86 protein-coding genes (2 of these 86 cut by a window edge) are annotated in these 115,343 nt (G+C 48.3%); 32 read left to right on the top strand and 54 right to left on the bottom strand.

Translation table 11 applies throughout. The features are described from left to right. A protein-coding gene (locus DXN05_RS16195) for an outer membrane beta-barrel protein (RefSeq protein WP_116848326.1) crosses the window boundary here: on the bottom strand, positions 1–987 show its start. The gene continues 1,812 nt to the left of window position 1, outside the view; only the first 987 of its 2,799 coding nucleotides appear in the window; its start codon is at positions 985–987; the stop codon falls past the left edge of the window. Between the two features lie 169 nt (positions 988–1,156). On the opposite strand from DXN05_RS16195, the gene DXN05_RS16200 reads away from it, so the two are divergent. The 5 genes from DXN05_RS16200 (at position 1,157) to DXN05_RS16220 (ending at position 3,879) form a co-directional block, all read left to right on the top strand. Then, complete coding sequence (locus DXN05_RS16200; protein WP_211330079.1) at positions 1,157–1,420, top strand: hypothetical protein; 264 nt, start codon at positions 1,157–1,159, stop codon at positions 1,418–1,420. Positions 1,421–1,517: 97 nt separating this feature from the next. Continuing rightward, the gene (locus DXN05_RS16205; protein ID WP_116848327.1) at positions 1,518–1,850 is read left to right on the top strand and encodes an ArsR/SmtB family transcription factor; all 333 of its coding nucleotides are present in this window, start codon (positions 1,518–1,520) and stop codon (positions 1,848–1,850) included. A 53-nt stretch (positions 1,851–1,903) separates the two neighbouring features. Then, positions 1,904–2,749: an arsenite methyltransferase gene (locus DXN05_RS16210; RefSeq protein ID WP_116848328.1), complete on the top strand. Its 846-nt coding sequence runs from the start codon at positions 1,904–1,906 to the stop codon at positions 2,747–2,749. Between the two features lie 108 nt (positions 2,750–2,857). Further along, positions 2,858–3,055, top strand: coding sequence for a hypothetical protein (locus DXN05_RS25310; RefSeq protein WP_317125877.1), 198 nt, complete (start codon positions 2,858–2,860; stop codon positions 3,053–3,055). A 170-nt stretch (positions 3,056–3,225) separates the two neighbouring features. After that, a complete protein-coding gene (locus tag DXN05_RS16220) occupies positions 3,226–3,879 on the top strand; it encodes a low molecular weight phosphatase family protein (RefSeq protein WP_116848329.1) in 654 nt (217 codons plus the stop codon). A 257-nt stretch (positions 3,880–4,136) separates the two neighbouring features. Here DXN05_RS16220 and DXN05_RS16230 read toward each other — a convergent pair whose 3' ends face one another. Both DXN05_RS16230 and DXN05_RS16235 read right to left on the bottom strand, forming a co-directional pair. Continuing rightward, on the bottom strand, positions 4,137–5,219 hold the full coding sequence (locus DXN05_RS16230) for an acyltransferase family protein (protein ID WP_116848330.1): 1,083 nt from the start codon (positions 5,217–5,219) through the stop codon (positions 4,137–4,139). A gap of 214 nt (positions 5,220–5,433) precedes the next feature. Next, positions 5,434–5,625 carry a hypothetical protein gene (locus DXN05_RS16235; protein WP_116848331.1) on the bottom strand — a complete coding sequence of 64 codons (192 nt, stop codon included), beginning with the start codon at positions 5,623–5,625 and terminating at the stop codon, positions 5,434–5,436. A 232-nt stretch (positions 5,626–5,857) separates the two neighbouring features. Between DXN05_RS16235 and DXN05_RS16240 the strand changes: the two genes are divergently transcribed. The 3 genes from DXN05_RS16240 (at position 5,858) to DXN05_RS16250 (ending at position 7,946) form a co-directional block, all read left to right on the top strand. After that, positions 5,858–6,847: a GlxA family transcriptional regulator gene (locus DXN05_RS16240; RefSeq protein WP_116848332.1), complete on the top strand. Its 990-nt coding sequence runs from the start codon at positions 5,858–5,860 to the stop codon at positions 6,845–6,847. A gap of 50 nt (positions 6,848–6,897) precedes the next feature. Then, positions 6,898–7,371 (top strand): YybH family protein, encoded by a 474-nt coding sequence (locus DXN05_RS16245; RefSeq protein WP_116848333.1) that lies wholly within the window; start codon positions 6,898–6,900, stop codon positions 7,369–7,371. A gap of 128 nt (positions 7,372–7,499) precedes the next feature. After that, on the top strand, positions 7,500–7,946 hold the full coding sequence (locus tag DXN05_RS16250; protein ID WP_116848512.1) for an EthD domain-containing protein: 447 nt from the start codon (positions 7,500–7,502) through the stop codon (positions 7,944–7,946). Positions 7,947–8,007: 61 nt separating this feature from the next. Here DXN05_RS16250 and DXN05_RS16255 read toward each other — a convergent pair whose 3' ends face one another. The 6 genes from DXN05_RS16255 to DXN05_RS16280 form a co-directional block, all read right to left on the bottom strand. Then, a complete protein-coding gene (locus DXN05_RS16255) occupies positions 8,008–11,520 on the bottom strand; it encodes an RICIN domain-containing protein (RefSeq protein WP_116848334.1) in 3,513 nt (1,170 codons plus the stop codon). A gap of 115 nt (positions 11,521–11,635) precedes the next feature. Continuing rightward, on the bottom strand, positions 11,636–13,501 hold the full coding sequence (locus DXN05_RS16260; protein ID WP_211330080.1) for a glycoside hydrolase family 2 protein: 1,866 nt from the start codon (positions 13,499–13,501) through the stop codon (positions 11,636–11,638). Between the two features lie 36 nt (positions 13,502–13,537). Beyond that, positions 13,538–14,479, bottom strand: a complete 942-nt coding sequence (locus DXN05_RS16265; RefSeq protein ID WP_116848335.1) for a hypothetical protein — start codon at positions 14,477–14,479, stop codon at positions 13,538–13,540. A gap of 1 nt (position 14,480) precedes the next feature. Next, positions 14,481–16,745, bottom strand: coding sequence for a hypothetical protein (locus DXN05_RS16270; protein ID WP_147313943.1), 2,265 nt, complete (start codon positions 16,743–16,745; stop codon positions 14,481–14,483). A gap of 85 nt (positions 16,746–16,830) precedes the next feature. Continuing rightward, the gene (locus DXN05_RS16275; protein ID WP_116848337.1) at positions 16,831–18,471 is read right to left on the bottom strand and encodes a RagB/SusD family nutrient uptake outer membrane protein; all 1,641 of its coding nucleotides are present in this window, start codon (positions 18,469–18,471) and stop codon (positions 16,831–16,833) included. Between the two features lie 18 nt (positions 18,472–18,489). Continuing rightward, positions 18,490–21,558: a SusC/RagA family TonB-linked outer membrane protein gene (locus DXN05_RS16280; RefSeq protein WP_116848338.1), complete on the bottom strand. Its 3,069-nt coding sequence runs from the start codon at positions 21,556–21,558 to the stop codon at positions 18,490–18,492. A gap of 213 nt (positions 21,559–21,771) precedes the next feature. Between DXN05_RS16280 and DXN05_RS16285 the strand changes: the two genes are divergently transcribed. Next, the gene (locus DXN05_RS16285) at positions 21,772–24,942 is read left to right on the top strand and encodes a sensor histidine kinase (RefSeq protein WP_116848339.1); all 3,171 of its coding nucleotides are present in this window, start codon (positions 21,772–21,774) and stop codon (positions 24,940–24,942) included. Positions 24,943–24,964: 22 nt separating this feature from the next. Beyond that, positions 24,965–25,744, top strand: coding sequence for a response regulator transcription factor (locus DXN05_RS16290; RefSeq protein ID WP_116848340.1), 780 nt, complete (start codon positions 24,965–24,967; stop codon positions 25,742–25,744). Positions 25,745–25,848: 104 nt separating this feature from the next. On the opposite strand, the gene DXN05_RS16295 is transcribed toward DXN05_RS16290, so the two are convergent. The 3 genes from DXN05_RS16295 to DXN05_RS16305 all read right to left on the bottom strand — a co-directional run bounded on the left by DXN05_RS16295 (position 25,849) and on the right by DXN05_RS16305 (position 28,700). Beyond that, positions 25,849–26,322 (bottom strand): YybH family protein, encoded by a 474-nt coding sequence (locus DXN05_RS16295; RefSeq protein ID WP_245975229.1) that lies wholly within the window; start codon positions 26,320–26,322, stop codon positions 25,849–25,851. Positions 26,323–26,417: 95 nt separating this feature from the next. Then, positions 26,418–27,215, bottom strand: coding sequence for a helix-turn-helix transcriptional regulator (locus DXN05_RS16300; RefSeq protein WP_158559277.1), 798 nt, complete (start codon positions 27,213–27,215; stop codon positions 26,418–26,420). 171 nt (positions 27,216–27,386) lie between these two features. Then, positions 27,387–28,700 (bottom strand): glycosyltransferase, encoded by a 1,314-nt coding sequence (locus DXN05_RS16305; RefSeq protein WP_116848342.1) that lies wholly within the window; start codon positions 28,698–28,700, stop codon positions 27,387–27,389. Between the two features lie 513 nt (positions 28,701–29,213). Between DXN05_RS16305 and DXN05_RS16310 the strand changes: the two genes are divergently transcribed. The 4 genes from DXN05_RS16310 (at position 29,214) to purL (ending at position 38,386) form a co-directional block, all read left to right on the top strand. Then, complete coding sequence (locus tag DXN05_RS16310; protein WP_116848343.1) at positions 29,214–29,699, top strand: hypothetical protein; 486 nt, start codon at positions 29,214–29,216, stop codon at positions 29,697–29,699. A 302-nt stretch (positions 29,700–30,001) separates the two neighbouring features. Further along, a complete protein-coding gene (locus tag DXN05_RS24955; protein ID WP_211330081.1) occupies positions 30,002–33,826 on the top strand; it encodes an eCIS core domain-containing protein in 3,825 nt (1,274 codons plus the stop codon). Beyond that, positions 33,826–34,440 carry an immunity protein Imm33 domain-containing protein gene (locus tag DXN05_RS16320; protein ID WP_116848344.1) on the top strand — a complete coding sequence of 205 codons (615 nt, stop codon included), beginning with the start codon at positions 33,826–33,828 and terminating at the stop codon, positions 34,438–34,440. The genes DXN05_RS24955 and DXN05_RS16320 overlap by 1 nt, the downstream gene beginning before the upstream one ends. A 274-nt stretch (positions 34,441–34,714) precedes the next feature. Further along, entirely contained in the window at positions 34,715–38,386 is a 3,672-nt protein-coding gene (gene purL / locus DXN05_RS16325; protein ID WP_116848345.1) for a phosphoribosylformylglycinamidine synthase, read from the top strand. Positions 38,387–38,438: 52 nt separating this feature from the next. On the opposite strand, the gene DXN05_RS16330 is transcribed toward purL, so the two are convergent. From DXN05_RS16330 to DXN05_RS16340, 3 genes are all read right to left on the bottom strand, one after another. Continuing rightward, positions 38,439–43,220 carry a RecQ family ATP-dependent DNA helicase gene (locus tag DXN05_RS16330; protein WP_116848346.1) on the bottom strand — a complete coding sequence of 1,594 codons (4,782 nt, stop codon included), beginning with the start codon at positions 43,218–43,220 and terminating at the stop codon, positions 38,439–38,441. 163 nt (positions 43,221–43,383) lie between these two features. After that, positions 43,384–44,058 carry a phosphatase PAP2 family protein gene (locus DXN05_RS16335; protein WP_116848347.1) on the bottom strand — a complete coding sequence of 225 codons (675 nt, stop codon included), beginning with the start codon at positions 44,056–44,058 and terminating at the stop codon, positions 43,384–43,386. Positions 44,059–44,186: 128 nt separating this feature from the next. Next, positions 44,187–44,891: an HAD family hydrolase gene (locus DXN05_RS16340; protein ID WP_116848348.1), complete on the bottom strand. Its 705-nt coding sequence runs from the start codon at positions 44,889–44,891 to the stop codon at positions 44,187–44,189. A gap of 222 nt (positions 44,892–45,113) precedes the next feature. On the opposite strand from DXN05_RS16340, the gene DXN05_RS16345 reads away from it, so the two are divergent. Further along, the gene (locus tag DXN05_RS16345; protein ID WP_116848349.1) at positions 45,114–45,425 is read left to right on the top strand and encodes an antibiotic biosynthesis monooxygenase; all 312 of its coding nucleotides are present in this window, start codon (positions 45,114–45,116) and stop codon (positions 45,423–45,425) included. Positions 45,426–45,455: 30 nt separating this feature from the next. Here DXN05_RS16345 and DXN05_RS16350 read toward each other — a convergent pair whose 3' ends face one another. Together DXN05_RS16350 and DXN05_RS16355 are read right to left on the bottom strand one after the other, a co-directional pair. Beyond that, complete coding sequence (locus DXN05_RS16350) at positions 45,456–46,544, bottom strand: HigA family addiction module antitoxin (protein ID WP_116848350.1); 1,089 nt, start codon at positions 46,542–46,544, stop codon at positions 45,456–45,458. A 2-nt stretch (positions 46,545–46,546) separates the two neighbouring features. Next, entirely contained in the window at positions 46,547–46,888 is a 342-nt protein-coding gene (locus DXN05_RS16355) for a type II toxin-antitoxin system RelE/ParE family toxin (RefSeq protein ID WP_116848351.1), read from the bottom strand. A 206-nt stretch (positions 46,889–47,094) separates the two neighbouring features. Between DXN05_RS16355 and DXN05_RS16360 the strand changes: the two genes are divergently transcribed. Beyond that, positions 47,095–47,946: an NAD(P)-dependent oxidoreductase gene (locus tag DXN05_RS16360; protein WP_116848352.1), complete on the top strand. Its 852-nt coding sequence runs from the start codon at positions 47,095–47,097 to the stop codon at positions 47,944–47,946. Between the two features lie 76 nt (positions 47,947–48,022). Here the strand turns inward: DXN05_RS16360 and DXN05_RS16365 are convergent, their stop codons facing one another. Beyond that, the gene (locus DXN05_RS16365; protein ID WP_116848353.1) at positions 48,023–49,360 is read right to left on the bottom strand and encodes an alkaline phosphatase family protein; all 1,338 of its coding nucleotides are present in this window, start codon (positions 49,358–49,360) and stop codon (positions 48,023–48,025) included. 346 nt (positions 49,361–49,706) lie between these two features. Here DXN05_RS16365 and DXN05_RS16370 point away from each other — a divergent pair, with 346 nt between their 5' ends. The 6 genes from DXN05_RS16370 (at position 49,707) to DXN05_RS24500 (ending at position 58,121) form a co-directional block, all read left to right on the top strand. Continuing rightward, positions 49,707–50,276: an RNA polymerase sigma factor gene (locus DXN05_RS16370; RefSeq protein WP_116848354.1), complete on the top strand. Its 570-nt coding sequence runs from the start codon at positions 49,707–49,709 to the stop codon at positions 50,274–50,276. Positions 50,277–50,490: 214 nt separating this feature from the next. Next, positions 50,491–51,336 carry a FecR family protein gene (locus tag DXN05_RS16375; RefSeq protein WP_116848355.1) on the top strand — a complete coding sequence of 282 codons (846 nt, stop codon included), beginning with the start codon at positions 50,491–50,493 and terminating at the stop codon, positions 51,334–51,336. 191 nt (positions 51,337–51,527) lie between these two features. Further along, positions 51,528–54,872, top strand: coding sequence for a SusC/RagA family TonB-linked outer membrane protein (locus DXN05_RS16380; RefSeq protein WP_245975230.1), 3,345 nt, complete (start codon positions 51,528–51,530; stop codon positions 54,870–54,872). An 11-nt stretch (positions 54,873–54,883) separates the two neighbouring features. Further along, the gene (locus DXN05_RS16385) at positions 54,884–56,398 is read left to right on the top strand and encodes a SusD/RagB family nutrient-binding outer membrane lipoprotein (protein WP_116848356.1); all 1,515 of its coding nucleotides are present in this window, start codon (positions 54,884–54,886) and stop codon (positions 56,396–56,398) included. Positions 56,399–56,442: 44 nt separating this feature from the next. After that, positions 56,443–57,972 (top strand): DUF5689 domain-containing protein, encoded by a 1,530-nt coding sequence (locus tag DXN05_RS16390; protein WP_116848357.1) that lies wholly within the window; start codon positions 56,443–56,445, stop codon positions 57,970–57,972. A 5-nt stretch (positions 57,973–57,977) separates the two neighbouring features. Continuing rightward, a complete protein-coding gene (locus DXN05_RS24500; protein WP_147313944.1) occupies positions 57,978–58,121 on the top strand; it encodes a twin-arginine translocation signal domain-containing protein in 144 nt (47 codons plus the stop codon). 170 nt (positions 58,122–58,291) lie between these two features. Here the strand turns inward: DXN05_RS24500 and DXN05_RS16395 are convergent, their stop codons facing one another. The 6 genes from DXN05_RS16395 to DXN05_RS16420 form a co-directional block, all read right to left on the bottom strand. Beyond that, the gene (locus DXN05_RS16395; RefSeq protein WP_116848358.1) at positions 58,292–58,861 is read right to left on the bottom strand and encodes a Crp/Fnr family transcriptional regulator; all 570 of its coding nucleotides are present in this window, start codon (positions 58,859–58,861) and stop codon (positions 58,292–58,294) included. Positions 58,862–58,918: 57 nt separating this feature from the next. Then, on the bottom strand, positions 58,919–60,364 hold the full coding sequence (locus DXN05_RS16400) for an MFS transporter (protein ID WP_116848359.1): 1,446 nt from the start codon (positions 60,362–60,364) through the stop codon (positions 58,919–58,921). A 123-nt stretch (positions 60,365–60,487) separates the two neighbouring features. Further along, positions 60,488–61,519: an aldo/keto reductase gene (locus tag DXN05_RS16405; RefSeq protein ID WP_116848516.1), complete on the bottom strand. Its 1,032-nt coding sequence runs from the start codon at positions 61,517–61,519 to the stop codon at positions 60,488–60,490. Positions 61,520–61,620: 101 nt separating this feature from the next. Further along, entirely contained in the window at positions 61,621–62,643 is a 1,023-nt protein-coding gene (locus DXN05_RS16410; RefSeq protein ID WP_158559278.1) for a phosphotransferase, read from the bottom strand. Positions 62,644–62,650: 7 nt separating this feature from the next. Beyond that, the gene (locus DXN05_RS16415) at positions 62,651–63,079 is read right to left on the bottom strand and encodes a MarR family winged helix-turn-helix transcriptional regulator (RefSeq protein ID WP_245975231.1); all 429 of its coding nucleotides are present in this window, start codon (positions 63,077–63,079) and stop codon (positions 62,651–62,653) included. 333 nt (positions 63,080–63,412) lie between these two features. Beyond that, positions 63,413–66,376 carry an AAA domain-containing protein gene (locus DXN05_RS16420; RefSeq protein ID WP_116848361.1) on the bottom strand — a complete coding sequence of 988 codons (2,964 nt, stop codon included), beginning with the start codon at positions 66,374–66,376 and terminating at the stop codon, positions 63,413–63,415. Positions 66,377–66,717: 341 nt separating this feature from the next. On the opposite strand from DXN05_RS16420, the gene DXN05_RS16425 reads away from it, so the two are divergent. After that, on the top strand, positions 66,718–67,338 hold the full coding sequence (locus DXN05_RS16425; protein WP_158559279.1) for a Vps62-related protein: 621 nt from the start codon (positions 66,718–66,720) through the stop codon (positions 67,336–67,338). Positions 67,339–67,575: 237 nt separating this feature from the next. Here DXN05_RS16425 and DXN05_RS16430 read toward each other — a convergent pair whose 3' ends face one another. From DXN05_RS16430 to DXN05_RS24730, 11 genes are all read right to left on the bottom strand, one after another. Beyond that, positions 67,576–69,645: an FAD-dependent oxidoreductase gene (locus tag DXN05_RS16430; protein ID WP_211330083.1), complete on the bottom strand. Its 2,070-nt coding sequence runs from the start codon at positions 69,643–69,645 to the stop codon at positions 67,576–67,578. A 103-nt stretch (positions 69,646–69,748) separates the two neighbouring features. Then, on the bottom strand, positions 69,749–71,464 hold the full coding sequence (locus tag DXN05_RS16435) for an alpha-keto acid decarboxylase family protein (RefSeq protein WP_116848363.1): 1,716 nt from the start codon (positions 71,462–71,464) through the stop codon (positions 69,749–69,751). A 669-nt stretch (positions 71,465–72,133) separates the two neighbouring features. Continuing rightward, complete coding sequence (locus tag DXN05_RS16440; protein WP_147313945.1) at positions 72,134–72,943, bottom strand: hypothetical protein; 810 nt, start codon at positions 72,941–72,943, stop codon at positions 72,134–72,136. Between the two features lie 224 nt (positions 72,944–73,167). After that, a complete protein-coding gene (locus DXN05_RS16445) occupies positions 73,168–76,080 on the bottom strand; it encodes an Ig-like domain-containing protein (protein ID WP_116848365.1) in 2,913 nt (970 codons plus the stop codon). Between the two features lie 43 nt (positions 76,081–76,123). Further along, on the bottom strand, positions 76,124–77,512 hold the full coding sequence (locus DXN05_RS16450) for an alpha-amylase family glycosyl hydrolase (protein ID WP_116848366.1): 1,389 nt from the start codon (positions 77,510–77,512) through the stop codon (positions 76,124–76,126). A 14-nt stretch (positions 77,513–77,526) separates the two neighbouring features. Next, complete coding sequence (locus tag DXN05_RS16455; RefSeq protein ID WP_116848367.1) at positions 77,527–78,618, bottom strand: SusE domain-containing protein; 1,092 nt, start codon at positions 78,616–78,618, stop codon at positions 77,527–77,529. Positions 78,619–78,644: 26 nt separating this feature from the next. Then, complete coding sequence (locus DXN05_RS16460; RefSeq protein ID WP_116848368.1) at positions 78,645–80,240, bottom strand: RagB/SusD family nutrient uptake outer membrane protein; 1,596 nt, start codon at positions 80,238–80,240, stop codon at positions 78,645–78,647. 21 nt (positions 80,241–80,261) lie between these two features. Further along, positions 80,262–83,225: a SusC/RagA family TonB-linked outer membrane protein gene (locus tag DXN05_RS16465; RefSeq protein WP_116848369.1), complete on the bottom strand. Its 2,964-nt coding sequence runs from the start codon at positions 83,223–83,225 to the stop codon at positions 80,262–80,264. A gap of 153 nt (positions 83,226–83,378) precedes the next feature. Continuing rightward, complete coding sequence (locus DXN05_RS16470; RefSeq protein WP_116848370.1) at positions 83,379–85,778, bottom strand: glycoside hydrolase family 31 protein; 2,400 nt, start codon at positions 85,776–85,778, stop codon at positions 83,379–83,381. A gap of 278 nt (positions 85,779–86,056) precedes the next feature. Further along, a complete protein-coding gene (locus DXN05_RS16475; RefSeq protein WP_147313946.1) occupies positions 86,057–87,724 on the bottom strand; it encodes a DUF6377 domain-containing protein in 1,668 nt (555 codons plus the stop codon). A 157-nt stretch (positions 87,725–87,881) separates the two neighbouring features. Then, on the bottom strand, positions 87,882–88,031 hold the full coding sequence (locus tag DXN05_RS24730) for a hypothetical protein (protein ID WP_158559280.1): 150 nt from the start codon (positions 88,029–88,031) through the stop codon (positions 87,882–87,884). Between the two features lie 158 nt (positions 88,032–88,189). On the opposite strand from DXN05_RS24730, the gene DXN05_RS16480 reads away from it, so the two are divergent. Both DXN05_RS16480 and DXN05_RS16485 read left to right on the top strand, forming a co-directional pair. Next, positions 88,190–88,504 carry a hypothetical protein gene (locus DXN05_RS16480; RefSeq protein ID WP_116848372.1) on the top strand — a complete coding sequence of 105 codons (315 nt, stop codon included), beginning with the start codon at positions 88,190–88,192 and terminating at the stop codon, positions 88,502–88,504. Between the two features lie 168 nt (positions 88,505–88,672). Beyond that, positions 88,673–89,104: a hypothetical protein gene (locus DXN05_RS16485; protein WP_116848373.1), complete on the top strand. Its 432-nt coding sequence runs from the start codon at positions 88,673–88,675 to the stop codon at positions 89,102–89,104. 91 nt (positions 89,105–89,195) lie between these two features. Here the strand turns inward: DXN05_RS16485 and DXN05_RS16490 are convergent, their stop codons facing one another. Further along, positions 89,196–90,209 (bottom strand): LuxE/PaaK family acyltransferase, encoded by a 1,014-nt coding sequence (locus DXN05_RS16490; RefSeq protein ID WP_116848374.1) that lies wholly within the window; start codon positions 90,207–90,209, stop codon positions 89,196–89,198. A gap of 90 nt (positions 90,210–90,299) precedes the next feature. Between DXN05_RS16490 and DXN05_RS16495 the strand changes: the two genes are divergently transcribed. The 5 genes from DXN05_RS16495 (at position 90,300) to DXN05_RS16515 (ending at position 94,472) form a co-directional block, all read left to right on the top strand. Next, entirely contained in the window at positions 90,300–90,752 is a 453-nt protein-coding gene (locus DXN05_RS16495; protein WP_158559281.1) for a hypothetical protein, read from the top strand. Between the two features lie 7 nt (positions 90,753–90,759). After that, on the top strand, positions 90,760–91,668 hold the full coding sequence (locus DXN05_RS16500; protein ID WP_116848376.1) for a UbiA prenyltransferase family protein: 909 nt from the start codon (positions 90,760–90,762) through the stop codon (positions 91,666–91,668). Between the two features lie 5 nt (positions 91,669–91,673). Beyond that, positions 91,674–92,804: a M42 family metallopeptidase gene (locus DXN05_RS16505; RefSeq protein WP_116848377.1), complete on the top strand. Its 1,131-nt coding sequence runs from the start codon at positions 91,674–91,676 to the stop codon at positions 92,802–92,804. 250 nt (positions 92,805–93,054) lie between these two features. After that, positions 93,055–93,915 (top strand): AraC family transcriptional regulator, encoded by an 861-nt coding sequence (locus tag DXN05_RS16510; protein WP_158559282.1) that lies wholly within the window; start codon positions 93,055–93,057, stop codon positions 93,913–93,915. A gap of 47 nt (positions 93,916–93,962) precedes the next feature. Beyond that, complete coding sequence (locus DXN05_RS16515) at positions 93,963–94,472, top strand: YkgJ family cysteine cluster protein (RefSeq protein ID WP_147313947.1); 510 nt, start codon at positions 93,963–93,965, stop codon at positions 94,470–94,472. A gap of 183 nt (positions 94,473–94,655) precedes the next feature. Here the strand turns inward: DXN05_RS16515 and DXN05_RS16520 are convergent, their stop codons facing one another. Continuing rightward, a complete protein-coding gene (locus tag DXN05_RS16520) occupies positions 94,656–95,375 on the bottom strand; it encodes a tRNA threonylcarbamoyladenosine dehydratase (protein WP_116848380.1) in 720 nt (239 codons plus the stop codon). 141 nt (positions 95,376–95,516) lie between these two features. On the opposite strand from DXN05_RS16520, the gene DXN05_RS16525 reads away from it, so the two are divergent. Beyond that, on the top strand, positions 95,517–96,530 hold the full coding sequence (locus DXN05_RS16525; protein WP_147313948.1) for a WD40/YVTN/BNR-like repeat-containing protein: 1,014 nt from the start codon (positions 95,517–95,519) through the stop codon (positions 96,528–96,530). Between the two features lie 450 nt (positions 96,531–96,980). On the opposite strand, the gene DXN05_RS16530 is transcribed toward DXN05_RS16525, so the two are convergent. From DXN05_RS16530 to DXN05_RS16595, 14 genes are all read right to left on the bottom strand, one after another. Further along, positions 96,981–97,403: a DMT family protein gene (locus DXN05_RS16530; RefSeq protein WP_245975239.1), complete on the bottom strand. Its 423-nt coding sequence runs from the start codon at positions 97,401–97,403 to the stop codon at positions 96,981–96,983. Between the two features lie 2 nt (positions 97,404–97,405). After that, entirely contained in the window at positions 97,406–97,837 is a 432-nt protein-coding gene (locus DXN05_RS16535) for a hypothetical protein (protein ID WP_116848382.1), read from the bottom strand. A 161-nt stretch (positions 97,838–97,998) separates the two neighbouring features. Then, positions 97,999–100,377: a TonB-dependent receptor domain-containing protein gene (locus DXN05_RS16540; protein WP_116848383.1), complete on the bottom strand. Its 2,379-nt coding sequence runs from the start codon at positions 100,375–100,377 to the stop codon at positions 97,999–98,001. Positions 100,378–100,504: 127 nt separating this feature from the next. Further along, a complete protein-coding gene (locus DXN05_RS16545; RefSeq protein WP_147313949.1) occupies positions 100,505–101,908 on the bottom strand; it encodes a DUF4097 domain-containing protein in 1,404 nt (467 codons plus the stop codon). A 10-nt stretch (positions 101,909–101,918) separates the two neighbouring features. Then, positions 101,919–102,644: a hypothetical protein gene (locus DXN05_RS16550; protein WP_116848385.1), complete on the bottom strand. Its 726-nt coding sequence runs from the start codon at positions 102,642–102,644 to the stop codon at positions 101,919–101,921. Next, the gene (locus tag DXN05_RS16555; RefSeq protein WP_147313950.1) at positions 102,631–103,155 is read right to left on the bottom strand and encodes an RNA polymerase sigma factor; all 525 of its coding nucleotides are present in this window, start codon (positions 103,153–103,155) and stop codon (positions 102,631–102,633) included. Before DXN05_RS16555 ends, DXN05_RS16550 begins: the two co-directional genes overlap by 14 nt. Before the next feature lie 118 nt (positions 103,156–103,273). Beyond that, on the bottom strand, positions 103,274–104,350 hold the full coding sequence (locus tag DXN05_RS16560) for a cytochrome-c peroxidase (protein ID WP_116848387.1): 1,077 nt from the start codon (positions 104,348–104,350) through the stop codon (positions 103,274–103,276). Next, positions 104,350–105,033: an MbnP family protein gene (locus tag DXN05_RS16565; RefSeq protein ID WP_158559283.1), complete on the bottom strand. Its 684-nt coding sequence runs from the start codon at positions 105,031–105,033 to the stop codon at positions 104,350–104,352. Before DXN05_RS16565 ends, DXN05_RS16560 begins: the two co-directional genes overlap by 1 nt. A 30-nt stretch (positions 105,034–105,063) precedes the next feature. Continuing rightward, positions 105,064–106,710 (bottom strand): PepSY domain-containing protein, encoded by a 1,647-nt coding sequence (locus DXN05_RS16570; protein WP_116848389.1) that lies wholly within the window; start codon positions 106,708–106,710, stop codon positions 105,064–105,066. A 102-nt stretch (positions 106,711–106,812) separates the two neighbouring features. After that, the gene (locus DXN05_RS16575; RefSeq protein WP_116848390.1) at positions 106,813–109,143 is read right to left on the bottom strand and encodes a TonB-dependent receptor; all 2,331 of its coding nucleotides are present in this window, start codon (positions 109,141–109,143) and stop codon (positions 106,813–106,815) included. Between the two features lie 164 nt (positions 109,144–109,307). Further along, positions 109,308–109,670: a hypothetical protein gene (locus DXN05_RS16580; RefSeq protein WP_116848391.1), complete on the bottom strand. Its 363-nt coding sequence runs from the start codon at positions 109,668–109,670 to the stop codon at positions 109,308–109,310. A gap of 176 nt (positions 109,671–109,846) precedes the next feature. Beyond that, positions 109,847–110,221: a hypothetical protein gene (locus DXN05_RS16585; protein WP_116848392.1), complete on the bottom strand. Its 375-nt coding sequence runs from the start codon at positions 110,219–110,221 to the stop codon at positions 109,847–109,849. 91 nt (positions 110,222–110,312) lie between these two features. After that, positions 110,313–111,245, bottom strand: coding sequence for a lipoyl synthase (gene lipA / locus DXN05_RS16590; RefSeq protein ID WP_116848393.1), 933 nt, complete (start codon positions 111,243–111,245; stop codon positions 110,313–110,315). A gap of 66 nt (positions 111,246–111,311) precedes the next feature. Continuing rightward, entirely contained in the window at positions 111,312–112,130 is an 819-nt protein-coding gene (locus DXN05_RS16595; RefSeq protein WP_147313951.1) for a hypothetical protein, read from the bottom strand. Positions 112,131–112,176: 46 nt separating this feature from the next. Here DXN05_RS16595 and DXN05_RS16600 point away from each other — a divergent pair, with 46 nt between their 5' ends. After that, the gene (locus tag DXN05_RS16600; protein ID WP_116848395.1) at positions 112,177–112,590 is read left to right on the top strand and encodes an OsmC family protein; all 414 of its coding nucleotides are present in this window, start codon (positions 112,177–112,179) and stop codon (positions 112,588–112,590) included. Between the two features lie 306 nt (positions 112,591–112,896). On the opposite strand, the gene DXN05_RS16605 is transcribed toward DXN05_RS16600, so the two are convergent. The 3 genes from DXN05_RS16605 to DXN05_RS16615 all read right to left on the bottom strand — a co-directional run. Beyond that, complete coding sequence (locus DXN05_RS16605; RefSeq protein ID WP_245975232.1) at positions 112,897–114,201, bottom strand: DUF2851 family protein; 1,305 nt, start codon at positions 114,199–114,201, stop codon at positions 112,897–112,899. A gap of 326 nt (positions 114,202–114,527) precedes the next feature. Then, positions 114,528–115,118: a Maf family nucleotide pyrophosphatase gene (locus tag DXN05_RS16610; RefSeq protein WP_116848396.1), complete on the bottom strand. Its 591-nt coding sequence runs from the start codon at positions 115,116–115,118 to the stop codon at positions 114,528–114,530. A gap of 23 nt (positions 115,119–115,141) precedes the next feature. Then, positions 115,142–115,343 carry the 3' end of a geranylgeranylglycerol-phosphate geranylgeranyltransferase gene (locus tag DXN05_RS16615; RefSeq protein WP_245975240.1) on the bottom strand. Its footprint extends 734 nt past the window's final position, so only the last 202 of its 936 coding nucleotides appear in the window; its start codon lies off the right edge, out of view; its stop codon occupies positions 115,142–115,144.

The following is a 115,343-nucleotide window of genomic DNA, read 5'->3' on the forward strand; positions in this document are numbered from 1 at the left end:
AATGCCGCCGGCATCTCCTCCAAAAGACAGCTTATCGATGCTTGCCACAGAGCCATCTGCGTTTAAGTTCATGTCATTGAAATTACTTCTTTGAAATCCTCCAATCGAAAGCAGGTCATCGGACTGAAAGCCTGCATTTCTGCTCAGGTTGTTGCTAAATCCAATTGCACTCACCTGAAGTGTATCCCTGAACATATTTAAAAGGCCACCAGCCTCATAACGGCCCTCTGTGCCGGCACCTGCAAAGGCTTTTCCGAATATGCCTTGTTTTACGCCTTTTTTCAAGGTTAGATTGATGATCTTACCATTTTCCCAGGAAGGACGATTGGGATGCATATATGCCTCTTCCTTATCATCCGTCACCTGCACTTTGTCGATGATATTTGCGGGCAGGTTTTTAGAGGCGATTCTTGGGTCCTGACCAAAGAATTCACGGCCATCCACCAATAACTTGCTAACCCGCTGCCCATTGGCCGTGATGTTGCCTTCCTTATCAACGGCCATACCAGGCAATTTCCGGAATAAATCTTCAACCACTGCATTGGGTAACATCTTAAAAGAACTGGCGTTAAACTCAATCGTATCCTTTTTAACAATCACGGGAGGTCTTTCAGCAAGTACCAGCACTGTCTCCAGGGCAATCGTATCGGGCTTCATAACAATATTACCGAAATCTGTCACACCTGCCGGCAGCGTAAAATTTCTTCTGTATACACTATAACCAGAATAAGTGACAATGAGTTTGAGCGGTGTTGCTGCAGGAACATTGGCAAACTTAAAATGCCCCTTATCATCGGTGAGTTTATAATTAATAATAGTGGAATCTTGGGATCTATACAGTGCGACAGTCGCCAAAAACATGGGATGTCTGTTTACTGAATCCACCAGGTTACCAGTAAGCGTTGCCGACAGTTGAGCAGAAACGTTGGTAAAGACAACGAGATTGATCAATATGGATAAGGCGAATGGAAAAATCTTTTTTTTCATCAATACTCTCTGTTGATAAGCAGTTAATGCGGTTAGTTATCCTAAGTAAACATTTTTTTACAACATGGGGAAAATTACCGGTGAAGATCCGTCGGCGGGTAATCGACATGGTCTTACCCTGGCAGCACAAATAGTACAACTATCAGTGGCATTGTTAAACTTGGTGCATTTGAGGAACTATAGCAGGAAGATATTCGGATTTAATGGAACCATACACTACCCAATTCTAGACGGCGCCGGTGCCATTGCACTACCCCTGGTGTATTTTTACGTTACCTGGATCAGCAATCACAAAGGCATAATTATAGTGCACGCATGGCCCTGGGCATTACTCATTTTAATAGGCGCCATCTTTCCGGCCTATATCACATTGAAATGGTACGATGAGCCGGTTGCAAACGGTTACGGAAAAACTGGCGTAGCATCAAAATAGTCCGGTTCCGGGCAAAAGCCCTCTTAACTTATTTAGAGAGTTTTTTTATTGCGCAGTAAATTTGGTGATATCCGGATTATAATCGTAATATTGCGATATGGGCATCACGAAATCAGATTTATTTACCAAACAGCAGAATGAGCTGGCCAATATGGCCAAGGCTATCGCCCACCCTGCGCGTATTGCCATTTTGCAATACCTGCTGAAGAAGAATGCTTGTATTACGGGCGATCTGGTAGATGAATTGGGGCTTGCGCAGGCAACCACCTCCCAGCATTTAAAAGAGCTGAAAAATGCCGGCATTATCCAGGGGAATATTGAAGGCGCATCCGTGTGCTACTGCATTAATCCCAAAATATGGAAACGGTACAATACGCTATTTAATGCCTTTTTCAGGGAAGTGAAAGATAGCGACAGCAACTGTTGTTGATTTTTTTGTTCTAATTATCGCAATATTGCAATTATACGATAAATAAATTTATTATGCAAACAGCTGAACAACTGAAAGAACTTGTAAAACAGAAATACAGCGAGATCGCTTTACAGGACAAGGGTACGAACCAGGCGTCCTGCTGCGGTGCAGGCGGCTGTTCAACCGAAGTATACAATATCATGAGTGATGATTACAGTACGATGGAAGGTTATAACCCGGATGCTGATCTGGGACTGGGCTGTGGCCTGCCTACGCAGTTTGCCAAAATACAACCGGGTAACACGGTGATAGACCTGGGTTCAGGCGCTGGCAATGATTGTTTTATCGCACGCAGGGAAACAGGTGAAAACGGTAAAGTGATTGGCATTGACTTTACACCTGCCATGATTGAGCTGGCCCGTACCAATGCGGACAAACTGGGTTACAATAACGTAGAGTTCCGCCAGGGCGATATTGAAAAAATGCCGGCAGGCGCTGGTGTGGCCGATGTGATAGTGAGTAACTGCGTGCTGAACCTTGTACCCAATAAAGATGGTGTGATTAAAGAAATTTTTCGCGTACTCAAAGCCGGCGGTCACTTCAGCATCTCTGATATTGTGCTTGAAGGCAACCTGCCGCACAACCTGCGACAGGCCGCTGAAATGTATGCCGGCTGCGTATCCGGTGCCATCCAGAAAAACGAATACCTGGACCTGATCACAGCCAACGGTTTTCAGCATATGACCATCCAGAAAGAAAAAGCCATTTTCATTCCCGATGATATTTTAAGCAGCTACTTATCGCCCGAAGAAATCACTGCTTTCCGTACCGGCAACAACGGCATCTACAGCATTACCGTGTATGCAGAAAAGCCGGCAACAGAAGCCTGCTGCGCTCCGGGATGCTGTGCTCAATAAAACGCATCACCCACTTTAATACTTTCACATGCAAAATTGTAACCCGGCCCGGCGCAGGCGCCTTAGCTTCCTGGCCCCATAACACTGATTGCACTGCTATTTACCATCATGGTTATATTTAGCCTGAAAGGCAGACTGCTTGTGCAGATACCACTGGATGTAGTCAGAATCGCCATACCGCTGGCCATCTACTTTGCCATTATGTTCCTGGTGAGTTTTATGCCGGGCAAGGCCATGGGCGCGGATTACAGCCCAATGCCTCCATTGCCTTTACTGCCGCAGCCAACAATTTCGAGCTTGCCATAGCCATTGATTGCTATCGGGTTTTCGGTATTAACTCGGGCCAGGCTTTTGCAGGTGTAATACGCCCGCTGGTAGAAGTACCTGCGCTGATAGCCCTGGTAAATGTGGCCTTCCGGCTACGAAAAAAATATTATACTGTTATTATCAACGCCGCAAAAGCGTAAGCCTTCAACATGAGCATTCAACTTTTACCTGCACTTACCGGGTACCTTGGTACCGTTGAAAAAAAGTTTGACCTGATTAATTGGCAACGAAAAAGCGAGCTGAATAAAATTGCAGACGCTGTAACAGCTGCACTCCATACAACCGGAAAAGCTGCACTGATCTATGTTTGCACCCATAACTCCCGCAGAAGCCATATGGGCCAGTTATGGGCAGCGGCTGCTGCGGCCTATTACGCTATTCCGGCAATAGCTACCTATTCCGGCGGCACCGAGATCACTGCCTTTAACCCCAACGCCATCAAAGCATTGCAGGAAGCCGGGTTTAAGATCTCTGGAGCTACCGGGCAACCTAACCCGCATTACAGCGTAGTATATGCAAGCGGCGCTGATCCGCTTATTACATTTTCCAAGAAGTATATGGATAAGCCCAACCCTACCAGCAACTTTATTGCTGTGATGACCTGTTCACATGCAGACGATAACTGCCCTTTTGTAACCGGTGCCACACTGAAAGTGGCAACCCCTTACGAAGACCCGAAAGACGGAGATGGCAAGCCCAGCCAGGACCAGGTATATAGTGCCCGTTGCGAACAGATTGCTACAGAAGTTTTGTATACATTTTCGCTGGTACAATCAACACTTCGTTCAACCAATGCGCAATAAACCGGCGCGCTGCACAAAGCCTCAATGCACCATTGCTTATTTGTTGTATTGTGCGTCGTCAACATGTTCCATCCAGTCAACAGGTGAGCCATTTAGTTTTTCCTGTATAGCAATATGGCTCATGGCAGTGGAAGCTGTGGCTCCGTGCCAATGCTTTTCACCCGGGGCGAAATAAACAACATCACCTGGATGAATTTCCTGCCGGTCGTCGCCTTCGAGCTGTTTCAGGAGCGTTTTTCTTAGCCTGCAGCCGGCAGTTACGCACTTTTCAATTCACCCAAAGGCACAGGCCTACTTTTCTTTTTACCCTGAAATAACTTTAAAAGCGGTTTCTCTATAAACTTATGTGCAATAATGCCGCCTGTGCAGGAAAGCAATACACCAGCCAGCATAATAAGCACCCAGTTGGCTTTGGGGTCCAGCTTCGACCAAACACCCAGCATTGCAGAAACGATGCCTGCATGAATAAGGTAGATGGCATACGATGCATCTCCCAGTAACAACAGCAGCTTTTCTATGCGCGAAGGAGTTGCCGAAGTTTGCAGATAAATAGCAGCATATAAAACCAGAGATGACAGGACACCGCAAACAAATACCTGGTAAAAGGTTTTATATTTTCCAGCAAAGCAATAAGCTGCTATCAGTAAAAAAACAATACTCACAACAGTGAGCCATGTGCTTGCACGTTTTTCTAAGCGTGGCAGCTTATCTTGCAAAAACAACACAGCAACCAGGTAGCCTCCGCCAAACAACAGGTTCAGCTTGCTGAATACAAAACTACCCAGTGCGTTTAAAAATTCATTACTTATATAAGGCGCTGCAAAAAACCACACAAAAGGAGAAAGAAACCAAACTACCAGCACCAGGTACGACCGTATCTGGAGAATACTTATACAAAACAGGATATAGAATAAAAACTCATGACGAAGTGTCCAGATCTGGTTAGGCTGCACCGCACCAACCGGGAACAGGATGATTGACCTGCCATATTCCATGTAAGGAAACTTACCATCTCTACCCAATACACGCAGCATGGCATAGCCTATTACACATACCCACATGAACGGGATGATGCGGGTAAAGCGTTTGCCGAAAAAGCTTGCAGGCGAAATTTTTGGTGTTAAAGTATTTTGTTGCAAGGATACATATGCGATGATAAAACCACTGATAACGAAAAACAAGGGTACTCCTATGGCGCCTAAATCAAAAAAACCATCGCACATGTTCATGTTGAAATACTTGGGAAACCTGGCCATTCCCGATGTATGGGTTAACACTACTAAAATGGCCGCTAAAGCTCTCAGGTATTGGATACCCGGTAATTGAGGTTGCTTGGACATTGGATTTTTAAGGGCAATTGGTGGAAACCAAAAATACTGGAATAATCTTTAAAACCACGTTTAAACAATAAATTAAATATTCACCTGACGGCATACATGCAATAATACCACTACTCCCGGATATCCCGTGTTCTGTACGGCTCAGCGTAACGTTGCGCCCTGCATAATAAAACCGGTGCGAAGCGAAAGTTGTGCTTCAGGCTTTAAATCCTCTTCATTCCATACCAGCGCGGTAATGGTATTGCTGCCGGTATGCAGCCAAGGGCGCCAGGTTTACGGTTTCATAATTCCATTGCAGGTGTTCTCCCCTTGCCGGCCCTAATGATGCCAACTTGCCGTTTATATACAGCTTGTACCGGTTATCGACAGATACATGTACGCTGAATGATAAGAGGATCCATTTCATAAGCAGGCAAATGAAGCATTGGTATTATTACTGCCAGGATATATAAAACCAACACAAACGCCATCCTGCCGTGTCTGTCCGGCACCCACAGTTTAAGCACAACAGTAAATCTTTAACCTCAAACAACCCTGATGAACGGCAAAATAACCTTCCCGGTGGGTTGATTTGGACAAGCAGGTTATCTTATCTTTAATCACCCGCAAACACATGCTGTTGCGCCACGACAAATATCATGAAACAGATTACCATTCTTGTTCCCGACGGACAAAGCACCTTAAGCAGCGTAGCCTGTATTGTAGGTGCTTACGAGGTATTAATGAGCGCCAATGCTTACTGGAAAGATGTCGGCAGGGACGAACCGTTTAACATTATACTGGCAGGCGTTTCCAAAAAAGCGGCGTTCGACAACGGGTTGCTTACGGTAAAAACACAGGCCAATATTGCAGACATCAGCCAAACACATCTCATCATTATCCCCTCGCTTATCCGTGATTTCCAGGAAGCCACAAAAGGCAATAAACTGCTGAGGGACTGGATTGCCCAACAATATCAAAACGGCGCAGAACTGGCCAGCATGTGCACCGGCACTTTCATGCTGGCATCTGCAGGTTTGCTGGATGGAAAAAACTGCGCTACACACTGGAGTGCGGCCGATACTTTCAGAAACCTGTTTCCCAAAGTAAAACTGCAGCCTGAAAAATTGATTACAGATGAAAACGGCATTTACACCAACGGCGGCGGTTACTCTTTCCTGAACCTGATGATTTACCTGGTAGAAAAATATTACGACAGGCAAACGGCGATCTATTGTTCCAAAATATTCCAGATTGAGATAGACCGGCAAAGCCAATCTGCCTTTACTATTTTTACCGGCCAGAAACTGCATGGCGATGAAATGGTGCAACAGGCGCAGGCGTATATTGAAAGCCAGCTGCACGAGAAAATATCCGTGGAAGATTTGTCTGCCCGTTTTGCTGTAGGCAGGCGCAACTTCGACCGGCGGTTTATTAAAGCCACCGGCAACACACCGCTGGAATACACGCAGCGGGTTAAAATAGAATCAGCCAAAAAAGCATTGGAAACCACGCGCAAAAACATCAATGAAGTGATGTATGAAGTGGGCTACGCTGATATAAAAGCATTTCGTGAAGTATTCAGGAAAATAACCGGCATGTCGCCACTGGAATACAGGGCGAAGTATAATAAGGAAGCGATTGTTTAAATAAGTAAAATGCCTTAGAAAAGGCGATCTACCATATAAACCGGTAAAACATGAAAAACCTGCTCACCCTGCTGTGTGCCACCTGCTTTTTCATGTCGGTACGCGCCCAATGTACTACCGATACAATAGCATTGAGGCAATCGCTGGACAAGGCGATCATCGCCCTTACAGCTGCCTTTGCCAAAGGCGATGCAGCGGCAGTAGCGCGGTTGCATCATCCTGATGTGGTTAAATATTTCGGCGGCACCAATGTAGTTACAGGCCGTGCAGCACTGGAGCAGCAGTTAACCGGCTGGTTCAGCAGCTCGAAGGTGGAGTTTATAGAAAACACTATCGAAAGCACGGTATTCAGTGGCGAGACTGCCATACAATGTTCCATCTTCGCCATTAGAAATACGCCCAAAAACGGTGGTGCGCCGGTTATCGCCCGTGGCAGATCAATGGTTATTTACGTGAAGGATGCAAGCAGCCCTTCGGGCTGGCTAACCTTGCGGGAAATGACACAGGCAGCCCCGGATAAATAGCCGCTGACAGCCTAACTATATCTCTTAAGATAATTTCAAACAGTGTACCAGGTGCATTTCTACCGGTTTTTATGCAACAGCTATTGACGCAACCTGCTGACTGCCGTATTTTACAGGAAACCAACTTTATGAGATTAACGCTGTTAAAACGCATGCTACTGCTGTTGCTGTTTGCTGCATGGCAACAGGCACAGGCACAAAATAATCCTGCTTCCAAAGACTACCTCACCATCGAAAATTATTACAAAGTAAAATGGGGATTTGCCGGCGAGTTTATTGACCTGTGGAAGGCCAATCACTATCCCCTGCTGAAAAAGGCCATGGAGAAAGGCGATATTATACGGGTTACCACAGAAGTGCCGATGTTACATGCAGGCGAAGATACCCGCTGGGATTTCAGGGTAACCATCGTATTCAAAAGCGCTGTGCAGGCATTCGATGCCAACCTTACACGTCCTTATAAAAAGCAGCTTTATCCTGATACAGCAAAGCTCAGGAAAGACGAACAGCACCGCTTTGAGCTGCTGATTTCGCACTGGGATGTACTCACAGATAAAATTGACCTGAACGATTAAACAACCAATAATAAGGCGATCCCGGCTAAGCCAGGACCGCTTTTGATAAAGAAATGAGCGCTTACCGCGTAACCATAAATTTTCGGGTAATCACCTCCTTACTGTTACTGATGGTTAATAAGTAAGTGCCTGCTTTTAGCCTGCTGGTATTCATCACCACCAGGGCCGTGTTTGTTGCCGTTTGCGCCTGCTGCAGTTTACCGTCGATACTGAATACCTGCAGGGTTGTTTTTTCTGCGGCAGGGAAGTTCCAGCGCACATGCAATTCACCGGATGCAGGGTTGGGAAACAGGGTCAACACCGGATTCAATGCAACAGCAGAATCGGCAGCAGCTTTTTTAGCAATGGGCAGTGTTGCGATACGTGCAGGCACACCTGCAGTCTGTAACTCAAATTTCCAGAGCTGGTTATCGGTGCCTGTCCAGTGGTATTGTGAAATATTGGCGCCGTTGCTTAACGAGAAATTCTCCACGTCCACTACTTTGGCGCTGTTGCGGTTTACTATTTTGTAATAACCGCTGCCGGCATCCAATATTTGCCATTGCTGGTTGGTGTTGCCGTAATAAGGCCACTGTGTAATGTTGGCGCCGTCTGCTGTGGATGATGCCACCACATCAACTGCCTGGCCGCTGTGTACTGCCCTGATGCTGTAGTAACCGCTGCCAACATCCGTTACTGTCCATTTCTGGTTATCGGTATTCATCCACTGGTTCTGCGAAATATTGGCGCCATTTGCAGCAGCGGCGCCTTCTACCTCCATCACCTTATTGCTGTTCTTATTGGTTACTTTGTACACACCGCCCGATACAATCGGCGGCGCACTTAACAACTCGAATGTCCATTTCTGGTTGTCTGTAGCATTGTAGGTAAACTGCTGGATATTACCGCCATTGCTTAACGAGAAGCCTGCTACATCTACTGCTTTGCCACTGTTGCGGTTAATGATCTTGTAATTGCTGCCGCCCACATTGGTCAGTTGCCATTGCTGGTTGGCATTACCATAGTAAGGCCATTGTGTAATGTTGGCGCCGTCTGCAACAGAAGAGGCTACCACATCTACTGCCTGGCCGCTGTGTACAGCGGTAAGACTATAATACCCGCCGCCAACGTAAGTCACCACCCATTTCTGGTTGCTGGTATTGTTCCATTGGTTTTGCGAAATATTGGCGCCATTGGTGGTAGAAGATGCTTCCACTTCCATTACCTTACCACTCTGCACACCGGTGATGCGATAGGTACCGCCTGAAATAATGCCGGCCGGTGTAGTAGCAGCCTGCATAAAACCACGGGTATTGGAGTAGTTGTTGTTCCTTGTCTGCCGGTCTGTTAACGACAGGGTTTCAGCTGTACTGATATCATAGCTGCCAAACACATCCCACATCAGTACCAATGGTTCCATCAGGTTATAGGTTTGCCAGGGCAGGTAATAGTTTACCCCATGCCCGCGCGGGATCATTACATTGGTTGCTTCGCCCAGTATACCGGGATCACCGTATCCTGCAACCGGGTTGGCCCTGTCCCAGTTAACGGCCTGTTTGGTATTCTGCAATAACAGCTTTGCCATTTGCAACAGGTGTGCATCACCGTTGTACAGGTACATCCTGTAAAAGCTGAATGCATCAATGGCAGCATACGAATCGGCTGCATTGTTACCGGTGGCAATCACACTCAGCCCGGTTACAGATCGTGTTTTGGGATAAGTGGCACCGGCATCATCCTGCGGAATGGGTACGTTCCAGCTATATACCCATGTTTCATAGTAGTAGGCTGTTTGCGATGCGGCGTTCAGCCATTTGGTATCTTTCGTCAGATCATACAAAGCCAGGAAAGAACGCAACGCCATGGATGCCGCTTCCTTATCCGGCACATTCGGGTTATCGGGCGTACCACCCACATAGCGGAAGTTCTGGTATACATCCGTATAAATATAGTTGCCGGCCTTTAATGCTGTTTGCAGGTATACATCTGCACCGGTTGCCTTGTACAGATCAACCAGGAAAGCAATCACGTGCGAGGTATTGGTTTTGTCAGCAAATGCAATGGTGTTGTCTGCATAGTTCACTGCCCGCGGGAAAGAGCCGTCGCCATTTTGAATGGAAGCCAGCCAGGCACCTGCCTTGGTACAAACATTCAGCCAGTTGGCTTTGTCCACACCATGTTTCTTTTCAAAGTTCCAGGCCCATAACAATCCTGTCATGCCATCGCCTATTACGCGCATATAGGTGGCATAACTGCGCCAGGTTTGCGGGTAGGGATCGTACCAGGTTTTTACGCAGCCGTTCTGCAGGCTGGCATTGTTGGCCCACCATTCCGCCATCTGCTCGCCTCTTGACAGCAGTGTGGCATTGTTGGCATTAATACCTTCACGTATCAGCAATGCAGCATTGGGAAGCTGCATGCCCACGAATCCCATGTCGTAATTGTAATCATTCTGGCTTTCCACCGTGCCGTCGAGTTTTATCCTGAAAGGCACACCCGGCGCGCCATTGATGGATTGCCAGTACCTGTTTAAAATGGCAACCTGGTCAAGATATACCTGCGTTAAATTAACGCTATACAAAGCCGGGTTACTGCTGTTGTAGTAGTTGATCCAGGTGTTTTTAAGCGCAGCGGTATAATCTGTTTCACTGGTTAGGGTAACAGACATGCTGTATTGCTGTGTGTAGTTCAGCGTAACAGGATTGCTGCGGTAAGCCCAGCGTTTGGTGGTTGACATGCCGAAGATACCGGTGCGCTCCCCTTCTGTTCCTGGAAACAGCATGCCAATAAGCGGCTGCGTGTTGTTCTGCATACCCATGGATGCAAATTTCATCCTGCCATCTATTACGCGGTTTAAACCATCTTCCGTTTTAAAGGTGCTGCCGTCGGGACTTTTGTGGTATACCGAGAAAGTAGCGCCATTGCTTTTTTGCCGCACCATAAAAATGGGCAGGGGCATCCGGTCTTCCCTGAACCAGTAATAGTTGTCTGTTAAGTCTGTGGCGAGCGCGTTATCTGCAACGTCTGCATTGTTTTTGTACCAGATTGAAGGCGCAAAAAAATCGTAATCGTTCATGGCTGAGGTAACATCGCGTTGAAATGCGAGCCTGGTAGAAAAGCCGGCATCTGCTGCATTGGCGGTAGTAACGGCCACGGTTCTGTTTATTTCAAATGTGCCTGTGGCGTTGTATGCCTTGTAGGTATCGGTAAAGGCAAATACGCTTCCGTTGGCGCTGGTAATATTGCCGGTGCATTTATACAGTCCGCCGCCCATATCCTGCACTGCAGTGTAGGCGCCGGTGAGCCAGGTTGCAGTACCGGCTGTGTTAACCACTTCTACTGCCAGCGGGGCATTTTGTTCATAATAAGTAGTGGTGCTGTTGAGCTGGATACCGATACCGTAAGTGCCGCTGCCAATATTACGGACGGTGAGTGTGGCCTGGCTGGAGTTGATGGTGTATACCGGGGTACCCGTACACCAGCCCGATAAGGTAATAAACAATGCTGCAAGCAGCAGTAAACAACGCGCCATCAGCGGCGCGCTGAGGCTGTTGCCTTTGCCGGCAGCAGGTAAGCAGGTAGAACTTGATTTCATATGACATGGTTTTTAGTGGCACTTATATCGGCAATCGTTACGGGTATGGCGCACCCGTTTAAAAAAGCAGGCATGCACCGGGGTGCATACCTGCAGAGAAAAAGGAACCGGTGCATCAGGGTTGCGAACTGAACAATTCTTTATGCCCGTTAACATAAAGTCTCCCGTGTAATTGTTTCAGTTGGTTCATCAAGAGCTTCCGGCGTATCCTGTCGTAGGTGATCAGCCCGTTGATTTCTGTTTCCACATCTGTCAACTGTGTGTACACTGCAGCAGAAAAGCCTTTTTCTTTCAGTATTGCTATCCGGTTCATCAATGCCTCGTAGGCTTTGAGCAATTCACCGGTGTTCTTGTACCCGTTGTAACTCCACACTTTTCCATCGTACACATGCAGCGAATCAAGGTAACCCAGGCCGCCAAACTCACCAATCACCAGCGCCCTGTTGTTTTCCAGCGGGAAATCTTTATCCAGCCTGCTGCCATACAAATGATAGTCGTGCATATCGCCCTCGCCGCGGTCAATCCAGCCGCTGGGACCATCTACCAGCCTTGTCGGGTCCAGTGCTTTTGTCCATTGCAGTATTTCATTGGTTTTAAACTGTCCCCAGCTTTCATTAAACGGCACCCATACACTAATGGAAGTGTAGTTGTGCAGCTGCTGCATAATGCTGCTCCATTCATCACGGAAGTCCTGTTCAGAAGCAGCGCTGCGCACCACATCCTGGTAATGCGTTGCCATCCAGTCGCCTTCGGTGGAATGATCATGGTCTTTCACCGGTACAATTTCGCCGTAGCCACTGGGCATATCCTGCCATACAATCAGCCCCAGTTTATCGCAGTTGTAGTACCATCTTTCAGGTTCTACTTTTACGTGTTTGCGTACCATGTTAAAGCCCATGTCTTTCATGTTACGGATATCACTTACCAGGGCCTGTTCCGTAGGAGCAGTATAAATGCCGTCTGGCCAGAATCCCTGGTCCAGCGGACCGTATTGAAACAATGGCTCATGGTTGAAGAAGATGCGGTTCACGCCTTTCGCGTCTTTCGCGACAGCAATGTTACGCATACCAAAATAACCATCAGCCTTATCAACCGTTTTACCGCCGCGCTTTATGGCCAGCTGTACATCATACAACACCGGTTTGTCCGGGCTCCACAACTGCGCACCCGGTATCGCCAGTCGCAATATTTCATTGGCAGCAACAGTTGCAACTGCCACTTGTTTCTTTTTAAAGAATACGGCTGCCGTAACGCTATCGTTGTTTTGCGCATTCGTTACCCGGGGGCGTATGGTAACTACAGACTGATCGATATCCGTTGTTGTTTTCCAGCTTTGCAGGTAGGTTTCAGGTACAACCTCAAACCATACTGTTTGCCAGATACCTGTTACGGATGTATAGTAAATACCACCGGGATGTGTTACCTGTTTCCCTCTCGCCTGCTCACCATGATCGGTGGGGTCCCATACGCTGATCAGTAATTCTTCGTTACCACCTTTCAGGGAAGCGGTTATATCTGCGCTGAAAGCGGTGTAACCACCCTTGTGGGTTGCAACGGGTTTGCCGTTTACCAGCACTGTGGCTTCGTAATCGGCAGCGCCTATGTGCAGCAGTACTTTTTTACCTGCAAGGTTTTGCTGTATGCGAAAGGTTCGCCTGTACCACAACAGGCTATCGGGCCCTACTTTTTGCTGTACACCGGACAGTACCGATTCAACCGGGAAAGGCACCATTATTTTACCCTTCCAGCTATCCGGTATACCCTTGTTTTTGGGCTGTATTGTATAATCCCACAGCCCGTTTAAATTGGTCCAGTTGCCCCTTACCAGTTGCGGGCGCGGATATTCATTTAACGGAATTGTCCGCGCAGCATCTTTGGCCCATGGTGTCTTCATCTGTTTGCCTGTTGCGGGCTGTGCAAAAGCAAATTGCTGTGCCTGCGCCAGCAACAGCAACATAAAAATCGTTTTCTTCCTGATCATAGTGCAACGTTGAGTTTTATTCCCATGTGTGTATTGCTACCATCCTTTGTATTGCAGCAAGGGATTGGTGACGTTCTCTTTATAAAATTGTACTGCTGTTTGTAAGGAGTGCCGCTGGTAGGCCGGCATTACATACCGCACAGTTTCAGTTCCCTGCAGGCAAACGGTTACTTTCTCTGAACGCAGTATTTCCCTGCCTGTTTCGTAGTTCCAGTAACAACGGGTTACTTTCTGCAAGCCTTTTTCCGTGATGGTGTTTACCGGGAAACTGATCTTCTTCCCATTGCCCAATTCAAACACAACCGATTTCAGGTTAATGGAAACAGGCGAACGGTAATACAGCCTGAATGCAGGCTGCACGTTGTTCTCCTTGGTTACCTGGTTGTAAAATGCAAGACCGATGGCCCTGGCCGTATCTGCATCATACCAGAACAGACCGTTATCGCCATAGTTACGCAAGTTGATGTTGGGGTATGCCTGTTCTTCCAAAGCCTGGTGATCGAGCGATACAATGGATAGTGTTTGATCGGCCACGCGCAGGTTCACTGCAAAGTCTTCATCGGAATAAACAGATTCCCGCACGTTTTTATAATCTGCATGACCAAAATACTGATCCAGCACTTTTTCTATGCCTGCACGTTTATCACTGATGTTTTTCACTGTTAATGTTGCCGCTGTAACCATGCTGTCCCTGAAAGCATAGCGAACGGTTGAGAAATAGCGCTGCTCCGTAACCGGCAACGGATCAGATACCACACCTGTAGCCCCTTTATGCAAGGGTATTGCTGAACCGTTATCGAGCCTGTAACCAAACGGCACCAGGTCTTCTACCCCGAAAGGTTTCAGGAAACCGGCGCTCAGGTAAAACTGGTCGGTCGGCGTCCATCGATATGTATACTGTGCGCTTGCCTGCTGCACCTGCAGCAGAAAAAGCAAGGCCAGGAAGCAGATAACAATATGATTTAATTTCAGGATCATGTTATTCTTTTTCTACCAGCCCGGATGTTTTCCCGTACTGTTCGTTTAACTGTCTGCGCTGCGCCAATGGCAGCTTTTCAATTGCGTCTATATCCACGTTATTGAACGCATCTTTAAACCTGCAAAGCGGGTCCATCACGGCCGCCGTATTCCAGGCAAGCCATTGCCGCACGCTGTGGCCGCGTGTATTGCCCGACAGCGAAAATGCTTCTGTTTGCAGGGCTTTGTACCTGTACCCCATGCTGCCATCCATATCCATTGTTTGCAACGTATTGTACATGGCCATACGTGCTACCTGCAACAGGTGTTTATCGCCGGTAAACAGGTACAGGCGGTAGTACTGGAAAGAAGAGAAGGATAAGCCATTGTCCACCCCCGAGTGGCCGGTGGCAATCAGCGTTTGCCCGGTGCCGGTTTTGTTTGCAGGGAAATCTGTAAGTGTATCTCCCTGGCTCATGGGCACATGGTAGGCATACATATAGGTTTCCGTGTATCGTGCGGCCTGTACAGCTGCATCCAGCCATTGATGATCTTTTGTATGATCATACAAAGCCATAAAGGCATACATGGCCTGCTGACCTGATTCGCGGTCTTTTACGTTGGGGTTGTCAATAACGCCGCCTACATACAGGTAATCGTTGTTAATGGCGTTCAGACTAAACACACCGGCCTTTACCGCGGCATCGAGATAACGCTGCTGCCGGGTAACGCGGTACAGCTCCACGAGGTAGCGGATCACGTTGGTGGTTGTGTATTTGCTGTTATGACCCGGTTTGCCATTATCCCACCAGTTATAGTTCAGGTAATAACTGCCGTCTTCATTCTGGTTGTTTACCAGCCAGTCGCCAAAGCCGGTACATAATTTCAGCCACGCAGGTTTGCTGATGTGGTGCCGCTGCATGATACTCCAGGCCAGCAATGCACCTTCCATGCCATCGCCTGCAATGCGCATAAACTGCGGGTATTTACGCCAGCCGAATGGTTTGTCCACATACGGCTCGGCCCATGATTTAGGCAAGCCGTTATCTGTTGCAGCTTCCGCAGCCCAAAAGTCGAGCACCTTACAGGCTTTGTCAATCATAGACTGGTTGTTTGTTTCCAATCCGCAGCGCAACAGGTAATAGGCATTGGGTACCTGGAAGCCGATAAAGCCCATCTGGTAATCGTAAGCGCGCGTGTTGCCCGATGGCAGGTAAACAGAGAACGGCCAGCCCGGTGCGCCACCGATGTTGCGCCAGTAGTCGTTCAGCAACCGGGCTTCTTCGTTAAACACTGCCTTCATATTTTCCGTATGTACAGCAGAATGGTATTGTTGGTATGTATACTGCCAGGCATTGTTTAATGCTGAAGCGAAATCTGGTTCATGGGAAAACCGTACAGCCAGGGTATAACGGTGTTGTATACCTGTTTGTACCGGGTGGCTGCGCATGGCCCAGTTGCCTGTGCCCCTCGTAGCTATGGATTGCCCGGTTGTGAAAGAATAACGCGATACATAGGTGCGGTCGCCTTCACAACCCGGGAACTGGAACAGGGCAGTGAGGTTTTGCTGCTGCTGCAAACCGATGGCGCCAAACTGCATGCGGGCATCGGTTATGCGTGCCAGTCCGCTCTCCTCGAAAAAAGTCTGCGGGTCTGCAGACAGGTGCATCAGGGTAACCGTGCTGGCATTGTTTTTATTGCGGCACATGACCAATGGCAGTGGCAGCCTGTCTTCACGGAAGTAAAAATAGTTGCTGGCTGCATCTGCTGCCAGTGCATACTGCGGCAGGTAACGGTTGTCTTTATACCATGTGCCGGGTACAAACACTTCTGCATCTTTTATATCGTTCAGCGCATTGCCCTGCACACCAAAAAATGAATTGAACCATTTATCGCTGCCGGCTTTTAGCACATTTACCTCTCTGCTCATTACAAACGCAGCCTTGTCTGCCGCAAGTGTGTATACATCTTTTACAGCGAACCTGCTGCCGCCGGGTGTTTCAACAGTTGCTTCACCAACCCATGTTGCCGGTTGTTTGGTGAGGCGCCGGTAGTTTACCGCGTAACTCACAGAATCGATCATCAGTGAAACCGGGTGGTTGTTATCATAAGTAGAAAAAATACTTCCCCGGTATTGCCAGCCAATGGCATAACCGCCTTCTTCATTGCGCGAAAACAGGATTGCTTCACCGCAACGGAGGCTATCCTGTGCTGTTGCGCTGTTGCTCCAACAAAGCGCACCCATTAATAATAGAACAATGCTTTTCAATGCTGTTTCTTTTTTCATGTACGGGAAAGATGCCGGCCACAAAACTGCAACCGGCATCCTGCACACATTCAACTACACTTGATTATTGATTCTTGCTTGCCGTTTAATAGCCATCGTTTTGTTTAATCGCGCCCTTGCTTGCATCCAGTTCTGCCTGGGGCAGCGGCCACAGGTATTTCCTGTCTGCATGAAATACCCTGGTTTCAACAGGATAGGTTTTGGCTCCATTGTCGAATGTAAGTTTACCGGTTTCACCATTCACCGTACATTCCCTTGCAGTAATCAGCGCACCATCCAGCACCTGTTTGCCAATATCCCATCTCCTGATATCATACAGGCGCAAACCCTCCATCGCAAACTCTACCCTTCTTTCACGCCTTACCAGTGCGCGGCATTTTTCCTGGCTGCTGTATTTGGCCCTGTCTGTATTGGGTAAACCTGCCCTTGTACGTACTTTGTCAATGGCACTGTACATATCATTGTCCAGTTCACCTTTTTCAATTTTAGCTTCCGCATAAATCAGGAATACTTCTGCGAACCTGATCAGCGGCACATCAAAACCGGCTTTGTTGTTCTGATCGGAAGTAATGGGATCGAAATATTTCTTCAGCAGGTAGCCGGTTCTTGCACCACGCCAGTCTGACCACAGGTCAAGATTCTGTTGCCCTTTTCTTGTACCTTCTGTATAAAATTTCTTCCAGGGATCGAAGTAGCGGTCATCCCACCATTCACCCGGACAGATAACGGTTTGATTCAATCTCGGGTCGCGGTTCTTGTAAGGATTATTGGGATCGTATAAAGGCGAGCCTTCATCAATGGTGGTACCATCAATTACCTCGTAAGCCTGTACCAGGTTATCGGTAATATTCATCGATGCCCAGCCGTCTGTTAAATCGCCGTATGGTACCAGCACCGGGTAAGCTGCCGTACCGCTGGTTGCATTGGGTGCATTCTGTTGTGCATACAGCCATTCTTTCTGGCTTAGTTTGTTGCCTGTTAAAAACAAACCGCGGTAATCTTTATAGAGTTCAAATGTTCCCTCCATGTTCATCACCGTCTTTGCATCGGCAATGGCATCGTCCCATTTTTTATTGAACAGTTCAATCCTTGCCTTTAATGCCAGCGCGGCACCTTTGGTAACATGACCGGCAGATTCGAGATAATTCTGCACCGGCAAATCTGCCGCGGCCTCACCCAGTTCTTTGATCATCCAGGCAATCACTTCTTCTTCGGTATTGCGCGGCAGTACCTGGTCTGAGCCGAGTGTTTTTTCTATAATGGGCAACTTGCCATACAATTGCTGCATCACGAAATAATTGTAGGCGCGCAGAAAGCGGGCTTCTGCTTTATACTTCTTCTTTTTTGTTTCATCCATGGTTACCTGGTCAATGTTCTCGATAAACAGGTTGCACCTTCTTACCTTGGTAAATTTGTAGTAATCCCTTCCCGGACTGGAAGCAGTATTGGTGCCGTTACCGATGGCCTGCATGCCCATCCATCCGTCGCGTGAATAGGCATTGTCGGTAGCACCATCGAGGAAAGTAACGTACCAGTAGTCATTCGGATCATCCCATTGCCCCAGGTTGTTGTAACAGGCGGTTAAGCCCATGGTAGCATCCTGCTCTGTTTTCCAGAATGTGCCGGTAGATAATTCATTCTTCGGTGTTACATCAAGGTCTTTGGTGCTGCATGCATGGAGGGCCATGACTGCAAGCGGATATATCAGGTAGTTTCTCTTTTTCATAATTGCATTGTTCGGGATTTAAAAAGTAACGTTTACGCCGGCTGCATATACTTTCATCAGCGGTACTACATCGTGCGGGTCTGAACCGTACAGGCCATTGCCGTACGAGATGGTTTCAGGATCCCACTGCAGGTAACCGTTCTTCTGAATGGTAAGCAGGTTGGAAGCTGTGACGTAAACCCTGATTTTCTGAATACCCAGTCTTTTGGTAGCTGCTGCCGGGAATGTATAACCCAGCTGCAGGTTCTTCAGTCGTACATAATCCCTGCTTTTTACACTAAAGCCGGAAGTGGTGATGTTGTGGTTCTGGTTTACGGTTAAACGCGGGTATTTCGCATCCATGTGTTCGGGTGTCCAATGGTCTTCTGCCTGCCATGTCCTGATATTACCGCCGTTGCTGAAGGCATAGAATGCATCGCCTGACATGAGTTCTTTTACTTTGGCTGCACCCTGGAAAAACACACCGAGGTCGAAACCTTTGTAAGCGCCGTTGAGGTTAAGGCCGAATGTCCAGTCAGGCACATCGCTGCCGCCAAGGAACACACGGTCGTTGCCGTCTATTTTACCATCCGGTTTTCCGTCAGGGCCACTTACATCCCTGAACTTAAGATCACCTGCTTTTACCGGCGCGCCTACCTGGTGCGGTGATTTCTGTGCCTCATCATCAGTGGCGAAAAAGCCTGTCCAGTCCCAGCCATAAAACTCACCCCATTTATGTCCCTGCTGGTATACACGGTCGCCGATAGACGGCGTTGCATATTTTGTAACCACATTGTAATTGTAGGCAACATTACCGGAGATGGTATATTCAAATGCGCCGGCATGGTTGTTATAACCCAGCAGCAATTCCACACCTTTGTTCTGCAATGCACCTGCATTCACGGTTGGCGCATCCAGGCCATATTCACGCGATACCGGTATTGAGCTGAGGATATTGTTTGTTTTGCGGCTGTACAAATCAACTGTCACGTTGAAATGCGTGAACAGGTTGGCATCCAGGCCCAGGTTTACTTCATTCGTTTTCTCCCAGGTAATATCCGGGTTATTGGGTGAGGTTTGCGTGGCGCCTGTACTCAGCACATTGTTGAATGTATAGTTGGCGCCCAGTGCGATGCGCTGCATGTAGTAATACCTGGCCACACCGAGGTTATTACCAAGGCTTCCCCATGAGGCCCTGAGCTTAAGGTTATTGATCCAGCGTGCGCGCTTCATGAAATGCTCTTCAGATATGCGCCAGCCTGCAGATACGGACGGGAAATATCCCCAACGGTTATCCGCAGCAAAACGAGAAGAGCCATCTGTTCTGAAATTCGCTTCCAGCAGGTATTTGCCGGCGTAATCATAATTCAGGCGGGCAAAATAGGAAGCTGTTTTATCCTCTACAGTGGAACCTTCTGCTTTGGCCGTGCTGGGATCTGCCGCGTTGATCTCTTCCACATTGTTATTGGGGAAACCGGACCTTGCGAGGTAGTTGTAGCGGTCAATAAAGTATTCATACTGAAAACCGGCCAGTGCAGCAATGGTATGTTTATCCGCAATCCGTTTGGTGTAGTTAGCCTGCACAATCCATGTATTGGTTCTGTCGGTGTTGAGCCAGTTTTCACCATAGTTATCTTTCTGTGAAGAGCCGTCACCATAGTACATATCATACCTGCGGTTGTACTGTTTGTGCGTGTAGTTGTCAATGGTGTAAGAGCCTCTTACTTTCAGGTCTTTTACCGGCGTGGCTTCTGCATAAAATGTCTGGAAGATGCGCGTATCATTGGCTTCGTTATGCCCGCCGTCTTTCGTCCACGCAATGGGGTTGCCATCCGCACCTTTGCCATACATACCGTTGCTGTATTTAAATACCGTAACAGAAGGAATGCGGTGCACCTGGCGCACCAGTCCGCCCCAAACAGGTTCCAGCACGGTAGAATACGTAATGCTGCTGTTGGTACCTACAGAAAACCAGCTGTTGATTTTAGCATCCAGGTTAAACCTTGGCGTGAGGCGCTGGTAACCGTTGGAGTAGATGCGGCCGTTCTGATCAAGATAGCCCAATGAAAAGAAATACTTCACTGCTTCCGTACCGCCTGTTACCTGCAGGGTATTGCTGTGCTGCAAACCATTGTTGCGGTACATTTCTTTTGAATAGTTGGAATTGGGATAATGATCAGGATCTGACCCGTCCCTGAATTTCTGTATCTCGGCATCTGTATAACGCGGGCTGCCGCCTTCGCCTACCAGCGCTTCGTTGATCAATCTTGCATAGTCCCACGAGTTCTCAAATTTGGGTTTGTACACCAGGTCCTGCCAGCCCACATAACCGCTGTAGCTTACTACAGGCTTACCCAGCTTGCCTTTTTTGGTAGAAATAAGAATAACACCATTTGCCGCACGGCTGCCGTAAATGGCTGCAGAAGCAGCATCTTTCAGCACGCTCACGGTGGCAATGTCTTCCGGGTTAATATCGTTGAGGGCGCTTTCCACACCATCGATGATCACCAGCGGGTTGGCAGATCCGGCGTTCATGCTCGATATACCGCGTATGCGTATAAAGGTTTTTTCACGACCCGGTGAACCACCCGAGTTCACTACCTGCAAGCCGGGCAGCTCGCCCTGCAATGCCTGCGTTACAGATGGTACAGGCCGGTCTTTCAACTGCTCTGAGCTAATCTGGGCAACCGCGCCGGTTAAATCTACCTTGCGCTGTTTGCCATAACCAACAACCATAATTTCACCCAGGTTGTTGTTCTGCATTTTCAGCACAACCGTAATGCTGTTCTGCGCAGCGCTTGTTTCCTGGTCGGCATAACCGATGGAGGACACATGCAGCGTAGACTGCCTGCTGGATACGGTTAAGGTAAACGTACCGTCATTCAGTGTTTGTGCGGCATTCTTAGTGCCCACTTCCGTCACCGTAGCACCGGGTATGCCCACACCTGTGCTGTCTGTAATAATACCTTTTATGCGCGCGGCATGCTGGGCAAATGCTGCCGTGCTGCAAAGAAAGAAAAGGAAAAGAAAGGGAACCGTTTTGCGGTTTAAGGGTTGCCGTTGGGCATTCCCCGCTTCCAGGCGAAGCTGGCGAAAAAAAGCAATCATGGCGCAATCAGTTTGAGTTTGTAAATCCGTATTTGATACCACACCGTGCAAGCAGTGTTTAGATAGCACAAATGAAGAAATTGTTTTTTACTGCAACGGGAAGAATCGTTTCAATAATGTTCAAAAACATCTCAAATTCAACATTGCGCCACAAACGGCTTCAGCAGAACGGGTATTTGTACGTGGATTGAAACCCTATATTTGTAGTCCTTAATGCTATTGCACTTGCCTAAAACCATCTACTTATTGCTGTATGTGTTGTTCGTGTTTGCCATACGTGTACATGGTCAGCAGCAATATTATTTCAGGCGCTACCAGGTTGAAAACGGCTTATCCAACAACACCGTGTTCTGCAGCGCGCAGGACCAGGCAGGTTTTATGTGGTTTGGCACCAGGGACGGGCTAAACCGCTTTGACGGCTACAGCTTCAAGGTGTTCCGCAATATAGCAGACGACAGCACTTCTATCGGCAGCAGCTACATACACAGCCTGAAGGCCAATGCCGACGGCAGTTTATGGGTGGGCACACGAAAGGGGTTGTACCTGTATGATCCTATCACAGAGCGCTTTCATGCAGTAACAGCCACTGCAGGCAGGGATGTGCGCGATATTAAAACAGACGCGCAGCATAACCTGTGGCTGATACTGGGTACTACACTGTACCGGTACGAAACAGCCACACAACAACTGCACAACTACCCCGGCACAGGCAATGCCACCAGCATCTGCATTACTACCGGGAAAGATACCTGGATATCTACCACTACCGGTACCATCGGCAAATACAACGCACATACTGACAGCTTCAGCTTCTACGATCTATTCAAACACTCGAGGCCCGTTGTATCAAAATGGATTGAAAAGATCTATGAAGCCGGCAATAACCAATTGCTGGCAGGCACTTCTAACCAGGGCGTGAAACTGGTGGAAGCCAACACCGGCAACTACGAGGATATACTCACCTACAACGAAGACAAAACAGAAACTTATGTACGCGACTTTGTACAATATGCACCCAATGAATGCTGGATAGCCACCGAGGCCGGCATTTACGTGTACAACGCGCAAAGCCGCCGGTTCACCCATTTGCAGAAGCAGTACAATGACCCCTATTCCATTTCAGACAATGCCATTTACACCCTGTGCCGGGACAAGGAAGGCGGTGTATGGGCAGGCACTTATTTCGGCGGACTGAGTTACTACCCCAAACAATATACCTACTTCGAGAAATTCTTCCCTTCACATGATACCCATGCCTTATGGGGCAATGCCGTTCGCGAGATATGTGAAGACCGCTATGGCAACCTGTGGGTGGGCACAGAAGATGCAGGCTTAAACAAGCTGGACAAACAAACAGGCCGGTTTCAGCATTTCCAGCCATCGGGCGAAAAGGGCAGCATTGCCTATTCCAATATTCATGGCTTAATGACCAGCGGTGATGAACTCTGGATTGGTACATTCGAGCGCGGACTGGATATTATGAATATCCGCACCGGTAAAGTAATCCGCCATTATACTGGATCCGGTGAGCCGGGTGCTTTCAGCAGCAATTTCATCATCACCATACGCCGCATGCGCTCGGGCCGCATTTATATAGGCACCGGGGCAGGACTGTATGCATACAACGATACCACGAAGGGTTTTACTGCCGTACAGGGTATTCCGCACAATGATTTTGTATATGCGCTGTATGAAGATGCAGCAGGCATTGTATGGGCAGGCACCGAAAACAATGGGCTGTACAGCTACAATCCATCTACCCATGCAACAGCCAATTTCAGGGCCGATGCACAAAACAAAAACAGTCTCAGCAACAACAAGGTCAACGGTATTTATGAAGACAGGCAACGCCGCCTGTGGATAGCCACCGAAGGCGGCGGATTGTGTATGTTTAACCGCCACACCAATACCTTCCGCAGGTACAACTCCGCTACAGGCATGCCCGCTGATTTTGTATTCAGCATACTGGAAGACAGCAGGCAGCAGTTATGGGTAACCACTTCGGGCGGACTGGTATGCCTTAACCCTGCCACAGATTCAATAAAGGTATATACCAAGGATGATGGCTTATTGAGTAACCAGTTCAACTATAACTCAGCCTGCCAGGATACTGCCGGCAATATATACCTCGGCAGCGTAAAAGGGATGATCCGCTTTAATCCCGCCGGCTTTACACGCAACACCTTTGCTGCACCCCTGTTTATTACCGGGTTCCAGGTGTACAACAAAGAGATCAAGGTAAACGCCACAGATACCGCCATCCGCCACTCTATCCTGTACACAGATAAAGTGACATTGAAATACGATCAGTCCACTTTCAGTATCGATTTTTCTGCCCTTAGTTATACATCCCCTGAAAAAACGGCCTATGCTTATTTCATGGAGGGACTGGATAAAAAATGGACCTTCCTGCAAACCAATCGCAAAGTATACTTCACAGAGCTGCCGCCGGGCAGTTATATCTTTCATGCAAAGGCTTCGGTGAACGGAAGCACATATACCAATGAAATACAACTGGCCATTGTTATTCAGCCGCCATTCTGGTTAAGCGGCTATGCTTATCTATTCTATATTGCATTGATTACAGCAGCTGTTTACCTGCTGGTGCGTAATTACCATCAGCGCCATGAAGAAAAACACAAGAGAAAAATGGAGTTGCTGGCGCATGAAAAAGAATCCGAGCTCTATGATGCAAAGATTGCATTTTTTACCAATATTACCCACGAAATAAGAACGCCTCTTACCCTGATTAAAGGGCCGGTGGAAGACATGCTGGAAGAAAACAAACACATGCCCCGGCTGCAAAACAGCCTGAAACTGGTAGAAAAGAACACCAACCGGCTGATAGACCTTACCAACCAGCTGCTCGATTTCAGGCAAACGGAAGCCACGGGTTTCGGGCTGAGTTTTACCCTAACCGATATCACGGCCTTACTGGCAGACACCTACCAGCAATTCCAGTTTATGGCTGCACAAAAGCAGTTGCAGTATACCCTTGAATGCCCGCCGCAGCCACTGCTGGCCTGGGTAGATGCAGAGGCAGGCAGGAAAATACTGGTGAACATGATTGGGAATGCTGTTAAATACGCAGATCATAAGGCAGCCATCCGCCTGCTGCCCTGGAGCGAAACCGATGTGCTGTTCACCATTGAAGTGAGCAACGACGGGTTTGTAATACCCCATGCCATGCGCGATAAAATATTCGAGCCTTTTTACCGCATTAAACAAACAGACAAGCAGAAAGGAACAGGCATTGGCTTAGCCATTACCCGCTCACTTGTTGAATTGCATAAAGGCCAGGTAGCATTGAAAGAACCGGCAGACGGCGTAAACACATTTATTCTGCTGCTGCCTTTTCAGCAGGGAAAACAACCCGGTGTTTAATACACCACAATTATCACAGCTTATGTTGCAGGAAACAAAACCCACGATTCTGGTAGTAGACGACAACGAAGACATACTGGAATACCTTACCCAGATGCTGCAGGCTAACTATGCCGTGGTTACGGCTGAGAACGGCAACCAGGCAGCCGCTATATTGGGTGAAGAAAACATTCACCTTGTTATCAGTGATGTAATGATGCCGGGTATGGATGGGTTTGCATTATGCCAGCAAATAAAAACCAGCTTCGAATCAAGCCACGTGCCGGTGATATTGCTCACTGCCAAAAACACCCTGCAATCGAAAATAGAGGGATTGGAATGCGGTGCAGATGCCTATATTGAAAAGCCGTTTTCGCCGCAGCATTTGAAAGTGCAGGTAGCCAACCTGCTGGCCAACAGAACCAAGATAAAGGAGTACTTTGCCCAATCACCGGTATCACATATCAATAGTATGGCTTACTCTAAATCGGATACCCAGTTCCTGGAGCGGCTGAATGAGGTAATTTCCAAAAACATAGAGAACACTGCGCTGGATGTTGACCTGCTGGCGGTGGAGCTGAACATGAGCCGCGCCACCCTGTACCGCAAAATAAAGGGCATCTCCAACCTCTCTCCCAATGAGCTGATCAATATTACCCGCCTTAAAAAAGCTGCCGGGTTATTGCTGGCTACAGACTGCCGCATCAACGAGGTATATCACCAGGTAGGCTACAGCTCGCAGAAATATTTCAGTTCCAGTTTTCACAAACAATTTGGTACCACACCTACGGAATACATACAGTTAAAAAAGTCCGGGCACTGAAGCATTGCTGCACAAAGGCTATTCCGGGAAAGGCCCACAGTCGGTGACTGCGGGCCTTTTTATTTGTTGCAAAGCTTCCCATATGCTGCTGATCAGGAATATTCTTACTTCGTTACCGGGTTGCCGTTAAAGATGTCCCGGTACATCTTCCAGCCCTCGCTTGTTTTCTTCCATACCACTATGTATTTCGCTTCATCTATCAGCTTACCGTCTTTGTCTACTATCTGGCCCCAGCCTTCTTCGGTGATATAGTCAACACCATCGCCATATAGTTTAGTGGTAACCAGTTTGCCGCCGCGGATACCCATTTTGTAGCCATCTGTAAAGAAATGTGCAATAGCACCCCTGCCGCATACCAGCTGCATACCGGGTGCCAGTATACAGGCATCTTCGGCATAGCTGTTAATGAAAATGGAAGAATCATTCTTGGCAAACGCCTGGTGGTATTTTGCATTGCTCGCAGCAATGGCATGCTGCGCTTCTGTGTAAGCAGCGCCTGTTTGCGCATGAAGATAACCGGAACAGGTAAAAACAAGTACCAATAGCATTGCCCCGGTAAAAAACAGTTTCGCTTTCATGTTTGTTCTTTTAACTATTATTGATTGATTCAGTTAAAAACAAAACTAGCAGCATGCCCTTGCATGAAATAGTAAATTTCGGAACTGGCCGGTTTTTACAGCAGTTTTTCGTTCAGGTACTCAGTGGGCGTTGTGCCGGTAAATAGTTTAAACTCCTTGGTAAAATGCGACTGGTCAAAATACCCGCAGTTGTAGGCGATGGAGGTAAGCGATTCTTTTTTATTGTCCAGCAAATCCAGGCTTTGCCTGAAGCGGTTGAGCTTTAAAAACGATTTGGGTGTAAGCCCGGTGTATTGCAGGAATAACTTCTGCAGGTACCGGGATGAAAAGCCTGATTTCTCTGCCACCTGGTCTACATTGTCAAAGTAATTGTTGGCGGCCATGTACCGTGTAATATCACCTACCAGCGTAATCTGGTCAAAACGCTTTTCTGCATTGGCCATGCGGCTGAATAAAAACTGCTCAATGAGGTGAATGCGCAGTTGCAGGTCGTTTGCCTCCATTAGCTGCTGATACAGGGTTTGTGTAGAACTGTGCAGCAAACCGGTAAGGTCAGATACCTGGTCGTTAAACCCGTCCATGCTTTCCCTTAAAAAATAAGCGGGTGCATGTGCATAAAACCGGATGCCGATCATGCAGATCTTTCCCTTCGACTTTATGGGCAGGGGCCGTGTTAACTGGCCCAGGTAATCGATCGGCGGTGTAAGGTTAAAACGGTTCTCTGTTTCGGCGTACAGGTAAATATCGCTGAGGTTAAATATCAGCTCAGGGTAACCGCCGGGTAATATCTTTGTTTCGAACTCTATAAATTCATCCGTTTCCCGGATGAAGTAACATTTCACATCTTTCCGCAAATACGCATGCGGCAGTATTTCCTCGTATCTCAATTGCATAGTAGCTGGTATGAAGCGTGTTGTTAAATGTAAACACTTCAACCGGTTACCCATGCGCGATATGGATGAGTGGCAGTATGGGCTGTTCAGCAGCACGGGGTTACAAAAGTGGGCAGCCGGAATACTACGACCAGCTGCCCGGGCAAGAACCCAACCGAAAAAAAGAAAGCGTTACGCTGTTGCAGTCAATAAGGCATCAATATGATGCGTGGCCAATACCATGGGCTCATATTGTTCAAGATCTGCGGCAACAGCTTTTATATGTTTTTTGTAAGCAGCATCATTGATCACTTTCTGCACAGCTTCGCGCACCTGCACGGGATCGGGTGATTCTGTTTCAAGATCAATGCCGATATTGAAATAACCCACCCTGGCACAGATCTCATTCTTCCCTTCATGCATGCCTGCAGCTACAATGGGCAACTGGTGTTTGATGCTAAGCAGCACACCGCCGTAACCGCCATTGGTTACAAATACAGATACATGCGGCATAATAAGATCATACGGCACAAAGTCTTCCACAATCACATTCTTATACGGGTAACGCGCCCGTAAAAACGTGGTATTGCTGCCGCCTGTGGTAACAATCACCAGTGTATCGGTGTCTTTCAGCGCATCTACCGTAGGCTTGATGAGTTTGTTGTAATCTTTCTCAACCGTGCCTTGTGTAACCAGTACTATTTTTTTGTAGGTATGCAGCACGGTATTAAACCATTCCGGCACTGCCGCTTTTTCCGGTGCCTGGTAAGGATGCAATGCGCCTACAAATTCAATGTTCCTGCCCATATCCGGCCGCCTGTATTCAAACGCCGGGCTACCGCTCTGCAAAACCAGGTCTGCATGTTTCAGTATAACGTCAAACAACTGTGCACCGTTGCTTTGCACACCATGTGCGGCAAGCGCTTTCGCATAAGCTGCAATCGATTCTTTAAACAGTATTTTGTGCGATACCAGGTGCAGCAGCCGGTATTTCATCAGTTGTAAAAAATTCCCGGGAGGCGTCATACCCAGGCCATAGGGCGCCAGGTAGCGCGATTTTTCGGGCAGCGGTACAATACCTACCGCAACTACGGGAACAGCAAGCGCAGCCTTCACTATAGGAATGGCGCTGAACACAGAATCAGCAATCATCAGGTCAAACCTGAAATCACGGTATATCTCCCGTATATCTTCATAATACTCCTGTGCCCGGTCAGAAAAAATATGAATCAGGTCAAAATTCAGTTTGGCTATTTTGCTTTTGATCTCCGTACGTTTCGGAAAAACACTGTCTACATTACTACCGTTGGCATCAAGCGCTTTTTTAAACGGCAGGTGTGGAATGCCCAGCTTACCGAGTTTTGCCTGATACAAACCGGAGGTATACCATTTCACTTCCCATCCCTGCTGCTGCAGGTATTTGGCCAGCCCTGTCAGCGGGTTAAAATGACCGTCGGCCGGTACTGTGGCGAACAGTACTTTTTTTTGTCTTACTTGATCCAACATATACTTACACTTTATAAACAAATCCCCGGCGCCGCAGCGCCGCCTTACCGTGCCTGTCTCAACTGGTGTGGTACAGAAAAAAGTTGCTCCGGCCGCATGAGTAACAGGCCTGAACCTCCTGCCGCCTTTACAGCGTTCATGAACTGAAAATACCTACAGCGTATCTTCAACCGGAGCAACAACACAAAGGTGCCTGTTTTCAGCAATTGCACACTAGTCAGAATCAATGAAATAATGAGTAGAATCAACGGCAAAAAAGAACAGGCCGGTTCTCTGTAAATACCAGTACAAGGGCAATTCAGCGATATTTCGCTGATCACTTATCTTGTACCCTACCTGGTAACTGGCGTATACACACAGACAGGTTTGATATGGTCAAACAGGGGTTGCATTTGTCATGTGGCAGCCCCGGAATTTGCCTGCCTTGGGGGACTATTTTTTCTGCTTTTTTATGAGTATATTGTTAGTGAAAACCGACTGCTGCCACCGGCACATTCATCAACTCCGTTACCCATGTCATTCTTCAGAAAACTGCTGCACCGCTTCAGGCGGGTTGACAATGGCAAAAACCCTTTGCCTACGCGCGACCTGAAACTGCGGTATAAACTATCCCCGGCAAACGGGAAACTCTTCGCGATACAGTTCGCCACTTTCATCAAACAAAACATGAACATTGAGCTGGACTACTCGGTAAAATCATTGCGGTTTGTAGATGCTTTTTTACTGCAGTTCAGCAATGAGGGATTTACCGTGAATGATTTTGCAGAAGTTATTTTCACGGCAGGTTGTTATACCGGTGAAGTAATGGTACGCAACAACAAAGGCAAGTGGACCACGCCCCATGCCATCGGCGTTCCCGAAACCGGCGCCACCGATATTATTGTACAGCTGCCCAACGGCTACGTGGTAGACCCGATTGTAAAAGCCTTCAAGCGTTTCAGCTTTGGCCAGGGCGAAGAAATCGTATGTTTCTATAGTGTGTTTACAGGGTTGAACTGATGCCTTCATGATGCCCATGCCGGCAGAGGGAGCGTTACCACCGCAAGCGGTTAAGCGGCCACAAATTAAATGCTATCAGCTAACCGCTAAAAGCTGATTTTGATTTCTACCATTCGTTTACTATTTTGTGTTAACAGGCGCACGGCGAAGCAATACAGGCTTGGCGGCGCTGCCTTTCACATGCACGTCAGCACTCCCCGGTATATTACTGTTTGCACATGGGCTTACGGCAGCGACAGCTGTTATAAGCGGTTTAAACCAGGATGCGCATCCTGTATCTGTTAACACAAAGACAAGCACGCATGGCTGCCTCACAAAAAACACCGGCTCATTTGCCAGCTGCACCTGCCACGCACAGTGCGGAGGCGAAAGACAAAGAGCGCTTTACTGCGCACAATAACCGGCACATACCACCTCCGCAGGCAGGCAAGGCTGCCGCACAAACGCATGTGCAGCACAATTTTGGCCAGGTACCGGTATTTGCCGCAACCGCCGCACGTGCAACAAAAGAAACAAGCGATAACAAGGAACAGGATGATGCTGCTGATAAAAAAGAGCGGGAAACAACACCTGCCGCAGCATCGCGCTGTTATGTGCCTCCCATACAACTAAAGCCGTTATCACCTGCCACCACACCGGTTACCACAGCACCGCCGGTGGTGCAAAATGTGGTGTCGCAACCGGGCGAACCACTGGCACCTGCCACCCGCTCATTTTTTGAGCCACGCTTTGGCCACAGCTTTGGCAATGTGCGTGTGCATACCAATGCAAAGGCAGAGGCATCGGCACAAGCAGTAAACGCACGCGCTTATACGGTTGGGCAAAACATTGTATTCAATTCAGGACAATATGCCCCCTCCACCACACAGGGCAGGCATTTGCTGGCGCATGAATTAAGTCATGTAGTGCAGCAGGGACGCGGTGCGCAGAACCTGCCTTCGGTTATGCCGGGCAATTCACTGGAGCAGGACGCAGACAATGCGGCAACGGCTGTTACGCAAGGCATCGGGCCGGTAGCTGTTGCAGGTGCCAGTGCCCCGGGACTGGTGCGCGATGCCGAATCGATGATCAAAACATTAAACCCTGCCGCACTCAGCGATGCAGAACTGGAACGCGAAGTACGGCTGCTGCAGGGCGAGCTGGTGAAGCGGGCCAAAACAAGCGATCCCGATACAGAACGGCTGGTACAGGCACTTGACCGGCTGGAAGCAGAAGCCTTCAGGCGGCACTCGGTTTCCAAAGCACCCAGGAACCCGCTGATACCATCGGTAAAAGGTGGCAATGATAAAGAGCGGCTGGTGAATACCATCCAGCTTATACAAAGTGTAAAGCAGGTAGGCAGTGGTTTGTACACGATTGAGATAGACGGTGAAACAAAGAACCTTTCACAGAAAGATGTGGATGATGCCAATGGAAAAATTACCGCAGCTATCAGGGATGGTATCAGGCAAACCGGCAGCAAGGCTGATTATGCGGAAGATGGGTACAATAACCAGTCTGCCATTGACAAAGAACACTGGATTGTTTCCAACATAGTAAAAACCATTGGCCGTATCAAAGATCCCGGTCCGTTTTTACACATAGAAGTGGGGCGCGCGCGGTCGCTGGCAAAAGCAGCACAGAAAGCACTTGCAGATAAAAACTATGCCGTGGCTGCCAGCCTTATGGCCGATAGCGAAGCAGCTGCCACCAGTGCCAAAACCATGTACCAGATGTACTGGCAGGATATCATCTCGGTAGGTGAAACCACCATTACGGTACTGGAATACACCAGGGATGCATCCTTTATTGCGCTTGGTATACTTGCCACCATTGCATCGGGCGGACTGGCAGCAGGCGTGTTATCAGCAGAAGCCGTGGGCGGCAGCGCTGCTACTGCGGGCGCCATTGCCACCTGGGCACCCATGGTAGGTAAACTGGGTGAGGCAGGCATGAAGGTGTATTACGGCGATAAGGTAGACTGGGGCCAGCTTGCGGTAGATGCAGTGGTAACACTTATCCTCAGCAAATTTGGCGGTAAGGTAGGCGAAGGTGTTGCGGCCCGCATTATTGGCCAAAACCCCGCAGCACAAAGCCTGGGCAAATACGTAGTGGCCAATATTGTGCAGAGCGTGATTGCAGGTAAGGCATCGGCCGCATTTACGGTGGCAGTGAACAATGTTTACGCAAGGCTAAAGGGAGATAACAACGTAACCTGGGCCAGCTTTACAGACCAGCTGACCATACAAATGCTTGATCCCAAAAGCACCTTCCTGGATATACTCAACGGCGCCATCTCCGGTTATGGACATGGCAAGGCCGCAACAACCACCAAACCGGCCCCCACAGCCGCCGCAGCACCCACACCCAGGCCTGCCGCAGCCAGTGGCGGCAGCACAGGTGCACCGGCCAAGGCAGCGCCGCCACCTGCAACCACCGCTGCACCCGCACCTGTACTGCCCAAGGCACCTGCTGTTCAGGAACCACCCGTACTGCCGCCTGCAGGTAAAACAGGAACAGCACAGCTACCGCCGGCCATTAAACCACCTGCAGATACAGTAACGCCGGCAAAACCACCTGCCGAAGCCACCATACCGCAGCCCCCCAAACCTGCAGCCACCAACGAAGTGCCACCGGCTAAGGCACCGGCAGATACCACTGCCCCGCCACCTGCTGCGCCTAAAGCAACGGCAGCCGATATTCCGCCACCGCAGCCCAAACCGGCAGACAGTACTGGCAGCAAAGAAACCGTACCAGCCAAACCACCTGCTGCTGATGAAGTAACACCCATTAAACCCAAAACCGCGGCAGACGAGCCAGGCAATAAACCTGCTGCTGCAGGCAAAGCCCCTGCTGAGGAAGTGCCGCCTGCACCAGCCAAACCGGCAACAGCCAACGAACCCGGTGCAGGCAAAACACCTGCAGATGAAACCGGCACTGCAAAACCCGCAACAGGCACGGGTGAAAACAAGGAAGGCGCAGCAGGCAAACCCGCTACACCCGGCGACACACCTGCCAAACCGCCTACGCCGGAAGAACTGCACGCGCAGAAACTGCAGGAAACCGTAAAAGAGTTTCAGACAGAGCTGAAGGATGCGATTGGCAAGGTAGAAGCAGCAGACGCGAATGTTGCAGCGGCGAAGGAAAACGCACGACAATCCAAAGAAGCTTTAACAGAAGCGAATAAGAAACTGAAAGCCGCGCAGGCTGCCGCCAAGAAGGCGCAGGGCACACCAGACGAAGTAACGGCCACCGCAGCAGCAAAAGACGCACAGGACGCGGCAGACATGGCCAAACAAACAGACGACAGCGCCAAACAGGCACTCACCGCGGCTACCGATACGCAGAAAGTGGCCAGGCAGGCAGAATCTGACGCGCGCCAGCTGGAAGCACAGGCACAACTGGAAGCCTCTGTTCCCAAACGGGAAGCCTTTGCGGCGAAGAGGGATACCCTGCAAAAGCAACGCACCGAACTGGAAGTAAACCTGAAGGCCAAACAGGATGATCTCAGTCAGCTGATGAAAAAACTCGATACGGAATCGAGGAAGATGCCAAACCTGAAAGGTGATGCAAGAGCCGCCCAGCAGGAGAAACTAGACAAGCTGAATGACCGGATCGGCAAAGCGAAAGATGCACTGCGGCCACTGCAGGATGAGCACGCTGTGCTGAATGCAAAAATTAAGGCAGCAGAAGTAGAACTGCAGCAGGAAATAGAACGCTCCAGTGCCATACCCGAAGATGTGCAGGAAGACCTGAGAAAGGCCGCACGCCCCAAAGAGCTGAATGATTATGTGGCGCAGAAAGCGAAGATGGACCCGGCTACCAGGCAGCCTATTGACCCGGTGTATAACAAACCGGTATCAGTGTTAAGTCCTGACCATATTTACCCGGTAGCCAAAATCATGAAGTTGCCCGGCTTTAACAGGCTTTCGCGCACACAGCAGATCGAGATACTAACGCTGCGCGAAAACATTATGGGTATTGACCCATCTGTAAACTTTGGCAAGCGCGACCGCTCCTGGGCCGAATACGAAGGTTTGCAGGAAGCCGGCCCTATTGACCCGGCTATCAGAAAACAACTGATACAGGCAGAAAATGTGGCTAAATTAGCTGTAGAAAAAGCGATCAAAGAAAGACTGAAAGAATAATGAAACACCAACGTAAAATAGGCAGCTGGGTGGTGGTGGCCGATTGCGGGGAAGCACTATCGCCCCAGGCCGAATCGTTGCTTGATGCCATTGAACAACTCGATGCAGCCGGTCCGCCGGTACAAAACGGCACCACCATACAATTTGGCTGGTCACTGTTAACCCTGCGCGACTTCAACGGCGAGCTGCATGTATGCGAGCCCTATTTCGCCGGTGATCCCTTTACCAGCGTGATGCCCTTTGTAGACAATACCCTGCAGGTACTGAAAGGCCAGGCCGCCCTGCTGGAGCAGCTGGGTGTTAGCCCGGTAGATATCCGCTTCAGTGATAAAATAGGCGTAGCCAAAGGCTGCCTGCAGCAGGATCATATTTACCTGGTACGTGAAGAACCGGTGGATGCCGAAGATTCTGGCTGGTACATCGGCCTGTACGGCGAACCGAAAGACAGGCCTATGTCAGAAATAGACCTGCTCAGCATTTATGAAGTCTTTAACCAGCGCTACGCCTTACTCGATGTAATGACCCTGCCCCCCGGCTTCCGCGTATCTTTCACCGGCGACGTTATAGAGGCAGTGATGGATGGGAATGGGGAGATGCACCGGGTGCAGGCGTGAACGTGAATCGTCAGTCGGCAGTCGTGTCCAAAGGGCTCCCTTGGAGAGTGATCTTAGCGAATTTTTCCTTGCCCCGCCCGCGGCTGTGTCTTCACAGCCGCTTGGTTTAGTGCGAAGGTGGCTGTGGGGACACAGCCACAGGCAAAACATTAAACCTCAAACCTTAAAACATAAAAACAATCAGGCACTTAAGCAATTAAACCATCGAACCCGCTTTCACATTTCATTAACGAGGCGCATCATTTAGCATTTTTGGATACCTTTGCGGCCATATATGAACAGGATTTACTTCTTCGAAATTCCGTCCGCAAAGGTTTATGCTGTACAAATAAACCGAGACCTCACGCCAGCCGATACAGAAAAATTAAGCTGGCTCTTCGGAGGCGCACAATGCAAGTCAGCAACAACAGTAACCGGTTTCTTTGTTGGTCCAAGGGCAACCATGATTACGCCCTGGAGCACCAATGCCGTGGAAATTACCCAGAACATGGATATCCAGGGCATCCTCCGTATTGAAGAATTTGAGCCCGTGCAGGCAGATGCCGATGGTTACGATCATATGCTGTTCCAGAAATACGACACGCTAGGCCAGGCCATCTTTACCATCAATATTCAGCCCGAGCCGGTACTCGAAATAAGCGATATCGCAGCCTACAACAAACAGGAAGGCTTATCCCTCAGCACCGAAGAGGTAGATTACCTGAACCAGCTGTCTGAAAAGCTGGGCCGCAAACTCACCGATTCTGAAGTGTTCGGTTTCTCACAGGTAAACTCAGAACACTGCCGTCATAAAATATTCAACGGAACCTTTGTCATCGATGGTGAAGCACAACCCACCTCTTTGTTCAAACTCATCCGTAAAACATCAGAAGAAAACCCCAACGATATTGTCTCTGCCTACAAAGACAATGTGGCTTTTTTAAAAGGCCCCAAAGTACAGCAGTTCGCCCCTAAAAGGCCTGATGTACCGGAATACTACGAGATCAGGGATTTCGATTCCGTTATTTCCCTGAAAGCCGAAACACACAACTTCCCTACTACGGTTGAACCATTTAACGGCGCAGCAACAGGCTCCGGCGGTGAAATCAGGGACAGGCTCGCAGGCGGCCAGGGTTCTTTGCCGCTGGCTGGTACCGCGGTGTACATGACCGCTCTTTCCAGGCTTGAAGAAAACCGCGAATGGGAAAAAGGCACGAAGGAAAGACAATGGCTGTACCAGACGCCCATGGACATCCTTATCAAAGCCTCCAACGGCGCCACCGATTTCGGTAACAAATTCGGCCAGCCCCTCATTACCGGTTCTGTGCTCACCTTCGAACACGAGGAAGATGGCAGAACACTGGGCTTCGATAAAGTAATTATGCTCGCAGGCGGTATTGGTTATGGCAAGGCCGACCAGGCACAGAAACAGAAACCCAAAGAAGGCGATAAGATTGTAATACTCGGCGGCGACAACTACCGCATTGGTATGGGTGGTGCAGCCGTATCTTCTGCAGATACCGGCGCTTTTGGCTCAGGCATTGAGCTGAACGCCATTCAGCGCTCTAACCCCGAAATGCAGAAAAGAGCAGCCAATACCGTTCGCGGTATGGTAGAAAACGATACCAATTCCATCATCTCTATTCACGACCACGGTGCAGGCGGACATTTAAACTGTCTCTCTGAACTGGTAGAAGATACCGGCGGCCGCATCGACCTCGACAAGCTGCCCGTTGGCGACCCTACCCTGTCTGCGAAGGAAATCATCGGCAACGAATCGCAGGAGCGCATGGGCCTGGTTATTGGCCAGCAACACATCGACCTGCTGAAGAAAATAGCCGATCGCGAACGCAGTCCCATGTACACCGTGGGTGATGTTACCGGTGATCATCATTTCTCTTTTGCTTCTTCCAGCAAAGATGTAAAACCCATAGATCTTGAGCTGAAAGATATGTTCGGCCGCTCACCCAAAGTGGTGATGGAAGACAAAACCATCAACAGGAAATACCAGCCCGTTACCTACAAAACCGGTCAGCTGCACCAGTACCTGGAGCAGGTATTGCAGCTGGAAGCCGTGGCATCGAAAGACTGGTTAACCAATAAAGTAGACCGCTGTGTAGGCGGCCGTGTTGCCAAACAGCAATGCGCAGGCCCGCTGCAGCTGCCGTTGAACAACTGCGGCGTAATGGCACTCGATTTCCAGGGCAAACATGGTATTGCCACATCTGTAGGTCATGCACCTGTTGCCGCACTGATTGATGCAGCAGCCGGCAGCCGTAACGCCATTGCAGAATCACTCACCAACATTGTATGGGCGCCTTTAAAAGACGGTCTGAAGAGCGTATCGCTTTCAGCCAACTGGATGTGGGCCTGTAAAAACGAAGGTGAAGACGCCCGTTTGTACCAGGCAGTAAAAGCCTGTTCTGATTTCGCCATTGCACTGGGCATCAACATACCTACCGGTAAAGATTCCCTGTCAATGAAACAGAAATACGCCGGCAGCGAAGTAATTGCACCGGGTACCGTTATCATTTCAGCAGCCGGCCATTGTGATGATATTACAGCCGTGGTAGAACCCGTACTGCAGAAAAATGGTGGTGCGGTTTATTATATCAACCTTACCACCGGTGGTTTCAAACTCGGCGGTTCTTCTTTTGCGCAGATACGCAACAAAATTGGTGACGAAACACCGGATGTACAGGATGCTGCACAGCTGAAGAATGTATTCAATACCATACAGCAGTTAATCAAAGCCGGTAAAATACAGGCTGGTCATGATGTGGCGAGCGGTGGCCTCATCACCACCCTGCTCGAAATGTGTTTTGCAGACAGGAACCTCGGCGCACAGCTCGATTTGTCTGCACTGGGCAGTGATGACATTATTAAAACATTGTTTGCAGAAAATGCAGGCATCGTATTCCAGGCAGATGCAGGCGCAGAAGCAGTGCTGAACGCAGCAGGCATTACCTTCCACAAAATAGGTACGGTTACTGAAACAGCAACGCTCACCATTCAGCACAACGGCAGCAGCTATAGCTTTGCCATTGATGAACTGAGAGATACCTGGTTTAAAACCTCGTACCTGCTTGATCAGCAGCAGAGCGGTAAAGTAAAAGCGAAAGAACGTTACGACAACTATAAGAACCAGGTATTGAAATACCAGTTCCCCGCACAGTTCGATGGTAAAAAACCGGTGATCGATGCAACCAAACCAAGACCGAAGGCGGCCATTCTCAGGGAAAAAGGCAGCAATTCGGAAAGAGAACTGGCCAACGCCATGTACCTCGCAGGTTTTGATGTAAAAGACGTGCACATGACTGATTTAATCACCGGCCGCGAAACACTGGAAGACATCCAGTTCCTCGGTGCGGTGGGTGGTTTCTCCAACTCAGATGTACTGGGCTCTGCGAAAGGCTGGGCAGGTGCATTCTTATACAACGACAAGGCACGTATTGCGCTGGAGAACTTCTTTAAGCGCGAAGACACGCTTTCTGTTGGTATCTGTAATGGCTGCCAGTTGTTTATTGAGCTGGGTTTAATCAACACCGATCATGCAGAGAAGCCAAAAATGCTGCACAACGAAAGCCGCAAACACGAAAGCATCTTTACTTCGCTCACCATACCGCAGAACAATTCCGTGATGCTGTCTACCCTGGCAGGCGCTACGCTGGGTGTTTGGGTATCGCATGGTGAAGGCAGGTTTAGCTTACCGTATGCAGAAGACCAATACCAGATTGTTGCGAAATATGCCTACGAAGGTTACCCCGCCAATCCGAATGGCTCTGATTACCATACAGCGATGATGTGTGATACAACCGGCCGTCACCTGGTAACCATGCCACACCTTGAACGTTCTTTGTTCCAGTGGCATTGGGCCAACTATCCACAGGGCCGCAAAGACGAAGTATCTCCCTGGATGGAAGCCTTTGTTAACGCCAGGAAATGGATTGAGCATACTGCTAAATAACAAGAACTGATATAAATGCAAAGCCGCCCCGATTAAAACCGGGGCGGTTTTTTTAATGCCCCGTTTTAGAAAAATGCAGTTCGGGCAAAACAATCTTGTATTCCACATTTGTTTCCTTATTCTCCCAATACACCAGGAAACCAATCTTTGCATATTTCAACTCATACCCATGTGCATACTGGTTTCCAATCTCTGCCATGGTCTTTTTTGAAAACCTGACAACAGCTTCGCCGTTCCCGTTAAAACAATCAACATCACTTACGCTTAATACCTGGCCGCTGTACAGCCCGTCAGTCAAATGCTGGATACCCGTAAAATAACCCAGGTAAACACCTGTAAGCCCCAGCTGTATTACTATTTCAACCGGCTCGCTGTAAACATTATCATCTTTTGTGCACACCAGGTTCTCCGCTTTAATATGATCGAAATAATCACCGTTGTAATGAATGGTTAAACAGTTTTTGGCACGTGTAATACCCACATATATTTTGCGCTTAACCTCATCGTTGTCCAATACGATATTATTTAACAATATAAATACATTATCAAACTCCTTCCCTTTTGCTTTGTGAATGGTAGATACAATAATCCGGTCATTGCCCGGTTCGAGAAAATCTTCAATAGCAGATTCACGGATAAATATCTCCAGGTCTGACCTATACATTTGCTGCTTGTTGGTAACCTCAAAATCACTGATGATCTTACTGCACAATTCAAGCTGCGAGCTGTTATAAAACCTTTGCATAAAAGCCTTCTTTGCTTTTTCCCAGTGCCCGCTGCTGATCTTTTTGGTATCATCGCCCAACATATCAGTAAAATAGCGCATTTCAATTAGGTCGCCCAGGTTATTGATGCAATCTCCTTCCTGTATAAGTTTTGCATTCCGCCCATTTGTACAAAGCAATGCAACAACCTTCAGAGCTTCTTCATTCGAATTGGTAAGCACAGCTGTGGTGCCGCATAAATCTGAAGACAGCACATCGTTAACCAATGGCGTCACCAGCTGCCTGTCAGTATAACGGATCACTCTTATTGCGCCATTGTCTTTCTGATTGGCGATCAAAGACTGGCTTTTAATTCGCCGTTGTATGGTTTGCACGAAAGCATTTGCAAATGCGGTGATATTGGCTTTACTCCTGTAGTTCTCAACCAATTCATAAGAAACAATATTATTTTCAACGCCGAAATGGCGCATATATTCCGAACTCGACCCCCTGAACTCGTAGATATTCTGATCATCATCTCCAACCAGTATTACCCGCATCTTTGGATTTTCCTTTTGCAATGTGCTGATTAGCCTGTATTCGGCTGCAGACATATCTTGCGCTTCATCAACTACCAATACAGTTTTGGCAATCTGGCTCGCTTCAATTTCCCCCTTATTTATTTTTTCAATAGCATCACTGATCACAGTGGCAAACTGTTCAGCACGCCCGGTTTCACCCAGCAGATCAAAACAGTATGAATGAAACGTTTTTATGTCAACATACTTGCTGGCTCCGCCAATAAGTGCTGTCAGCTTTTTTTTGAATTCAGTAGCCGCCGCCCTGGAAAACGTAAGCATCAGCAATTGTTCGTATTTCACCTCCTCCATCAAAAGCAATGAAGCAAGCTTATGCACCAGTACCTTGGTTTTTCCACTGCCCGGACCAGCTGCTACGAGCATAAAACCGGCCTGGTCATGTACAATTTCTGACTGCACCTTTGAAAGGTCACCAAACAGCTGCTTGAATTTAGCCGGTGTTACAGGCAGCCTGATTTCATCCTTGCGGGACCCTTTAAAGTACTTATCAAGGAAAGCACTATAATTTATCCTGAAATAATCATCTACAAACCGCTGTGCAGTTTCCTGATCAGTAAGCATTCGTTTTGCATACTCACCTACAATATGAATCTGCTGAATTTTACTGTTATAAAACTGATCCAGTTTTTTGTAATCCTCTTTCTTGTAACGCCTGCTTTTATCGTTTTCCAGTCGCTCTATTGTCATCCGGTTATAAAGTACGAGGAAACCACCTTCAATACTTATGGCCTCAATTTTTGACAGGTAAATCAGTGCATCTTCAACATCATCTATAACTGTATCATTGAAAATACCTGCCTGTTGTTCATATTGCTCTTTCAATTCGTGTACAGAAAATTCCACCATGGTAGCCTTTTCATCTTTTACAACAGGCTCTTGCTGTGTAACTTTCTGTTGCAGGTACCCTATAATAAAACGCACCAGCAGATGCCTTTTTTCGAGCTTTGCCTTCAGCTGCGATACCGGTTCGGTCAATGCAACAGTAGCCTGTAACCGCGCATCCCCGCGATGTTCCCGCTTAATCAGCTTACTAATTTCCCACAAATAAATAATTGTTTTAAGTCTTGCAGGTGTGACATTCGCCACATCTCTTTTTTTTGCTTCTTCATTAAGTTTCTTAAAATGATATACTCTTTTCTCTTCACTAAATATGGTCAGCAAAAACTGTTCAATTGCCCTGAATGTTTTAACAAGCGTCTCACTTATTCCATTTTTGCCAATAAAAGCATTCAGGTCTTTTGTATCAGCAAGAATTTTCTCTTCGCGCAACAGGTTCACAATATTAATCACCTCTTCTTTCGGGATACCCATGTGATCAGATATGTAGTCGATGCGCGCTTCTGCTTCATCTTCGCTATTTCTGTTCCTTCTTTTGCTCGAAAAAAGAGACCGGATTATCCGGGCCGCTTGCTCTTTTTGCTTTTCATTAAACCTTTCAGACAGGGTAATTCTATCGATGGCTTCCCGGGCAGTTTTGGTAAGGATGCCATTAGCAAATACACGAGGCATATTTTGTCCACGTTTCACATAACCAGCATCTTCCAGTGCGGCAATAGCATTTAATACACGGGTTTCAATATCTACAACGTCTTCCTTCCACCCTGCTTTCCTGGCAATCTCTAGCGGAGAATTGGAAAAAGCAAGGCGGTACGTTGTAACAGCTTTAACCGCCGACCACACCTGCTGAATTTCACTCATTGACAATCTCGTCTGGTTCAGCAGTATAAAATGTTTATTCAAATCTTCCTCGTTAAAAAGTATAAAGCAGTTGGCAGTTATACTTTCATCGCGCCCTGCCCTTCCTGCCTCCTGCACGTAATTCTCCAATGAATCTGATATATCATAGTGAATCACCAGTTTCACATCCTTTTTGTCTACCCCCATACCAAAAGCAGAAGTAGCCACAATGACAGCTAATGCCCCTAATTTAAAATCATTCTGGTTAGCCACCTTTTCGCTCGTATCCATTTTTCCATGAAACGCCCTTGCTTCAATTCCATCTTCAAACAACCGTTTGGCGATATCCAATGCCTTTTTTGTTCGTGAAACATAAACAATCGTTGGACAATTATTCGCCAATATCAATTCCCTTGCAGCAAGGTATTTTTCATCATCATCTTTTTTCTCCCAAACATGGTATTGCAAATTGGTTCGCGACACGCTGGAGTGGAATACGGTGAACTCAATAGACAACTTCTCTTTAAAATATGTTTTGATATCAGCTATTACATTGGGTTTTGCTGTAGCTGTAAAACACGAAACAGGAATACTTTCAGCAATATTTTTCTTTTGTTGCAACATTTTAATAAAGTCAGCAATGTACAGGTAGTCTACCCGGAAATCATGTCCCCATGAAGAAAAGCAATGCGCTTCATCAATTACAAAACGGCTGATTTTTCTACCCAATAACAGCCGCTCAATTGTTTTCAACCGTAGTGATTCCGGTGATATATACAATATAGAAACCGACCCATCTTCCACCCGTGCAATGGCTTGCTCCCTTTCCAATGGATTGATAAGACCATTAATTGTAACCGCTTCTGTAATACCACTCGCAAGCAGGTTATCAACCTGGTCTTTCATTAATGATTGCAATGGTGAAATAACCACTGTTAGCCCTTTAACTGTTTCCCCACATAGTAGTGCCGGCACCTGGAATGTTAATGATTTTCCCCCACCTGTTGGAAATATTGCCAGAATCGACTTTCCGTCAACTGCTGCTTTTACTGACGCCTCCTGCAAGGGCTCATCTGCATAAGTCCTGTATGCATCATAATCAAAAAAACGTTTCAATGCCTTGTGAACATCCAGCGCACCGTTGCAATAAATGCAACCAGGCAAGCAGGCCCTGTTCCGTAACTGGTACATTATTGTTTCAACAGCAGGATAATTTTTCGACACCCAGCGCGGCGCAATAGAATACCGGCTTTGCACATGTATCAATGATAAACAATAAGCCAACTCAACCGGCGCCTCCCGGATCATTTTTGACAAGTCTGCATTTTCACAAACAAACATGCGAAACTTATCCCGGATTAATTGTTCTACATCATTATCCGAACATGTGTAATCCACAAAACGAAAGAAGGCCTGAAATGCTTTTTGTTGATGTAGCAAGCAATATAAAACCTGCTTCATTGTTTCATCATATTCCTTAAACGCAGTTACTTCATCCCAAAAAAGCTCCCTGGCTTTTTTTGCATCTGCAACGGGATTATTCAACTCATCCGATTGCAATTTTTCATCTTTCAGTAGTTTATGATAAGGCCGCAATGGGAACAGCAATGGAGACAAATACAAGGTGTCAATAATATTATTGGCATCTATTACAGCAGCAACCTCGCCCAGATAATGAAAGTCGTGATGGAATATATTATGGCCGCAAATAAAATCGGCCGTTTGTAGAAATGCAGCAAGCGCATGCAAAGATCTGGAGTGAAAAACATTTTCCTGCTCTTTTACGGCACCGGCATCAAGTACCTTTTTTGTATTGAAATCTACTTCAAGGTCAATAAAAGCAATTGATTTCATAGATTATAACATATAGCTATAAAAAATAATGAAAACAATGCATTTTTTCAAGAATCATTATGAATATTAGCAATACTGTAACGTACTGATGAATTCAAACGAAGTAACATTCAATTGATTATAACATTTCGCTAGATGTGGTTTTCCAGGCCGTTTTTGGTATTTACACCCAATGCCGGTGTTTAGCCAGTTGCCACAGCATAAAACAGAGGCTTAACCAGAGCACGGTTACAAAAAATCCTGCCAGTACATCGCTGGCGAAATGTACACCCAGGTAAATGCGGCTGCAGCCAATAAGTATGGCCAACAGTGATAATAATATGGCTGATATAAGCTGCAGCCAGCGTGGCACGCGGCTTTTCCAGATAACAAAAATGATCAGCCCGCAAAAAGTGAAAGCACCCATGCTGTGCCCGCTGGGAAAGCTATATCCTTGTACGGCATCCAGGTGCGCCAGTGCAGGTCTGCTGCGTTGGTATATGTTTTTCAGAATTACATTCAGCAGCATGCTGCTGCCGGCAATGGCAATAAGCGCTGCTGCCAGTTGTTTTCGTTTTTGCAACAACAATATCAATGCTATCAACAGGTAGGCAGGTGCCAGCACAGTACCGCTGCCTAAAAAAGTGATGCGTTGCACCTGCCTGGTTAATGCAGGGCCGGCATGCTGCGTGAGCAGTATGTATATGCGGTGATCAAAATTATTTTGATCACGAACGGTAATACAATAGTGCGCAATAAAACCAAATACCGAAGCCGATAACAGCAGCAGCAATACAGCCAGCATAAACTCCAGCGTAAACAATGCCAGCCACGATTTTGCAGGTGCGTTCTTTTCCATTCGAAACTGATGCGCTTTTGATCTAACGGTTAAGATAGCCTATTCAGCAGGTTGTATCCAGATAAAAACCCGCAAACAGGCAAAGCTGCCTGCTTACGGGTTTCAATGGCATTTTATAACAAGTTGCACTAAACTGTGGCAGCACCAAATACAGGCCTCAGCAGCATGCTGAGCGTAGTATCCGGGGGCAGCAGCAGGGTGTTGATGCCAAACTGCTTTGCACCACCCACATCTGCAACAGGGTTGTCGCCCACGTGCAGAATCTGCTCCTTGGTAACAGGATACAGGGCGGTCACCTTTTCAAACATCAGCTGGTAAAAGTTGGGCGAAGGTTTGCTGGTGCCTTCTTCATCTGAATACAGCTGGAAATCGAAGTAGCTTTCGATACCCCAGTCAGGCATCAGCTGGCGCAGGGTTGAGCCGCGCGTAAAAGCTGTATTGCTCAGCAGGCTGATTGTGTACCCCTGCTCCCTGAGTGACTGGAATAAAGCCGGTGTTTCAGGATCCATGAGCACAGGCGGGTTTTCAAAAAACAATACTTCTGTTGCCGTATAATATGCATCCAGCTGCGCCGGTTCTACCTGGCGTATGTCTACACCCAGGTTGGCCAGCAGGTAATAATAAATTTCATAAAAAGAAGCCTGGCCGCCTGTTTTTTCATTGATCACGTTAATCAGTACATCGAAATATTTAAAGGTGACATTTATTTCTTCCATGCTCCGCGTAATCCCGAACATATCAGCAAAAAGCTGGTTGCGTTTTGGCTTGTATTCCGGGTCAGACTTGATGATGGTATACCAGAGGTCGAAAGAAATGTGTTTAAGTCCTGTCATTGGTTCTCGGTGAATGGTTTTAAAAATCCCTGCAAAATTACCGCATTCAGCCTTACGGTTCAGTCAAATTTCTGTTTGCAGCAAAATTACATTCAACCCGGTGCCTCATTTATTAGGGTGGCATAACTTACGCATTACGGGCTTCAGTGATGCATCGATTCCACCAACGGTAGCCACCAAACGCGGGTGATAGATTAATTTCAATTATATAAACCTGCAATCATGAACACCGTTATTACCCGCATGTGGCATGGCCGTACCCGGGCGAGCGACGCCGATACATACCTGGAATATTTACTACGCTCCGGCGTACCGGGTTATAAAAGCATACCCGGCAATCTTTCCGTAGAAATATGGCGCCGGGCAGACAATGATGTTTGTCACTTCTGGACAGTCACCAAATGGAACAGCTGGGATAGTATCCGTGAATTTGCAGGCGAGCCGCTGGATACTGCAAAATATTACGAAGAAGATCACCTGTACCTGCTGGAATTTGAAGAGAAAGTAACACACTACGAAACCTTTGTGCGGTAGTAAACATATTGCAAACTGCGGTAAGCAGCTTTATTCCAGTATCACCGGTTCAAAATATTCCTTGCCAAAAGAGTAAGCAACCTGCTTTTTGTATTGAAGCCTTCCGATGATGATAGCCGGATGGGTATTGAATTGTTTTGCAAAGTGCCTGATCTTTTCTTTATTAAGTGGCGCCGCTGACAATATCTCAGCCTCTTCTTCCTCAGTCAATGTCCACTTCACAGCAAAAACATCCGCCTCCTTTTCTTTAACCAGGTCTTGATCGGAATATGCTACCTGTTCCAGGAATATATCCTTTTTACCATGTAAAAGAATATGCCCTGCTTCGTGAAAGAAAGTAAACCAAAAGCTATCATTCCGATTGTACCTGCCGGTCAGTTGTATAAAAGGCGTATCATTAAGCCAGCGTGTAGAGCCATTGATAGGAGCTTTATGAATACAGGGCGTATAAACCACTTTAATGCCCGCTTCCAGGCAAATGCTTTGCAGTTGGTTAAAGAAGTCGTTGGGATGTTGCGCCATGATGGATTTTAGTTGCGGCAGCGCATCTCTGAACTTCTTTTCCGAATATTCATTTGTTTTTAACTCCGCGGCTTGTAACTCCCCTTTCCGAAGCCATGCTGAGATTGCATAGGGCTCATTTGTTTGTGCCAATGAAATACGAAAGGAAACTTTAAGTTGTTGTTTGAAATAATAATCTTCCCAGGCCGTGTGATTAGAGAAACCAAAGAAAGTAAGCAGCGCTGTTGTTTTTTCCTCAATAGTGGCCGCACGGGGCAGCCAGCCTTTCTTTATCATATCGCTCAGGGGGAATAACTTCGCCCATGCCACTGCATGTTGGATAACTATTTGCCTTTTCTGCCTGGCGATAAACTCATCATAGCTTCGCTGATGATTCATCCAGAAATTTGCCGGAATCCTCGTCACACTTTCAAACTGCACGGCCATATCAGGCGTAATAGCACTCTCCCCGTTAAGAACAGCAATAATAGTTTTCTCAGGTTTCCCGGTACGAAGCGCAAATTCTTTCGGCCCCATGCCCATTTCCTTTAGTTTCTCATCTAAGGTTTCCCCTGGATGCGGCCTTGATGGAGGAAAATATTGATGTTGTTTTGCCATTGTTAAGCTTCTTTGTGGTAGTTTATAATCTCAATTACCGCTACCCCCGTAATTGCTAACCAAACGTATTGACCGGCCTCATTTGTGGGTATGGGATCTGCGTGTGGCGTAAAAATCAATCTGTACGGCTGGTCCAGATCGCAGGCCCACTGGCCTTTCCGATCGCCTTTAAGTTCGTGGTAGTTTCCTGGCAAATGCCTTACCTCTTCTAATGTTGCAGCATCTTCCAGCTGGCTAAGCCGCCTCCTCAGAATCTCAGCTCTTAACTTCCCTAATGCCTGAATCCGCTTCCGGTCGTCATTGGCCAGTTTTTCTAATTTCTTATCTCCAAAGGTGATTTTCAATGCAAATATACTTATATTTCAATTAACACTTACTGTAAGTCAAAAAAGACCAACCCTCCGACAATCTTGTCTATCGTAGTCAAAAAAAAGCCCCTCACCGCAATCGCTGCTTTTTACTTAAAACACCTTACTGTTCCTGTTTGCAGGAAAACCGATACAAGCAAACATCTTGCCCTGTACCTTTGTTTGTATAAAAAACAAACCACATGATAGCATTCCTGGGTATGGGACTTCTGGGTTCCAATTTCGTGAAAGCCATGATAAAAAAAGGAGAACAGGTACAGGTATGGAATCGCACACCATCAAAAGCGAAGGCCCTGGAAGCAGATGGCGCCAAAGCATTTGAAGATGTTGCAGCAGCTGTAAAAGGCGCTGCCGTAATACATGTAACCCTGAAAGACGATGGCACCGTAAACGAGGTACTGGCAGCAGCCAGCGCAGGCTTTGAACCCGGCGCTGTGATTATAGACCATACCACCACCTCGGCCGAAGGTGCGGTACAAAGAACAAAAGACTGGAAAGCAAAAGGCTTTACTTACCTGCATGCACCGGTGTTTATGGGTCCGTCCAATGCACTGGAAAGCACAGGCATAATGCTGGTTTCCGGCGACCAGGAGGTCATCAGGCAATGGGAACCGGCACTCGCAAAAATGACCGGCCGGGTAATCAATTTTGGTACTGAAGAAGGCCGTGCTGCAGGTATGAAATTAACCGGCAATCTTTTCCTGATAACATTCACTGCCGGTATCGCTGATACGCTTTCGCTCGCGAAGGCATTGCATATTCCCGTGGAAGATCTCAATACCCTGTTCGACACCTGGAACCCCGGCGCAGGTTTACCGGCCAGGTTAAAACGCGTAGCCAGCGGCAACTACGAGCAGGCTTCGTGGGAACTGAATATGGCCCGTAAAGACACCGGCTTATTTATGCAGGCCGCAGCGCAGGCAGGCACACCGCTTGCCGTAATACCAGCTATTGCCAAAGAAATGGACCGTTGGATAGAAAAAGGCTATGGCAGCAACGACTGGACAGTAATTGGCAAGGATGCTGTTTCCTGAATAGTTTCTCTCCTGTGCACCAAATAAGAAAGCTCCCGCAACGGGAGCTTTCTGCTTATCAACCATGGTTGTTTGCTTAATTCAGCATGCCATCCGGTACATGCCCGTCAGTTCCTTTAAAATCAAGCCCCAGCACCTGCGCCACCACCGGCGCAACATCGGTTAAATGAATTTCACCAATGCTGCTGCCCTTGCGCACACCTTTACCGCTGATAACAAAACCGGTTTTAATATCATTGAAGTCAGGATAAAAACCATGCGTACCGCCCTTGGCAGGTTTTACCATTTTACCATCTGTTGCATTGCTGAAGGTAGTGCCCTGTAAACCGGTCACAGCCAGCACTGCAGCGGGGTCTGCGCCGGATTGCGTTAATGCCTGCTGATCGATGATTTTAAAATACTGTTGTTCTGCTGCAGGCAACTGTTTCAGCAGTTCCACTACTTTATTCAATGTAGCTTTGTCATTTTTATCTTTCAGGTGCAGGAAAGCAGAACCGCCTGCGCTGTAAAACTGCGCTTTCCAGTCACCGGTTTTAACATCTTTCAGCAAACCGTTCTGCGCCAGCAATACATTGGGCGCAAAGGAATGGCTGATGTTTACAAAGCCATGATCGCCGGTTACAATAATCACCGTGCTGTCTTTTATACCTGCACGTTTCACTGCTTCCAGCACATCGCCGATAGCCCTGTCTGCACCGGCTACCGCTTTTCTTACCAGTGAACCGTCTCTTCCCTGTGCGTGTTCATAGTGATCACAGCAGGCCAGATGCAAAGCCGTAAAACCGGGCTTGTATTGCTGAATGATGTAAGCACTCATGCGGCCTACATTTTCATCCATAATCAGTTCATCGTTTACCATCGCGAAATCATCCGGTTGTAAAGTGCCGGTGGCTTTATCCTGCAGCTCCTGCCACAAACCTGCGGGTGTTGTATTTTTTGCAGTAATGGCCAGTCGGTCGCTGCCGCCTTTGGCTACCCATATATCAGGTACATTGTAATCGATAGGTGCACCAACGGTTACAGGCCATATTACATTGGCAGATGTTTTACCTGCTTTGTGTACTGCATCCCATAAGGTGGGCACCTTAATGGCGTTGTAATCAAAATACCATACACCCGATGCGCCCTGCGGTTCAAACGGTGCATTGTAGTAAACGCCGTGTTTTGCAGGCGCCACACCGGTTACAATGGTAGTATGATCCGGGTAGGTAACAGACGGAAACACAGGTACCGCGGCACTTGCACGCACACCGCTGTCTGCCAGCATGCGCAGGTTAAATGCACCCCAGGATGCATCCTGGTAAAAGTCGGGACGAAAACCATCAATGGTGATCAGCACAACATGCGTTGCCTGCTGCGCAAATGAATAACTAACTGCCGGTAGCAGCAATAATGAAAGGATGAACTTTTTCATAATATATAATGACGCTGTAAAATGCAAACAGGTACCAGACAGGCATATTACCAAATTGTTAAGAGGTGGCATAGCCGCGCCGGCACTGCATCGCCGCAAACATACATGCAGTGCGGGTTAGTGCGGCATTGACTACTTGTAAAAAAGCAAAAGGTTTAATCATGCAACCACTTTTGTTGATGCATTTATCAAAACTTAATCATTTGTTTGCAAAAAATTAACATGCGTGCTGCAATTTGCGGCCTGATTCACTGCCGCCATACATTCACCCTGTGCACACCGGCAGTGACTGTATGAGGCATACATTGGGCAACGTGCTTTGTAATCCGTATATATAGTGTTAAACATGCATTTTCAGGAATTATTACCGGATGAACAATCCTTACTGCAACGACTGAGAGAAGGCGACAAAGATGCGTTCAATGAGCTGTTTAACCAGTTTGCAGAACCGGTACTGACCTATATTAATTTCAGGCTGCAGGATGCACATGATGCAGACGATATTTTGCAGGAAGTGTTTATTAAGCTATGGCATAAGCGCAGCACCATTGAAGTGCATACTTCTTTTAAAAACTACCTGTACACCATTGTACAGAATTGTATCACGGACCATATCAGGGTAATTAAAAGAAGAAAATGGCAGCCTGCGGATACACCGCCCGACACACAGGAAGACCATATTAAACCCAACGACTATTATCAGTACAAACAACTGCACCAGTTGTGGAAGCAGGCCATTAAACGGCTTCCGGTACAGATGGGCAGAATATATGTGATGAAAAACGAAGAAGCCCTGTCTGTAAAAGAAATTGCTTCAGAACTCGATCTTTCCGAGCAAACCGTAAAAAACCAGCTGCACACAGCCAGCCAGCGCATTGTAAAAATATTACAGCAGGTAAACCTGTTGTTCCTGTAACAACGCATTGCAACGCATGTTACGCCCACTTCCTTTTTCTTCAGCCACTATCCCCTGTAATCCGCACCCAACGGGCTTCGCAGCAATGCTTCAGCCACAAATGCACGCGCACAGCCATCTCCGTACCCACCCAATATGAACGAATTGTTAAGCCGCATTTTACACTGGTACTATTTTTTTCAGTCATCGTCACTTATACAAAGTAATTCTTCCCATGATCTGGAAAAGACGTAAGAGCGGCACTTTCACTGATGAGCAATGGCAGCAGGCCTGGCAACAACCGGCGCATCTGTCATCCGAAAGAAAACAGGAATTGCTCGGCGCAATACACAACCGCATCCATACGGCTTCTGCAAACGGCCGCAGGCGTGTATTGTATATCAGTGCAGGCGCAGTTGCTGCAGTGCTTACGGCATTGATTGTGAAGTTCACCTGGATGAACAACAGCCAGGTACCGGTATCGGCCTGGGATGTAGTGGCAAGCGATGGCAATAAAAAGAAAGTGGAACTGGCAGATGGTTCTGTAATATGGCTGGCACCTAATTCAGCTATACATATGTATCCCACATTTGCTGCAAAACGCTCGGTGGTGCTGGATAAGGGAACCGCTTTTTTCTCTGTTACCAAAGACCAGGTACATCCATTCTCGATTGCAGTGAACAAACAGAAAGTACTGGTCTTGGGTACACAGTTTACCATTACTGTAAAAGATACAACAGACCTGCACCTGGCTGTAAAGGAAGGCACAGTTGCCCTGCACAACCAGCGCGGACAGGTAATTGTACATGGCGGACAGCAGGTAAGCACTGTTAACAATAACACAGGCAACACTAACCTGGTACCGGCTATTGCTGCCGACTGGTGGCTGCAGCAGGAAGTACGCCTGTTTGATGTACCGCTTGGAGAACTGATCGATAATGTTTCGGCTTACTATCATGTAAAGCTGAATACCACAGGGGTTAACCGTTTAACAAAAGTTACGCTGACCTGGAATTTTTCACAGCCGCTCCGGGATAACCTGGCGGTACTGAACCAGCTGACAGGAAACACCATTCACTAAACAACAACAGTTCATATTATTTATTAATCGCTGCCGAAAGGCGGCCCGGCACTCTATTGTTTAAACCAACAACTATGCAACACGGGAAATTTACAGGGAGGTTAAGTATGGTGATGTTTATGCTGTTCGCATGCATCGGCCTGCTTCAGGCACAAACCACCCGGCTACGTTTTCAGCACAATGCTGAAACAATGTCCAAAGTAGTAGAACAGTTCGAACACAAGTTTAATGTACAATTGGCGTACGTAAACGAAGAGCTGTATGAAGTAAAAGTTCCGGCTGCTTCTTACGAAGCCGCTACTGTAAGCGAACTGCTCAGCAAAACCCTGGCACCAGGCGGCTTTACTGCCACAGCCAGCGGCAGCAGTTACATTATTAAAAAAATACCGCCTGTTAAAAAGGCCGGCAATACCACCATGGAACTGCATGGTATTGTAACCGAAAAAGGTGTAGCTGTTGGCAACGCAACCGTATTTATTAAACAGCCTGGTCACAACACGTTAATGACACTTACAGACGACAATGGCCGGTTCAGCAAAATCATTCCTGCAGAAGATGGTTCAGTTGAAATTTCTTCAGTTGGCTTTTACCCTGTGAAAAGAACATTCACCGGTGTTAACCAGGGAGAAATGGCTGTTGAATTATCAAAAGATGTGAAAGAGATAGATGGTGTGGTGGTAACCGCACTGGGTATTAAACGCGAAGAACGTTCACTGGGTTACTCAGCCACTACCATCAAAGGTGAGCAGCTTACTGATGCCATGTCTGGCAACTGGGCTGATGCACTTTCCGGTAAAGTAGCCGGCTTAAACCTGATTCGCTCCAACGCAGGCCCTGCAGGTTCTATCAAAGTAATTCTGCGCGGTGAAAACAACCTTACCGGCGACAACGAAGCGCTGATTGTGGTAGATGGTGTGGTAATTAACCAGGGCAGCGGCCGCCGCACAGGTACCGCGGGTTCTGATACTTATGGCACAGGCAGCGATAATATGCCTGCAGACTACGGCAGCAACTTCAACGACCTGAACCCTGACGATATTGAAACTGTTACCATATTGAAAGGCCCAGGCGCTTCGGCCCTCTACGGTCAGCGTGGTGCCAATGGCGCTGTTATTATCACGACCAAATCAGGTGGTGCTAAAAAACGCATGAACGTGAATGTCAACTCCAACTACAGCCTGGAGAAACCCAACCGCTGGCCCGACCTGCAATACGAATACGGCCAGGGCCTGGATGGTGCAGCTTATTATTCCTGGGGAGCCTCGGCAGATGGCGCCAGCACCAGCGGTACCAGCTCTGCCTATGGCCCTAAATTCGACGGACAGAAGTTCTTCCAGTTTAACCCGGGCACACAGTCGCAGGACAGCGTAAGAACATTGTGGAGACCTTATAAAAACCAGACAAGAGATTATTTCACTACCGGCAAAACGTTTACCAATAGTGTGAGTGTTGACGGCGGTACCGATAAAACCACTGCACGTTTCTCTGTAACCAATGTAAACAACGACTGGATTGTTCCCAACACCGGCTACAAACGCAATTCAGTAGCGCTATCGGTAAACTCCAAGCTTAGCGACAAGCTTACCATCTCTTCTAAAGTTACTTACAACAACAAATGGAGCGATAACCTGCCAGGCGCCGGTTACGGCAACCAGTCTATCATGTACTGGTATATTTTCTGGCAGCCAAGTGCAGACCTTAACTGGCTGAAAAACTATTGGGTGAAAGGTAAGGAACAACAGAAAATAGAATATCCTTTCAGCAGCTACCCGGAGAACCCATATGCCATTGCATACGAGTTCCTGAATGCCTCTAACCGCAATGCGGTAACCGGCAACATTCAGGCGACGTACAATTTCAACAAACAATGGAGCTTCCAGGTAAGAACCTCGCTCGACATGTCGTACGACGCACGCAACCAGAAACGCCCCTGGGATGCAGGCACCAAACTGCCCAAAGGCAGCTATCGTACCCAAAACATCTTTTCCATTGAATCAAGCGCCGACTTCCTGTTGCGCTACAGCGATAAAATTACCCGCGACCTCAGCATTAACGCATCAGCAGGTGGCAGCATCCTGAAAAACAGGTATAATAAAGATGAAAACCGTGCAGATTCGCTGGCCTTCCCCGGTGTATACAGCCTGGCCAACAATGCCGGCCCGCTGGTTACATTACCATACAAAAGCGAGTACGCCATCAACAGCTTCTATGGCTTAGTGTCGCTGAACTACAAAAGCTACCTGTATGCTGACTTCACCGGCCGCCAGGATTATAACAGCGCCCTGGCAACACCAACACGTACTGCTAACGCAGGTTTCTTCTACACCTCTGCCAACTTCAGCTTTGTGGCTTCAGACGTGTTGCGCCTGCCCAAAGTAATCGACTATGCCAAGTTACGCTTCTCTGCATCCAGCGTAGGCAGCGGCGGTACAGAACCTTATCTTACTTCTTATAACTATGCCAGTGCAGGCAGCCTGTACAACGGTGGTTTAAGCAACCCTTCACTGCTCACCAACCCTAACCTCAAACCACTTCGTACCATTACTTACGAAGCAGGTGCTAACATAAGCATGTTAAACAACCGTGTTAACCTTGATGTGACTGTATACACAGGCAACACCAGGGACCAGATTCTGAAACAATACCTTGATCAGTCATCAGGCTGGGTGCAGAAAGTGGTAAATGCCGGTAAAGTAAACAACAAGGGTATTGAAATAGCTTTAAACGTTACCCCTGTACAAACCAAAACCGGTTTCAAATGGTCTACCGGCATGGTATTCTCTGCCAACACCAACAAAATCGTATCGTTACCGGATAGCTCAATCGTGCTGAAAAACGGCCCTGTTGGCGGCGGACAGATTGTAGCCAAAGTAGGCGGCAGCATGGGTGACATGTACGGTCGCGGTTACCTGCGCGCTCCTGACGGACAGATTGTATACGATTCAAAAACCGGCATAGCCCTGTTAACACAGGATGTGGTTTACCTCGGTAACACCATTCCTAAATGGAAAGCGGGTTTAACCAACGATTTCACTTACAAACAATTTACCCTGCACACCGTGTTCGACGTACAGTACGGCGGCGTGGCACACTCACTCACCCATTACAAACTGGCTGAACAGGGTAAAACCACCAATACACTGCCGGGCCGTTACAATGGCATCATCGGTAATGGGGTAGTACAGGATGGCGAAGGTCATTACAGGAAGAACGACGTGATTGCAACTGATATTGACGAATACTATCGCTCACACTACGGCCAGGACAATGCAGAAGGCAGCACCTTCCGTACCGATTTCATCAAATTCCGCGAAGCAAGCATCTACTACACACTTAACCCCAAAATAGCGAAGAGAATGGGCTTACAGCGTGTGCAGATCGGCATCTATGGCCGCGACCTGTTTATCTGGAGCAAATGGCCCATCTTCGATCCTGAGTTTGGCACATTGGATGGCTCTGATATCATCCGCGGCTTCGAAATCGGCCAGTTCCCTTCTACGCGTTCATTCGGTGTTAACTTAAATGTTGGACTTTAATCTCAGGCAAAATGAAAAAACTCACGTATAAAATAGCAGGTATTGCATTGCTGGCAAGTGTTGCATTTACATCGTGCACCAAGAACTTTAAAGAAATCAATACCAATCCCAATACCAACCCCAATGCATACCCGCAGCAATTGCTGGCACCTGCACTGGCAAATACCGTAAGCTTAAACATGCTCCGCAACCGCAACTTCAACAACGAGCTGATGCAGGTTACCGTGAACATGAGTGATGCAGAAGGCCAGCCCTTCCGTTACGATTACCGTGCTACCTGGGCCGATAACCTGTACAATGGCTGGTATGGCCAGTTAACAGACTTCAAATCGCTCTACACCATCGCCAGCCAGCCACTTACCTATAACAAATCGTACATGGGTATTTCGCTGATCTGCCAGTCATGGATCTATTCCTTATTGACCGACACGTATGGTGATGTACCTTATTTCCAGTCAAACCAGGCCAGGGACAGCATGAACACCCAGCCTGTATTCGACAAGCAGAAAGACATCTATCTCGATATCTTCAACAAGCTCGATTCAGCCAACGTATTGCTGAGCGCAGCTACAGGCATCACGGCAGACAGCGACCCTGTTTACAATGGTGATGTTACCAAATGGCGCAAATTCGGCAACTCGCTTTACCTGCGCCTGCTGTTAAAACTGTCCGGCAAATCAGAAGTAGCTGATCAGTGCATTGCCAAAATCAAAGACATCGTTGAAACAAGCGCATCCACCTATCCTATTATGGCCAGCAATGCAGATGCTGCCATCCTGCGCTGGACAGGTGTAGGCCCGTATGTATCGCCTTATATGACCATCAGGGAACAGGACTTCAGAACACCGGCTATTGCCAGCTTCTTTATCGATCACCTGGTAGCCTGGAACGACCCCCGTATCGACATTCCTACGTATGGTACCGGTGGTTTCAACAGGTGGGGTATTGCACCTGCAGCAGGCGCTTACCTGGGTGTACCCAGCGGCTATGCACCAGGCAGCAACCCTCCTAAAAAGTCTTATTTCTACTCCAACACTTCTGCAATATCACTGATGACAGACCCGCTCACCGGTATGATCATGAACTATGCAGAGCTGAAATTCATATTGGCCGAAGCAGCAGTAAAAGGCTGGATCAGCGGCTCTGCCGAAACTTTCTACAACGATGGCGCACTGAACAGCATTACGTTGTGGCTGCCCACCTGGCCGGTTAAAATAACCGACTTCCTTTCCGCTGCAGATGTGGAGTGGGACAATAACCTGACGCTGGATCAGAAAATGGAGCGCATTCACCTGCAGAAATACTATGCCTTGTTCCTCGAAGACATGCAGCAATGGTTTGAATACCGCCGTACCGGTCACCCCACATTGCCCAAAGGCCCCGGTTTGAAAAACGACGGTGTGATGCCGGCAAGAATGACCTACCCTGTTTACGTGCAATCAACCAACCCCACCAACTATAAAAAAGCGGTGGCAGCGCAGGGACCAGATATTATTTCAACACAGGTATGGTGGCAGAAACCATAACGTTAAACCCGATTCCAGGATTCACTATTTGTTAAACAAATACCATGAAAAAAGTAATACTGTATTCTTTCTGCGTACTGGCCGGTTTGGCAGGAGGATGTAAAAAAGATAATTACCCGGGTGCCGTACTCAGCCCCTATATCGCTATATATGATGTAAGAAATTTGTACAAGGGCAGCGATGTTACACTTACACCCGATAACATGGGTGGTGCAGAAGATATTACAGCCATGGTTGTATCTGACCACTCAGGCAGCAACCTGCCTGAAGGCTTGCTGGTAGTGCAGGATGCACGCCGCCTGTCGCAACTGCGTGGCATCTCTATTCCACTTGGTGCCGATGCTGCTACCTTTGTACCCGGCGATTCTGTTACCATTAAAGTAAGCGGTGCCGTACTTAAAAAAGTAAACGGCATCCTCGAAATCACCGGCATCAAAAAAGAAGCGATCACCAGGGTTTCTTCAGGTAACAGCATTGCGCTCAACCGCGTTCCGGCAAGTAAAATACTGACCAACCCCGATGCATACGAAAGCGTATTATCAGTAATTGTAAAAGGCGGCTTCGATCCCCTGCCCAAAGCAGGTGAAACCCTTGCAGGCAGCAAAATACTGAACGATGGTTTTGGCAATATTACCCTGCGTACCGATGAGAAAGCTGCATTTGCCGGCCAGGCAATGGTGGCCAATGCCAACTACACCGGCATCTCTTTCAACACCACGGCAACCGATTCAACAGGTGTTGCTGTTCCTGAATTTCGCATACGTACCGGCAACGATATTAAACTGCTCGGTACCACCATCTCCGTTGCGCCTGTAGTTATCTCCGGCTTTATGAGTGATGTAAAAGGCAGTGATGGCAACTATGAATATGTGCAGCTGCTGGCTACACAGGATATTGATTTCAGCAAAACACCCTATGCTGTTGTGGTGACCAATAACGCCAATGCCTCAACTCCTTCAGGTTATCCTTCCAAAGGATGGGCTACCGGTGATATGCGCACTTTTAAATTCAGCCTCACATCCGGCAAAGCGGCAAAAGGCACTTTCTTCTATGTAGGCGGCAGCGGCAAAACCATCAATGGTTCAGGTTCTACCAGCATGGCAAGCTCAAACTGGATAAGGGCATTTAACTACACCACTACCAATGGCGACGACTTTGGTACCAAAACAGGCGGCTTGTTTGCCAACAGCGGCAATGCTTCAGGTGTAGCCGTGTTTAACAGCAACATAGTAACCGTAGATTCTGAGCCGGTAGATGTGCTGTTTGTTGCAACCGGTGGCAGCCTGTATACGGCAAGCCCTGTTCCCGCAGGTTATAAAATCACCAATACCGACTTCTATGATAAGATAGACCCTATTACCCTGAAAACGCAGCCTTATTACCAGAATGGCTCCAACACGCTTTCGCTGAGCTATTACACAGCCGATGTTGGTTACTGGAACAATATGGCCGGTGAATACAATGTTACCCTGGGCAAATGGACAAAGGCAAGAACACAAACCGGCATCGTGCTCAGCAAAACCTCCGCCATCTCTGAAATTGAAGGCGATGCAGCAACTAAACTGAAATTCTGATTATCATGCTCAACAGAAGACGATTTTTAAGAAACGTTGGCCTTACAGGTTCCCTTTTAACAGTACCCGCTGCCCTGCTGCACGCCAGTCCAGCAGCAAAACAGGAAGGCATCGGCCGCTTTGGCAACGTGTACGAAGCTTCTGTTTAAACACCGGCTGCATATACATTTGTTCTCTGTTAAAATCAAAGCGCCTTTCCTGCCTGCAGGAGGGGCCTTTTGTTTTTCCGGGTCACAACAATTACCTTGCCCGTAACATCAACACCCTTGCATGTAATGCTTTGAAAAGATCCCGGCAGACTTTGATAAGTACCGCCTGTCTACCGTTTAGCTTTCAACCGGCTCAATGCCTCCTGTGATATATTAAGATAATTGGCCACCAGCTTATTGGGCAAACGCAGCACAATTTGCGGATGCTCGTTCAGCAGCAGCTGGTACCGCTCAGTTGCATCGAGTGTAATAAAACTCTGCAGGCGGTTGGTATTGGTTACATAGGCATGCTCCAGGTAACTGCGGTAAAATTTCTCCCATGCAGGGATCTGTTCCAGCAGGTAATAAAAATCATTACGGGAAATATACAGCAGCTCGGTCGGCTCTACAGCCTGCGTGTACTCCGTTAATGGCTTGCCGCTGATGAATGACACCAGCGATGTAGAGAACGCATTTTCAAAAGCAAACCTGCGTGTCACTTCCGATCCGTCGTTTTTGATAAAGCACACCCGCAGGCAGCCCTTGTTTACAAAATACATGCGCCGTGCAGGCTGTCCAATAGAAGCCACGATCTCTTTCTTTTTTAGCGATAAGGGATGGAAGTAGGAAAGAATAGTGCGCAACTGCTCATCGTTTACCGCAATGCAATCCAGGATATACTTGCTCAGCTGTTCATACATAACGGACTGTTTTCATTCGTGCCAACTGCGGCAAACCATTAAATTAAGCAAAAACCATCAGGCAGCCTGCCCTATCAGCATCTTTTGTTGTTTGCGTAGGGCAGCATAAATCAGCAGGGCAGCCACCGACAGTAACAACACACTTACCCTGAATACCTGGTGCATGCCATGGGTTATAGCGGCCGGCGCTGCATTCGCCGTTTCTGTACCACCCGCGCTGTGTACTGCAATGGCAAACACTGCCCCCATTACCGCAGCGCCCGTAATTTGCCCTGTACTTCTCGAAAGCGATAACAAGCCACTAAACAAACCCCGCTCACCCGCACCTGCCAGCTCCATCACGGCCGCGTTGTTGGGTGTTTGAAAGAAAGTAAGTCCTACCTGTATCACGCCGATGCCCAGCAGAAAAGCCGGTAAGCCGTTGGCAGGGTTTACCCTGTCCATCAGCACACAACCGGCTATCATGGCCAGCACACCATACAACATCAGTTTACGCGCGCCGTATTTATCAGACAGTTTACCGGCCTGCACACTTAGCAGCGCGGTAACAAGTGGCCCGAATGACATAACCAGCCCCGTTTGCCAGGTTTTGTACCCACAGGCCCTGGTGAGGTAAAAAGGAAACAGGATAATGGTAGCAGTCATCACAATGTATACCATCACTGCTGCTATAAGGCTGGCGTTTAATACTGCATTCGTAAACAGGTGCACAGGCAGAAATGGATGTGCAGTTTTGCGCTCCCATGTAATAAACGCAACCAATAATACAGCTGACGCCACCAGTAATAAAAAGGCCAGCGGGTTATTGTATTGCCTGCCTTCAAGTGTAGTCATACCCAACGCATAACAACTCAGTAAGGCGGCCAGCAGCAGCATGCCTGTTATATCTACACGGCCGTTTTTTACGGGCTTAACAGCAGGCGTAAACCGCTGAATAAACCACAAGGCCAGCACACCAACGGGCAGATTGATGAGGAATATACATGGCCAGCCCCATGCCGTAATAAGCAAGCCGCCAATGGTTGGCCCCGATGCTATACCCAGCGGAACCATGGTAGTGAGTATGCCCATTGTTTTACCCAGCTTCTCCTTCGGCACCAGGTCGCCTGCAAGGGCAAAGCTCAGCGCAAGACAAAATGCAGCACCTGCTCCCTGCACACTGCGAAAGGCAATCATATGGGCGGCGCGCGTAGCCAGCCCGCAGCACACAGATGCAGCAATGAATACGATAATGCCCAGCAGGTATAGTTTCTTTTTGCCGAATAAATCACCCAACCTGCCTGCACCTGCAATACAGGCCGTAACCGCGAGTATATAACTCAGCACAATCCACTGCGCAGTATCAAACCCGGTATTGAACGATTTAACCAGTGTAGGCAAACCCACCACCACAATACTGGCATCGAGGTTTACCATAAATATGATCAATGCAATACCTGTGAGCGCATAATTCAGTTGCCGCTGTTCGCCCGGTGGTGCCGTTGCACGAAATGTTGTTTCCATACTATTGTTTTAGGAATACAAAACTCCATGAACGCAATGGCGAAAACATTGATCCAGGTCAAAAAAAAAATCGCAACCGGAACCGGTTGCGATTAAAGCAGGCTATTGTTTATGATCAATTGCCTAATAAAATTTCGGGATAGGATTCAGCTCCGTATTCTGACGCTGGTGCCAGTAAGGATAAATAGGATCTGCATCACTCACCGCATCAAGCCGTTTCACCTGGTCAACGGTCAGGTGCCAGCCCAGCGCGCCCAGGTTCTCTTCCAGCTGTTTTTCATTACGCGCACCAATGATAATATTGTCAACAGTAGGGCGGTTGATCAGCCAGTTCAGGGCTACCTGTGAAATGGTTTTGCCGGTTTCAGCAGCAACCTGGTCCAGCACATCTATAATATTGTACAAACGCTCAAAATTCGTAGCCGGACCATGTGCACCACCCTGCGCCATGCGGTTGTTTTCGGGCAGCGGCTGGTTGCGCCTGAACTTGCCGGTTAACCTGCCGGATGACAGCGGGCTCCATACAATGGTGCCTACTTTCTGATCAAGACCAAGCGGCATCAGTTCCCATTCAAATTCACGATCCAGCAGTGAATAATACGCCTGGTGTGCAATGTATTTTGACCAGCCGTATTTCTCAGATGCGGATAATGATTTCATCAGGTGCCAGCCTGAAAAATTGGATGCAGCAATATACCTGATCTTGCCGCTGGAGATCAGGTCATCCAGCGCCCGCAGTGTTTCCTGTACGGGTGTATTGCCATCGAAACCATGCATGTGGTAAATATCGATGTGATCGGTCTGCAGCCTGCGCAGGCTGTCTTCTGCAGATTTGATGAGGTTAAAGCGCGATGAGCCTACTGCGTTGGGATCGCTGCCCATGGGGAAGGTAGCCTTGGTAGACAGGATGATTTCATCGCGTTTGCCTTTGATGGCCTGGCCAAGAATTTCTTCTGAAACACCCTGGGAGTAAACGTTGGCAGTATCAAAAAAATTGATGCCCCTGTCAAGACACATATCTACAAGGCGGATGGCTTCATCGAGCTGGGTATTGCCCCAGGCTTTAAAAAACTCGTTGCTGCCGCCAAACGTAGCTGTGCCATAGCTGAACACAGGCACTTTTAACCCTGAATCACCTAAAAATCTGTATTCCATAACGTTTTGTTTAGTGTTTGCCAAATAACCCATTTGGATACGACAAAGTTCACCACTTTCCCCAAATACCGGTAGTACCTATTGCGGATAATGATGTAAAATTACACGGCATGCCGCAGCCCGGCCAATGCCGCAGCAAATGCAGGCGAGCGCATATTGTGCAAGGCCTGGTTAAACAATGCCTGCCCGTACAGCATTTGCCCTTCTGCCGTAGCAAGCGACAGCGCCCCGGTATACAGCATTCCCCTTACCATTTCCATATTGTTCGATGCGGCATAGGGCTGTTCAACAGCTATCGCAGCATTGGCCCTGCCTGCCAGCTGAAACATCATCAGTGCATATACCAGGTAGGCGGTTTGTCTTGTAACGAAGAAACGGGCGCGCTGGCAGGCATCCGGGCTGTTGCCAAAATAAGCATGGAGGAAAAAGGTTTCCTGCGCTTCGTTCTGCACAAAAGTATTGGCCACAATCGCAAGATCAATATAACGGTTGTTAACCGAAGCCGCATCCCAATCTACCACCCACAGCTTTGCACCATCACAGAGAATGTTATTGGGATTAAGGTCGTTGTGACTGCTTACCTGGTCTGCCTCCCAGGGGTATTGTTCCAGCACCGCATTGTAGTAACCGAAGCATTCCTCAAATGCAGCATCGCTGAACATGCCCGAAACCCGGCATTGCCCGATAAGTCCCTGCACGGTGCCTTTGGTATCACCGGGTTTGGTAAACAGCGGCATGGCATGTATGCGTTGAATAGTGCCTGCCAGTGCCCGCAACAATAATTCATTGGAAGGAAAAGAACCGCGCAGCGGTTTGGGTTCAATAAACGCGCTGATACAGATGCCCGTTCCGGCATTGGCATAATACACCTGTGGCGATACGCCGGCTTTCGCAGCAAGGGTAATGCATTCGTACAAATCAACACCAGGCTGTGCAGGCACATCAGATTTTAATACGTATACGCTGCCGTTTACTTCCAGTTTGTACACTGCAGCATCGGACAGGCCGCCGTGCAGCAGGGATATGGACGTGATACCGGTTGTATGGAAGGCTTTCAGCAAGGCAGTTTCAACCGCCGCCAGTTTAGCGGCAGGTATTACGGAAGATAAGGTAGTGGTTGTCATGATGCAATCAGGAAATATTACCGCCCAGGGTGGCGAGTATATCAGATAATGGTTTAATGGCTTTAACGGTAGCTGCAGGCAGCAGGTCTTTCGCTGCTTCATTGGCCGTGTCCAGCGCTTCGTTAAACAGGCGTTTGCCGGCTGTGGTTAATACTACATAGCTCACCCGCGCATCGCGCTCGTTGATTTCCCTTTTCAGCAGGCCATTCTTTTCCAGCGGCAACAGCATGCGGGTAATGCCCGAAGCGGTAAGACCAATTCTATCAGCCAGGTCAATCCTGCGCATGCGTTCCTCCCCTGCCTGGTGCAGCAGGTACAGGATCATGAAATCGCTGAACCCCAATCCATGCATGTTCAGGCGATCAAACCGCCTGGAAACCAGGGCCTGCACCTTGGCCAGGTTCATGAAAAATTTCAGTGCACTGCTTGTTGACATATACTTGATTACTCAATGATTTTACAAATAAACAAACTTTTTTTCAATGCACAAAAAAGCCGCTTCAACCGGTACTGAAGCGGCCCCTATCAATATGCCAACTTATTTAACCGGCTTCACCGGTTCAGCAAGAAAAGGTATTATCACGTTTGCAAGTTGCGGAGATACAATATTGTAATGCGTTAAACCCGGCAATATGGCCAGCTGCGAGGCAGATTTGCCTGCACCATCCCAGCCTGCATCATGCAAGCCGCCGCCGAGCCAGCGGGTGCTATCGCGACCATCTCAGGGTGTTTTCAGGACTACCTGCCCGGCCGTTATATCTTTCTGCACCTACGCTGCAATATAACGGTACAGCTGCCCGGAATACGAGCTGGCATTGCGTTTATACAACTCACTGCAGCCAAACAGGATAAAACTTTCCTTTGCGCGTGACACGGCAACATTCAGCATGTGCACACCATTATCGAAGAAAAGCCGCTGCCCTGCATTGTTGTTCCCGTATACAGAAGAGAACAGGATCACCGGTCGCTCTGCACCCTGTAAGGCATGCACAGTGCCAATGGTGAGCAGCCGTGTACTGATACCCGCTTCTTCCAGCTTTTGCTGAATTTTCCAGCGTTGTGCAGTAAACGGGGTAATGATGCCGACAATATCGTGCAGCTGCAATTGTTTTGCAGTACGGCCTTCTTTTTCTGCCAGCAGCATTTCCTGTTTTGTATAATGCTGTACCAGCCGTTCTCCCTGTTGCGATAGCCAGGCAGCAATCGCTGTTGCTTCTGCTTCATTAAAGCGGCTGCCGTTTAAAGTTTCAGACGATGCACCTACTTCCACAAAAGCCATGGGTGGCAGTATATGGTTTACAGCAGGTCCTTTCATCGGCTCCAGCAAACCATGATAGGCAATCCTGTTGCAATAACCGATAATTTCATCAAAGCAGCGGCGATGTTCTGTAAGCAGCATGCCGCGTTCTGCTTCAGCGTGTACCTGGTAACAACAGGCCTGCTGTGCCAGCTTCATGATGCTGCCGGCGCTGCACAGCAAGCCTTTTTCTTTCAACACACTTATCTCCTCATCATTCAGGCCATGCAGCAAACCCGCCTTCTGTGCATTGGCATAGTCGGCCTGCGGCAATATATTCCATACCGGTTCTATCTGCTGTGTATCGCCCACTACCAATGCGCGTTTTGCCAGTGCAAAGCTGGCAGCGCCGATTTCGGGAGATACCTGCCCGGCTTCATCTACAATCAGCAGATCGGCCAGTTCGCATAAAGGCAGTTTATCATGCCCCTGCTGCGCATTAAATTTGGAATAGGTAAAAAACTTTGGTGCCATATAAAAATTGCTCACCAGGCAGGGTGTTAGCATCGCAAAACGTTGCCAGCGTTTAATAGCATTGGCATGGCCATTCTTCCGCAAACTATTTTCCAGCAGGGCCTCCTTTATAGCCAGCAGCCAGCGGCCTTCCCAGTAATGCACAGCATAATAAAACAATTCGTTCTTTATCCCTGTTTCCAGTTCATTATAAAAGAAAGGTTTTCCGGCGGCAGCAAGCTTCCTGCATTTGTCCGGCGAAGCGGGCGGATTTCCCTGTATGTTATTGGCTGCTTTCCAGCTATTCCATGCTGCATCGAGGGCGCGTATTTTTTTGATGGCAGCAAAGCGTTCATTAAAATACCGGTGAATAGAAGCCTTGCTGTAAAAATCAATGGTACTGTAGTCAAGCACACTGTCGCGGAACAATCGTATCAATGCACGTACGCGCCGTTCTTTAACAAAAGGCAGAAAAGAGAACAGCGATATCCACCAGCGTTCTTTTTTGAAATAATAATCCACTTCACTTTCAAGTATCTTCAGCTCCGTATGCAATTCTTCCAGCTGTGCGTTATGCGGTTCATCGGACTGCCATGCTGCATCACCTGTAACACCCAGGGTTTGCAGCAACAGGGGTAACTGCTGCTTGTACGATTTCCATAACTGCATGCCCTTCTCCAATTGCTGCTGTACGCCGCGCATGTGTTGTTGCAGCCAGTCAATCACCTGCTGCACCTGCTGCATGGGTTCGCCCGTAAATGCGGTAAACTGTGCCAGGTAAGCCTTTTCGGCATCGGCCACGTATGCTTTACATTCTATACCGCCGGGATAGGTATCGCCTGTTTTATAAAACGGGATGCCTTCTTTTACCACGTGTTCCCTTGCCGGCAAAAAAAGTGCAAACCCGGTTACCCCGGGCAGCCAGCGTTTAAACAACGCCCCTTCGCGCGGCTGCACATGCAGAAAGCTGTCGATGATATTGGTCACTGCCTGGTTATTGGTTGAGCTGGCGAGTATAATGCGCGGCTCCTTACCTTGCAGCGCGGCAGCCACTACCTCGTTGGCTACCACTGTTTGCAGCAGGGTGGTTTTGCCTGTGCCGGGCGGACCGTTTACGGCCAATATATCGCCATGCTGCTGTGTTAAAAAATGATACATGGCTTGCCGCTGCGAAACAGACAATGCATGTTTATGCCCCATTTGCCCAAGATGTTTCACACTTATGGCTTCCATTTCATCCATGGTCAGCAGCGGTTTCAATGCAGCCGGGTGCTGTGTTTGCAGGCATTGCAACAAAGCCGGCAATGTGGATTCAGCCCGCAAATGATCATACAGACGGATAATGCTATCTGCTGCATTGGGCTGTGTTTCATTGGCTGCCACCACCGGTTCGCAGATAACGCGATAGCCGGGTATGGTATAGGCACTTAAACGGCTGCCGGTTAGCTCAGCAAAAATGTGGTAGATATAGCCGGTATAATCCTGCCATGTTTTACCCGTAAACTGCCGCGCCAGCACGGCATCTGCCAGCTCAACCGAAGCAAGGGTCACATCACCTGAAAGCCCCACCAATGGCTCCAGTACCATGCGCGGGATATATGGCGTGGTGATATCGCCGATGCACAGTGTACCCTTACGCGTGAGTATGGCAGGCACCCAGAATGGATAAACCGGCTTCTCGCTGCCGTTGTACTTCAGGTGTTCCGGAATGGGTTGTAAATAAAAGGGAGCGATGAGCACGGGTGTTTTGTCCAACACCTGCCAGCCGGGATCTGCGCTGCTTTTAAGGCCTTTTACTTTATTGAGTTGCCGTTCTGCCTGGTCAAGTAAAGTGTTGGCCTGGTGCGGGTCTATTATTCCTTCCGACCAGTTGATGGCGACCTGTTGTATATGTGTTGTTTTTTTCAGGTCAATTGTTGTACGGGCTGCATCGGCAAGGCTTTTGCGCCAATAGTCAAGGGTGGGGTGATGTGTGCTTTTCATACAGGTAAGTTGAAGTGTTAATGACTATCGGCACAGTCCGCAATTTTGCATGCAACAGCCGAAACCAGACTGATAATATACATCTAAATAAATTAAAATACAAGGCTGGCTTCGCCGTTTAACGTTTGAAGGTTTCGCGTTTAATGTTTTCTATCCTGAACCGGCTGGATCGAACGCTCCGGGTAATCAATTGGAATCCCGGGGGCCACACCCAGGCCAGGAAGCACCGGCACAACAGGCCACTACGATCGGTTGCAGACCAGCCCATTCATTTTATTCACAGCATTGTGAAACAGGGTAACCGGACTTACATTTATGCTGCATTCATAAACACCATCACCATGGCAGTTAAAACCGGCAGCACCCAGCAAAATGTTGTGCTTTATGCCAACGGGCATCCTACCTTGCTGGCAACTTATACCAGCAGGTATACCTGGATATATTCCGACCTGGGTTCGGGTGCAGATATGGATGTAACCATTTACCGTCCTGTTGCGCCGGCGGGTTATTATATTGTGGGCGATTATGCACAGGGCAATTTTACTGCGCCTGTAAACAATTCACTGATTGTATCGGTGGTTAACCAGGATCCCGCTTACCCGGTTATAGCAGCGCCGGCAAGCTGGCAGCAGGTATGGAATGATGCGGATTCCGGCGGGGATTATGACGGTGCTATCTGGCGCGCAGTTGCACCCACCGGTTATGCATCCCTGGGCTGTGTCGGCACACTGGGTTATGATCCGCCGGTGATTAAGAACTATGCCTGCATACGCCAGGACCTTATTGCAAACGGCAGTGTTGGTAACCTGATCTGGTCAGACAGCGGATCGGATGCAACGGAGGATATTTCGTTGTACCTGCTGAACAATGTACAGGGTGCATTTGCAGCACAGGCCAACTATGATCCTTACAGGGGGCCGGCATTTCAGCTTGCCGGAGGTTTTCCCGGCCACAGCAGCTAAACTGCCACTTTCAACTTATTGCATTATACCCGGGAAACAATACAAGTGTACCAAACAAAAGCGCCCGGGTAATACCAGGCGCTTATTTTTTTCCGCATTGCGCGGTTTAGCTATTGTACATTCAACGTTGTTGGCCAGGCCGCTTGTTCCCTGCAAAGTGCTTAAAAAATTAAACACTGAAACTATTGAACCTTTTGAACCCCTTCCGCCCCAACGTTAAACTTTAAACATCAAACATCACGATTTCCCACCCACTACCGGTATCTCCGTACTGGTCACTTTTACGGCAGACGGCGCAACCGTTGTTCCGCACGGGCAAATAAACGGATACTCTTTGTTGTCGATGAGCGGCTCTATACCAAAGAAATCGTTAAGTACCGATTCAGCTGTGCAATACGCCCCTTCTACCCAGGCCTGGTCGTTGGAATAAGCCTCACCTACAATGAATATATTGGCATCTGCACCTTCAATAAGCTGCGATGGCTTTCTTATTTTCTGCTGCACATCGCACACATCATAGTGCGCTGCATAAGCGTGGTAACCGGCATTAAAGGGCGGTAACGACCAGTCCATATACCTTGTTTCCAGCGGCTCGGGAACAGACGTATAATCAGCCTGCGGACCAAAGTGCACGGCAGCCAGTTGTGCACGCAGCATCTTCACCATTGTGGCTGAAGGCTTGCGCGGGCCGTCGAGTGTTTGCGTGTTTTCAGAGAGCGGTATTTTACGGTGTGCATTGGGGCCCAGCTCCAGCTCCTGCCAAAAGCTGGTGAACATTTCATCATCATAGGCAGCCAGCAGGCCATATACCTTTTCACCCGTTTGATCAAGTGCATTGTTGCCGAAATATACTACCTGGCGAATGGGCGTATCTGTAACGCTGGGGCCAATGGTATTGCGCGTAGCGGCAGTGAGCAACATTTCTTCCTGTTTAATACCCAGGCGCTCCTGTACACACTGCTCTACCTGTTTAATAAATTCAGCAGCCGGGGCATACGGCGTTTCCATCATCTTGCTGTCTGCTTTCATGGCAGTAAGGTATTTCTCGGGGAAACCCTGCTGCTGCAATTGCGTAAGCACGGCTTGTGTAACTTCATAACTGCTTACGCGCGCAGGATAACGGGGTGTCTTTTTTGCATTATCAGCCCACCAGGGTTCCCTGAAAAACATACCTACCTTATAAGAAGGCTGCATAATGGCAGATTCAAGGTACAGCTGCACTTTGCTGTGATTAAGTACATCTTCAGTACCATGATCTTCATAACGCGTAGCCTGCGCCACCAGCTCAATGGAATAACGCGGCATAGCCAGCCACGCAGCCTGCGTAATATGCGATGCTGCTTTTTTATTGGGATGTTCCCTTGTAGCCGTGGTGTAGTGAATACCGTCTTTCCTGTTTAAGATAGAATGCAGGCGTGTGTTGGGATAGTAGTTAAACTGCACATTCTTTTTCTGCGCCAGGTTTACGATCTCGGCAAACAGCGCATCAAACATGCTGGAATAGCCGTGTGTAAGTGTGCGGTATTCGGTACCGGGTGTAAACTCGTTGTTGGCATCAAAAGCAACCGCGGAGTTCCAGTTAATCACGTTGGAGGTATAACCATTACCTGCCGAGGTATAAGCATATCCCTCAGAACCCAGCTGATCAAACATCAGGTTCCAGTAACCGATGTCTTTGAGGTGGTCGCCTTTTTTGTAAACAGATGATTCAGGCAAATCCACATCAATGCGGCCATGCTGGTAAAATGTACACCATTCAGTGCGCGTTTTGGGGCCTTTGTGTTTGGTAACGGCCAGGCTCTCTACGGTATTAAACCCGCTGTCTGGCGAAGCTGCATTGGCAAAACCCGATGCATTGTAAGGTGCGGGGTTGCCGGAAGATATTTCATCAAGGTACATATTCTTTGTACGCAGGTAATACAGCGGGTTCTGCGATTCATTGAAGGGTACCGAATATTTGGTAAGACCCAGTTTGGCAATGGTAGTAGTTACCAGCCTGTGGCCGCCGCCCCTAGGTGTACCATCCCATTCAGAATAACGCATGCCGCCTACTTCGAGGTAAGATTTGTTCTTATCATCCTGGTAGTGCCAGGTACACACACGCGCTCCGGGCGCACGGGTACCTTTGTGTTGCTGTGAAAAATTGTACTGGCCCCAGTCGTACAATTCAAGCACATCGTTTTCCAGCAACAGCCCGGCATTTTTGCCTTTAACTTCAGTGGCTTTAATGTTCCCGCTGAGCAGCCGCCATGCAGTATACAAGCCTGCTGCGCCTGCTCCGAAGATGGAGTACTTTTTGTTTGTCATAAGTGCTGTTTAAAATTTGTATAGAGGATCAATGTAGTATAGTCAACGGCCCTTTGACCTTTGTGGGTTTTCGCCTTTGTGCCCTTTGTGGTTAAAGTGTTCGCTACTCATTCCCCAGCCTGCGCATCTGGTCTGGCAGATCTTTCTCAGGAATCACCACTTCCACCAGTGCAGGCACATCTTTCAGGTCTTTTATCTGCGCCAGCACATTGTTCAACTCGCTCACCGTGGTAGCGCGGTAACCATTGGCACCAAAGGCTTTGGCCAGTGCCAGGTAGTCCCACCCGGGTAACAGGTCAAACGTATCAAATTTGTGTTCCGGACCGGGCTCAAATGCATCTATGTTTACATATACCTGTTCAATGGCATACACGCCATTGCTCATAACGAAGATCACTGCATTGAGTTTGTTGCGTACGAGCGTAGACAGCGACTGACATACCATCATAAACGCGCCATCACCCGCAACCGTCCATGCACGTTTGCCGCTGCCCAGCTGCGCGCCCGATGCAGCACCTGTTTCATAACCGATGATTTGCCAGGCTGCTGAAGAGAGAAAGGTGTTCTGGCGAAGCCCGTAGGCATTGGTGGCTACATATTCGGCAGAGCTCACGCCGAAAGTCATTACGATCTTATCCAGCAGGTGGTTGTCTTTCAGGAACTTCATGGAGTACTGGAAGAAGCGGTTGTAGGTAATTACTTCGGGCTGATTGTTCCAGCGCGGATCTGAGTTGGCAGCCCAGGGGTTGGGATATACCGGCTGCGGCGGTGCGGTAACCTGCAGGGGGTAACCTTTGGTATGTTTAAACAGCTCAAGCAATGCTTCCATAAAATCTTTCATGGTCACATCCTTGTAAATAAAATAACCGGCGCGTATCTGGTCTGTAGTGGCCAGTACCATTTTGGAATACTTGTTTTCTACAAACCAGAGGTAATCATCAGTAATGATAGTGCCGAGGGTAAGAAAGCAATCGCTTGCTTTAACAAGATCGCGTACTGATTCAATAGAGGCTGCATCTGAATACGTACCGATGAATTTATCACCCCCTTCATCCAGTACGGTTTTACCGAGCGTGGTGGTGGTGTACAGGAATCCGCTGGCGTCTATGATTTTCTGCAGCAGGTCTGCATAGCCATAACGCAGCACTTCCACACCGGCAAATATCAGGGGGTGTTTCGCTGCAGTGATCTGCGCCCAGGCTGTTGTTACGGCATTGCGCAATGCCAGCGGGTCACTCTTAAACACCAGTGGCTGCAGTGGTTTGGAGGAAGGCCGCTCGCATGGCTCGCCCCATACTTCTTTGTAGCACTCTATAAATACAGGGCGCTTGTGGGTAATAGCTGCAATAAGGAGGTTATCAATTTTCTCTGCTGCGCCTGCCGAGGTACTGAGCGTTTCGCAGGCAACAGTTACCTGTTTGTACACCTCCTGGTCTGCCGCCATATTACCGGTACTGTGGTGGTACAGCACATCGTACATTTTGGTAATGCGGCGCATATCGGCACCGGGTGTGGCGCTGATCACCACCACCGGGCTACGTTCAACATAAGAACCGGCAACGCCATTGAGTGCGATAAACGTGCTTACGCCATACTGCAGTGAAACAGCTGCCAAACCGCGTGTACGGCCATAGGCATCGGCTGCATAACCGGCATCCAGTTCATTAATACAGCCAACAGCATTTACACCGGGGAAATGTTCGAGCGTTTGTGTAAAGTGTTTAACATAATCACCCGGTATCTGGAATACCTCGGTAACATTCAATTGCAATAAACGGGTAAGCAAATAATCTGCGACGGTAAATGTCGTTTTTTCCATGCGTATTGTTTTAGGTTAGGTATGCTGGCACTATGGGACCATTACAAGAATAACAGTTATTACAGGCGCCTGTGCATATACACCAGGCAAACAGCAGGTTGATACAGGCAGCGCAAACCACGGCTGCAGCTGCATTGCGGGCAGTAAGGTAAAATGCTTTTTGAAGAGATACAAGCAAATAAAACGGCAAACAAAAATTGAACAGCATGAATAAAACATTCATTTCATGCTTACCTGAACAGACCTGTCTCACCGGGTACACCCTTCCTGTTTCGTAATGTATTTATTAACAAGCATGCAATCATCCTGTCAAAAGCATTGCTATCATTACATTTCAGCAATCACTCACAATAAAGTGAATGTTACCTGCTGAAATTTTAATTTCCTTTTACCGGAAAAAAGCACGTACTTTAAACCATCGATATTCAGCATTCTAACCACGCCCAATGCCTGCTCATTAACGTTCATTTTAAACACATCTTTTTATTGCATGCTCCGGAAGTATTGCTGTTGCTGCATTTCACGCAACCACCTGTGTGGCAGATGATGTGCTGCAACAAAAACAAGCCATACACCACCCGAAGCCTGAAGATCCATCGCTTATTATACCTGAAGCAAAAAAGCCAGTCTGTAAATGACTGGCTTTATTTAAACAACTATTGCAGCGTGCTAGTAGTAACTGAATATAAATTTAGTATTCCCGTCGGCTGATGCCTGTTCGATAACCCTGCCTTTGTCATCCAGTTTGTATTGCAGGGTAGCATTATCCTTGTATAAATTGCTGCCGTCCAACACATCTGTTGCAACAATAGCAATGGATTGCGGCAGGTTGGCAGATTCAACTGTTGTCATGGGAGGAAAAGGATAGGCAGCGAACGGGTTCGCGTAGTTGGTATAGGTGTTGGTGGTTACAATATTTACCAGGTAACCGGATACCAGTTGCGTTGTAGTTTCTTTTGTGATATTTCTTTTATCATCCAGGTAAAGTGTATCCATGGTGGTTGTTCCACCTGCAGTTTTGTCTATCATTGTGCGAATGGCTGTGTTACCCGTCCACGCGATACTTATGGTACTGCCGTTTATGATGGAGCTGTCAAATACCAGGCGTTTGTTTGCATCAAAACGAAACACTGCCATATCATGCTCCATAAAGCCATTGCCATTATCTTCCTCACTGGTAGCTGCTGAGGGGTATTTACTGGTGCCGTCATAGTTATAAGTTAAAGCACCTGCATAACGCGCCCCATCTTTATTGTAGTTGGAATCGAGCACACGTACCAGGCGTTGCCGGGCATCATACAGGTAGTTGATCGTGTGCAAGGTATCATCACCGGCCGCAACATTGTTATCAAGAAAATAAATGCGCACAGTTTTCAGCTGTGCCCCGGAAGCGGCATTGAGCGTATCAACAGAGTAGTCTTTCTGGCATCCGGTCAGGGTCAGCAGCAGGGCTGCCATTAAAAAAGGTACAGTTCTCATTCGCATGTTCATGTTTTGGTGCCGCCAAAATACATGCTTTCACAGGTAAGCGCAAGCAGGAATCCCGTAAAAGGGGTATTCATTTCTGTGAACGTTCTTAAAAGATAGTTATGAATGGTTGTATGGTTCGATGGTTGTATGGTTATGATAACTGAGATGATATAAAATAAAACAGGCCGGGAAGCCGGCCTGTTACACTTGTGAATTTATCCCGTAAAACAAACTTATTTCGTAATAATCAGGTTCGCGGTGTGCTGTACGCTGGCTGACTGAATTTTTACCACGTACATGCCTGCTGCGAGGTGATGTTCTATCCGTGCAATGCCGCTTATTTTTTTCAGCAACACCATTCTGCCATTTACATCCCACACACTTACCGTGGCCTGCCCGTTTTGTGGTATGCCCTGCACATCGATGTAAAACTGGTTGCCTGCTGCGGGGTTGGGGTACACTTTAATGGCATGTGCGGTAAGTGCCGCCTTGGCTGCAGTTACGGCCACCTCAGTTGATTGCTGCACAGTACCGCCGGTACGCGCTGCCTGACCCGTTTGCGGATTAATGAACTGCCACATGGCACTGTACCAGCCGCTTTGCACGCCGCTGTACTGTGCATAACCCAGCTGGCCCTCTACATGAATCCATTCAGATGGCTGCCACCTGTTTTGCAGGTAACTCCATCCGTCGGTTGCGGCGGCTACCGTCCACATAGCGCTGTACCAGCCGGGGGTAATGCCGCTGCATTGTACTGCACCGTTCTGGTTTTCTACATGCATGTAGTTGCCGGTACTGCGGTTTTGCAATAAAATATAGCCACTGCCTGCATCTACCTTGGCCCATTGGTACAGGTTGTTGGCAGAAGATGGATTGGTACCGTATTTCACCTGGCCATTGCCACCATCATACAAAAACTGCGTAGGCTGCCAGCGGTTTTTGATCTGATAATACACGGTTCCGGTGGATGGTACGGTAATAGTGCTGGTGGCTGTTTTATTGCCATCCTGTGTAGTTACGGTGATCACAGCAGTTCCGCCTGCAACAGCGGTTACCAAACCACTGCTGTTTACCGTAGCCACAGCTGCATTACTGCTGCTCCAGCTCACTGTTTTGTTGGTTGCATTGGATGGCGATACGGTTGCCGTTAATTGCTGTGTGGCGCCTGCATTAACGGTTGCCGTGGTTGGACTAACGCTAACGCCTGTTACTGCCACGGGTGTGCCGGGATTGGTATCGTACCAGGTATTGTTGAGGTACCAGCCGGTTTTGTTCCTGTTCAAATCTGCCGTTTGATTGGTACCATCATTAAAGATCAGGTTGGTGGACGTAATGTTGGTGAAGGTGTAACTATACCAGCCGTTGCCTGCATTGGTCATGTTTACACCGGGCCAGGTGCCGTCTGCCAGTACGCCTGCGGGCAGCGCACTCCACCAGTATATTTTAATGCCCGTACCCCAGTTGGATGGTTTGTAGAAGTTCACCGTGAAACTGGTGGCAGCCGTTACCGTGATAGCAGCCGCAGCGGTTTTGTTGCCATCCTGCGTGGTGGCCGTAATGGTAGCTGTGCCTGCTGCAACCGCGGTTACCAGTCCGCTGGCATTCACGGTAGCTATGCTGTTGTTGCTTGAACTCCAGCTAACCGTTGTATTGGTGGCATTGGCCGGTGCCACCGTCGCGGTTAACTGCCTGGTTGTACCGGCGCTGATGCTGGCACTGGTTGGACTAACGGTAACACCGGTAACCGGCACCACCGGTACATTGGCATTGGTTAGTACTTTATACTGGTAAGCGCTTAAAGCCACACTGGCGCCAAGGGTTACCGTGGCGCCTGAATAGGCATCTTTCCAGGTAGAGTTGGCCAGTGCGGCGGGAAGTGTAAAATTGTTTGATGCATTTCTGAGATTGGAAAACACCAGCACCTTTTCCGTGCCCGATGTTTTGGTGAACACACAGATATCGTTGTTGGTATAGGAAACAAGCGTGCCGCGCCGCAGCGCCGTGCTGCTGTTTCTGAAAGCAATGACTTTGGTATACTCTGCCGTAACATCGGGGTTAATGCTCCAATCGATGGTAACAGAAGTAAAGGGGAATGTAATACGTGTAGGAAAGGCTACTTCCTGCCCGTTGTAAATGAAGGGAACACCTTTCATGTAGGCAGCTACTACAAAAGCAGCCATGGAGCCGGTTTTACCGCCGAAGAGTTCAAGGGGTGTGCCTTCAGCACCGTTTACATCGTGGTTGGTGAGGTAACGGGTTATTTGCTGGTTGCCCGTTGCACTTGCGTACTCTACGTTGTTTGAATTGTCGATAGCGGTTGCAGCGCCGCCTGTGAAAATGGGTTTCAGGCTGTTGTAGTAAAACTGCATGCCGAAGTTGTAATCGAACCCGGCAGTGTAGTTGGCAGCGCGGGTACCTTCTGCCAGCAGCAACAGTTTGTGTGTAGTAATGCCGCGCAATGAACTGATGGCCTGCTGCCAGAAATCAAGCGGCGGGTTATCTGCAAAATCACAGCGAAAGCCGTCTACATTGGCATTGAACACCCAGGAGCGCATGGCATTGATCATGGCAGTACGCATGCTGGTGCTGGCGAAGTTGAGGGCTGCCACATCTGTCCAGCCGTTTAAGCTGGTGATGTTACCATTGCCATCGTGCAGGTACCAGTCGGGGTGCTGGGTAATCCAGGGGTGATCCCAGGAGGTTTGGTTTACCACCCAGTCGAGCATAACGGCCATGCCCCTGCTGTGTGCGCCATCTACCAGCGCGCGTAAATTGGTGAGTGAACCGAATTCACTGCCCACACTTTGAAAGTCTTTGATGCAGTAGGGAGAGTTAACCGCGTTTAACGTGCCCACGGGATAAACGGGCATCAGGTAAATCACGTTGGTGCCAAGGGCCTTGATCTGGTCAAGCCGGTTGATAACACCCTGTAAATTGTGAGAAGAACTGAACGCGCGCATGTTTACCTGGTAAATAACCGCGTCGCGTGTGTCGGGCACACCGGAGAAAGGTGTACCATACTGTGCGGGATCCTGTGCATGTGCCATACCTGCACACAGCAGCCACACAGTTAGCAAGGCATGCGCCAGCAGGCGCAGCGCCGGAAAGCCCATACGGCTCCCCGGCGATCGTTTTGTTGTTTTCATACGCAATATTTAATCGTTAGCAAATGACAAAGTCATTGGAGTACTAGGGATTCTGCAACACCAGGTACCCGTACGGCTGCAAAGCAACCTGGCTTTGAATGGTAATGGCGGTACCATCAAAAGCATTCTTCCAGCTGCTGTTGGCGAGCGCAGCAGGCAGCGTATAACTCACTGCCTTGTTGCGCAGGTTAACCAGCACCAGCACTTTCTGATTATTCAGCACACGTGTAAACGCACAAACATCCTGATCGCTGTAACTGGTGTATGCACCCCTTCTCAGCGCTTCATTACTGTTGTGCAAAGCGATGATTCTCTTGTATTCCGCAGTCATATCAGCATTCAGTGTCCAGTCTATCACCGTGCTGTTGTTAAAGAAGTTCAGTTTAACCGGGCAGCCTTTTTCCTGCCCGTTATAGATCATGGGAACGGATGTAGTGAATGCAGCAGCTGCAAAGGCCGCAAGCGAACCCTGCTTACCGCCCAGTAAGTCCAGCGGTGTGCCATCGCTGTTGTCTACATCGTGGTTGCTGATGTAACGCACCGCGCGGCTGTCTGTACCGGCGAGGTTGTATTCAACGGTATTGACTGAATCAATGCTTTGCACTGATCCGTTCTTTGCGTAAATGTTGTTCACCAGGTTGTAGTAAAAGCCCATGGCGTATTTCAGCTGGAAGCCGCTGAGGAAATGATCCGTACGGGTGCCTTCTGCAAACAGCAGCAGTTTGTGTGTGCGGATGGCACGCAGCGAATCGATGGCTTGTTTCCAGAAACCGGCAGGTACAAAATCAGCCGCATCACAACGGTAGCCATCAATATTGGCATTGTATACCCAGTATTTCATGGCTTTGATCATGGCGCTGCGCATATCGGCATTGCCGTAGTTGAGTGCCGCCACATCGTTCCACCCGGTGTTTACAGGTGAGATGATGTTGCCTGCTGCATCCTGCTGGTACCAGCTTTTGTTGGCTGTCCATGCATTGTCCCAGGCGGTATGGTTGGCTACCCAATCGAACAGCACGGCCATGCCCCTGTTGTGTGCTTCCTGCACCAGGGTGCGCAAATCAGCGAGTGTACCAAACTCAGCGTTTACGCCTGTGTAGTCTTTCACGCAATACGGCGAGTTCACCGACTTAACGGTACCCACGGGATAAACGGGCATCAGGTACAATACGTTTACACCAAGGGCCCTGATGGAATCGAGCCGGCTTTGTACGCCTTTAAAATCGTGCGTGCTGCTGAATGCGTGGATGTTTACCTGGTAAATCACGGCATCCGGTGCATCGGGTACCTGTGCGTAAGGTGTGCCATATTGTACGGAATCTTTTACTGCGGGCACAGGCCCGGTGGTATTGCCGGGCGCTGTGCTGCTGGTTTTGCTGCATGCAAGCAGCAGCCATGTAATTAATAATCCCAGTTTGTTCAAAGTAACCATGGTTGCTGTTGCTTTTAGTTTTTCCGGAGGCTGTAGGTATACTTGCCGCCAGTATGTAAATCAAGTGTAATGGTGTAGTTGCCGTCTTCTGTTACAGAGAGATTGCTGAGGCCGTCTGTATAACCGAGGAAGGGGTTATCTGCATAAGCCAGTTTGCCGGTATTGTCTATGCCAAAGTCAATCTTCCATTCGTTGTTGGCCCTGAACTTGAAGGAGCCGTTCTTTTTCATGGCCGCCTGTACCGTCCATACCTGTGCGGTTGCATCGTATTGCAGCTGCGTATCGTTGTCCCAGCCGCCAGGTGTGGCGTCGCCGATAATGCCCCAGGTTACGCGTGTGGCTGTCCATACGTTTTTGTTGAGGTCAGCAGTGAGGTAATAGTAACCGCCGTCTGGTACAGATAAACCGGCAGCATTGCCGTCTGTACTGAAGGTGCCGTTACCACCGTCTCCATAGTTGGTGTGGTTCCAGTCGGGTGCATTGGTGAACTTAAAGTAGTGCTGACCGGGCGCTGCCATGTACACATATCCTTCGTACAAACCGGCTTTGCCGTTTACAGCGCCGAGTTTGGGTGCAGATGCAGGATCCCAGTTCTGGTAATCACCGGGTATATACATGTCCAGCGCATAAGAGGTCACCTGCAGGGAAAGCGTGTTGGTATACACCGGCGGCACTGTTGAAGCTGTACCGTTGTATTGGTTCACCGTGGCTTTTACACGCGCCACCAATGTGCTGGCAGCACCGGGTGTAAGGCCCATGCTATTGAGCAGGTTATTGAGGTCTTTACCCACAAAGGCATACTGCAGGCCGCTTACGGTATAGAACTTCGCATTGGCCCAGTCATTCGCCGTGTCTTTCGGCGCAGCGAGCTGAAAAGTATAACTCACTACAGCGCCATTGCCAAAGCTGGCAGCTTTCCACTGAAAGGTTACGGCCGTATCGTTTTCTGTTGCCTGTGTTAATACAATGGCGGCACTGGTTGAAGTAAGTGCATTGCCGGTTTGAAACTGCCCTGGCTGCAGGTTGTACTGCACGGCATCTTTTTTACATGACGCCACACTAAGCAGCGCCAGTACAGCAAGGATATATTTGGTTATTTTTTGCATACAAGCATGTTTAACAGCGTTAAAGATCAATAGCCGCTATTCTGTTTAAGATTGGGGTTGGCAATGGTTTCAGCAGATGGAATGGGGAACAGCGCAAAGTGTGCATCTACACCCGCACCGTTTTTCACACCGCCTTTCCACGGCCACAGGTAGGTATTGCCGGTAAATTGCTCAAAACGGATGAGGTCTGTTCTGCGAAAGCCTTCCCAGTATAATTCACGCATGCGCTCGTTCAGCACATCCTGCAATGCAATGCTGCCGAGGTTGCCGCTGCTGTTCCCATAGGCCCTTGTGCGCAGCAGGTTGATGTACTGTAATGCCGTTGCATTGCTGCCGCCCGCACCACCACGCAAAACTGCTTCTGCATATACCAGGTACATTTCTGCCAGCCTGAACAGCGGGAAGTCTGTACGGCACAATACGCCGTTGGCTGATGGTGGTGTAGCACCTTTGGAGGTAAGGTTGTTGAATTTGTATACAGCCAGCCCGTCGTTGAAGGTGAGTACATCGTTTACTTCCAGGTTGCCCGGACCAAACTGTGCGCGGGAATCTGTTGCGCCACTGTAATCGCCGAATACCTGGGGCAGACTTTTGGTGCTCCTGTTACCCAGCCAGCCACCACCCGGTATGCCGTAAGCTTTGTTATCGGCTACATTGGTGCCATGTGCAGCGCAAATCAGGAAAGTAGTACCACCATAGTTTTGTGAGTTGATAGCATCGTAAGCAATAGGCAGAATGACTTCGGTATTGGCTATATTGTTATCGCCCATGAACAGCGATTTAAAGCTGCCCTGCAATGCATAACCTGCGCCGATTACTTTCTGTGCATAGGTAATGGCATCTCCATAATGTTCTGTACCGGTATATACTTTTGCATTCAGGTACAGGCGCGCCAGCAAGGCCCATGCAGCACCCTGATCGGCACGTGCGTATTCATTTTGCCGTGCAGGTACAAGGTCTGCATCAATGGCTTTCAGTTCAGCTTCTACATATTTAAACAGATCGGCCCTGGAAATCTGCGGGGGAATGAATTTACCAATGGGATCTTTCTCTGTAACAAAGGGCGGGTTGCCAAACAAATCCATCAGCACCCAGTACTGGTAAGCACGCAGGAAACGCGCTTCAGCCCTGAAGTTGCGGATGGTGGCAGCATCGCCTTCCTTAAAACCACGTGCGGCAATTTTATCATCGGCACTCTCCCTGATCAGTTCATTACACACGGTGATCTGGTACAGGCTGCGCGCATACAATGCATTCACCAGTACATTGGAGGATGTCCAGTTAATGTTATGGAACGCCTGCAGATTGGCATCGTTCCAGGCACATACGGCCTCATCAGTGGTAAGCTCCTGTAAGTTCCAGTAAGCACGTACAAAATCGGTAGTACCTGCATCGGTGATGCCGGCAATGTTGATATCGGAAACGCCCACGCCGCTGCTGCTCACCAGCGAGTAACTGCCGTATACTTTGGCAAGTACCTGTTTATAGCCATCCATGGTGGCGTATTGTTTATCGGCAGTATTGGCATTGAGCGGCTGCAGGTTCAGGTCTTTGGTGCATGATGCAAAACCCAGCATCAGCGCCAGTACCGGCAGCAGTATAGGATAAGTGTATTTCTTCATAATGACTTTTTTTAACCGTTTTTAGAATTGCAGACTGGCACCGAGTACAAACGTGCGGGGTCTTGGGTAAATGGTGTTGTCGATACCGCCGTAGATTTCAGGATCAAGTCCTTTGTACCTGGTAATGGTGAACACGTTCTGGCAGTTGGCATTTAAACGCAGTCCCACCTTGTTGTTCAGTATGCGGCCTACGGTATAGGCTACACCAAGGTTGTCCATCTTCAGGAAAGAAGCGTTTTCGATGTAGTAATCAGATTGTGACTGACCATATACAAACTGTGTATTGTACACATCACGCAGGCTGTTGGCCAGGTAACCCAGCGGGTTCAGGATGTTTGACTTCAATGAACCGGTAGCAATGCCATTGTACATATAGTTACCGATATTGGCACGCAGCACGGTATTCACCGCCCATTTGCCATAGGTAAACTGCGTGGTAAAGCCCAGTACAAATTTGGGGAAGGGTGATTTGTAGCGGTACAGGTCGTTCTGGTTAATGATGCCATCACCATTAATGTCAGCGAACACGCCTTCAACAGGTTTGCCGTTGCGGTATTGCTGGTGATATACATAGAATGAATTGGCCTGGTAACCTACGGAGTTGATCTGGATAATGCCATTACCGGTTAAGGTACCCGGATAGGTAGAATCTTTGGTAGCAGTGAGGTTGGTGATCTTGTTCTGGTTGTATGATGCATTAAAACCAATATCCCAGCTGTATTTGGCAGTCTTCAGCACGGTAGCATTGATGGCCATTTCCACACCTTTGTTCTCTACATTACCTACATTGGTTAAAATGGTGCTGCTGAAGTTAGAGCCTGAAGGAATAGGAATGGTGTTCAGCAGGTCTTTCGTTTTCTTGTAGTAGAAATCAAAGCTGCCGCTGATGCGGTTGTTGAGGAAACCATAATCTACACCGGCATTATAGCTGCTGGTCTGCTCCCATTTTATACCGGCATCATAGGCAGCAGGTGTGCCCATGTAATAGTATTTATCGCCGAACTGTACGGCAGATCCGTTACCGCTTAAAGAATACACGCTCTGGTAAGGATAGTTGTAAATACCATCCTGGTTACCGGTAACACCATAGCTCAAGCGCAGCTTCAGATCGCTGAGCGCTTTGGCATTTTCCAGGAAAGATTCTTTGTTTACACGCCAGGTAAACGCTACCGAAGGGAAGGTTCCCCAACGCGTGGCAGGCGCAAAACGGGAAGATCCATCTGAACGGATAGAGGCAGCAACAATGTATTTGCCATCATACGTATAAATCAAACGGCCGTAGTAAGAGATGAGAGTATTCTCCGGTTTATCCATCTTGTACAGTGGTATGCTGCCGGGAATGGTATCGCCATTGGCCCTGATGGCGGGATAGTTATAGTTGGTGGTTAGGTTGTTGTAGTAGCCATAACCCGCTGTTACATTCACATTGCTTTTCAGGGGCTTGATGTCTTTGGTATAGTTCAGGTAAAACTCCCCTACTTTATTACCAATTTTATTGGCGTATTGGTTGTGCTGACCACCATCAAGGAAGTTCTGTGCGGCATAGGCAGGCACATCAATTTTACCGTCGCCTTTGGCAATATCATAACCCAGGTTCAGGTTGGCATGCAGTTCGGGTAAGAAATGAAAGCTGTAATCAAACTGTATGTTGCCATAGCTGCGCTGCACGGTGCTGCGGTTGTTGTACAACTCAAGCAGGGCAACCGGGTTGCGCGGTGCCAGCTTGTTCAGCGTAACATCGCCGGAAGCTGCATCTACAGATGCCCACTCAAAATAGTTGCCATAGGGTGAAGCGGCATGAACGGGCTGTGTGGGATCGAAGTAGGCGGCCGAGCTGATGGCTGCGTTGTTGGCAAAACGTGTTTTGTTGTAGGCGCCTTTCAGGTTCAGGTCTATTTTCAGGTGGTTATCCAGCAGGCGCGGACTTAATGAGATACCTGCTGAAATACGCTGCAGGTTGTCTGTTTTCAGCAGACCATCCTGGTTTAGGTAGCCTACGGAGAAACGGTAAGGCATGTTCTTTAACGCACCGGATACGCTCAGGTTATTGTCGGTACTAATGGCTGTCTGGTATATCTCTTTCTGCCAATCGGTATTGGCGCTGCCCAGTAAAGATTTATAGGTATGCGTGTTGTCAAATGTACCGCCACCCAGTGAATCTACATAACTGCGGAACTCGGCAGCAGACTGCACATCCATTTTTTTAGCCAGTGTTGCGGCAGACACCTGTGTACTGAAACTGAATGTGGGCGTGCCTCTTGTGCCTTTCTTGGTAGTAATGATAATAACACCATTCGACGCCCTTGAACCATAGATGGCGGTAGACGCCGCATCTTTCAGTACGGTGAAAGATTCAATATCGTTGGGGTTAATCAAACTGAGTGAATTGGAAGCGCCATAAATGTTATTGCCGCTCAGGGGCACACCATCTATCACAATCAGCGGGTCGTTACTGGCATTGAGTGAAGCACCGCCGCGTATGCGAATGGTACTGCCTGCACCTGGTGAGCCGCTGTTGGAGGTGATGCTTACACCGGCCACTTTACCGGCGATGAGTTGCTCAGGCGTGGTAATACTGCCCTGCTGAAAGTCCTTCGCAGTTACAGTGGCAATAGCGCCGGTTACTTCTTTGCGGCGTGCGGTACCATAACCAATCACCACCACATCGTTCAATGGTGATGCATTGGAAGTAAGTGTAACACTGAGTTGTGCTGCGGCTTTCACCAGCAAGGTATCGTACCCGATATGTGTTAGCTGCAGCTGCGCATCGGCAGGTGCAGTTAAGGTAAAATTGCCTTTGGCATCCGAGACTGTTCCTTTTTCTGTTCCGGCAATACGCACTGAGACATAATCCACCGGTTCTCCTTTTTCATTCTTTACAGAACCGTGTACCTGTATGCCAGGTGACTGCGCCTTTGCCTTCAGCAGCAGTGCGCTGCACAGGCATAGCAGTAAGAGCATCGTTGAAATGCGGGGTAAATTCATATATGACAAGTTAAAGTGAAGAAGCGCTGTTAGTTAATATGTGGTGATTAATATTGAATCAATGTTGCTAGTTAAGCATTATCTATTTTTTAACCGCAAAGTGCGCAGGGAACAAACACAGAGCGCACAAAGAGGCGGCTTAACTAAACTACATTAATAGTTAATGGTGATTGTATTGTTGCTGTTATCCAGTACCACTGTTTGTGCTGTATACGTATAGCCGGGCATTACAGATCCTGTTATATTGGCTGCTGTATAGGTTTTGCCGTTTACCTGCAGGCTGCCGTTGTTAAAGCCGTGCAGTACCAGTTGTATTTGATGAAACTTAGAACCATTGCTGCCGCTGGGTTTATCCAGTACAATGCTGTTGTTCGCCGTATTGATATGTATGTTTCTTTTGTAGAAATAGCCCTGCTCGTATTTGTAGGTTTCGCCATCATCTTCGTAATAAGTAAAGCTGTTGCTGCCGCCGTTGTAAATGTGCAGCGTAAGCGTATCCGTAGGTTGTTCTTTTGTGCTTTGTATCAGCGACTGCATGGGCACAATGCTGCCTGCTTTTACATATACCGGTAAGGTGGCGGCAGACAACCCGATCAGTTTTTCCGTGTTACCGTTTTCTTTTACATCGTTGTACAGGTTGTACCACTGCCCCGCAGGCAAATACACTTTGGCATATTGCTGCACACTCTCCTGCGGTATTACCAGGAAGGCCTGTCCTAACTGAAATTCGTTCTGGTAAGCGGGTTTGTATACATTGGCATCGTGCGTGTAATCAATGGCGAGCGAGCGCACCACCGGCATACCGGTTTGCGTAGCTTCATAAAAAGTAGAATAGATATATGGCAGCAGGTGATAACGCAGGTTGATGTAGTTGCGTGCAATATCCTGTATGGTTTCACCGAACGACCATGGCTCTGCTGCCTTGCTGTCAAGCGCCGTATGGTTTCTGTAATAAGGAATAAATGCACCCAGCTGCATCCAGCGGCTGTACAATGCGGCTGAGGGGTTGCCGGTAAAGCCACCAATGTCCATACCGGTAAATGCCACACCACTTAGTCCCAAACTATTCAGCAAACGCACACCTGCCAGCATGTGATCATCTTCTGCGCGGTTATCGCCTGTCCATATTGCTGTATACCGTTGCAGTCCTGCATAACCGGAGCGTGTTAAAATAAAGGGGCGTTTCTGTAAATCGTTGCGTGTGCCTTCGTAACTGCTGCGCGCCATTTCCAAACCAAACACATTGTGACCTTTGAGGTGTGTGGTGGGGTGGCCATCAAAATCGAATAGTACGTTGTTGGGCATCTTCTGTCCCCAGGTAGAAATCTCGTTCATATCGTTCCAGATACCTGCAACGCCCTGGCGGGTGTATTTCGTTACCTGTTGCCTCCACCAGCTGCGGCCCTTTTCGCTGGTAAAGTCAGGGAAGTGGCACCAGCCCGGCCACACCTGGCCGGTATAGGGTTGTCCGTCGGCATACTTCAGGAAAATGTTTTCCTGCATACCGCTTTCATATGCCGCGTATCCCTTTTCGGTTTTAATACCGGGGTCTACAATCACGGTTGTTTTAAAACCCATACCAGCCAGGCTGTCGAGCATTTTTTCGGGGTTGGGGAAGCGTTCTTTGTTCCAGGTAAACAGCTTGTAGGCATCCATGTAATGAATGTCGAGGGTAATGCCGTCTGCCGGAATCTTTTTCTCGCGAAGCGTATGGGCTATGCGGTACACTTCGGTATCGGGATAATACGAATAGCGGTTTTGCTGGTAACCGAGCGCCCACATGGGGGGCATGGGCATACGGCCGGTAAGCCAGGTGTACGATTCAATGATACCTGCCACGCTGCTGTTGTACAGGAAATAGTAATTCATTTCACCGCTTTTGGCCCCGAACGAGGAGAAGCGGTTATTGCTGGCGCCGAAATTAAAATCGGTCTGCGCCGTATTGTCGAGGAATATGCCGTACTGCAACCCGTGGTGCAGCCCCATGTAAAACGGGATGGTGCTGTACAGCGGGTCCTGCGCTGCGTTGTAGCCATACACATCCGAGTTCCAGTTGGTATAGGCATTGCCCTGGCGGTCGAGGTTGCCTGTTTTTTCACCGAGGCCGATAAAGCGTTCGCCTTCCTGCAGGTGTTTATAGGCAGTTACCTCCGACCCTATCCAGGAGGTGGTTAAACCGGGCTCATCTTCACTGATGAGCCGGTTATCGGGGGTATAGAAACTAACAGAAAACGGCTTTTTGCCAATATGTATACGAATGGAATCTGTGCTGAATTGAATATCCTGCGCCGTTTCAACCGGGGTTATTTTACCGGAGGCTTTGGCAGTTACGGCATAGGAAAAATCATCACCCAATGGCTGGCCGGATATACGCACCCGTACCACCGAAGCGCTGTATACCTGTAAACGGACAAAGGCATGCGTGGTGGCAATATCGAGCCGGCCGTTGGCTGCCGACACTTTTTTTACATCCCCAACGGGCAGTACCTGGTCTTGTGCACGGGTGGCTAACGCAGCAACCGCAAACGAACATAACAGTAGAAAACGTCTCATAAACTGGCTTGGCAATCTCTTGAAAAGGGTTAGAAATTGAATAACCAGTCAAAGAAACTGAGCAAGCAAGCCGCTACCAATTTGTAAAAGGGTTATGGCAAAAAAATAGGCAAAATCGAGAAAATTAAAAATGTAAGATATTTTATATCAACAAGTTAATAAACATTAAGATTTTAACTAATAGAATAAAAAAAGACAGGAAAACCAAGAGTTTAGCGGATGTACCGGCTTCGCCCGGGCGGAATTTTTCTCACTCACCACTCACTACTCACCACTGACTACTCACTACTCACCGGCCTCGGGCTTACGCTTTTTACCTGCATAATCTTTTCTTCAAAAACGTCGCCCGGCATGGTTGCCTTGTTTTTGATGCGGGATTTGTAGCTGTAAATGGTTTTAACGGAATACTCGAGTATCTGGGCTATCTTTTCGGGGTCGGTTACACCCATGCGCATCAGGGCGAAAATGCGGAGGTCGGTGCTCATCAGCTCACCGTCTTTCAATACAATACGTTCGTCATCGCGCAGCAGGGAATTTACCTCTGCCACAAAATCGGGAAACAGCTTCAGGAATATTTTGTCGAAACTGAGCAGCAGTTCTTCTTTTTCCTTGCGGGCGTCTATTTTATTTAATACAAAACGGATATCCTCGTATTTGCGTTCATGCAGTTTTTGCTCGATGGTCATTTTAATCTTATCGAGCTTGCCGTAAAACTCGGAATCCATGTTAAAGAAATAACCGATGTATTCCTGTTTAATCTTATTGGCGTCTTCCAGTTCATCGTTTACCAGCGCCAGTTGCCGGTTGGCCTGGCCCAGCTGTTCATTGGCCTGCTGCTGCAGGGTATTGGCGGCTTTTAATGCCTGCTGTGCCAGCTGCAGTTTTTTTACCTGGCGCAATACCACAAAGGCCAGTACTACCAGGGCAACTACCAGTAAAGTAACGAGTATGGCGTAATTGGCCAGCCTGTTTTTCTGCGCTTCAATACCGCTGATGCGGGCACCTTCAATTAAAGGAAGGATAGAACTGGCCTGTACTTTACGCTGGCGTGCGCCGTAAAACTCTGCATTGGAAATAGCACTCTCAATACACATCACCGCATGTTTGAGATCGCCTTTTTTATACAACAGCTCAGACAGGTGGAAGATGGCCACTGTTTCCTTGGTGCTGGATTCGATATCGGCCACGGTTGCACGTATCAGTAGGCTGATGGCATTGTCCATATCACCCTTGCCCTGGTAAATGGCACTTAAGGTTGATGCAGTAAGCGCCAGCTGGTGTGCGGTTAAACCCGGTTGCTGCATCAGCTGCTCCAGGTAATGACTGGCTTCTGACGTTTTACCGCGTTTCAGGTTAAGCAGCCCGTTGTAATAAATAGCTTCAAAAGAGCCGGGTATATAATAATGTAAGGCAGAATCAAGGTATTTGCTGCCTTCAATATCGTAGTTAACCGAGTGGTAGTTGTCGTTGGCATAACCGGCGAGGTCGTAATAATAGCGGCCCCACAAAGTGTAGTACTCCCCTTTCAATGCATCTGGCACAGGCTGGCGCGACAAGGCAAGCAGGGAATCGTAGGTTTCCTTGTACAAACCGGCAGACAATAATATAAAGCTGAGTTTGAGTTTGGCTGCGGCTGTATAATTGTTGCCGCCAATATGCCGGGAAAGCTGAATCAGTCTGCGTGCATAGGTATAGGCAGAATCGTAATTGAATACCTTGTACGCCTCATATATTTTTTCGTAGCTGCTGAATATGGTGGTGTCGGTAACATGGTCAGACTGGAGGGCCTGTGTAAGCTGCTGAATTTCCTTCACCCTTGCAGCATCGTATTGGGGAGCAGCATGAATGGTGGCAGCCAGCCTGGTTAACAAACTGTCATTAGTATTGGCATAGGCGCCGGGGGTAAGGGCGGCCAGCAGGCATAAGCAAACAAGCAATGGTTTCATAAATCGATACATACACTTTCCGGAACGGACAAATCTATCTTTTTTTTCAACACAAAAAGTTGCGGTTACAGTATATGCAGCCAATGCTTTGGGGCTGCAACGGCCAATACGTTTTAGCAAGGCCGGCAGCTGATATCAAATGACGGGAGAAAGAGGTTTACAGGTCTTTATCCCTGAGCGGTTTGGTATTTACATGGTTGCCGCTGGCAGAAGGGCAACCGCAATGGCTTTTACCTGAGCTGCTGCACGATGTAAAAGTGATGGCAGCAACAAGCAGCAAAGCAGCAGCAGAAAAGAGTTGTTTCATGAAGGATAATTTAGGAACGGTAAATATATAAATTATTGATCAATTGAAATACGCGGCATGCACCACTTGCCGCCATCCTAATCAGAAACGCGCAGCAGGCGGATTTATTACCTGCATATGAATTTTTCGGTATATTTATAGCACTAGCATAATTACTTATGAAATACTATATCCTCGCTTTAGGCGGTTTACTGTTCGGCTACATGGCACATGCACAGGTTTCAACTCCCAACAACAATCCCCGGCAGTACACTTACAAACACGAACCCCTGGTAATTGTAGACAGTGTTGAACTGAAGGGCGCCAATGCATTGCAACAGCTGGACCCCGGTATCATACAAACCATGACGGTGCTGAAAGATTCTGTTGCTACCAAAAAATACGGACTGCGCGGCCAATATGGTGTTATACTGGTGAGCACTAAACCCGAAGCGCATTGGAAACCTGCTGCCAATACAGACAACAGGCAGTAATTACAGCCAGCGGTAAAGCATCCCGTGCTATTGCCAAGGCAGCTTTCGCCGCACTTTATAGTCGCCTATTGCTACGATGGGTGAACTGCGCCCAAGAAGAACGCAAAATAGTAAAGTAAACAGCCTGAACAGTAGTGAATACCTAAATTGCCTGCTCAAGTTAACCCGATGAAATACTTTTTACTACTTTTTGTTTTATTTACCTGTGTTTGTGCACAGGCGCAGAAAAAGAGCAAGGGCTTTACCAGGATCGATACGATTGTGGTAGCACCGCCTAAATTTACCACCAGGGACAGCCGGGCCACGCAGCAACCGGAGAACAACGCCAATACAGTGTACTTCAACAGGCCACCCGATACCACCAATCACCCGCTGTACGTGGTAGACGGCACTGAATTTAACACGCCTGCTTTTCCTACAATTGACCCGATGACCATCACGGGCATCGACCAGGTAAAAGATTCGGCTGCACTGAAAAAATATGGCGAACGCGGCAAAAACGGCGTATACCTGATTACCACCAGGGGTGGCATCTACCGCACCAAAACGCGCCCCGCCAGGCAAACGGGCAACACTGCGAAGGACAGTGCCACGCATTAATGTAATTGTTGGCATTTCATTGGGCGGTGCATGACAGCGGGAGTGCTCAAAGGGCTTTCCGCAATCCTGTTCAACCGGCTATACGAGCCGGTTATACCACCAATAAACTACAGCCGCGTATATCGCTGTTGTCCATACGGCCCCATACTTCAAAACTGCCGTCCGGATGCACCTGTCCCACATCTTCCGTGGCGATAAAGGAACAGCTGTGTATGTTGGCCAGGTCAATAATGTTGAGTACTCCACGCCCATGCCGGTGCAGCAGCAAGGGGTCTTCTTCATCCCTTGGCAACACCTTCATCCATGGCGGGCAGTGAAAACGGCCCTCCCCCTTTGCATACGCCTGGCTCAGCAATTCCGTCATTCCATATTCTGCATGCACGCTGCTTATACCCAGCTGCTGCTTCAGGTAATCGTGCAATTCGTACCGCGTAATCTCTTTACGGCGCCCCTTCATGCCACCGGTTTCCATTACCACCGTATGTTGCAACTGCATGGGAAAACCTTCGGCAAAATCAAGCAGTCCAAACGTAACACCTATCAGTAATACCGGCGTTCCAGCCTGTTCCAGCACACTCAGGTTGGCAGCCAGCTTATCATGATCGTACAGGTAAAAACCGCTGTCGGCATGGCCGGACAGCTGTATCATATCATCCACCATTTTCACCAGCGAAGAATGTTGCCGTTCCAGGTAAGCAGGCAGCAGGCCTATCACACACCAATTGCTGATGGGACCATATTCGCGCTCAAAAGCTTTAACAAAACTTTGCCGGTATACCTCCAGCGACTTCACCAGGTGTTTGCTGTTAATGGTTTGCGTGGTGCCGCTGCTTTCAAACACAATCTCAGGCTCAAAAATGCCTGATACCACCGTGTGTGTTTTAAAAAAAGAGATAGGCAGAAAAGGAATGTCGGCCACTTGTTGTACCATGCTGCTGCTTACACCCAACGTATCGCACCATGCGCGGTACACCGGGTTGTGCGAATACTGGTACCGGAATATTTCCAGGGCAGCGCCGGGAAAATCAATGGTATCTTTAAAAATATTGTCAACAATACTTTCGTTTAAAGGATACTGATCGGTGGTTTTATTTAAATTTGACATGCAACTGTAAATAGATTGCGCCGGGCATTTGCATAAAACGGTATAAAACCATTGAAACAACAACCGGCTGAAAATAAAAACTACAAACTGGTGAAAGCAAAATTATTTATTATTGGCCTAATCGCAATCGCACTGGCAGCATGCAGCAAAGATCAATTCAGCACCAAACCGCAACTTACCTTTAAAAGCGTGAATGATACCAGCTTTGTACAACGCCAGCTCATGACCTTTAAAATTGATTTTACCGATAAAGAAGGCGATATACAGGATACACTTTGGGTTCAGAAAATTTCTTTCACCTGCTCAGACGGCGATTTTACTTCAGGTTACCAGGTGCCTGATTTTACGGCGACCAAAAACCTGCAGGGCCAGTTTGAAATCAATTACGTATACAATGCAAGCGATGGCGGTTACCCCAGCATTAATGCATGCCCTACTGCCGCGCGTGTAGATTCCTGTTATTTCCGTTTCTGGTTAAAAGACAAAGGCAATCACATCAGCGATACGGTAAGATCTCCTGTCATTAAATTGCTGGCACAATAACAACAGTTTGCTAAAAAAGATATCATGGCTGCTGATTTTCGGCAATTATTTTTATGCACTGTGTGCGGTGGCACTCGCCATTGAATCGAACCTGCAGATAGGTTTCACACTCAACAGCGGCCTGTTTTACCTGATGTTGTTCACCGGAACCGTGGTGTATTATACCCGTGCCTACATCAGCGAACAATATGTGCACAGCACCAACCCGCGTACGCTCTGGTACAGCAATCACCGGCGGCTGGTATTTGCCACACAGCTTATCTTAACCATTGTCTGCGCAATTGCAGCATTGCTGTACCTGTGGGAAATACGTTCCGATGTCTTCCACATATCGCCCTGGCACTGGGTTATTGCCGCACTGGTGCCCCTGGTTGCGGCTTTTTATTACGATATACCACTATTGGGTTTTATGCACCTGAACCTGCGTAAAACCGGCTGGATGAAACCCTTTGTCATCGGCTTTGTATGGGCAGGGGCCGTAACCCTGTACCCTGTTATCTTCCGCGTAACAGAAACCCGCTCTGCCTACATCATCTCCCTGCTCGAAGCCTGGTTCTTTCTCAAAAACTGGATGTTTATTACCGTACTGTGCATTATGTTCGACATCAAAGACTATGCTTCCGATTCGAACCTGCAGCTCAAAACCTTTGTAGTACAATACGGACTGCGGAAAACGCTTTTTTTTATCATTATCCCGCTTACCATCACCGGTTTAATTTCTTTGCAGATATTTGCACATATCAATCATTTTCCTGCTTTAAAAATAGCGATCAACACCATTCCCTTTATCGCATTGCTGGTGGTGGCTTACTCACTGCACCGCCGCAAAAACATTGTTTATTACCTTACCGTGATAGACGGGTTGATGTTGCTGAAAGCAGTGTGTGGCATTTTAGGTGTTGAACTGGTAAAATAAATACTATGGCAAAAGAGAAAAAAAACAAAGACAAAAGTACCAAAGAACCGTCCGTTGTTTTAACAGAAACCGCTATGGGTTTCTTTAAAAACTATATCAACAATCCCTCGCCTGTTGGCTTTGAAAGCGCCGGGCAAAAGCTGTGGCTCGAATACCTGAAACCTTATGTAGATACGCATTTCACCGACCCCTATGGCACTGCTGTGGGTGTTATTAACCCCGATGCCCCGTTTAAAGTGGTGATTGAAGCGCATGCCGATGAAATAAGCTGGTTTGTAAACTATATTAACGACCAGGGCTTGATTTACCTGAAACGCAATGGCGGTGTTGACCACCAGGTGGCCCCCGCCAAACGCGTGTTGGTTCATGGTAAAAAAGGCCCGGTTAAAGCTGTATTCGGCTGGCCAGCCATTCACACCCGCATTGGCAACCCTGATCACAAAGAACCGCAGCCCCGGGTAGACAACCTGTTTCTCGACTGCGGTGCACGTTCTAAAAAAGAAGTGGAAGACCTCGGCATACACATCGGCTCTGTGGTTACCTACGAAGAAGGGTATGATGAACTGGCGTACGATTACCTGATCGGCCGTGCATTCGACAACCGCGTAGGTGGCTTTATGATTGCCGAAGTAGCCCGCCTGCTGAAACAAAACAAAAAGAAACTGCCTTTTGGTTTATACATTGTAAACGCAGTACAGGAAGAGATTGGCCTGCGTGGCGCAGAAATGATCGCCCGCCGCATTAAACCCAATATCGCCATCATTACCGACGTTACGCACGATACCAATACGCCGATGGTGAACAAGATTATTGAAGGGGATATCTGGTGCGGCAAAGGCCCTTCACTGGCCTATGGCCCTGCTGTACACAACAAATTGCTGAACCTGGTACAGGATGTGGCTGAGAAGGCCGAAATACCTGTACAGATGCGCACCGTAAGCAGAAGCACCGGCACCGATACCGACAGTTTTGCCTATGCCAACGACGGCTGCCCTTCGGTACTTATCTCCATACCGCTGCGCTACATGCATACCACGGTAGAAATGATCCACAAAAAAGACATTGAAAATACCATTCTGCTGATGTATGAAACCTTGCTGGCTTTAACGCCGCAAACAAATCTCAGCTACCTGTAGGCCCTGCCTCCATGTAATGGCATATCCCCCCTGTGGTATTCCTGCAGGGGGGATTTCTGTTTAATTGCTTCAGCGCGAACGCCGTTCAGCCATGTAACTGCCCGGTTATCAATCAGCCCGGCTAACGCGCTGTTACTTTCCTATCTTTGCGCCTGCAAATCCTGTATTGGCTAAGTCATTCCTTTAAACAGGAATGGCCTCAGGTACGCTGTATTCCAAATATTTTGAAGGGTTATTCGTCAGGTGCAGTATGAAAAGAAAACAAGCGGCAATTCCCAGGCATCATATTATTGAAGGCGCCCGTGCAGGCATCTTTATCCGGGGCATTGCAGAAATACACACCCTGCACCTGCATGCTATTACCGAACCACACCGCGACAATCATTTCCTGCTGTTTGTAATGGACGAAGGGTATGTTGATATGCTCATCGATTTTAAGCGGCACCAGCTCCAGGCACCTTCCATCAGTTTAATATGGCCCGGCCAGGTACACAGCCTGGTAGAATACCGCAACGCAGGTGGTTACACCATTTCATTCGATGCCCCGCTAATGCCTGTTCCCCTGCAGCGCGCCCTGCAACAGGCTATTGCACACAAACCCGTATTCAGCATTTCGCCCGGCCTGCACCAGCAGCTGATGCAACTCTGCTGTATTTTACACCAGCTCAATAACGATAACCAGGGCATTTTCACCGTACCGGCCAGGCACAGCATACTGCAAAGCATACTTACCCTGCTGGCCAATGAAGCCACTGTTCCCGACCCCTGCAACCGGCCTGCCGATACCCGTAGTGTGGTAATTGAACAGGATTTCAGGGAACTGCTGCATACCCGCTTTAAGGAATGGAAAAAACCGGCCGAATATGCCGGTGCTCTTGCCATTTCTACCTCGCACCTGAACGATATGGTGCACCAGGTATCCGGCTTTTCCGTATCGCACCATATTCAGCAGGTCGTAATGCTCGAAGCCAAACGGTTGCTGTACCATACGCCCCTGAGTGTAAAGGAAATCAGCAATGAGCTGGGGTATGACGACCATGGCTATTTCTCCCGCCTGTTCAAAAAAGTTACCGGGTGTACCCCATTGGGGTTCAGGCAGCAATACCGGTAAACAGGATATTTTCCGGCGTTGCAGTATCTTTTGTATACCTTGCACCCTTGAATACCATTACCACCCAACTGGACTTTATTGCCCGCGAAGCGGAGGAGAAAGAAGCTGAAAATGCCGCTTTCAAAGATTTTGTACGGGCGCTTCCCTCCGATGAGGTAGACACCCTGGTGCTGCGGCTGAGCAATGAAGTTTCCCCGCAAATTGATTGTACTACCTGCGGCAACTGCTGCCGTTCCCTGATGGTAAATATTACCGCACCCGAAGTAAAAGCCCTCGCCGCCCACCTGCAAACCACCGAGGAAGATGTAAAAGAACGTTATGTGGAATGCAGCAGCAGTGGCGAAATAATGGTGCTTAATTCCATTCCCTGCCATTTTCTAAAAGGCAACAGCTGCTCTATTTACGAGCACCGTTTTACCGAATGCCGGGAATTTCCCAGCTTTCACCAGCCCCATTTCCAGGGCCGCCTGTTTGCTACCTTTATGCACTATGGCCGCTGCCCTATTATTTACAATGTAATGGAGCAAATGAAGCAGGAGTTGGGATTTTTCAAGTGAATAGTCAGTGGTGAGTGATTTTAGCGGGTCCGTAGGTGAATACTGAATAGTCAATAGTGAATAAATACAAAAGCGCTGCAGTCGTTGACTGCGGCGCTTTGCTCGACGCCTGCGCGGGTGTCCTCACCTGCGCCTATATATTTGTAAGCCATCTTTCCATCAAACAATCCAGCAATGGCACTATCAATCCATCAGTTCCCTGATCGCTACGCTGGCCAGTGTGCAACCGAATATGGCGGGCATATAGCTGATGGTACCGATGAGTGTTTTCTTGAGAAAGGCTTTTTCGGTAACGATCACCCTGTCTTCATCAATCTTTTCGGGACTGAATACCACCTGTATGCCTTCGCGCACACCTTTTTCGTTGAGGCGCTTGCGTACGTATTTGGCCAGTTTGCAATCGTAAGATTGCTGGATATCGGCCACCCTTACCTGCGAGGGATCTGTTTTGCCGCCTGCGCCCATGGCACTGGCAACCGGCAGTCCGCGTTCAACGCAAATACGCAGCAGCGCTACTTTGGGGCCAAGGGTATCAATGCAATCCAGCACATAACTGAAAGCACCGGGCTGCAATAATGCTTCCAGCTGTTCTTCCTGCAGGTATTGCGGCAGTACAGTTAAATCCAGTTCAGGATTAATGGCGCGCAGGCGCTGGGCCAGTACTTCTGCCTTACGCAAACCGGCGGTAGTATGCAGCGCGGCTATTTGCCTGTTACAATTGCTGAGATCTACCACATCGGCATCTACAATAGTCATTTTACCGATGCCTGCACGGGCTATCATTTCGGCACAAATGCCGCCAACACCACCCAATCCTACCACCAGCACATGCTGTTGCATTAAATGGGTTATCTTCTCATCGCCCAGCAATAACTGGGACCTGCTCATCCAGTAAGGGATCATAAAGGTTGTTTAACTGCTATGGTGTTTGCAACAAATATTTTCTTTTACGGCACCTGCACCGTAGTTTGCAATCACCAGTTTTATAATTTTTGCAAAAATGTTGGTTCAATGCGGTTTATAAAAATATTTTTCCTGTTATCAATGGTTGTTGCGTTACAACCCGCCCATGCACAGCAACCCGTACAGCTGCTCGATTCTGCGCACAAAACCAGCCTCCGCGGCTTGTCGGTGGTAAACGACAGCGTGTTCTGGGCAAGCGGCAGCAATGGTATGGTAGCCCGCAGTACCGATGGCGGTAAACACATACAATGGATACAGGTACCGGGGTTTGAGAAGCGTGATTTCCGCGATATAGAAGCCCTGAATGATAAAATTGCCGTGATCATGGCAGTGGCCGAACCGGCCGTTTTATTGCAAACCACCGATGGCGGCAGCAGCTGGACCAAAGTATTTGAAGACACAGCCAAAGGCATGTTTCTCGATGCCATGGCCTTTTCGCCCGATGGCCGCAGGGGATTTGTTATAGGTGATCCCCTGCAAAACAACCGCCCTTACCTGGCAGCCACGGAAGACGGCGGTTACAGCTGGTTTAAGGTGAACACTATTGCCGACAAGCAGCTGCCCCTGCTCAGCACAGGTGAAGCGTTCTTTGCATCAAGCGGAACCAATCTTTGTTTTATGCAACAGAAACTGGTGTTTGTAACAGGCGGCATCAAATCGCGCATCGTGTTATACAATAACCTGCGCAACGATTCACTGCCCATCATGCAGGGACAAACCAGCACAGGCGCCAACTCCATTGCCAGTGCGGCTTCCGGCAACTATGCCGTGGTAGTAGGCGGCGATTTTGCAAAAGATACCATTGCGCATGATAACTGTGTACTCGTTAAATTAACCGGCAAGGGTTTCAGTTTTAACAAACCTGTTACATCTCCGCACGGCTATCGCTCATGCGTTATATTCACCGGCAAACATTCGCTTGTAACCTGCGGCACCAGTGGGGTTGACGTATCGGGTGATGATGGCAGCAACTGGCAGTTATTAACACGACAGGGGTTTCATGTAGTACAGCAGGCCAGGAACGGGCACCGTGTATATTTCGCAGGAAGTAATGGCAGAATCGCCGTGATGAATGCGGGTTATACCGATAAATAGCAAAATATTTTTTTTTGCTCATTAAACACTTCTATCTTTACACCGTCTCAATTGTACTTCGTTTGGATATAGGGCAAATACTTCTGCCCGAACAACTACTACTCTTAACAGGCAATGGTTACAAGCCATAAAAGAACCTGTTACAATTAACAACAATATCGTATCATTTATATCAGCCATGTACTGTTGTACCTGCAACAACCGCACATGGCAGTGTATACACCAACTTTTTTTTATGCAGCAGGGTTAATAGGGCTGTCCTGTTTCGATCAGGATGCCCTTTTTCTTTTTCGAGACATCGAGACGTCGACAGTCGAGATGATCTGAGCGAATTTAATTTTCTAAGCACCGGTACACTAACGTTGCACTTCGCTCCGTCCTCACCACTCACAACTCACCACTCACTATTTTTATTCACCATTGACTATTCACTATTCACTGGTTTTCCCCTCATTTCTTAAATGCAAAATACACCGCCCCCATAATGCATGCAAAGCTCAGCAGGTATTTCCAGTGAAAGGGCTCTTTCAGGTACAGTATCGCGAATATGGTAAAGATCACCAGGGTAATTACCTCTTGTATAATCTTCAGCTGGAAGCCGTTAAACCCATTGGCAAAGCCCATGCGGTTGGCAGGCACGGTTAAACAATATTCAAAAAAAGCAATGCCCCAGCTTATTAAAATGGCCTTCCATAACGGAACACCTTTCTCCTTTAAATGCCAGTACCAGGCAAAGGTCATAAACACATTCGAGCAAATCAGCATCACAATGGTGCGCATGGGAATGACGGTTTGATGGTTGTATGGTTTGATTGTTGTATGGTTTAATGGCTCGATGGTTTCAACAATCAGGCCATCAAACAATGAAGCCATCTTCACGAATACTTCCTTTTTTTGCGGCGGGGAAATTCGGCTTCGTCTTTTACATTGGGATCGGGATTGCTGGTAATAGCCATGGCCCCGCGCAGGCCAACGACCAGCAAAACAACAGAAGCCAGCAGCTCCTGCCAGCGTATCCAGTAACCCCATATGGCATAAATGGCAGCCTTTTCGGGTTGTGCATTTTCGTATATCACGTGTACGGTTTCCCCCTCTTTAAACTGCCTGAAAGTATAGTCTGCATTCACGCTGTAATGAACACCGATCATCTCAAAAGTGGCCCTGGGAACGGGTTTGGCATGTGCACTATCTGCAGCAAAATGTATAACAGCCGGGATAACCTCGCCATCAAAATAATCAGGCTCACGCGAAAAAAGCACATACAGGCCAAAACACACAACGTATAAAACAATCACTAATTTGTACAAGGTAATCTGGTATTAAGGGAGCAAAATAAGACAATTTGAAGAAATGGCTGGATGGCTGAATGGTTTATGGTTGAACGATCGGACAATGAAACCATTGAACCTGCTAAAACAAGCGGGGCCGGGTAAAAACCCAGCCCCTTGTACTAATGCACGTGAGAAAACTATTTTTTAATATCGTCGTTGTTAACACCTCTTTTGCGGCTGGTACTTTCGGTGAGCTTGCCAAAGTTCCAGCGGATATTGAACCCGATGTTGCTGTAGCGGTTGCGCACCTCTTTTGTCTGAACGAAATTTTCGTCCTTGAAAGTACTTTTCTGTACAAAATATTGTTGTAAAAAGCCGCCTGCCCGTACTGTAAACAACAATTGCTTCTTAAAGGTTTTCAGCGTTATACCGGTATTGTAACCGTAGTTGAGCGCATTTTTACCCTGCAATTGTATCGGTGGTTGCCAGAAGCCGCCATTGAGTAACCACGAGAAGTTTTTGGTTATATCTACTGTATTGTTAATCCACCCGTTACCGCTGATGCCCGAATTGTGCTGCGCGCTGTTGTTGCGGTTGCGGATTGAATTGTACTGTATGCCGGTGTTACCACTGAGGTTCCATATTTTATACAATTTCACATTTACGTTCAGGTTTAAGGCGGTAAACCTGTTTTCACCCACATTGTCAGGCGTGGTGGAGGATACACCTGTTTCATCGTTAAATGTGGTGTATTTGATCACCTGTGAGTTACAAATATTTTCAGACAGGCGGATATTGATGCTGTTGCTGCCTTTGAACACGCTGTAGCCTACTTCCAGCGAATGCGTTACTTCAGGTTTCAGGTTCGGGTTGCCATAGGTGATGTTCAGGGTGTCGGTATTGTCGGTAAAGGGGTTCAGATCCCAGATATATGGCCTGCGTAAACGCTTGCTGTAGCTGAAACTGATATCCTGCTGTGTGCCTATTTTGCGCGATACGTACACAGACGGGATGTAGTTGAAATAGTTCTGGCGCAGGGATACGGACTGGCTTTCAAAATCGCCTTTTACCTCGGTATGTTCCAGCCTGCTGCCCAGTTTCACCTGCCATTTTTTGATATTGAACAGGTAGGTGAAATAGGCTGCCCATACATCCTGGCTGTAATGAAAACGGTTGGTATTGCTGCTGTCGTACGTAAACTTGTCCTGCGGACTGTTGCGGTACAGGCTTATGTAATCGGCGGCTGCGTTACGCAGTATTACTTTAGCGCCCAGTTCCAGCTTTGTTTTCTTTGGCAGCGGCAGCACAAAGTCTGTTTGGAACGTGTACTGGGCGTTGTGCGACTGGTTATCGTTTAAAATGTAGCGGTTTGCGTCTGCCAGTTGATCGCTGTTACCCGTAACATTGTCGCGCGCAAACTGGCGGTTGAGTTTAACAGACCATTCTTTTTCTGCGTTGCCTGAGAACTTGTGTATATAATCCATCCCGATATCATTCCACGGGTACTTCTCTGCGTTATTGGTGTTGAGCTTGCTGTGCGCGGTATCTTTAAAATCAGGTGATATAATACGCACATCGCTTTGCAGGCCATTGTAATCATGATCGTAACCGCCGTTCAGGTATGCACTCATGGTGTTAAGGCTGTCAATATCATAACTCAGTTCGCTGGTGCCATACAGCCATCCCCACGATTGGGTACTGGTGCCATCTATAATGCGTTTGGCGTAGGCTACGGGCTGCAGGGATTCTGTTTCCTGGTGGGTTTGGGCAGGGCGGTTGCGGCCCTCTCCTATACCCAGGTAACTGGTAAAACCAAACTTGCCCCATTTTACATTCATTGAACCATTGCCATTGTGTGTGCCGATGGTATTCTGGTACACACTCAGCGAACCGTTGTAACCTGCCACTTTCTTTTTGGTGATGATATTGATTACACCACCTACCCCTTCTGCATCGTATTTTGCCGATGGATTGGTGGTTACTTCTATGCGCTTGATAGCATTGGCAGGAAAGGACTTCAGCGCTTCCTTCGGGTCTTTGGCAAACAGGCCGGATTCCTTGCCATTGAGCAGTATTTTGAAATTAGACTGTCCTTTCAGTTGCACATTGCCATCTGCATCTACCGTTACAAAGGGCGTTTTGGCCAGTACATCGGTAGCCATCAGCCCATCAATGCCCACATCGCTTTCTACATTGTATACCAGTTTATCATCTACTTTTTCTACCAGCTGTTTGCGGATGCCGGTGACCACTACACTGCCGGCACTTTGTGTAGCGGGTGCCAGTGCAATAGATGCCGGCAATGCACCTTTAATGGGGTAGAGATAAGTGGCATATGAAGCATGTGTGATTACCAGCACATGCTGCGCGGTATCTTTTACTTTAATGGTGAACGAACCATCTTCTTTACTGATGCTCTGGACAATGGCTTTCGAAGTGTCATTTGCTTTGTACAGTCCAATGGTAGCAAAACTTACAGGCTTTCCTGTTGAACTGTCTGTTAACCTGGAGGCCAGCTGTTGTGAATGGGCAGCCAGCCCCAAGGTGATAAGCAGCAGTGTTAAAATGGTTTTCATATACTTTTTTTTAGGCAATAGTCTGCCATCATGAAAAGTGCATTTTCAAAACAGGAATCAGGATGTTGTTGGTTAATTTAAGAAGCCGGTATAACGGTATACCCTGCCAGATGTTACAGCTTATTTATTATTTAAAATCTACCGTACACGATACACAATTGATCATGAATTTTGGTCCGCCGCCACTGCCTACTTTGGCGGTAAAATGGCGCGGGTTGTCATTGTCCTGGAAACCGCTCATAGCAGTCATGCGTGGCTTTGGGCTGGCAGCATACATGCCCGATTTTTCGCCTTTCTCGCCCTTGTCCCTGTCGCTCTTATCGCCCTTGTCCCCTTTTTCTCCTTTATCGCCTTTGTCTTCAGTATCGGCTACAGGCACCTTTTCAAACGAGCCATATACGTTATTGTAATTACCCTGCATTTCTACAGAATAGTTCTGCAAATCGCGCACAGGCAGGCGTACATCGGCATATTTGTTATCAATTTTTACGGTGCTTACAGAAGATGCAGTATTGCGGATGCGGATGTCTGCATTGCTGCCTTCTATATCAATGCTTTTGGTGAGTGTACCTATACGCAGGTTGCCATAGTTTTTGCGGCCGGTTAACGTACCCACGCTTTCAATATCATAGTCTTCGCTGTTGCTGCGGATGTTGAGGCTGGTAATGGTACCCAGCTCAATAGTACCGTATTTGCTGTCGATATCAATTTTATCGCCATTCTTAATGGTCATACGGCCATTTTCATTTTCTATTTCACCGTCTTTACAGCTGTGAATGGCAGTGTTGCCGTATTTGGTGCGCAGGAGCAGTTTGTCTACGTCTTCAATTTCAACCTGTGAGCGGTTGGCCACCAGCTTCAATTCTGCGTGTTTGCCACTAATGGTTACAGGTGCATCACGGTTGTCAATTTCAAGACGGCAATCGGCAGGCACGTATACCGTGTAAACAGATTTACGCGGGGTTTTGGAAGTACTGCCTTCTTTACCGGCGCTGGCATCGGTATTTTCGCTTTTATTGTATGAACCGCCATAGGCACCCACCCTGAATTTCGGGCCATAGCTGTAGAGGTAGCCATTGTCCCTGTTGTTTGCTATAATCTGCAGGCCATCTGTATAGCTTTTAACACTGATGCCTATTTTTTCAAGCAATTCATCTTCCGAAATATCATCGGCATTGCGCGCGAGCGAAAAGCTGGCCACCAGCTTTACCTTGTTTTCACCCCAGGTTTTTATCTCAAAGTTGCGGTTGTTGTTCTCAATCAGCACTTCGCCTGATTTTCCAACCGTGTACTCGCGGGTAATGGTTTTGTCGGTGTAGGTTATTTTTCCCTGTTCGTCGTTGTTGTCGCTGTTGTCTCTAACATTGCCGTAACCGCTTACATTGTATTCACTGTGTGTAATAACCCTGGTTTTGGCGCGCACGGTGTCTACGCGGACATTGACTGTAGTAGTGGTTTGCGCGCAAACTGCGCCGCCAAGGATGGTTAAAACGAGGGATAATGTGTAGAATATTCTCATATCGTTGCGCATAAAGCGTTAATTAAATGTTCATGAAACTGGGTGATGACTGATCATCCTGGTGTTGTTTCCAGGCATTGTTGGTTTTGATGATTTCGTTCTGCAGCTGTTTCAGCACGTTTATCTTTTGCTGGTAAATATCAATGAGCGCACTTAACTGTTCATCGGTAATTCCGGTTTTAGCGATGCTGCGTTTTAATGCTTTCTCATCTTCTTCCAGCTGCTGGAACTGGTGTTTAAAACTGCTGTAGTACTGTGGCCCTTCGGCGTACATAGGCATGCTGCGTACTTTATCGAGCTGCATGTTAATTACAGAAATAAATCCCGCTTCCAGGTGGTGCAGTACCAGTGTTTCATCGGGATGCGTTGGCACTTGTTCAGGCTTTGCTGCAGCAGTGCCTGTTTTACGTATGCTTTCGCCATTGGTGTTTTTATGTGCTGCTATGGTGCTGTGTTCTTCCGTTGCCGCCTGCGGCTGTTCAGCCATAGCGGGTGTTTCAGGTGTATGGCTTACAGCCGGTTGCGTTGTTACAGCTACCGTATTGGTGTGGCGGGGTATTACCAGCCATACCATGCAGCCCAGCAACACGGCAATACTTGCCGCTACTGCCCAGCGCAGGTACAGGCGAACAGGCGCTTTTTTGGTGGCATTGATATCCTGTTCAATGCGCTGCCACACCATGGGGCGCGGCGCGTCTGTATCCAGCTCATCCGCATGCTGTTGCAGGTATTGTTTAAATGGATCCATCTGATACAAGTTTTCTGGTGATGCGCTCTTTCAGCAATTGCCTTGCCCGCAGGTACTGCGATTTGCTGGTAGATTCTGATATGCCCAGCTGCTCGGCAATTTGCCGGTGACCAAAGTCTTCCAGCACGTATAAATTAAATATCTGCCTGCACCCGTCGGGCAGGCTTCTTATTTCCTGTTGCATTAAATCAAACGGGATCTGTGTGTACCAGTCTGCCCCGCTGTCGCTCAGTTCATCTTCGTATTTTTCATCCCAGTCGTTCCAGTAAAAATGTTTTTTGGCAAAACGGATACATTCTGTGATCACTATCCTGCGCAGCCAGCCGCCGAACTGTTGTTCTTCTTTCAGCTGGTGCAGTTTCTGGAAAGCGATGATGAACGATTCGTGCAATACATCTTCTGCATCGTTACGGGTGCCGGTCATCCGGATGCAAATACTGAACATGGCCTTGCTGAACTGGTTGTACAAGTGCTCGAAGGCCTTTGTATCACCCGTCCGGGCTTTTCTCACTGTTGCTGTTAGTATATGTTGTGCCTGTTCCAAATTTATTTCCTGATAGTAAGAGTAGGCAGTTGTAAAAAGGTTGGAAAACGTTGCCGCCTTTTTTTACTTTTTTTTAAAACCCCGGTTATTTCGCGTGCATCCCTGCATCGGGCGCTGCCGGCAAAACCATGCTGGCAGGAATGCCAAACCGCTTGTCGGTGATAAAAGCGCTGTCTGTAAGGGTATATAAAAAGGCTTTCAACTGGCCTATTTCAAAATTAGACAAAGGAATGCCCTTCTGCAAAAGAGGGTCGGTGGTGGGGGTATTAACCACGCCGCTGCGGTAATGCTGCAGTACATCGTCAATGCTGTAAAAACGGCCGTCGTGCCCGTAAGGGGCTGTAACAGCCACATTGCGCAGGCTCGGCACTTTGAATTTCAGTGAATCGGTACTGTGGTGGGTAATGCGCATACGGCCCAGATCGTTCAGGGTGGTATCTGCCGGCAGACCAATATTGCGGTAGCTGAAATCGGTAAACAGCGGCTCCGCATGGCAGGAAGCGCATTTTTGCCGGAAAATGGCATAGCCGAGACGTTCCGGCAGGTTAAAACTGGCTGTGCCGCGTTGTACCCGGTCGTATTTGCTGCCGGCGCTTACCAGGGTAAGCAGAAACTGGCTCAGCGCCTGCATGGTGCGGCGCGTATTGATGGTGGCATCGCCAAAGGCAGCGGTAAACTGTTTGCGGTAGCTGGTATCTGCCCGCAGTTTTTTAAGCACACTATCTATGGTTTCGGCCATTTCGTTGGGTGCGGTAAGGGGTGCTAAAGGCTGCAGATCAAGATGGTTGATGCCCCCATCGTGCATAAAGGAGGCCTGCCAGGCCAGGTTAAACAGGGCCGGTGCGTTGCGGGTAGTCAAGGTATAATTATAGCCATGGCTTAAACTATGGTCGTAGGTAGAGAAGGCGGCGAATTGCTGGTGACAGCTGGCGCAGGGGAAATTGCCGTCTTTGCTTAAACGGCCATCGTAAAACAGGCGCCGCCCCAGGGCAATACCTTCCTGTGTCAACGGGTTTTCTTTAAAGGGGTAAACCGGCTTAGGCCAGCCTTCCGGGATATCGAAATGAACAATCGTGGGTGTATGCACGGCTTCACGGGCAATAAAACTGCTGCCGGCGGCTATACAGGCCGTAATGAATAATATGTACAACCAGCGCTTCATTACCGTTCGGCTGCAATATAGAACATGCCAGCATAATTATCGGCCAGTTGCATGGCCAGGGCACCGGGTTCATGGCAAACCGGGTGCTGTGCAATTGTTACGGTATGTGCCCCGTAAAAAAAGCGCAGGGCATCGGCTGCAATAACAATATGATCACCCGCTATGGCAGGTAATTGCAATGTTACCGTACGGTTGCTGCATTCGCCTTCGCGAAAGCCGCCCACATCATAAGTACAGTAATGACCGGGTGCGCCAGATGCAGGCGATCTGCCTTCCAGCCTGGCCATGATATAACCGCTGTTCCAGGTCCAGAACATGCCCCTGGCAGGATCGAGGGTACCGGTTTGCACACCTTCCGTATTTTTATTACTGTCGACCCCGATGGTAAACCTGACAAATGCGGGTTGCGCCACCGCTTGCTGTAAAACAATGTTCTGAGAGGTGGTATCGGCCAGGTCAACCAGGTAAGTACTGTCGCCCAACGAGTGAAATACTTCATCTTTCCCTGCTACTTCCAAATGGCTTACATAAAATTTGAAAGCACGCACGGTAAGTTGTTCTCCATGTATATTGATATAGGTATGGCCCGGGAGCAGGATTGAATCTGCCGCCTTCGCCGCAAACTGCCATACCCAGGTAAGCTGGCTGTTTTGTGCCACAGCCAGCTTACTGAGTAATGCCAATAAACAAATAAACAACCCTTTCATGCGCTGTTACGCCTGCTTTTGTGCCAGGCGTTTTTTACGAACGAAATATAACACTAATCCCACAACCACCAGCAGTATTTGCAGCGAAGCAGCCACAATGGTACTGCCGTCTCGCACCTGTTTGCCTGCCCAGTCCATAAAATGGTGTTTGTGCAGCAGCGCAAAGCTGTAGCCTTCATACATATCGAGGTTGTTGATATGTGCCGCGAGTGCGCCGGAAGTGGTTTCTACAAAAAAACGTTCATCGTGATGGGCGGCATAGGCAATCTTCCATACAGGCAGGCGTTTGTTGATAAAACCATACTCATCGGTAAACGCGGTTACCTGGCTGCTGCTTTGTACTTCATTAACGGTATGGTGCCCCAGCATATTGGCCAGGTATACGGCATACTGCCGGTCGCCCTCTGGCAGCTGCGTATAATCGCCTGCATCAATGTAGCGGATATCTGGGGCTGCGGCCTTCATGTCTTTCATCAAATCCATATGATGTGCCGGTGCCTGCATGTGTTGCTGTGCGGGCAGCAGCAGTATCTGCCAGTAAGGCCTGCCGTTCATTTGTACCAGTGCAATGTTGGCGATGCGTGCAGTACTGTCGTCCAATGCCTGGCTCACGCGTGCGAAATCCCATTGTATATTTTTTGTATGAAACACCTGTGCCACGGCCTGTGGTTTTTCTTCGGGCCTGGTGAGCTTGGTAAATGCATGGTAGCCTCCGCTGAAAGAAAACATCAGCGTAAAAACTGATGCCACCACGGCGGTATAACGATGTCTTTTCCTGGCCTTCACCAATGTATTGCCGCTGGCCTTGCCAGACTTTGTATTGAAAAACAGATACAAACCAGCCACTGCAGTTAAAAAGGCCAGCAGGGCCAAACCCACTTCCACAGCGAATTTGCCGCTGCCCAGGAACTGTATCCACGACCAGGTATGAAACAATTGAAAGAAGGTGTCAAAAGCTGCACGGTTATGATCTACGGCAAAAGCAAAGCGGCTTTGTGCTGTTTCAACATAGATCCTGATGCCGTCTGCACGCGCAAAATCCACGCGGTACACAGGTAGCAGATGATTGATGGGTTTATATTCGCTGGTAAAGCCTTCCACAAAACTCACGTTGTTTATTGCTGCCCCGCCCTGCGTATCATTGGCCATGCTGCTTGCAGCACTGCAACAATCTTCCTCAGCAGCGGGTGCAGCTGCCTGCGGTACACTTGCAGCAGCCGTGGCAGGCATTGCCATGTGCCGGTGCTGCATGTTGTCTTTACCGGCTGCATTGCCATTGCCTTCCAGGAATTGTTTGGCGAGGTAACGTGCATACAGGGCATCCCCGTTGTTCAGCAGTTTGCCATTCAGTGTACTGAAATACAGCAGTCCGCTGAACTGCGGCACTTTTACCTGGTAAAACCAGAAACGCCCGATATTCACCAGCCGCATGCTGGTAAATGAATCAATATGGCTCTGCTGCAATACCTGTTGCAGCGGCACTTTCAGCATAGCTGTATCAACAGCCTGTGCCTGTATGGACTGCTGTTTTACCTTGGGCCGCATATTCGTCATCAACGGGTGCATTAACCCGCTGGTAGCCCAGAGCAAAACAGGTACAGCAATGATAATGCTTAGTTTGCGGTGCCAGTTATAGAGTTGTTTGATGGTCATGATGGATTGATGGTTCAATTGTTTAATAGTTCCATGGTTTCATTTTTTGCTTTTCCCTGCGCTCTTTGCGTAAAAACTTTGCGTTCTTTGCGGTTAAAAAAATCACCTTCCCAGCCTGTACGAAACGCCTACCGTTATTTCCCGGGGATCGCCGAGGTTATAGCTGTAGCCGTAGGCTGATTTGGTGGCCAGGATGGAATAATATTTATTCAACACATTCAGCGCGTTTACCCATATATCCATGCGTTGCAGGTTGTAGCCGGCGCGCACATTGAAGATGTCAAACCCGCTGTACTGCTTGCTGTTCGCATTGTCCATGTAATATTTACCCAGGTGCTGCCATTCAATACCAATGCGGAAGCCTTTAATAAATACAGGCTTGTACATCACTTCTGCATTGGCTATGAATTTTGGCGCTGCGCTCATATCATTGCCACTGTAATCCACGTTACCGCGGCCGTTTTTCTCGATGTCTTCTACCAGCGTATGGTGTGCATTGGTAGCACTCAAACGAAACAGCCACTGGGCGGTGGGTTTATAATTAATACCGTATTCAATACCCTTGTGCCTGGTTTTACCGGCGTTCTGGTTTTGTGTGGTGCCATCGTTCTGCAATACGGAGATGATTTCATTGGTACCGTTCATGAGGTAAGCACTCCAGTCAGCATACAGTTTGTTCTGTACCAGTGAAAACCAGCCACCCACTTCATAGTTGAAAAAGGTTTGCGGTTTCAGGTATGGCACTTTTACACTGTTGAACAACTCGGTAACCTGCGGCGGTACATAGCCCTGGCTGTAGTTGCCGTATACACCTATGCCGTGATAATTGTACGTAAAGCCCAGCTTGGGTGTTACGCGGTTAAAATCATTTTTGGCAGAAGGTGATCCGGTAGAAGCTGATGGTGGCAGGTGGTTGGTGAAATTGTAATGATAGAAATCATACCGCAGTGCACCGGTGAATTTCAGGTGACGAAGGGGCGTTATTTCAAACTGCGCATACGATGCCAGGTTGCTGATACCGGTAGCGTAATTGCTCAGCAATGAATCCGTTGGCGTGTAACTGGTGTAGTTGCCCTTGGGATCGCGCTGTACGCTGATGTAATTGGCTACATAGGTACTCGGACTAATATCTGCACTAATGCCGCCGGTTATTTTACTGCCCAGCCAGTTCAGCTTTTGCTGATGCTGTGCAATAAACAGGTAGCTGTGAAAAGAGCTGTTGTTGATTTGCCCGTTGGCCTGTAATGCAGTGGCACCGGGTGTTATATAGTACGATGGGTTTTGTTTGATGCTGTTGTTGCGGTATAATATGGCTACCTGCGTTTGGCTGTTGTTGTTCCAGGCTTGTGTAAGCTGTGACTTCACCCGCAATGCATCTGTTTTGCGATAGGTGAATGAATAAGGTGTTGAATAATCCTTATGGGCAAAATGCGCACTGTCCAGTGCGCCGGTCATATCGCTGTAGTAATGAATATAACTTACCGCGTTGGTCCATGTGGTTTTATCGGTGGGCTTGTAATCGGCGCGTACAGTGACCGCAGTTTTGTTGTAGTCGCTGTAATCAATCGGGCCATCATGCCGGTTGGCATAATAACCGGTGGCCACCACACCCCATTTGCCAAAGCTGGTGCCTGCCTGTATATCTGCCCTTTTGTAGCCGTTGTTGTTGGCCTGTATGCCAATGGTGGCGCCAGGTAAGGCCGGTGGTGCTGCGGTTAAAATATTCACTGCCCCTCCCACAGCTTCTGCACCATACAGGGCCGATGCAGGGCCGCGGATCACTTCTATCTGCCTGGCTGCAGCCATGTTCATTTCAAGCAGGGCGTTGTGGTTGTACAAGCCCGTGGTGCGGATGGGAATGCCATCTTCCAGGTACAAAAAAAGGCTCTTGGTGGTGAGCGGCTGGCGGATGCTCATTTCATGCTGTTCGTTACCCAGGCTAACCATAAATACACCGGTGGCTTTGTTCAGCAACTGGTCTAACCGGTTCGCCCTGGTGTCGCTGATGGTTTGTGCATTAATGGTGCTGATGGCTACCGGCACATCGGTGCGTTTTTGTTCTGTACGGCTGCCGGTGACCACGACTTCCGCCAGTTTATTGTTTACCGGCTGCAATGCAATATGCTGCTGTGTTTTACTGATGCTGAGCTGTACCGTAGCATAGCCCATGCAGCTGATGAACACTTCTTCATTATTGTTTACCTGCAGAGAAAAGTTACCCGATGCATCACTGAAACTGCCTTTGCCGGTGCCTTTCACCTGTATGGCGGCATGGCTGATGGGTTCGCGCGTAATGCTGTCGAACACCTTACCGGTGATTAAAGTTTGTGCAGTTACGGCATGCGCAATGCATAGCAATAAAATGGTTAATACGTACGCAAACGCCTTTCTGCCGGTTGTTATGGCTGATCTGTTATTCCTGAAGCGATTCATATAGTTGGTTAAAGTTGATACCGCCCTGTTACAGCATCACTTGTGCAAGTGCCTGCTGCCGGGCGTGCAGAGAACAAGAAACAGGGAATCTGCATGCTGAAACAGGCACAGGCCACTACAGGCATATTTATTATGCCATGCAGCTGCAATGGTGCGCGCCATTATCAGCACAAACCAGCTTTATCAGGGGGATGAAAATAACCGGCAGGCATATCTACCGGGCGGCCAATGGTGCGTATACCGGGCCATTTAACCTTCAATGGAGTATAATGCAAAATGACAATGTCAGCAGTTACGGCATCAAACGCACCGGCATTTATTTCAATGCTTTTGCGGCCATTGCTATCCTGGTCTTTGTTCTCTTCCTGGCGCAGTTTTTTGTTCAGCTGGCATTTGCCACAACAGTTTAGCTGTGGCTTGCTGCGGTTTTCGCACAGGTTTTGTGCAATATAACTGCGGTTGGCATAAAAGTTCAGCACCACAAAGCCTGCGCTGAAAGTTTGTACCAGCAGTACCAGTAATAGCAATATGGTGACCGTTTGTTTGATCGGGGGAAACTGTTAATAGTTGTATGGTTGCATGGTTAAATTGCTGCATGGCCGGATGGTTTTCGCCGTTCCGTCATTACATAGATTTACCTGTGCAAAGCACCTGCGTTTATGGTTGTGTTACTTTGCCTGAAGTGGCAATAAGGAAGTTGTTTTTAAGCGCAGGGCGGATGAAAACAGGCGCTGTTGGTACCTGCTGCAGTAACAGCTGCGTAAACAGGATAAGTGCGCTTAATGGTGTAGTATATCTTTTCAGGATGCGTTAGGGCAAGCAGGGTTTCACAGAATATTTCGCTGCGGCTTTCGGCCTTGCGTTCCGGGTTCTGCTCGTCTTTTTTGTCTTCCTGTTTTAATTTCTTGTGAAGCTGGCATTTACCGCAGCAGTTCAACTTGGGTTTGCCACGGTTTTCGCAGAGTTCTTTGGCGATGTAATCCCGGTTGGCATAAAAATCCAGCACAATCACCACTTTACTGAAGGTTTGCGCCACAAGGCCAAGGAGTAATATGCACGCTGTTAAATACTTTAACATCCCGGTAATTGCCGCAAAGGTATAAAAAAAGGGCCTTCAGGCCCTTTTTAATTGTTGTATTGTTCAATGGTTTACATGGCTTACAATCCAACTAGCCTACCATCGCATTTTTCTCTTCCATCCATTTTTTGCGGCCGTATCCTGCAAATACATGACGCTCGCTGTGGTAAGAAGAACGTACCAGCGGACCGCTTTCCACGTAGTCAATACCCATCTGGTAGCCTATTTCACGCAGTTCTGCAAACTCGTCGGGGTGTACAAAACGGTGTACAGGCAGGTGTTTCTGTGTAGGCTGCAGGTACTGGCCAATGGTTACCACGTCGATGTTAACAGCGGCAAGGTCTTCCAGGGTTTGCACCACTTCTTCTTTTGTTTCACCCAGTCCCAGCATAATGCCGGTTTTGGTACGCATGCCGCCTTCTTTCAGCACACGCAATACTTCCAGGCTGCGGCGGTATTTGGCCTGTATACGCACCTGGCGGGTAAGGCGTTCTACTGTTTCCATGTTGTGGCTTACCACTTCAGGGGCAGCATCAATAATGCGCTGGATATTTTCTACCTGGCCTTTAAAATCAGGTACCAGGGTTTCGAGCGTGGTACCGGGGTTTAATGCTTTTACGGCTTTAATGGTGTTGTACCATATAATAGAACCGCCGTCTTTCAGTTCATCCCTGTCAACGCTGGTTAATACCGCGTGTTTTACCTTCATCAGGTTAATGGCTTCTGCCACGCGCTGGGGTTCGTCCCAGTCAACCGCGTCGGGGCGGCCGGTAGCTACGGCGCAAAAACCGCAGCTGCGGGTACAGGTGTTACCCAGGATCATAAAAGTGGCGGTGCCTGCACCCCAGCATTCGCCCATATTGGGACAGTTGCCGCTTTCGCAAATGGTGTGCAGTTTATGTGTATCAACCAGGTTGCGTACATGCTTATAGCTTTCGCCAATGGGCAGTTTAACGCGTAACCAGTCAGGTTTTTTTACTCTTGTTTCGGCTTCAATCTTCGCTACTACCGGTAATTCTTGCATCACTTCTTATTTGAATGGTTCCATTGTTCTTTTGCAAAAACAAATTAATCAGGCTGCAAAAATAGGTCACTTTCGCTTACCAAACACCAGGGCCACATATCCATTGAAGAAGAACTGTTTAGCAGGTACCAGTATCAAAATCGGCATCTTTTGGGTGTAATATTCTGCGTTTACCCCTACCTCGATGGCCGAAAGCAGTTCGTTATAGCGGCCGTAATCAAATCGCAGGGCAACCCTGGCATGGGCACCGGCTACAATTTTGGTTTCCCCGATACCCTTGAAAAAACCGGCCGAACCGGCGATAATGGTGGGGTCGGTAAACACAGTGTCTTTGTCACCGGAATATTTAACCGTTTGCTCCTGTCCGCCCGGACCGGTCAGCACTTTCAGGTAATAGGGTTTCAGCAAACCGGCAGTAAGTCCTGCACCGTAAATGGCAGAAACAGCCACGCCGTTTTTGTTGCCCTTGCCACCGATAAGCAGCTGCTGGCCGAGACCTGCCTTGAGGTAATAAAAGTTATTCTGCTTGCCGAAAATATAGGAGTTGCCGATTACATAACCCGAAGCATCCTGGTACTGGGTGGTTACCCTTGATTCTTTCTGGTTTCTTCTTTCACCCAGTTCAATCCACCAGAGATTGGTTTTATCAATCGTTTTGTATTTGCCGTGTTCATAAAAAATACCATAGCCATCGGTATTCAGTTTAATGCCAAAAGCACCCTGCTTGTTATAGATAAGAGCACCCTCTTCTTCCTGTTTCATCAACTGGTTGATGCGCTCCCTGCGTTGCTCTTTTTTGATCTGTTTTGCTGACTTACCCGAATCCTGTCCGAAGCTGATAACCGCAACAATACTAAGCAGTAATACCAAATATGACTTCTTCACGTTTGAATTGATTTGATAGGCGTAAATTTAGGCAAATTTTCGTCCAATGACCGCACAAATAATTTACAGAGGCGACCTTAGAACAGAAGCACGGCACCTGCAGAGTGGATCAATTGTAGAAACAGATGCACCAACAGACAACCATGGTAAAGGAGAACGTTTTTCTCCAACCGATATTGTGGCAACAGCACTTGGCAGCTGTATGCTTACCATCATGGGCATTAAGGCAAAAGAACTGAACATAGATCTTACAGGCACTAGCATCGATATAACCAAGGTTATGGCCGCCGAACCACGCCGCATCGGCGAAGTGAAAGTGACCTTAAAATTCCCGGCCCAGCTACATCCCGATGAAAAAACACGCACCATCCTCGAACGCGCAGCACACACCTGCCCGGTAGCCAAAAGCCTGCACCCCGACCTGCTGCAGAACGTAGTGTTTGAGTGGGCGGCGCAGTGAGTGGTGAGTAGTGAGTGGTGAGAAGCCAAAGCAGTGAATAGTCAATAGTGAATAGTGAATAAAAAGTCAAGCGCTCCTGCGGGAGCGCTTGGCTTTTTTGTACCGGTTCACAGCTAAGGCACAAAGCCCCGCTGGCGTTTACTGGCGTTCTGCAAATTAAATGTCGCTAAAATCTTCGCTCTGGTAATTCCGTGCTTTCCGCGGATTCCGTCCCAAAGGGACTTCTTCGGAGCGAGCAACCACCTCCGCACCGGTCTTCGCTCCGGTAAAAGCTAACCGCTAACCGCTATCAGCTAACAGCTGCTCTCACACATTTTTCAACAGCTGGTTACCCACCGGGCATTGCAGGCAGTTGCGTTTGTCGCAATAGTTATTTTTGAGTTCAATCAGTGCCTGTGAATCGAGGGCATTGTAGTTGGTTACCCCTGCCCTTTTCCATTCAGTAGTAATATTGTTTTGCTCAGGCGCAACCTGGGCCAGCCATTGAATGGCGCGCTGTTTCAGCTCTTCGTCATGAACAGACAAGCCATAGGCAAACAACACCGGCACTACGGTATTGATCACCAGGTTGCCCGTCATGGCATTGCCGAGTTTTTTAGGTGCGCAGTTGCCGGCAGGTTCATTCAACCGGTAATGGTAATGCCAGTAATCATTGGCCGTAACATTAAACAGGGTTTGAACATCACTGAGTTTGGGTGTATCACGGATATGCGCAAACAAATGAACAGACTGGTGAATGAGCATGGCCAGCTGCGCCAGCCGCACCGCAGGAAAATTGGCAGGCCGCATGCGCAGCAGTGAAGGTGTTTGCCTGATGGGTTGCAGCTGGTATTTTTTCCGCAGGTAGCGGTACTCCCGCTGCAACAGTTTGGGATAGGCTTCTGCAAAATCCTCTTCCAGCATGCCTGCCTGGCCCAGCAGCAATGCTTCTACCTGGTGTATCTGTATTTTGTGGCGCGATAGCAAATTCACCGGTAATGAACGGGCCATCCCTTCAAAACAATCACCGTTTACTTTCATCCCGAAATTACGTGCCAGCAGCCACCAGAACACTTCTTCCCAATGATTGGCTGCGCCCTGCAGCATTTTTGCAAGCACAGCTGCCTTTCGTTGCAATCGTTCAGCTGCCAGCCGTTCTTTCCACGACAGCCAGGCCAATGGTGACAGCACCGGCAACTGTGCAGCGCAGGGCACAAAATCTTTCGATTCCATCAGTTGTATATACTGTTGCAGCATGATAGAGGATACCCTCGGCTGCAGTTCCAGTGCAGGCAAGGGTTCACCGTTGTTGTCGGTAATGATGGTATCCTGCTCCCACACTACATGCAGTATCACATTGTCGTAATGCACATCACCCGAATGTGCATGCTGATGCCATTCTGAAGCGCGCACATGCAGTTCTACATTACCCGCCCATAAGGTACTGCCAATGCGCAGGCGGGCATTGGTAAAATCCGGTCCCTGGTTGGTGTTAAGCGTTCCGGTATGAATAAGCTGGAGTGGTTCACCGTCTGTTGTGACCAATGATTGCTTGCTGAAGTACTGGTATTGCCATATAAATTGGAGCAGCCTTTCCGTTATGAAAGGAATGTGTTGCTGATAGGTTAACATGGGAAAAAAGTAAAAAGAATTTACTGAACAGGCAAGAGGGAGCAGAAAATTTAAGGAGCAGGGGTTAGCTGATAGCGGTTAGCTGATAGCGGTTAGCTTTTACCGGTGCGGAGATCGGTGCGGAATTTAATACGCTGAACGCCGGCAAACGCCGGCGCAGCTCCGGGCCTGCGGCTGTGCATTTGTAAGCCAGGAATGCCGGTGAGGACACCGGCGTTGGCATCTTAAAAAGCAATAGTCCCGGCCGGGACTATTGCTTTTATTCACTATTGACTATTGACTATTCACCCACGAACCCGCTACGATCACTCACCGCTCACCACGCACTACTCACCACCCAGCTGTTCAAGCGCCTGCACCACGCGGCTCACAGGCAACCCCATTACATTGTAAAAGTCGCCGTTAATGCGGGCGATGCCGGTTACGCCGATCCATTCCTGTATGGCATAGGCGCCGGCCTTATCGTAGGGCTGGTAAGTATCTACATAGTATTCTATCTGCTCTTGCGTAAGCGGATGAAAACTTACTTCGGTGGTATCCTGGAAAGCAATTTCACCACCTGCATGCAGTATAACCACACCGGTAATTACAAGATGGGTATTACCTGCCAGTTCGGTTAAAATGGCAACGGCATCATCACGGTCTTTGGGTTTGCCAATCACCTTATCACCCAGCATAACCAATGTATCGGCTGCAAGAATAGTCTCTTTTGCATGTTGCGCATGAAAAGCATGCTGCACCATTTTCTTTACGGCCAGTGCTTTTTCACGGGCAATATGTACCGGTATTTCAGGCAGGGCCATACCGGCAGGATAGGTTTCGTCGGTTGACTGGGTTACCACTTCAAAAGGCACCTCAGCCCATTCGAGCAATTGTTTGCGGCGGGGCGATTGGGATGCAAGGATAATCGATTTCATTTATGATTAAAGTTGCGTGTATATTATTGATAGTAGCTGAAAAACAGCATGGACAAAATACCGGTGAACATCACCATTTTTATTACTGAACTGAGGCGGTGATAATCGGCCGGTTCATTGGCCGTAAACAGTTTGCGGAATACCCACAGCAAGGGTAAGGTAACCAGTACAATAAAGTAAATGGAGATCATCCACCAGCCAAACAGCAGCACGTACACCAGCACA

The sequence above is a fragment of the Deminuibacter soli genome, from assembly GCF_003412455.1.
Classification (GTDB): domain Bacteria; phylum Bacteroidota; class Bacteroidia; order Chitinophagales; family Chitinophagaceae; genus Deminuibacter; species Deminuibacter soli.

Coding starts and splice junctions, on each gene's coding strand:
- DXN05_RS16525 (WP_147313948.1), top strand. CDS start 95,517: ATGGTTGTTGCGTTACAACCCGCCCATGCACAGCAACCCGTACAGCTG.
- DXN05_RS16405 (WP_116848516.1), bottom strand. CDS start 61,519: ATGGAATACAGATTTTTAGGTGATTCAGGGTTAAAAGTGCCTGTGTTC.
- DXN05_RS16395 (WP_116848358.1), bottom strand. CDS start 58,861: ATGTATGAACAGCTGAGCAAGTATATCCTGGATTGCATTGCGGTAAAC.
- DXN05_RS16560 (WP_116848387.1), bottom strand. CDS start 104,350: ATGAAGCGCTGGTTGTACATATTATTCATTACGGCCTGTATAGCCGCC.
- DXN05_RS16310 (WP_116848343.1), top strand. CDS start 29,214: ATGTCATTCTTCAGAAAACTGCTGCACCGCTTCAGGCGGGTTGACAAT.
- DXN05_RS25310 (WP_317125877.1), top strand. CDS start 2,858: ATGGTTATATTTAGCCTGAAAGGCAGACTGCTTGTGCAGATACCACTG.
- DXN05_RS16490 (WP_116848374.1), bottom strand. CDS start 90,209: ATGTCAAATTTAAATAAAACCACCGATCAGTATCCTTTAAACGAAAGT.
- DXN05_RS16410 (WP_158559278.1), bottom strand. CDS start 62,643: ATGACAACCACTACCTTATCTTCCGTAATACCTGCCGCTAAACTGGCG.
- DXN05_RS16475 (WP_147313946.1), bottom strand. CDS start 87,724: ATGAAACCATTGCTTGTTTGCTTATGCCTGCTGGCCGCCCTTACCCCC.
- DXN05_RS16370 (WP_116848354.1), top strand. CDS start 49,707: ATGCATTTTCAGGAATTATTACCGGATGAACAATCCTTACTGCAACGA.
- DXN05_RS16485 (WP_116848373.1), top strand. CDS start 88,673: ATGAAATACTTTTTACTACTTTTTGTTTTATTTACCTGTGTTTGTGCA.
- DXN05_RS16480 (WP_116848372.1), top strand. CDS start 88,190: ATGAAATACTATATCCTCGCTTTAGGCGGTTTACTGTTCGGCTACATG.
- DXN05_RS16265 (WP_116848335.1), bottom strand. CDS start 14,479: ATGATCCTGAAATTAAATCATATTGTTATCTGCTTCCTGGCCTTGCTT.
- DXN05_RS16280 (WP_116848338.1), bottom strand. CDS start 21,558: ATGATTGCTTTTTTTCGCCAGCTTCGCCTGGAAGCGGGGAATGCCCAA.
- DXN05_RS16365 (WP_116848353.1), bottom strand. CDS start 49,360: ATGAAAAAGTTCATCCTTTCATTATTGCTGCTACCGGCAGTTAGTTAT.
- DXN05_RS16245 (WP_116848333.1), top strand. CDS start 6,898: ATGAAAAACCTGCTCACCCTGCTGTGTGCCACCTGCTTTTTCATGTCG.
- DXN05_RS16255 (WP_116848334.1), bottom strand. CDS start 11,520: ATGAAATCAAGTTCTACCTGCTTACCTGCTGCCGGCAAAGGCAACAGC.
- DXN05_RS16435 (WP_116848363.1), bottom strand. CDS start 71,464: ATGGAAAAAACGACATTTACCGTCGCAGATTATTTGCTTACCCGTTTA.
- DXN05_RS16460 (WP_116848368.1), bottom strand. CDS start 80,240: ATGAAGAAATACACTTATCCTATACTGCTGCCGGTACTGGCGCTGATG.
- DXN05_RS16330 (WP_116848346.1), bottom strand. CDS start 43,220: ATGAAATCAATTGCTTTTATTGACCTTGAAGTAGATTTCAATACAAAA.
- DXN05_RS16385 (WP_116848356.1), top strand. CDS start 54,884: ATGAAAAAACTCACGTATAAAATAGCAGGTATTGCATTGCTGGCAAGT.
- DXN05_RS16550 (WP_116848385.1), bottom strand. CDS start 102,644: ATGGATCCATTTAAACAATACCTGCAACAGCATGCGGATGAGCTGGAT.
- DXN05_RS16320 (WP_116848344.1), top strand. CDS start 33,826: ATGAAACACCAACGTAAAATAGGCAGCTGGGTGGTGGTGGCCGATTGC.
- DXN05_RS16455 (WP_116848367.1), bottom strand. CDS start 78,618: ATGCAAAAAATAACCAAATATATCCTTGCTGTACTGGCGCTGCTTAGT.
- lipA (WP_116848393.1), bottom strand. CDS start 111,245: ATGCAAGAATTACCGGTAGTAGCGAAGATTGAAGCCGAAACAAGAGTA.
- DXN05_RS16305 (WP_116848342.1), bottom strand. CDS start 28,700: ATGTTGGATCAAGTAAGACAAAAAAAAGTACTGTTCGCCACAGTACCG.
- DXN05_RS16425 (WP_158559279.1), top strand. CDS start 66,718: ATGGCAGTTAAAACCGGCAGCACCCAGCAAAATGTTGTGCTTTATGCC.
- DXN05_RS16465 (WP_116848369.1), bottom strand. CDS start 83,225: ATGAATTTACCCCGCATTTCAACGATGCTCTTACTGCTATGCCTGTGC.
- DXN05_RS16210 (WP_116848328.1), top strand. CDS start 1,904: ATGCAAACAGCTGAACAACTGAAAGAACTTGTAAAACAGAAATACAGC.
- DXN05_RS16570 (WP_116848389.1), bottom strand. CDS start 106,710: ATGACCATCAAACAACTCTATAACTGGCACCGCAAACTAAGCATTATC.
- DXN05_RS16300 (WP_158559277.1), bottom strand. CDS start 27,215: ATGCAATTGAGATACGAGGAAATACTGCCGCATGCGTATTTGCGGAAA.
- DXN05_RS16335 (WP_116848347.1), bottom strand. CDS start 44,058: ATGGAAAAGAACGCACCTGCAAAATCGTGGCTGGCATTGTTTACGCTG.
- DXN05_RS16610 (WP_116848396.1), bottom strand. CDS start 115,118: ATGAAATCGATTATCCTTGCATCCCAATCGCCCCGCCGCAAACAATTG.
- DXN05_RS16290 (WP_116848340.1), top strand. CDS start 24,965: ATGTTGCAGGAAACAAAACCCACGATTCTGGTAGTAGACGACAACGAA.
- DXN05_RS16505 (WP_116848377.1), top strand. CDS start 91,674: ATGGCAAAAGAGAAAAAAAACAAAGACAAAAGTACCAAAGAACCGTCC.
- DXN05_RS16270 (WP_147313943.1), bottom strand. CDS start 16,745: ATGAAAAAAGAAACAGCATTGAAAAGCATTGTTCTATTATTAATGGGT.
- DXN05_RS16260 (WP_211330080.1), bottom strand. CDS start 13,501: ATGATCAGGAAGAAAACGATTTTTATGTTGCTGTTGCTGGCGCAGGCA.
- DXN05_RS16605 (WP_245975232.1), bottom strand. CDS start 114,201: ATGTTAACCTATCAGCAACACATTCCTTTCATAACGGAAAGGCTGCTC.
- DXN05_RS16240 (WP_116848332.1), top strand. CDS start 5,858: ATGAAACAGATTACCATTCTTGTTCCCGACGGACAAAGCACCTTAAGC.
- DXN05_RS16235 (WP_116848331.1), bottom strand. CDS start 5,625: ATGAAATGGATCCTCTTATCATTCAGCGTACATGTATCTGTCGATAAC.
- DXN05_RS16430 (WP_211330083.1), bottom strand. CDS start 69,645: ATGACAAACAAAAAGTACTCCATCTTCGGAGCAGGCGCAGCAGGCTTG.
- purL (WP_116848345.1), top strand. CDS start 34,715: ATGAACAGGATTTACTTCTTCGAAATTCCGTCCGCAAAGGTTTATGCT.
- DXN05_RS16275 (WP_116848337.1), bottom strand. CDS start 18,471: ATGAAAAAGAGAAACTACCTGATATATCCGCTTGCAGTCATGGCCCTC.
- DXN05_RS16540 (WP_116848383.1), bottom strand. CDS start 100,377: ATGAAAACCATTTTAACACTGCTGCTTATCACCTTGGGGCTGGCTGCC.
- DXN05_RS24500 (WP_147313944.1), top strand. CDS start 57,978: ATGCTCAACAGAAGACGATTTTTAAGAAACGTTGGCCTTACAGGTTCC.
- DXN05_RS16470 (WP_116848370.1), bottom strand. CDS start 85,778: ATGAGACGTTTTCTACTGTTATGTTCGTTTGCGGTTGCTGCGTTAGCC.
- DXN05_RS16345 (WP_116848349.1), top strand. CDS start 45,114: ATGAACACCGTTATTACCCGCATGTGGCATGGCCGTACCCGGGCGAGC.
- DXN05_RS16585 (WP_116848392.1), bottom strand. CDS start 110,221: ATGTTAAAGTATTTAACAGCGTGCATATTACTCCTTGGCCTTGTGGCG.
- DXN05_RS16220 (WP_116848329.1), top strand. CDS start 3,226: ATGAGCATTCAACTTTTACCTGCACTTACCGGGTACCTTGGTACCGTT.
- DXN05_RS16530 (WP_245975239.1), bottom strand. CDS start 97,403: ATGGCTTCATTGTTTGATGGCCTGATTGTTGAAACCATCGAGCCATTA.
- DXN05_RS16600 (WP_116848395.1), top strand. CDS start 112,177: ATGACCGCACAAATAATTTACAGAGGCGACCTTAGAACAGAAGCACGG.
- DXN05_RS16340 (WP_116848348.1), bottom strand. CDS start 44,891: ATGACAGGACTTAAACACATTTCTTTCGACCTCTGGTATACCATCATC.
- DXN05_RS16575 (WP_116848390.1), bottom strand. CDS start 109,143: ATGAATCGCTTCAGGAATAACAGATCAGCCATAACAACCGGCAGAAAG.
- DXN05_RS16400 (WP_116848359.1), bottom strand. CDS start 60,364: ATGGAAACAACATTTCGTGCAACGGCACCACCGGGCGAACAGCGGCAA.
- DXN05_RS16205 (WP_116848327.1), top strand. CDS start 1,518: ATGGGCATCACGAAATCAGATTTATTTACCAAACAGCAGAATGAGCTG.
- DXN05_RS16440 (WP_147313945.1), bottom strand. CDS start 72,943: ATGAGAACTGTACCTTTTTTAATGGCAGCCCTGCTGCTGACCCTGACC.
- DXN05_RS16520 (WP_116848380.1), bottom strand. CDS start 95,375: ATGATCCCTTACTGGATGAGCAGGTCCCAGTTATTGCTGGGCGATGAG.
- DXN05_RS16510 (WP_158559282.1), top strand. CDS start 93,055: ATGAAAAGAAAACAAGCGGCAATTCCCAGGCATCATATTATTGAAGGC.
- DXN05_RS16230 (WP_116848330.1), bottom strand. CDS start 5,219: ATGTCCAAGCAACCTCAATTACCGGGTATCCAATACCTGAGAGCTTTA.
- DXN05_RS16375 (WP_116848355.1), top strand. CDS start 50,491: ATGATCTGGAAAAGACGTAAGAGCGGCACTTTCACTGATGAGCAATGG.
- DXN05_RS16360 (WP_116848352.1), top strand. CDS start 47,095: ATGATAGCATTCCTGGGTATGGGACTTCTGGGTTCCAATTTCGTGAAA.
- DXN05_RS16390 (WP_116848357.1), top strand. CDS start 56,443: ATGAAAAAAGTAATACTGTATTCTTTCTGCGTACTGGCCGGTTTGGCA.
- DXN05_RS16545 (WP_147313949.1), bottom strand. CDS start 101,908: ATGCGCAACGATATGAGAATATTCTACACATTATCCCTCGTTTTAACC.
- DXN05_RS16295 (WP_245975229.1), bottom strand. CDS start 26,322: ATGAAAGCGAAACTGTTTTTTACCGGGGCAATGCTATTGGTACTTGTT.
- DXN05_RS16445 (WP_116848365.1), bottom strand. CDS start 76,080: ATGAAAACAACAAAACGATCGCCGGGGAGCCGTATGGGCTTTCCGGCG.
- DXN05_RS16350 (WP_116848350.1), bottom strand. CDS start 46,544: ATGGCAAAACAACATCAATATTTTCCTCCATCAAGGCCGCATCCAGGG.
- DXN05_RS24955 (WP_211330081.1), top strand. CDS start 30,002: ATGGCTGCCTCACAAAAAACACCGGCTCATTTGCCAGCTGCACCTGCC.
- DXN05_RS16250 (WP_116848512.1), top strand. CDS start 7,500: ATGAGATTAACGCTGTTAAAACGCATGCTACTGCTGTTGCTGTTTGCT.
- DXN05_RS16415 (WP_245975231.1), bottom strand. CDS start 63,079: ATGTCAACAAGCAGTGCACTGAAATTTTTCATGAACCTGGCCAAGGTG.
- DXN05_RS16380 (WP_245975230.1), top strand. CDS start 51,528: ATGTCCAAAGTAGTAGAACAGTTCGAACACAAGTTTAATGTACAATTG.
- DXN05_RS16285 (WP_116848339.1), top strand. CDS start 21,772: ATGCTATTGCACTTGCCTAAAACCATCTACTTATTGCTGTATGTGTTG.
- DXN05_RS16450 (WP_116848366.1), bottom strand. CDS start 77,512: ATGGTTACTTTGAACAAACTGGGATTATTAATTACATGGCTGCTGCTT.
- DXN05_RS16420 (WP_116848361.1), bottom strand. CDS start 66,376: ATGAAAAGCACACATCACCCCACCCTTGACTATTGGCGCAAAAGCCTT.
- DXN05_RS24730 (WP_158559280.1), bottom strand. CDS start 88,031: ATGAAACAACTCTTTTCTGCTGCTGCTTTGCTGCTTGTTGCTGCCATC.